This window comes from Algicella marina (assembly GCF_009931615.1).
In the GTDB taxonomy this organism is placed as follows: Bacteria; Pseudomonadota; Alphaproteobacteria; order Rhodobacterales; family Rhodobacteraceae; genus Algicella; species Algicella marina.
In genome coordinates, this window is record NZ_CP046620.1 from 3,791,473 (window position 1) to 3,902,626 (window position 111,154).

Genomic DNA, 111,154 nt, shown 5'->3' on the forward strand with positions numbered 1-111,154 from the left:
AATGCGGTTCAGACGTTGCTGGCCGCCCTGAGCGTGGTTTCCGGCTCTGCCGGCTCTTGCGGCGCCGCTCCCGGCGCCGCCATCAGATCCTCTATGAACAGCGAGATGAGTTGCGCGCGGCCATGGACCCCGGCCTTGCGGTAGATCGCTGTGCATTGTGCCTTCACGGTGCCTTCGCGGGTTTCGCGCAAGGCCGCGATCTCGCCGTTGCTGAAACCCTTCATCGTGAAGATGGCCACGTCACGCTCTGCCGCGGTGAGCCCCCATTCGGCAAAGCGTTCTTCCATGAGGTCGGCGAAGGCACCCGAGGCGGCGCGAAGCTGATCCTCAACCCGGCGGTTGCGGGCCAGCACCATCCGCAGCATCACGGCCCCGGCCATGACGCCGAGCAGAAGCCCGAGACCGGCTGCGAGCTGGAAGAATTCGTGCACACGCCAGGGCAGGGGCTGGGAGCCGAGCCCGACGGTGGAGGCCAGCATGTCCCACAGGAAGAAACCGGTGCAGAGCACCTGAAGGCCGAGAACGATCCACAGCAGCGCCGGCGGCAATTTCTTGTTAGCCGCCATTCTCCCGGACCTCCGGATGATCAATCATCGTCATCGTCATCGTCATCGTCATCGTCATCGTCATCGTCATCATCGTCATCATCGTCGTCATCATCATCGTCATCGTCGTGATCATCATCATCGTCGTGATCATCATCGTCATCCCCGCCACCGTAGCCGCCTCCGCCGCCCGATCCGCGGCCACGATCATCGTCGCCGCCACCACCGGGAGAAGCCAGCCGGGGAACCACGCCGCCGCGCCCCCGCTCTTCCCAGAAATCGCGCAGTACCTCGCCCGTGCTCGGCACGAACACCACTTCGCGATCGTACTGGCCCGAAGTCGCGATGATGCGGACCCGGCCGAGGAAGGTGCGCTCGACGGAGGCTATGCGGAAGCCCTGATCGCGCAGTTGGGTGACGATCTGATTCTCTGCGCTGGAACCCTGCGCGGCCGCCGTGTGGCAGGTGGCCATGATCAGGCAGGCCACAAGCACGACGCAGGAAAGCTGCCGCGCGAGGATGCGACAGATTGAATTGTGGAAACTCGGTATGTTCATGTATCGCCCATTGCCACGCTCTGGGCCGCGCGGACGGTGATCCGCACGGCCCGTTGCCGCAAGCCTAGCCTCTCAGGCCCTTGCGGTCACTCGTTCAATCGTCATCGTCATCGTCATCGTCATCGTCATCGTCATCGTCATCGTCATCGTCATCGTCATCGTCATCGTCATCGTCGTCATCATCGTCGTCGCGATCATCATCGTCGTCGTCCCGGTCGTCCCGGTCGTCCCTCCTGTCGTCGCGACGGTCGTCGTCTCGCCCGCCGCGCGGGTACGTCTCGTCTTTCAGGAGTGAACCATCGCGTGCGTCATAGACCAGTTCGCGCTCCTGCCCGCCTCGTTTGCCTTCTACTTTCACCGTCCCGTCCCGGCGGCTGATCTCGATGTTGGTGTAACCCTGGTTGCCGAGCGTGCGGACCACGGCATCGATGCTGCTCTGTGCCAGCGCCGCGCCGCCGCCGCCAAGCAAGGTGCCTGCCAGTGCCAGTGTCGCGAGTGTGGTGATCGGTCTCGTTGTCATGTCGGGTCTCCGTTCGTTGCTGCGGTCGCCGGGCGCGGCGACCTGGGCAAGCCTGAATGAACGGGCGAAGCGCGAATACTGGCGCCGGGCTTAGAGGGGCGGGCCTAAACCCGGGGGCCATGCGCATAAACGGAAGGTATACGGCGCGGTGGCGAGTCTTTTCTGCACAAAATCACGGCATTCGGCACCGGAACCGGAACCCGGTGCGCGCGGTACCGGTTGATATTGACAATCAATGAAAGAGAGGACCCATGGAACCGGACAATTCCCTGGTCGATTTCTTCGTGCGTTTGCGGGACGAAATTGCCCGCCTGCCTGATTTCGTGCTTCCGCTGGCCGGCATCCTGGCAGCCATCGTCACGGCCATCGCGCTCCACGCCTTGATCTACAGGATCGTCTTCGCCCGCATCGAAACCCGCTTCGGGCTTACGACCTCCCTCCTCAACAAGGCCCGCCGCCCCGCGCGCCTCGCCTTCGTTCTCGTGGCCCTGATCCTGACAGTCCCGCTCGTGCAACTGCCGAACGACTGGCAGGGCGGCATCCGCCACGCGGCCTCCGTGATGCTGATCACCCTGATCGGCTGGACGCTGATCGTGCTGGTCAACTATTTCGCGGAGCGGTCCACCCGCCGCTACCGCATGGACATCGACGACAACCTGATGGCCCGCAAGCACATCACCCAGATGCGCGTGCTCCGCCGTACGGCCGTCATCATCATCGGCATGGTCACGGCCGGCATCGTCCTGCTCACCTTTGAGGGCGTGCAGAAATACGGTGTGTCGCTCTTCGCCTCCGCCGGCGCCGCCGGTCTCGTCGTCGGCTTCGCCGCACGGCCGGTGCTGGCCAACCTCATCGCCGGAGTACAAATCGCCATCACCCAGCCGATCCGGCTGGGTGATGTGGTGATCGTCGAGGACGAATGGGGCTGGATCGAGGAAATCTATTCCACCTTCGTCGTCGTCCGCATCTGGGACTGGCGACGGATGGTCGTGCCACTCTCCTACTTCATCGAACAGCCCTTCCAGAACTGGACGCGGGAGAGCGCGGCCATCATCGGCACGGTAACGTGGGAGCTGGACCACACAGCCCCCATCGCCGAGATGCGCGCAAAACTGACGGAACTGCTGGAGGATCACAAACACTGGGACCGCGACGTCGCCAACCTTCAGGTCACCGAATCGCAGACCCACACCATCACCGTCCGCGCCCTGATGAGCGCCCGCACCTCGCCACGGGCCTGGGATCTGCGCTGCGACATCCGTGAAGCGATGCTGACATGGCTGAAGGACGAACACCCCCACGCCCTGCCACGCATCCGAGGCGAGATGAACATGCAGGCGGAAGTCGCCAGCAAGGGCACGCTGAAGAACGGCTCCGACACCCGCCCATCCGAACTGGCAGAGCCGGGCTGACCCCGCACGAAAAAGGGGAGCCCGCAGGCTCCCCCTTCCGACACACTGAAATACTCGTCACATACCCTGTGGCTTCACATGCCCATGGACACGGCGAAGCCGCTGAAACCACCCATGCCGAGATCGCTCAGCATCGTCGCAGAGCCCGTTTCCAGGTCGATGGCATAAAGGCCGGCCGTATCCGCGCCGTCGAGTTGCAGGATCGCGTAAGCCTGATCCTCACCCTCGGCCGGCGAAATGATGTCGAACCCGCCCCACGGCGTGATGTCGGCAGCTTCACCATCAATCGTCACCAGGCCGATGGTTTCCAGCGTGCCCTCGTTGTTGGCGAGGCTCACCAGTGCGTTGGCACGTGCGTCCAACGCGTACTGGAAAGTGCCGCCGGCCGTCTTGCCGGCAATGGCGTTGGTGTAGGCGTTGGCGAAAACCAGCGGCTCCGCGCCTTCGCTCGCATCGCCCTCGGCATAGGAAAGGCTGGTGAATCGGCGCACCGAACCGGCCTTCTCGTCACCGTCGCCAAAACCGTTCGGGAAGTAGACGAGGTTGTCACCGGCGGAGGAAACCGCCCGCACAGCGTCGATCTTGTTGTTGAAGTCGAAGGCGACGTAAGCGTCGTCTGCGATCTTGGCATCGTCCATGAACGTCGCGCCAAGGTCGGTCAGCTCACCCGTCGCGGTGTCGATGGAGTAGATCATGCCGTTGGTGAAACCCAGCAGTTCGCCGGTCACCGGCCGCCACGCAATGGCGTCGAGGCTCTGGGAAAGGTCGTAGGTCATCACGTCGCCCGGTGCCGCAATGTTGGACATTACGACCAGCGTGCCGCCGTCTTCGGCCAGCGCGTATCCGGCATTCCCGGCATGTCCGTCGGCCATCGCGCTACCGGCGAAAAGGGCAAGGGCGGATGCTGCGGTAAGTGTACGGAATTTCATGGTGTTCCTCTCGGTGTGTCTATCGCGCCGGCCACTTGCTGCGTCCGGCTTGCGGGATAAGACACGGATGCGCAGCCGATGAAGTTTCCGGAAGCCAGAAGATGTGCAGGGCGGTCACCACTTGCGGCGAGTGCAGCAAAGTCAATCTTAGATCAATTAAATCAAATGCTTGCAGGCCAATTTGGCGCACGAAAAACGCCTGCATACGTTTTCGTGATCACGGCGTGAGCATTGCATTGCGGTTGTGTTTGCCGCCGCATCGCGCCGGATTTTGAGGCTATTGCCGGCCCGATCTACCGTTCCTGCAACGCCAGACGCAGCCCGAGCGCGCAATAGATCCCGCCGACAACCTTGCCCTGCCACCTGAGTACCGTGGGGTTGCGCCGCAGGAAGTTGCCCAACCCGCCCGCTGCCAGCGAATAGACGATTGTGCTGAAAAACCCGATCAGTGCGAACACACCGCCCAGGATGGTAAGTTGCACCATCACCGCACCACGCTCCGGCGCCACGAACTGCGGCAGAAAGGCAAGGAAGAACAGGGCCGTCTTCGGATTGAGCACCTCGGCCACTATCGCATGACGGAACGCCTGCCGGGCAGAGATCGGCACCATGCCCCGCCCCGGATCCAGCGGCGTTCGCTCCAGGATGGCCCTCAGACCCAGATAGACGAGGTAGCCTGCCCCCAGATACTTGATGACCGTGAACAGCGTCGCCGAAGCAGCGATGGCCGCCGAGATTCCGACCACCGCCATGATCGTATGCAGAAAATCTCCCGCAGTAATACCGGCCCCTGTGGCGATGCCCGTTTTCGTGCCCGAAGTCGTTGCCCGCGCCACCGTCAGCAGCGTGGCCGGACCCGGAATGAACACAAAGCCCAGTACGATCAGGAAATAGGTCGTCAACACGGCTGGTTCGATGATCTCTGGCGCTCCACACTTCTGTCGAACCTCAAGCAATCCATACGGCGACCACGAAAACAAGCCCGGTCTCAACCAATTTCCTGGCCCCTGGCTTCCTGTTTCATCCGCCCGACCGCCAGCACCATCGCCAGCAACACCGCGCATATGCCGAACGCCAGTTGCAGTCCCGCGCCGATCGACGCCGGAGTCGCCTCCGTAAGCTCGTCCGTTCCGACCCCGGTTGCGAACACCACCCCCATCACCGAAGCACCGCCGATCAGGCCGATGTTGCGTGCCAGCCCCAGCAACCCCGACGTCATGCCGCGCCGGTCCGCTGGTGACGCCGCCATGGCCCCGGCGGTATTGGCCGCCTGAAACATCTGATAGCCCGGCGTCAGTACGGCGATAGCCAGCAGGTAGCCTGTCAGCCCCAGCACGCCCGGCAGCATCACCAGCGCACCGGCGCCCGCGCACATCGCCACCAACCCAAGGCCCGTCACCCGCTCCGCCCCGATCGCATCGGTCAGCCGTCCCGAAGGGATGCCGCTCAGGATCGAGATCACCGGCCCCACGGACATCACCGCCCCCATGGCCGCCGTGCTCAGCCCCAGCCCCAGAGTCAGGTAGAACGGCCCGACGATCAGCGTCGTCATCATCACCAGCGCGACCACCGCGTTGGCCACCAGCCGCAGGACGAATTGACGTTGCCGCAGCAATACCCAGCCGAAGCCCGTGCCTGCGACTGCCTCCGCCCCCTTCGGCAACACCCGCCAGCCCAGCAGCAAGGCCAGCGCCGCCAGCGGCACCAGCACCGCGAACACTGACCACCACGGCAGCAGCGCCAGCAGCAGCCCGCCAAGGGATGGCCCCAGCGCCGTGCCCACCGCCGCCATCGTTCCCAGCATTCCCATGGCCCGTCCCACCCGCTGCGGCCCGACCGTGCTGCGCATCATTGCCACCGTCAGCACCATCAGGCAGGCCGCCGCCGCACCCTGAACCGTCCGCGCTGCCACCAGTGCCCACAGTTCCGTCGCCGCCGCACAGGCCAGCGATGCCACCAGAAACAGCGCCAGCCCTGCCAACAGGATATTGCGGTGGCCGAACCTGTCGCCCAACCGCCCGGCCAGCAGCGCCGTCGCCGTCATTGCCGCAAGGTAGGCAATCACCACCCATTGCACCGACGCCAGCGGTGCGGCGAAGGCAATTGTCAGCGCCGGCAGGGCGATGTTGGCGATGCTGGTGCCCAGCGAGGCCAGTAACATGCACAGCGCGGCACAGGCCAAAGCTCCGTGCCGCGCTGGCGTCTCCGTCGTCTTCATCATCGTGCTCCCTTGTCAGAATCAGTGATCGGGCGCACTCTGCCACCTCAAGTCAACTTTAGGTCAAGCATGAAACTCCTCGATATCGGCGCGGTCGCCACCGCCGCGCGCCTGCCCGTCTCCACCCTCCGCTATTACGAGGAGATCGGCCTCATTGCCTCCGCCGCCCGCCACGGGTTGCGGCGACAGTACCTCCCCGATGTGCTGCTCCGGCTCGGTTTGATCGCCATGGGCAAATCGGCGGGGTTCTCACTGTCAGAGATCGCGGCGATGTTCGCCTCCGAGGGTCGGCCCGCGCTTGGCCGGGCGGAGCTTCACGCCCGCGCCGACGCTCTCGATCGCCAGATCGCCGAACTCACGGCGCTGAGTGATACCATCCGCCACGTCGCAGACTGCCCGGCCGAAAACCACATGGACTGTCCGACCTTCCGCAGGCTGGTCCGCGCCGGAACGCTGCTGCCTGCCTGACTCAGAGATCGACCTCGATCACCCCGCCCGCCGCGGCCGCCCGACTCTGGCAGAGGATCACGGAGGTTGCCCGCTGCGCCTTCGACAGCACGAAATCCCGGTGGTCCACGTCGCCCGCGATCAGCCCGCAGCGGCAAACCCCGCAAATCCCGTCCGAGCACTTCACGTCCACCGCCACACCTGCCGCCGCCAGCACGTCCGTGGCGCTCTTCTCTGCCGGCACTTCAAGCTCGCGTCCCGATTTCAGACGCAGCACGAAAGGCAGGTTCTCCCGCTCGGGCACCTCCGGCACGGTGAAATACTCAAGGTGCCGCGCCTCCTCCGGAAACGCCGAAGCCGCCGCCATCACAGCATCCATGTAGGCCGCCGGCCCGCAGGTATAGACATGATCTCCCGGCCGGTAATCGCCAAGAATGGTACCAAGATCGGCCCGGCTGCCCTCATCGGAGACATGCAGCCGCACCCGCTCCGCCCAGGGCACCGCCGAAAGATCATCCAGATATCCCGCCGCCGCCCGCGTTGTCACCGAGTAATGCAGCGCGAACTCCCGTCCAAGCACATGCAACCGGTGCGCCATCGCGATCATCGGCGTCACCCCGATCCCACCGCCCATCAGGAACGTGCGCCCCGCATCCTCCACCAATTCGAAATGGTTGATCGGCTTCGAGATGAAAACCTTCCGCCCCACGGTGAAAATCCGGTGCAACAGCGCCGAGCCGCCGCGTCCGGCATCCTCGCGCAGCACGCCGATCTGGTAGCGGCTGCGGTCCGCCGGATTGCCCGACATCGAGTATTGCCGCAAGTATTCAGGCGCCACGACGATGTCGAGATGCGCGCCCGCCGTCCACTCAGGCAACGCGCTGCCATCCAGCGCCGCGAATTCGTACTTCGTCACGGCGTCGCTCATCCGTTCTGCCGTTACCACCTCCACCCGCAACACCGGCGCATCGCCGGGCACGTTGTAGCGGTGCGCCACGTCCTCGCCCGCCGCCGCCCGCCGCTGGTATTCCTCGGCGGTGATCAGCGCCTGATACGCCTCGATCCCCGCCTCCCGGTCCATGGGGAACGGGTAAGGCCACGGCGGCGGGGCAAGCGTCGCGGGGTAGACCGCAAGCGTCTGGTCCTCGTATTTCAGGTCAAGATCCCGCTGCAGCCCCCGCGCGTTTACCGGCGCATCTGTCGGCCGGTAGCTTCCATCCGCCTGCAAAGCCAGATCCCACCACCATTTCTTGACCGGGTTGAGCCCGCCGCGTCCGGCCATGTCGTCGAGCTTCGCCAGCACCGGCGCCGCCCCCGGCATGTGCATCGCCGCCCAGCGGAACGGCGCCTCGGCGAACAGTCCCTCCAGGTTCCACGGGCAGGTCTTCATGCAACGCCCGCACATCGCTCCGCCCTCGGTGCCGATCCGGTAGGACGCGCATTTCTGGCTGTCGGATTTCCAGATCTCGTACCCGTTGAACATCAGCTTCGGCCCGGCGGTGATGGCGCCAGAGGGGCATTCGCGGGCGCATTTGTTGCAAGCCTCGCAAAAGCGTTGCAGCCCGAAATCAACCGGCCTGTCATGCGCCAGCGGCATGTCCGTCGTCACCACGCCGGATTTCAGCCGAGGTCCGAGAAACGGGTTCAGGATCACCTCGCCAATCCGGCTCACCTCGCCCAGCCCCGCCAGCAGCAACAGCGGCGGCTGCAACACCTCGCCATCCATCACCGAATGGGCCTTGGCGCTGTACCCCATCCGCCGGATCTGCTTGGCTATCACGCCTCCCAGCAGCGAGAACCGCAGATATGCCCGCATCGACTGCGCGACGCTGATCCAGTCATCGCCGCTGGCACCTTCCATCGTCTCGTAGCCCTGATCCACGATCATCGAAATTGCCTGATCGTGGCTGGGCTCGATCGGCGCGCCGGTGGCATCGTGGCTGTACCATGTCCATTCCGGGCAGCGCGAAATGCCAACCGCATCGACACCGAGAAAATACGCCGCAGCCTTCACGTTGGCGGCATTGCGCTCCGCCTCCGTCGCCTGCGGTGGGCCTTCTGCCGGTCCGTCCTGCAACAGCACGAAAGCCCCCAGCATCCGCCGCTGCGCCATAGATGGCGCTGCCTTGCGGGCGTATTTGCCGCCCGCCGCCTCCGCCTGCAACGCCGGCCCCATGTCGCCGAACTGGGCACGCGCGAACATGTCGGTGCGCTTCGGCACCCGCGCCACGTTCGGTTCGTCTATGTATGTCGTGGGCCGGTCCACCCGCTTCAGCGTCTCGAAAGGATGCGCTCCGTCCACATAGTGCCGCTTTGCGAACGGGTCGCGGTTCAATGCCCCCTTGCCCGCACGTCCCAGCCGCCACGCAACGCTGCCCAGCGGCTGTGCTGCCATCGGTGCCAGCGGCGCATCCGGCGCGACCTCGCACTCCGTCGTCACCACCGCCAGCCCGAACCTGCGCCCCAGCCACGGCACCACAACCGCGCCATCCTCCACCACGCCCAGGCCTGCAGCCACCGCCAGCCGGTTCAGGCAGACATCCGCGCTTGTGCCGGTATGAGCCACGGCCCCGAAGCCCAGCACCCGCAGGTAGTTGGCCAGCACCACCGCCGTCTCGCTCGCCCGCAGGCAGGCCCGATGCGCCTGCGCTTCGCTGATCCACTCCGCCCCCGGTTCATCCGCGGTGGGATCACGCAGATATTCGTTGAGGATCACCAACGCATGGCCGTGTCCGGTGATGTCCTCGCGCGGCTCCGCAACCGAATCCCGCAGATCGGCCATGATCAGGTCGATGCCCGAAGCCAGCGTCTTCGTCTGCCGCGTCCGCAGATCCTCCGCCAGCCGTGCAATGTCCGGGTTGCGATGTGGTTTCGCCAGCGCGGCTCCCTCCGGCAACCGGCACACCCCCATCATCGACGCATCGGAAAAGTAGCCGAACGCCTTCAGATGCGCCGCCCGCTCCACAGGGTCCGACGGCACTTCCGATCGCACCGGGTTTACCATGCCGCCACGGATGGTATCCATCATCGCCTGGTACTCGCCCATGGCGTTGACCAGCGAATGCGGCGTCTCCAGCCGTTCGAAGGCCAGCGCTTCCGTGGGGGCAATGCCGGTGAAATCCGCCGCCTCCACCCGCTTCAGCGTCTCCAGCGGATAGGGGCCCAGATGCACGGGCCGCCGCGCGGTTGAAAGCAGCCGCATCAGGCCACCGTCCGCGAGCCGCGCGCCAGAAGCCTGTCGACCACCACGAAGCCCAGCCCCAGCACCAGCAGCAGCGCCGTGAAGCCGGCGGCGTTGATCAGGACCTGACGGTAGCCGTAGTCGGCTACGTTGATGAAGAAATAGGGATAGCGCCCGATAACCTCGCCCCGCACCAGCGCAAAGCAGAGGTAGACTGCCGGAAACACGATCCACGCCAACGCCGCCCCCCATCCCAGCCGGCCCTTGGGCACGAACACCAGCCACAGCGTCAACATCCCGGCCGGTATCAGGTAATGCAGAAACAGGTTGGTCACGGCCGCCAATCCGCGCGGGTTGTGGTCGGCGGCCAGCAGGGCGTGATAGACGCCCCCGACGAACAGGATGAACATCGTCGTCGCACTCGCCAGCGAGACATGCACATCCCGCCACGCCCCCATCCGTGCCAGCCAAAGGCAAACACAGGCGACGAGGATGTTGGTCCAGATCGTGAAGTACCCGAAGAACGAGACGGCCGCCGGCCAGTAGCCGCCCCGCCTCTCGACGTTGATATCGTATTGCACCAGCACCGTCACCGCCGCCGCCAGCCCGACCACCGCGAAAGCGATGCGTTGCCACTTCATTCAGCACGTCCTCCCAGCGTTCACCATGCCGGATCGGCCGCCACTGTCAACGCGCCTCACACGGAGTTCAGGCGTGCTCTGATAGGCGCGATTCAGGTTTCATATTCATCGGTAATGATGCGACTACCTTTCAGGTAATCGTTTTCGTTACCTTCCGGCACGAATGTCCGAACCGGGCCGGAATCCGGGAAAATTGCCATACCAAAACCATACCAAATCCATACGGTTTCCAGCTTTCGCACCCTGCATTGCGAAACCCGGCAATACCCCTATAGTGCCCGGCGGCCAAACGCTCCCGAACGCTGCACAGGAATAACGCCCCGATGTCGCCGCTCCGCATTGCCTACCTGGTTCTGACCATCATCGGCACCATCCTGCCGATGATCTATTTCATCCGCTGGTTTCAGGAAAACGGCTGGTCGCTAACGCAGATGATCACTGTCGCATGGCACGCCAATCCTGCCACAACCGGTCTGACCTATGACCTGACGATAGCAGCTATCACTTTGACATTGTTCATCATTGTAGAGAGTCGTGTCCGAAAGGACTTCTTGCCGCTGATCGCCATTCCCGCCACTTACTGCATCGGCGTAAGCTGCGGTCTGCCGCTTTACCTCCTCCTTCGCTCCCGTTCACTGGACTGACTTTTCATGGATCACTTCCTCTACCGCGACGGCATCCTCCACGCCGAAGACGTCTCCATACCGGAGGTCGCAGCCGCTGTCGGCACGCCATTCTACCTCTATTCCACCGCCACGCTGACCCGCCACTACCAGGTTGTCAGCGACGCACTGGAAGGCATGCCGCACCTCATCTGCTACGCAATGAAAGCCAATTCAAATCAGGCAGTTATCAAACTGTTGGGCGATCTTGGCGCCGGAATGGACGTCGTATCCGGCGGCGAATACCACCGCGCCCGCGCCGCCGGCATCCCCGGCGAAAAGATCGTTTTCTCTGGCGTTGGCAAAACGGTTGCGGAAATGGAACTCGCACTCACCGGCGGCATTCGCCAGTTCAATATCGAGAGCGAGCCGGAAATGCTAACCCTCTCAAAAGTCGCGCAAAAATTGGGCGTCACGGCTCCTATCACAATCCGCGTCAACCCGGACGTGGACGCCAAGACCCACGCCAAGATTGCCACCGGCAAGTCCGAGAACAAGTTCGGTATCCCCATTTCAAAGGCGCGGGAGGCCTATGCCCAGGCGAGCCAGCTTCCCGGCCTGAAAGTTGTCGGCATAGACGTCCACATCGGCTCCCAGCTTACGGATCTGGAACCTTACAAGCATGCCTTCCTCAAGGTCGCGGCGCTCACCGAAATCCTGCGTGCCGACGGTCACGAGATCACCCGGCTGGATCTTGGTGGCGGCCTCGGCATCCCTTATGAACGCAGCAACGAAGCCCCGCCTCTGCCGTTCGATTATGGCCGCGTCATCAGCGAAACGGTCGGCCACCTCGGTTGCGAAATCGAGGTCGAGCCGGGCCGTCTCATCGCAGGAAATGCAGGGATTCTCGTCACTTCCGTAATCTACCGCAAAGAGGGTGAGGGCCGAGACTTCCTCATTCTCGATGCGGCGATGAACGATCTCATTCGCCCGTCCATGTATGACGCGCATCACGATATTGTCCCTGTTCGAGAGCCAGTGCCAGGCGCCGATCAGGCACCGGTGGATCTCGTCGGTCCGGTCTGCGAAAGTGGCGACACTTTCGCCAAACAACGGCTGATGCCACCCATCGGCGCCGGAGAGCTCGTCGCTTTCCGCTCTGCCGGTGCTTACGGTGCCGTCATGTCGTCGGAGTACAATTCCCGGCCACTGATCCCTGAAGTTCTGGTAAATCGTGATCAATTCGCTGTGGTTCGCGCACGTCCGACCTTTGACGAAATGATTTCCCGCGATACCATACCCGAATGGATGCGCTAGGAATCCCCCGTTTCATCCCGGCATCCGCGGCAGAGGACCGGATATGAACGCACCCCGATCCGCCGAGACACCCGCGCAGCAGGAAGCGCGGGCTACGGCATTGTTGAATCGCGAAATCCGACGTACGCGTCTCGCCATGAGCATGGAGCTTTTGGTCCGGTGCTTCTGGCCCTTGTTTTCTATCCTGTTGTTTTCGATAGCGTTCTGGGCGTTCGGTGCGGCAGAGTCGGTTGGGCCCAACGGACTGCTGGTAGGCTTGCTTGTCGCAGCGCTGTTAGTTGGCATGGCACTGCTCGACGGCGTGCGAAAGTTCAGTTGGCCGACACTCGAACAGGCTCGCGAACGCCTTGATCGGTCGCTGCCGAACCGTCCGTTGGCGGCCCTCGCGGACAAACAGTCCATCGGCAAGGATGACAGCGAAAGTCAGGCGATCTGGGCACGGCACCTTGAACGCATGGCTCTCGCCGCTCGCAATGCCCGCGCCTCCGCCCCCGATCTCAGGCTTTCTGGTCGCGATCCTTGGGCGTTCCGTCTCACGGCACTGGTTGCGATCATCGCTGCGATATTCTTCGCCAGAACGCCCGAGCGCATTGGCCTTACGGAACTTCTGACACCCGACACAACACAGACCGTGGCCGCCGGTCCGAGTTTTGAGGCGTGGGCCAATCCGCCTGCCTATACCGGCAAGCCGACGATCTATTTCAACGAAACCACGGCGCAGGAACTCGACCTGCCGGAAGGTACGGAAATCACCGTCCGGGTGTATGGCGAAGCGCAAGAGTTCACACTGACTGAAACCGTCTCCGACAATGCCGCTTCATTGGCCGACATCGCCGAAGGCATCGGAAGTGCTACCTTTGTAGTCACTCGTTCAGGCGAATACTCCTTGAAAGCCGGCAGTAAGATGCTGGGCCAGTGGACGATCACAAACATCCCGGACGAAACGCCAATTATCACGATGGCGGAAGAGCTTACGCGCAATGTGGCCGGTGCCATGGAATTGAGTTACGAGGCCAGAGACGACTATGGTGTCGTTGCAGGTGAAGCGAAAATCACACTCGATCTGGAGGACATTGACCGCCGTTTCGGGCTTGCGCCTGAACCTGAAAGCCGCCCCGATATCCTCCTCGACCTACCGCTGCCACTGTCAGGCGATGCCGGAGATATTTCGGAAACCCTGATTGAAAATCTGGCGGAGCACCCATGGGCCAATTTGCCGATCCGATTGACGCTGCACGCAACCGATGCTGCCGATCAGACAGGCTCGTCCGACGAAATACGTGCTATCCTCCCCGGGCGTCGCTTTTTTGACCCGCTTGCCCAATCCATAGTGGAGCAACGGCGCGACCTTCTGTGGAACATCGACAACGCGGACCGGGTAACGCAAATGCTGCGGGTGATTACGCATGCACCCGAGGACATCTTCACCAACCGCACCGCTTACATGATGACGCGCATGGCGATTCACCGGATGGGTTACGCCGGCGAAGATGGGTTTTCGTCTGAAGACAGGGACCAGATCGCAGCCCTTCTGTGGCAGATCGCACTGCTGGTCGAGGACGGATCACTTTCCGATGCAAGGGAACGGCTGCGCCGGGCACAGGAGCGATTGCAGGATGCGCTGGAGAACGGCGCAACCGAGGAAGAAATTGCGGAACTGATGCAGGAGTTGCGCGAAGCGACGGAGAACTACCTGCGTCAACTCGCCCAAGAGGCACTGGAGAACGGAAACGAACAGGCGCAGCAGAATCAGCCCGGATCACAGATGACAGTCACCCAGGATCAGATCCAGGAATTGATGGACAGGATTCAGGAGCTTGCGGAACAGGGCGAAACGGAGCAGGCGGAGGCGTTGCTCCAGCAACTTCAAGAGCTTCTGGAAAACCTGCAGATGCAGATGAGCCAGAACGGCCAGGGCCAGCAGGGCGGCGAAGGCCAGCAAATGATGCAGGAGTTGCAGGACACTTTGCGTCAGCAACAGGATCTTGCGGATGACAGTTTCCAGCAACTTCAGCGCGAGTTCCAGCAGCAGGGACAGCAAGGCCAACAAGGGCAGCAGGGACAGCAAGGTCAGCAGGGCCAACACGGACAGCAGGGGCAACAGCCCGGCCAAGAGGGACAAGGCGGCAGCCAGTTCGGTCAAAATAATCAGCCCGGACAGGGCCAGGGTCAAGGTAGACAGGGCGAGGGGCAGGGGTTGAGCGCCGAGGAACTCGGGCGTCGGCAGGAAGCCTTGCGCGGTATGCTGGACGACCTTCGCGGTCGCCTGCCTGGGCCGAGTTCCGAAGAGGGGCAGAATGCACGACGTTCGCTGGAAGATGCAGAACGCAACATGGGTGAAGCCCGCGATAATCTGAACGAGGGCGATCTGCCGGGTGCACTGGATAGACAGGCCGACGCGATCGATTCATTGCGCGACGGTTTGCGGGGATTGGGCGAAGAACTGCAACAACAGGCCCAGCAAAACCAGGGCCAGTCGGGCCAGAACAGTGGCGAAGGCCTTGCACGCGACAATCGCGATCCACTTGGCCGACCGAATGCGGCAACGGGTACGCTGCGAGACGAGGGACGGATGCTCGATGATCTCAATGCTCTGGAACGCGCTCAGGAGCTTTTTGACGAAATCAGGCGGCGGGCGTCAGAAAGGGAGCGACCGGAGCAGGAACTGGACTATCTGCGGCGTCTGCTGGATCGCTTCTGACATGCTTGAAAGGCAAACTTATTCCGAGGTCGTTGCCGCTTCGTCCTGGAAAGATGCGAGTTGTTCCGAAACAAAGGTCTTCACAACGCCAAACGTATCGGCAACCCAAATTCGTGCGGAGTCGACTCCGGCCTCGTACTGAGCCAACGCAGGTTGCGCTGCCGGGAATGATGCGCCGATCTCATCGCGTGCGAAATAAATGCCGAACGCGATGAGAAACAGGAATACAGCCGTCACGAAGCCCCACCTGCCTCCTCCAGTTGGAGTGCGCTCCCGCTCGTATTCCTGAAGTGCGGCCGCCAGTTCGCTCTGGTTGACTGCGGCGCCTCTTTTGCCACGGTGAGCCTTTACCGGTTCATCCTCATCGTCTTCGACGTCAATGCCGGCCATGTCGATGGCATGGGAAAGGTCACGCCGACCGGTCGGACGCCGCGTGTAGGTGTCGTCATCGTCGTAATCGCTGTCCGCTTCGGAAAGCTGTTCGCGCAGCGACTTGATGAGGTCTTCCTCGGAGTCGTCGTCGGCGATCGGAGCGGGCGGTTCTTCATCCTGGCTGAATGTTCGGCGATGGCTGGCGATTTCTGCTTTCACCTTGTCTGCAGGTGTGCCGATGGCAGCGTCGCGAATGGCCACTTCTTCCTGTACCGCCGCGCGAATTGCTTCGCGTTCGTCGTCCGGCAGGGATTGCGAAGGCCTTTGCGATGTGTCCACAGGATTGTCGAGAGCCAGCGGCTCGTCTTCCACCTTCTGCTGAGTCCAGCGCGTATTGCACTGGGCACATTGCACCGCGCGTCCTTCGCTGGTGAAAAGTCTTCCATCGACCTCGTACTGGGCAGAACAGTTAGGGCAGACAATCCGCATAGGTGTTTCCTTCAAACCGGCCGCGACATACGAAAACCGTTCAGCGCGGAAGAGTTACCGCAGTTTTAACAACCTTGCAGAGGCTTGCAAGCTTGCTTGCTTCTGCCCTTGGCACGGATTGTGGTGCGTGGCATATGCTGCGTGACAGGGAGATGGACCGTGATCGCATTCGACGCAGCCAAATTCGACTATGGTCAGGGGCCAATCCTCTTAGATCTTTCAGTAAATCTCGAGCCTGGCGGCTTTTATTTCCTGACGGGACCGTCCGGTTCAGGCAAAACGACATTTCTGCGTCTCTGCTATCTCGATTTGCAGGTTCAAGAGGGCATACAAACGCTTTTCGGCGAGGACGTCGTGGGTCTGGAACGTGACGCGGCGGCGCGGATGCGCCAGAGGATCGGCGTAATACCTCAGGTCTGCCGGTTCTTGGATCATCTCTCTGTCAGGGAAAACGTTGCGCTTCCGCTGGACGTAACGGGGCGGCGCTCGGCACAGAGGATGGAGAATGTTGACGACCTTCTAACTTGGGTCGGGCTGATTGAAAGATCCCATTCGAGTCCCCGGGAACTGTCGGGAGGAGAGATGCAGAGGGCGGCGCTGGCGCGCGCGGTTATCCTTTCACCGGACCTTGTCATCGCCGATGAACCTACGGGCAACGTGGACAGGGAGATGGGTCGGCGCCTCCTGGACCTGTTGGTGGAATTGAACCGTATGGGACGGACAATTCTGGTAGCCACGCATGACCTTGATCTGATCCGCGCGACGAAATCGGAAGTTCCAACCCGTGTGTTGCGTCTTTCGCAAGGCCGAATTGTACAGGCGGGATCGGAACTGTGAGCGGCGTCATTCTGAAGATACGGTCGCTAGGGCCTTCGGCCGCTGACAAGATCGTACCGCCCACCGGAGCCACGGCGCGGCTAACGATTTTTGTGGCGGCGGCGATGGCATTTATGGCGGTTTTTGCGATAGCTGCCAGTCTCGCCAGCGCGCGATTGGCAGACCGATGGGAGGACGCACTGGACGGGGTGGCCAGCATCGAGGTGACCTCGGGTGACAGCGCAGATGTTGAACGGGTACTGGCGGTGCTGGAAACCACACCGGGAGTCCTCGAGCCCGAGGTTGTCAGTGAAACACGTCAGCGCGAACTGCTCTCGCCATGGTTCGGTGAGGATTTCCCGCTTGAAGGCCTGCTGCTGCCGCGTCTGGTGGAGCTGCGCGAAGGATCGGATCTAGACAGGCAGGGCCTGGTGCTCCGTCTAGGCGAGGAGGTTCCGACGGCAGTGTATCACAACGCCAGCGACTGGCAGGCCCAGGTTGCGCGTGATGCGGGCAAAGTGGGTGCTGCTGCATTCGGTCTTTTGGTGCTGACTGCCGGCGTGGTGGCCGCGCTTATCACGTTGGCGTCCACAAGTAGCCTTGTCGCCCAGGCCAGCGTCATCGAGACCTTACGTCTGATAGGTGCCGAGGACGAATTCATTGCACGCGCTTTCGTTCGCCGATTCACCATGAGAGGTTTCGCCGGTGCGGCGTGTGGTACTGTGATTGGTATCCTGTTGCTCCTGATCCTGACACGCGGAGATGGCAGTTTCCTATCAGAGTTGCGCCCGGCTGGTCCCTGGGGCTGGCTCCTGTTCATACTGATCCCATTCTTTGCCGGATTGATCGCGTTGGCTTCAACAATGCTCGCGACACGGCGCATTCTGGCGCGACTGATGTGAGGGCGGCAGGATGATGACGCTGTTCCGTTCCATTCTGTTCGATTTCCTGATGTTCGCACTGGTTCCGATCATCGGTATTCTCGGTTTGCCCATTGCGCTCTATTCGCGCGGTGGCACCTATTGGGTGATGCGGCAGTATGCGCGGACAGTGCTGTTCCTGCTGCGCGTCCTCTGTGGGTTGAGCGTCGAGGTTCGGGGCACGCCACCGCAGGGCAATGTAATGATTGCGGCCAAACACCAGTCATTTCTCGATGTGATGGTCTTGTTTCTGAATGTGCCGCGCGCGCGTTTCATCATGAAGCAGGAATTGCGCTGGGTTCCGGTGTTTGGTTTCTACACCATGCGCATAGGCTCTACACCAGTTTCGCGCGGCAAGAAGGGGAAGGCCGTTTCCGCCATGACCCGCGATGTTGAATCAAAGAAGGGCGAGGCTGGGCAGCTGATCATATATCCGGAGGGGACCCGGACACTGCCGGGCGCACCGCCTGCCTACAAGGTTGGGGCAGGTGTGATCTACACCCGGCTCGGGCAAGAGTGCTGCCTTGTCGCCACGAATGTCGGCGCCTTTTGGCCGCGGCGTGGCTGGCGCCGACGTCCCGGGGTTGCGGTGGTCGAATTTCTGGAAACCATCCCGGTCGGTCTGGAACTGCATGATTTCATGGATACCATGCAGACTGGGATTGAAACCGCATCCAACCGGTTGTTGCAGGAAACCGGGTTTCCCGTCGCGCCGGCCGATTGAGGTCAGGCGGCGAGCGCCTTGGCGCCCATATCTAAAAACTTCTGACGCCTTTGCTTGATCAGCGCTGCCGAATCCTGACCGGAAAGTTCCTTCAGCATTTCGGATATTCCGCTGGCCACGGAGGCTATGGCGCCTGCGGGGTCCCGCTGGGCCCCGCCTTTCGGTTCTGGGATCAGACGGTCAGCGACGCCAAGCGAATGCAGGTCCTCAGCCGTGAGGCGCAGAGCTTCCGCTGCTTCCTGCATCTTCGCGGCATCTTTCCAGAGGATTGATGCACATCCTTCCGGTGAAATTACGGAATAAATGGAATATTCCAGCATTGCCAGCCTGTCAGCGGTGGCAAACGCTACAGCGCCGCCGGATCCGCCTTCTCCGATGATTACGGAAACCAGAGGCACGCCGATGGAGAGGCATTTCTCGGTCGAGCGCGCAATGGCCTCGGCCTGTCCCCGTTCCTCCGCTCCCTTGCCCGGATACGCGCCCGGCGTGTCCACAAGCGTGATGACCGGTAGACCAAAGCGATCAGCCAGATCCATCAGTCGAACGGCCTTGCGGTAACCTTCGGGGCGGGCCATGCCGAAGTTTCGCTCAAGTCGGGTTTTGGTGTCGTGTCCCTTCTCATGCCCAATAATGACCACCGGCTGATCCTCGAAACGGGCCAAACCACCCATAATTGCCTCGTCTTCCGCGAAGTTCCTGTCACCGGCGAGCGGCGTGTATTCGCTGAACAGTGCGTCGATGTAATCCTTGCAGTGTGGACGATCGGGATGACGGGCGATCTGGCATTTCTGCCAGGGCGTCAGATTGGAATAGAGTTCGGTAAGCATCTGAGCGGCCTTGATGTCGAGGGCCTTGGCCTCATCCTCGACATTCGCCTTTTCGTTTTGCCGCCCTATTGCACGAAGCTCTTCGGCCTTGCCTTCGATATCGGCCAAGCCCTTTTCAAATTCGAGGTAGTTCTGCATCCCGGCCCTCATGATTTTGGCTGTATATGGCCGGATGAGGCGGCATTTGCAACGCCAGGGTGCAGATTTGCAGCTGCTTTCAGAGTTTGTCAGAGGCTCAGGCGCCGATAAGTTCCGACTGTTTGACGATGACCTCGGCCTGCCGGATCGAAGCAAGGTCGATCAAGCGGCCCTTGTAGACAGCAGCGCCTTGTCCGGCCTTGTCTGCTTCTGACATCGCAGCAAGAATTTCTCTTGCCTCTGCAACCTGTGCGTCTGACGGCGTAAAAACCTCGTTGGCGAGTGCGATCTGCTTGGGATGAATCGCCCACTTGCCAACCATGCCCAATGTGGCGGAGCGGCGCGCCTGCGCACGAAACCCTTCGTCATCGGAGAAGTCGCCAAACGGGCCGTCAACCGGCAGGATGCCGTGTGTGCGGCAAGCAGCAACGATTGCAGCGGTCACGCCATGCCAGGGATCGCTGTAATGCTGCGAGCCATCAGGCGACAGCATGTAGTAGTTGTCCTGAGTGCCCCCGATGCCGGTGGTCGCCATACCCATGGATGCCGCGAAGTCGGCAGCACCGAGGCTCATGGCCTTGAGCCTTGGAGTGGCGGCGGCGATGACATTCACATTGGCGAAGCCGGCAGCGGATTCTATGATGATCTCGAAGTCCAGTGATTTGCTTCTGCCAATGTGCGTCTCGGCTGCTGTGACGAGTGCATCGACGGCATACAGATCTTCCGGGCACCCCACTTTCGGGATCATGATCTGGTCCAGTCTGTCACCCGCCTGCTCCACGAGTTCGACGACATCCTTGTACCAGTAGGGTGTGTCGAGGCCGTTGATGCGAACCGAAACTGTCTTATTACCCCAGTCGATAGTCTGTATGGCCTGAATGATGTTTGCTCTGGCTGCAGGTTTATCCTTTGGTGCGACGCTGTCCTCTAGGTCCAAGTTGATCACGTCCGCTTTCGAGGCCGCCATCTTCGGGAATATTTCAGGGCGTGAACCGGGACCGAACAACTGGCAGCGGTTGGGGCGCGCCGTAGTCGGTGGCTGCAAGCGGAAGCTCATGCGGGATTCCTGTGAAACGATATTGCGTTTGATGTATGATTTAGATCACAAGATTTCGTGCGGATGTCAAGTTTCGTGTTGCGCTTGCGAAGTGGCATTCGCACTTGCGGCGCGAATGCGGGCCACGTGGATAACGTATACCGAGACCAACATGGACAGGAATGACGAGCCGAGCATCATGAAGAGCAACGGATAGGGCCCTGTGTCCGGCCCAAGCAGGGCACCGGTGATGGCCGAAAGCCCTGCTCCGCCGCCAATCATGACCGCACCGCCGAGCCCGGAGGCTGAGCCTGCCAGATGAGGCCTGACAGATACCATGCCGGCATTGGCTGATGGCAAGGTCAGGCCGTTACCAAGCCCAACGAAAAGCATCGGTCCGAACAATGAAATCGGATGGAAGACACCCGCAAGAAACAGACAAAGGGAGAAGCTCATGCCGGCGACGGCAATGATGGAGCCCGACAACATCATCCGATTGACGCCTACCTTCTCGGAGAACACGCCGGACAGGAAATTGCCGATCATGTACCCGAAGGCAATTATTCCGAAATACAGGCCGAGGCTGGCCGGGGAAATATGGAGCACTTCTGTGGCGACGTACGGGCCGCCGCCGAGAAATGCGAAGAATGCTCCGGAAGCGAAAGTGGCCACCAGCGTATAGCCCCAGAAACGAAGCGAGGTGACGAGGTCGGGATATTGCCGGAACTGCGCGGTGATGCTTGCCGAACGGTTATGGTTGGTCTCGCCCATGTCGAAGTAAACAATCAGACCGACGATTACGCCGAATGCCAGAGTTAGCGCGAAGCTGGCGTGAAAACCGAACATCTCGTCCAGCGCACCACCCAGCACCGGGCCGACCATTGGCACCAGAGACATGCCCATTGTCACCCAGCCAATCATTGATGCGGCCCTGTCGGTACCGACAATGTCCCTAACAACGGCACGGGACAGAACGAGACCGGTGGCGATAGCGGCCTGGACCAGCCGGAAGATCAGGAATGTTGTGATCGTTTGGGCTGCGAGGGTGCCAATGGTGGCCAAGCCAAAAACAATGAGGCTGACGAGCATAACCGGGCGGCGGCCGAACCGGTCCGAAAGTGGGCCGACAAAGAGCTGGAGAACGCCGGTGACGCCGAGATAGGCGGAGATGGACAGTGCCACCAGCGCATAGTCAGCCTCGAAATACACTGCCATGCTGGGCAGCGAAGGCAGGATGATGTTCATGTTGAGAGCGGCAAGTCCGGCAATAAGAACAAGCGTCGTAATGTGTGGCGGCGAAGATCGGTTCATCCAGCGGCCCGAGACGGGCGCTGAAGGACTATCCATAACGGTCATGGTCGTCTCTGGCTGACGCCTGCGAATGCGCGGGCAAGAAAGGTGGGTGTGCCACCTTTCGGTAAACTAGCCAGTTTAGTCGGGAGGTCCAGCCAAATTTCTCTGCATCTATTGGAGATCCCTGAAGGCATCCTGAATTCTGGCAACAGCCTCCTCGACACGGGACCGTTGCGTTGCAAAGTTGAACCGCAAGAAATTCTCGCCACCTTTGCCAAACGTCGGACCATGGTTGCCGACGACGCGTGCCGTTCCTTCGACCCGACGCGTAAACTCCTCCGCTTCCATGCCGGTGCCGGAGAAATCCACCCAAGCGAGATATGTCGAGTCCATTGGAATGGAGCGAACGCCGGGAATGGCGTTGAGGCCCTCATCCATGAGTTGGCGGTTGCCATCGAGGTAGGTTACGAGCGCTTCCAGCCACGCTTCTCCGAATGCATAGGCGGCTGTCGTCATCATCACACCGAACTTGTTCGGGCTTGTGCCGACACTGGCATGCACCTTGGCGAAGCGGGCACGCAGGTCGTCGTCCGGGATTATGGCGTTGCCGGTCATGCCGCCTGCAAGGTTGAAGGACTTCGACGCCGCTGTCAGCATAACGATTCTGTCCAGATGTTTGTGTGCAGCGTTTACCATGGGCGTGTGGCTGGCATGCGGGAACACGAGGTCATGGTGAACTTCGTCGGACACCAGAATGAGATCATGCCGGGCGCAGAAATCGGCAAGTTGCTTCAGTTCTTCCACCGACCAGACGCGACCTGATGGATTATGAGGCGAGCAGAAGATCACCAGCCGTTCGCGGCCTGTCAATTGCCCTTCGAGAGCTTCGAGATCCATGTGGTATCGGCCATCACGGAGTTCGAGCTCCGACTCGACAATTTCGCGATCGTTGGCTGCGACCATTCGAGAGAAGGCATGGTAGACAGGCGTGAACAGGATCACGCTGTCACCCGGCTCCGAATAAGTCTGAATGCAAAGTGCTGTACCGGCCACGAGACCGTGAACCGTCGAAATCCACTTCGGATCAACCCGCCAGTCATGTCGTTTCTCCATCCACGAAATGATTGACTGTTTGTAGGCCCTGTCATCCCCGAAATATCCGTGGACGCCATGCGACACCATTTTTTGCAATGTAGCATTGACAGCAGGCGGCGCCTTGAAGTCCATGTCCGCAACCCACATGGCGATTCCGTCTTTGGGTGATACGCCATAAATCTTGTCGAGCATGTCCCACTTTACGCAGTTGGTGTTGAGCCGGTCTATCGGCTCATCGAAATCGAAATCCATGGAGTCTTTCCCTGACAGTTTGCGCAGACGCTACTGTTTTGTGTTGCGAAGGCCAAGCCTCGGCGTGCGCTTGCAGCACGCCGGGCGTTCGACTATGTGAGCGTTATGGCACTGAGACCGATAATCCTGCACCCTGATGCGCGGCTGAAAAAAGTCTGTCCACCTGTCGAAGTGGTGGACGAAGGCTTGCTTAAACTGGCGGACGATATGTTGGAAACAATGTATGATGCACCCGGCGTCGGGTTGGCCGCTCCGCAGGTCGGTGTGCTGAAGCGGCTCTTTGTCATGGATTGCAACCGCGAAGACGCCGGCAAGGAACCCACGGTCTGCATCAACCCCGAAATCACATGGGCTTCCGAGACACTGGTTACGGGTGAGGAAGGGTGCCTTTCCATTCCCGAATTCTACGAAGATGTCTCGCGGCCGGAGACTATCCGCCTTAGCTATACCAATCGCGATGGCGAGCGGGTTGAACGCGAGTTGGAAGGGTTGTGGGCCACTTGCGCCCAGCACGAACTCGACCATCTGAATGGTAAACTTTTTATCGATTACCTCGGCGCCGTTCGTCGCACGATGATCACGAACAAGATGAAAAAGGTCAAAAGGGAAAAAGGCAGGGTGTGATGCACCGGCCTTTCCTGCAAATGCCTGATCCACGCCTGCGTAGGGTCGCAACACCTGTACCGGAAATTGATGACAGGATTCGTGCCCTCTGGAACGAGATGCTGATGGCCATGTATGCGATGCCCGGCGTCGGACTGGCTGCGCCGCAGTTTGGCGAACCGCTGCGGCTTGCCGTGCTGGATTGTTCGGATGGAAGAAATTCGCCGGTCAGGATGGCAAACCCGGAATTGCTGGACGCCTCCGAAGCCATGCGAGAACACGAAGAAGGTAGTCCGAACATACCTGGTCATTTCGCGAGAATTTCCCGGCCTGCAAAAGTGGATGTTCGCTACGTGGATGAACAGGGGGCGACCGTTGATCGCCGGTTCGAAGGATTGTGGTCTACCAGCGTGCAGCACCAGATTGATCATTTGAACGGCAAGCTGTTCATAGACCATCTGACGCCGATGAAACGCCGCATGATCCTTGCCAAGCACACGAAGGCTGTCGCCCGATCGGCAAAGGGAAAGGACTAGCAATGCGCGTGATTTTCATGGGGACACCTGCCTTCTCGGTGCAGGCCCTTAATGCGCTTGTAGATGCAGGGCACGAGATTGCGGCTGTATATACGCAGCCACCGCGCAGGGCTGACCGGGGGAAAAAAATGCGGCCCTCGCCGGTGCAGGTACGGGCAGAGGAAATGGGACTGCCAGTCCGATACCCCGTCAATTTTCGTGACGAGGAAGATCGAGAGGCGTTTGCGGCGCTAAAGGCAGATATCGCCGTTGTCGTGGCCTATGGCTTGATCTTGCCGCAGGCGATACTGGACGCGCCCCTCCACGGCTGCTTGAACATCCATGCGTCACTATTGCCCCGTTGGCGCGGCGCGGCGCCAATCCATCGGGCCTTGATGGCGGGAGATCAAGAAACCGGAGTTGCGATCATGCAGATGGAAGCGGGACTGGATACCGGACCTGTACTGCTGGAGCGCAGAATCGCCATTCGTTCGGACGACACAACCGGCAGCCTGCACGACAGGTTGGCGCGACTGGGAGGTCAACTTATTTGCGAGGCTTTGAGTGCCTGGCCGCTGGAGGCGTTACCACAGGCCAAAGAAGGCGTGACCTACGCGGAGAAGATTTCCAAGGCCGAAGCCGAAATTGATTGGACACAAAGCGCCTTCGACGTCGATCGGCAGGTCCGCGGACTGTCACCGGCTCCCGGTGCCTGGACGCTGATGGGGGGTGAACGGGTGAAGGTTCTGCTGAGTCGGGTGGCCAATGGCGATGGCGCGCCTGGAATGGTTCTGAAAGGTACTACAATTGCCTGCGGGTCAGGGGCCGTAGAACTCCTTCGACTACAGCGGCCGGGTAAGGGAGCACTCGGAGCAACCGATTTCCTGCGAGGGTTTCCTTTAAGCGAAGGAGTGACTTTGGGCACGAAACAAGATCAGGGCTGATTTTAGGCACGAGATCGGCAATAGTGAACCTGAAGTAAGCTGGCGGTGGGAAATGGGCTTTATAATTCTTCTCGTGGTCGGGTCGGCGGCAGGTTTCGTGGCAACACGCGCCATGGGAATAAGGCTGCCTCTGCCTCAGACAGTTGCGCTGGGCGTGATCGGTGCCATCCTCGGCATCTGGGTGATCCGCTTGGCACTGGGGTTTCTTGGATTGTTCGCGTGGTTCGCCAGCGCGTTTCTCGGCGTTGTGCTGTTGCTCTGGGGCTACAAGACCTTCATCGAGAAACGCTAGGATTTGAACGGCGCCATCCCGGCCCTTGCTAGCTCGTCTGCGCGTTCATTCTCCGGATGGCCTGCGTGACCCTTGACCCACTCCCATGTCACCTGATGCCGTGACTGAGCGTTATCCAGTTGCTTCCAAAGATCTTCATTCTTGACCGGCTTTTTTGCGGATGTTTTCCAACCATTGCGTTTCCAGCCATGCATCCACTTGGTGACGCCGTCGCGGACGTATACGCTGTCCGTCACCACTCGCAGCGTCGACGGTCTGGAAAGTGCCTCCAACGCGGCGATTGCGGCCTGCAGTTCCATGCGATTGTTGGTCGTGTCCGGCTCGCCACCGTTCAGTTCAAGCTCCTTTACGATGGTTGCGCCATTCATCGCTCTCAAGACCACGCCCCATCCGCCGGGTCCTGGATTGCCTGAGCATGCACCATCCGTGTAGGCGATGAGGTCAGTCATGTGCGGATAGCTGTCACATAGATATTGAGAACAGATGTGCCGTCATAGTTCTTGCCGGTGCCGGTATCGAACTCGACATCTTCGAAACCGTTCAGCAGCGCCTCCAATTCATCCTTCATGAAGGGAACGTATAGGCGACCATGATCGTCGCGCCAATCCATCGGCCCCTTCTGGACACCGATATACAAATGGCCGCCGGGCCTAAGTGCGGTGTGCATCCGTTCGAAAATCTGCGGTCTATCCTCTCGCGGCGCATGCTGAAGTGCAAAGGAGCACCAGATGCCGTCATAGCGCTGCCGGGCGGAAAGGGTGCGAAAGTCTGCGACACGGACAGCAAGGCCATACCGATGTCGCGCTTCGTCAGCGAGGGCAGGGCTTGCGTCGATGCCATCTGCGTTGATGCCTTGGGAAAGCATCTGGCCGCCGGCCCAGCCGGAACCGCAGCCGAAATCGAGAACACGGGCGCCTTCAGGCAGCCGCCGCATGAAGGCCGTGAGGCGGGGATGTTCCTCGGCAGGTTCAGCGAAATCGGCGTAGGCGGCGGCGTTTGCCTCGTAGAAAGCGCGGGTGTCAACGTCGATGCTCACAGCAGGACCCCGGCAGTGAGACTGACGAGGACGCCAATTGTCAGCGGCAGACGAAGTGTAATCCACCAGTCAGGGCAGAGGTGCCATCGGTGAAACAGTAGGTCGATAATGAACAGGGCCACGAAACCAAGCATCAGCGTAACAAGTGCGGACGGCAAGAAAGTGGCCGAAGTGGCCCAGAGGGCGGGAATTACACTGAACCCCATTTCCCGCCAACTTGTGCGACCGGCGCGTGCAGCAAAACCCCAAAGACAACCGCCCATGAAGGCAAGAATGGCCGCGCCGTAGCTTTGCAGGATCAGTACGCCGGTGAAAGGGCTGGAGACGCCGGGCAGCATGCCGTGCACGGCAAGTGCCCCTGCGAAAAACGGCAGCAGGCCAGCAGCGCCAAGAATGATTGCGGGAAGAGGCGGACGAGCCACGCTGTCAGCCCGCCATGGCTTCGCGCAAGACGCGCGGTACTTTGAACTCTACCCGTTCCTCGGCAGTGACGACCGTTTCCAGCGTCACGTCGAACCTATCGGAAAACGCTGCGATGACTTCCTCGGTCAGCACTTCCGGCGCCGATGCTCCGGCTGTGATACCAATCGCCTTGGCGCCTTGCAGCGCCCGCCAGTCGATGTCCCCCGCCCGCTGTATGAGTTGGGCGTACCGACAGCCTGACTTGGAACCCACCTCGACCAGCCTTCGTGAATTGGAAGAGTTCGGCGCTCCTATGACCAGCAGCGCATCAATTTTGGATGCCATCGCCTTGACTGCTTCCTGCCGGTTGGTTGTGGCGTAGCAAATGTCTTCCTTGTGCGGCCCGACAATGTTCGGGAAGCGTTTACGCAGCGCGGCAACTATTTCGGTGGTGTCATCGACACTGAGCGTCGTCTGGGTGATGAATGCGAGCTTTCCGGGATCACGCGGAGAAATTCTGGCGACGTCTTCGGGTGTTTCCACCAACAGCACCTCTCCCGGAGGCAGTTGTCCCATTGTTCCCACAGTCTCCGGATGGCCAGCATGGCCGATCATCACCATTTGCAGTCCGTCATGATGATGACGTTCCGCTTCAATATGAACCTTGGAAACCAGAGGGCAGGTGGCGTCAATATAAACCATCTGTCGCTTGGAGGCTGCTGCCGGCACAGATTTCGGAACGCCATGTGCAGAGAAGATCACCGGCCGGTCATCTGGACACTCATCCAATTCCTCGACAAACACAGCACCCTTGGCCCGCAGACCGTCGACAACAAACTTGTTGTGGACGATCTCATGCCGCACATAGATCGGCGCACCCCATTTCTCTAAGGCCATCTCAACGATTTTGATCGCACGGTCCACGCCTGCACAAAAGCCGCGCGGTGCCGCCAGATAAAGTGTAAGAGCGTCGGGCATCGGGTCTCCACTATCGTTCTGCCGATACATAACCCGCACAGTGGCCGGCTTCCAGCCCGCAAGCGGTGGGAGAGTTCAATTCAGGTAGGCCCGAACGTCCCTGAAAACCGCCTCGAACATCTCCGTCGTCAGTCGACCGGTGTTCGTGTTGTAGCGTGAACAGTGATAGCTGTCGAAGATGGCCAGTTCGCCGATCTGGTGCCGGGCCTGATGCGCGAATTGGTAAAGGGCCAGTCGCTCTCCCAAACCGCGGATCAGAGTGTCGTGGGCAATGCGGCCGAGGCAAACGATGGCCCGAAGGTCTGGAAGGGTCTTGAGTCGGGAAAGCATGAAGGGGCGGCAGTTGTTGATTTCCGCACCTATTGGCTTGTTCTGGGGCGGAACGCAGCGGACGGCATTGGTGACCATAGCTTTGTGAAGTTCGAGGCCGTCCGCCGGGTCGGCGGCGAATTTTCCGTTTGCGAAACCGAACTTTGTCAGCGTGGCATAGAGAAGGTCGCCGGCGTAGTCCCCGGTAAATGGCCTGCCCGTGCGATGTGCTCCTGTGACGCCGGGGGCCAGACCAAGAATCAAGAGCTCAGCGGCCGGATCGCCGAATGACGGCACCGCGCCGTTATACCAGCCTGGCTCCCGCGCCCGTACATCCTCCCGGTAGGTCACGAGGCGGGGGCAGAGCTGGCAGTCCTTCGGTGGTTCCGGCTGCTGAATCAAGAGGTCGGCGCATCGTCGCGCGGCGGGCGACCAATGACATCACGGAGTTCTTCCAGTTCAATGAAATTGTCGCACTGGCGACGCAGCTCATCGGCAATCATCGGTGGCTGGGAACGGATTGTGGACACCACTGACACACGGACACCCTGGCGTTGCAGGCTCTCGATGAGAGGGCGGAAATCGCCGTCACCGGAAAACAGGACGATGTGATCGACATGGGGCGCAAGCTCCATGGCATCTACCGCCAGTTCGATATCCATGTTACCCTTTACCTTTCGGCGGCCAGTGGAATCCGTGAATTCCTTCGCTGCCTTGGTAACCATCGTGAAGCCGTTGTAATTCAGCCAGTCCACGAGTGGACGGATTGGAGAATATTCCTCGTTTTCGAGAAGTGCAGTGTAGTAGAAAGCCCGGAGAAGCTTGCCGCGGCGCATGAACTCTGCCCGGAGCAATTTGTAATCAATATCAAATCCGAGGGCTTTGGCAGCGGCATAGAGGTTTGACCCGTCGATAAACAGGGCGAGACGTTCGTCTCTGTAGAACATTGGTGTCTCCCAAAATGCAAATGCCTTTTGCAGATACTCGCAAAAGGGCTTGAACTATATGACAACCCACGCAGGGTAGTGGGGTTCGAAGGAAGATAAAAGTCCAAATCGCGGAGCCTGCTTGACCTGCATCGTTGCCATGGGTTCAAATCTCAGTACGCAGAAAATGGTTCCACGCGAATTGCTGGAACATGCGCTGGAGTTGTTTGCGGATGAGGGTTTGACCATCCGCGCACGCAGCAGCTTCTTTGCAAATCCGGCTTTCCCAGCCGGCAGCGGGCCGGACTTTCTCAACGGCATCGTGATCGTCGAAAGCGAACTGACGCCGGAGCAAATTCTGGAAGCACTGCATCGTATCGAGGCTATGCTCGGGCGGATGCGCACGCAGCGATGGGGGCCGAGGGCGATAGATCTGGACCTGATTGCTTGCGGAAACCTTGTGCTGCCGGATGTTGAGACGGTGACGCAGTGGATGACACTGCGGCCGGAAGAACAATTACAGAGAACGCCTCAGTCGCTTCTCTTGCCGCACCCGCGGATGCAGGACCGGGCCTTTGTTCTCGTACCAATGGCGGAAATCGTTCCGGAATGGGCGCATCCGGTGACCGGTCTGACTGTTCACGAGATGCTTGCAGCCCTGCCGAGTGAGCAGGTATCTGACGTTTTGGTGATAGGACGATGAACCAACCGGCAAAGAGAATTCGCCCTTGTCAAACCTTTTTTTATTGCCTATTTGTACGACTTTCCTGACGCCGCTGACCGGAGGGCCATTCATGGCACGCGTGACCGTTGAAGATTGTGTAGACAAGGTTCCGAACCGTTTTGAGCTTGTAATGCTCGCCGCCCATCGGGCGCGGGAGCTCTCATCCGGCGGTGAGTTGACGATCGACCGCGACAACGACAAGAATCCGGTTGTTGCCCTGCGCGAGATAGCGGAAGAGACTCTGACGGCGGAAACGTTGCGTGAGCGCTCGATCGAATCTCATCAGCGGCAGATTGAAGTGGATGAACCGGAAGAGGACAGCATGTCTTTGCTGATGGGCTACGATGCGCCTGCGCCGGTAGAGGACGACATGTCTGAAGAGAAACTTCTGCGTGCGCTGATGGAGGCGCAGGGCGAAGGCTGAGGCTGCTTCCGGGAAGTGCAGAAATGATCTCTGACGATCAACTTGTCGATCTGATCAAAGCCTACAATCCCCGGACTGATGAAGCATTGATACGCAGCGCCTATGCCTATGGGAAGCAGGCGCATGAGGGTCAGGTACGCGTTTCGGGCGAGCCCTATTTTTCCCATCCGCTGGAAGTCGCGGCGCTGATGACAGAGCAGCGCCTCGACGATACTTCGATCATCACGGCAATGCTGCATGATACGATCGAGGATACCGGCTCCACCTACAGCGCCATCTCCGATTTGTTTGGAGAGGAAATCGCGCGGCAGGTGGACGGTGTCACCAAACTCACGAACCTCGAACTTTCGTCCGTAGAGACCAAGCAGGCGGAAAATTTTCGCAAACTGCTTATGGCGATGTCTCGCGATCCACGGGTGCTGCTGGTCAAATTGGCGGACCGGTTGCACAATATGCGCACCATTCGTTTCCTCCCGCACGAGAAACAGATACGAAAATCGCGGGAAACAATGGACATCTATGCGCCTTTGGCGGGTCGCATGGGGATGCAATCCATCCGCGAGGAACTGGAAGATATTTCCTTCCGAATCCTCAACCCGGAGGCCCGATCGTCCATCCTGCGTCGGTTTGTTTCTCTCCGCCGAGAAACAGGCGATCTGATTCCACAGATTACCGAAGATATCCGCAAGGTGCTCGATCAGGCCGGGGTGGAAGCGGAAGTATTCGGAAGACAGAAAAAGCCGTACTCCGTTTGGCGCAAGATGCAGGAAAAGGGAGAGGCGTTCGGGCGGCTTTCCGACATTTACGGCTTTCGGATAATCACTGACAGCGTCGATGAATGCTACACCGTTCTCGGTGCGATACATCAACGCTGGAACGCCGTTCCGGGCAGGTTCAAGGATTATATCAGCCAGCCGAAATCCAACGGTTATCGCTCCATACATACGACAGTTTCCGGCCGAAGTGCCAAACGGGTGGAAGTGCAGATCCGGACGCGAACCATGCATGAAGTCGCAGAGACCGGCATCGCGGCGCATTGGTCCTATCGTGAGGGCGAACGCTTCCAGAATCCTTTCGTGGTCGATCCTGTACGCTGGCTGGAACGGTTGACGGAGCGTTTCGAAGCCGCGGACAACCCCAACGATTTTCTTGAGCACGTGAAGCTCGAGATGTTCACCGACCAAGTCTTCTGCTTCACGCCCAAAGGTGAGGTGATCAAATTGCCTCGTGGGGCGACGCCGATCGACTTTGCCTACGCAATTCATACCCGAATCGGCGACAGCTGCGTTGGGGCTAAAGTGGACAACCAGCGCGTGCCTCTTTGGACCAGGCTTCGCAATGGCCAGTCTGTCACCATCATTCGCGCAGAAGGTCAGCGGCCACAGGCAAGTTGGGAAGAAATGGTTGTCACAGGCAGGGCCAAATCTGCAATTCGCCGCAGCCTGCGTGAGGAGAGCCGGTCCGCCCATATCCGACTTGGACGCGAGATTGCGCGCGTGGCACTGGAGCGGGTCGGAAAGACTGCTTCGGACAAGGCGCTTGATACAGCAGCCGACAGGTTCGGCCTTACGGACTCGCAAGACCTGCTTGAAAGGATTGGTGGCGCGCTCATTACTGGCCAAGATCTCGTGGGAATGCTTTATCCGGAGTTGCACAACACGGAAGGCGTCACATACGAGGTCAGCCCGAATTCCGGCATCGTCGGTCTCGATTCGAACCAGGTTGCTCAGCCTGCACCCTGCTGCCAGCCCATTCCCGGTGAGAGAATTGTAGGCATAGCGATCCGTGGTCATGGCGTCGAAGTGCACGCCATCGATTGTCGCTCACTTGCAGAGCTGGAAGAGAAGGCTGATGAGTGGCTGGATCTCGCCTGGACTGAAGAAGCCTCACGGATGCCGCATTTGGCATGCATAGAAGTCACATTGTCGAACGATGCTGGAAGCCTCGGCAAGGTCTGCACATTGATTGGCGAACAGCATGCGAATATCAGCGATATCGTTTTCACCGACAGAAAACCTGATTTTTACAAAATGGTGCTAGATCTAGAGGTACGGGATCTGGCCCACCTGCATAACGTCCAGACAGCCTTGGCGGCAGATTCGGCTGTGACACAGGTTATGCGGTTTCGGGGTGTTGTTCATGAACAAGGCATGAGCGTAACCTGAAGAGAATCGAGCAAGGTGCGGTGAGGGCCGCAGACTGACAGTTCCGCCGCAATGCGGAAGTAAAGGGGTAGGAGAGAATGGTTTTCAAGCGCCGCGAACGGCAAAGCTGGCTTCAGCGCGCGCGTGACATTCTGTATCCGAGAGCTGGCTGGCGGCGTACAATTGAATACCTTGGCCACCGGGTCAAACGTTTGCCAGATACGCCGCACAAGATCGCTCTGGGTTTTGCCTGCGGCGTATTCGTGTCCTTTTCTCCGTTGTTTGGATTTCACTTCGTTTTTGCAGGCCTCTGCGCGATGCTTGTTCGCGGCAACGTGCTGGCTAGTTTTCTCGGCACGCTCGTGGGTAATCCGCTGACGTTTCCGTTCATAGCCACTACTTCATTGTCACTTGGGCGTCGTTTCATGGGCATCTCATCCGGTGAGATGGGGTTCGGCAGCGTCAAGACTGCGTTTGTCGAAGCCTTTGCCGGCCTGTGGCAGAGCTTGAAGGCAGCGTTTGGCATGGCAGAGCCTGCTCTGGGCAGGCTGGAGCCTTTCTGGACAGACATTTTCCTTCCATACAGTGTTGGCGGTATCATTCCCGGGTTGATTACTGCTGCAGGATTCTACTTTCTTACCAGACCGCTGATCGCCGCCTATCAGGTGCGCCGTCGTTCCCGTTTGCTGGAGCGTGCGAAAGAGAAGCTGGTGCGCAAGAAGGGAAGCAAGATGGTCGGGGAGCACTCCTGACGGGGCTTCCAGAAAGTGGGGAGACCATGACGGATCGCAAACCTTTGGGCCGCCTGCGCCTTGGCGTCAATATCGACCATGTAGCGACCGTGCGGAATGCACGCGGCGGCGATACGCCAGATCCGATTCGCGCGGCGAAATTGGCGGAAGCGGCGGGGGCTGACGGAGTGACGGCGCATCTGCGTGAGGATAGGCGCCACATAACGGACAAAGACATCGACGGTTTGGTGCAGACTTTGTCCGTCCCGCTGAATTTCGAAATGGCGGCCACCGATGAAATGCAGGCGATCGCACTGCGCCATCGCCCGCATGCCGTTTGCATCGTTCCTGAAAAACGTCAGGAACGAACGACGGAGGGCGGTCTTGAGGTTGCACGGGAGGAAAACCGGCTTGCGCATTTCATCGCACCCTTGGCCGATGCCGGTTGCAGGGTGTCGATCTTCATTGCCGCTGATCAGCGGCAGATTGAAGCTGCGGCTCGTATTGGTGCGCCAGTAATAGAACTGCATACAGGTGCTTATTGCGATGCGCACGCCGAAGGGCGGGTGGCGGAGCGTGATGCAGAACTCGCGCGACTGAATGATATGGCTTCATTCGCCGCCGGTCTCGGCCTCGAAGTTCATGCTGGCCATGGTCTGACTTACGAAACGGTCAAACCAATTGCAGCTATCCCCGAGGTGATGGAACTGAACATTGGCCACTTCATAATCGGTGAAGCGATTTTCAGTGGTCTTGACAGCGCCATTCGCCGGATGCGCGCAATGATGGATGATGCGAGACACGACGCGTTCGGTACCGGGGTTGCCTGAGACACGCGGCGGGGTCCGGAATGCCTTGGCATGATCTTTTGTCAGTCTTTGGGCTGTACGCGCTGACACTTTTCTCGCCGGGCCCTGCGAAGTTGGCGGTAATCGGCGTGGCGCTGTCATCCGGGCGATACCTCGGCTTGGCAACTTCGCTGGGCGTAACGATGGCGTCGGTGGCATGGAGCACCGGCGCGGCGATTGGTGCCACTACGTTGGTGAGGACTTGGCCGGAAAGTGTGGTTTTGCTACGCCTTCTAGGCTCAGGTTACCTCCTTTGGCTGGCGTTCGTCTTTGGTCGGGCCGGATGGCGTGGTGGTTCCGACCGTAAGATACTACCGACGCTCGCCCCGGAGTCGTGGCCACACGCCTTTCTCATCGGATTCTCGATCCATCTGGCCAATCCCAATGCCGCGTTGTTCTGGATCGGGCTCTTCGCCCTAGTTGTGACGCCTGGCGTCGGTGCGTTTACGCTTGGCGTGGTTGTCGCAGGGTGCGGTATGATGGCCCTAGCTGGATTCGGTACATATGCATTGGTCTTTTCTGGCCAAAAGGTACGCGGCGCAGTTGGCGGCCGAAGCCGGGCTATTGCAATCGGTGCATCGTGTATCCTGGCAATGGTGGCACTCCGCATTGCTTTCCTGTCGCTGGCATAGACCGGTTGGAGGGGATAAGGTTTGCCGGATTTTAAGCGGGCGGAGCAGATGATCCTGGGGATAGGTACCGACCTTTGTAACATTGATCGGATTTCAGGCACCCTGGAACGCTTCGGCGACCGGTTCCGAAATCGTGTGTTCACTGAAATAGAGCAACGCAAGGCGGAGAGGCGGGCCGATACCGCAGGAACCTATGCCAAGCGGTGGGCCGCGAAAGAGGCTTGTTCCAAGGCACTGGGCACAGGATTACGGATGGGAATCAGTTGGAAGGATATGCGTGTCTCTAACATCTCCACCGGACAACCGCGGATGGAGGTGACGGGGTGGGCGGCGGAGCGACTGGCGGAGATGACGCCGCCCGGCTACGAGGCGCATATTCATGTCACCCTGACCGACGATCATCCGTGGGCTCAGGCGTTCGTGATCATAGAGGCACTGCCGGTCGGAGTGTCACCCACCGCATCCGCTTGACACTGCAGGGCCGCCGCGCGACAACCCGCCGGTAAATCAAAAACGACGGAAGCGGGCAGGCCTATGGCATCCAAGACCAAATCGAGCGGCGGTGGCTTGGGCGAGCTTATCAAGACGATTGTCTATGCGCTGCTGCTCGCCGGGCTAATCCGGACGATCATCTTCCAACCGTTCTGGATTCCGACCGGCTCCATGAAGCCCACCCTGCTGATCGGTGATTTCTTGTTTGTGAACAAGTTCGCCTATGGCTATTCAGCGTACTCCTGTCCGGGATATCGTGATTTCAATCTTTGCGCGTTCGCCGAAGGGTCGGACAAACGTCTGCTCGAATCCATGCCGGAGCGTGGTGATGTCGTTGTCTTCCGGCACCCCGTCAGTGGGCAAGACTACATTAAGCGGCTGATCGGCCTGCCTGGCGATACAATCGAAGTGCGAAATGGCCAGGTAATCCTCAATGGGGAGACAGTGTCGCAAGAGCTTGCCGCGCCCTTCGTGGAAATCAAGGAGCTGCAAGGGCCAGCGCGTTCGTTGCCGCAATGTACGGAAAATGTGGGGCTCGGCGGACGTTGCGAGAAGGAACAGTTTGTTGAAACGCTGCCCAATGGCGTTGCGCATGCCACGTTGAGCTTCGGCACCACTACCGGCGACAATTCCGGCCCGTTTACTGTACCCGACCGCCAGTTCTTCTTCATGGGTGACAACCGTGACAACTCCCTCGACAGTCGGTTCGCACGTCCGCGCGGCGTAGGCTTCGTGCCGATGGAAAACCTGATCGGCCGTGCAGACAGGGTGATTTTCTCGTCCGCCGGGAAGTCCATTCTGTTCTTCTGGACATGGCGGAGTGACCGTTTTTTCAAGGCAATTGAATAGCGCCGCCAACGCTGGCACGCTGTAGCATCAGTAGATTGAAGGGCCGATGCATGAAGCTGAACCCTGCGCAAGAGCGTTTTTCCAAGAACATCGGGCTGACTTTCCGCAACCCTGACCTACTGCTTGAGGCACTGACACATGCCTCCCTTTCTGGTGCGCCGCAGCGTGACAATCAACGGTTGGAATTCCTGGGCGATAGGGTTCTAGGATTGGTGATCGCCGAAGTTCTGCTTCAACAGGCACCTGAAGCTAACGAAGGAGAATTGGCGCCTCGTTTCAATGCACTCGTACGCAAGGAGACCTGCGCCGATGTCGCTGTCCAGATTGATCTCGGAAGTGCACTTATGATGGGGCGGTCCGAACAGGCATCCGGCGGTCGCCGCAAGACAGCGCTCTTGGGGGACGCAATGGAAGCCTTGATTGCGGCAGTCTATGAGGACAAGGGATTCGAGGCGGCACGTGCCTTCGTGCTTGATCTTTGGGGAGACCGCGTCGCTGCGGTGGACGAAAACTCACAGGATGCCAAGACAGCGCTGCAGGAATGGGCACAGGCACGCGGCATGACACCACCCGCATACATCGAGATGTCGCGCGAAGGGCCAGACCATGCCCCTGTCTTCGAAATTTCGGTAGAACTCGAAAACGGAGCCAACGCCATCGGTCGTGCCGGTTCCAAGAGAGCTGCGCAGCAGTCGGCCGCGGCGGCCTTGCTGACTGCCCTTACAGGAGAATAATCTGATGACCACACGTGCCGGCTTCATTGCCCTGATCGGAGAACCGAATGCCGGCAAGTCGACCCTGCTGAACCGCATGGTGGGCGCAAAAATCTCGATTGTTACGCATAAGGTTCAGACGACCCGGGCCCGAATTCGTGGCGTGGCGCTGGAGGGCGATAGCCAACTGGTCTTCGTAGATACGCCAGGTCTCTTCAAGCCGCGCCGCAGGCTTGACCGGGCCATGGTCAGCGCGGCATGGGCCGGTGCGGGAGATGCCGATATCGTGGTCCTGATGGTGGAGGCTCACCGAGGCATCACCGAGGGAGTGGAAAACATACTTTCGGCTTTGGCTGAGCGCGGCGGGGAAAGGCCGGTGGTTCTCGCCATCAACAAGATCGACCGTGTACAGCGTGACAAGCTTCTGTCCCTTACGCAGGATCTCAACGAGCGGTTCAAGTTTGAGGCAACATTCATGATCTCAGCCGAGAAAGGCTACGGTGTCGACGACCTTCGCCGCTGGATTGCTGATCGTCTGCCGGAAAGCCCTTGGCTTTATCCTGAAGATCAGATTGCCGATATTCCTATGCGGATGATCGCAGCGGAGATGACGCGGGAAAAACTGACGCTGCGACTGCATCAGGAGTTGCCGTACCAGTTGACGGTTGAGACCGAGAATTGGGAAGAACGCAAGGACGGATCGGTTCGAATTGATCAGGTCATCTATGTCGCACGCTCTGGCCACAAGGGTATCGCGCTTGGTCCGAAGGGGGAAACAATCAAAGCCGTTTCGATTGCTGCGCGCGAGGAGATCTCGGAATTTCTGGGTCGAGCCGTACACCTTTTCCTTCAGGTCCGGGTACGTGAGGGCTGGCAGGAAGAGGCGGAGCGCTATTCGGAGATCGGTCTCGATTTTTCCGACGGGCAGGAGTAACAGAGTTGCGATTGACGGCCGACTTTTGGGTGCATGCATATGTCGCGCGTCTCGCACAGGCTGGCATCCCAGCGTTCATCACCGCGCATGGTGACGACACTGCCGGTGCCGTCATCGTCAAATCCAACACACTGGACGGCAAGGCGCAGGCCTACGTGCGCAGCTTCGATTTCGATGGTAATCGCAGTTGGGTGATGTTGGAAGAGGGAGCGGAGCCGGATGTCGATGCGGCCCTCGCGCGGCAGCGGCGATATGATAGCGATCTCTGGATCGTGGAGGTAGAAGATCGACAGGGCCGGACGCTTCTGGATGCTGAAGGTCTCGCCGATTAGATTCCAGAGCGGCTTGAACATCGAAGGCAACAAGGCTCCACTGCATCGGCAGAATGCAAAGGACGCGGTGAAGGATGGAGTGGCAGGACAGCGGGATATTGCTTGCTACACGCCCGCATGGCGAAACATCGGCTATCGTAGAGATATTGACCGTGGATCATGGGCGCCACGCAGGAATCGTGCGCGGTGGCGTCTCCCGAAGGTTGCGTCCGGTCCTGCAACCCGGCAGCGGTGTCCATGTGACTTGGCGGGCCCGGCTGGAGGCGCACCTCGGGACGTTCACGGTGGAACCGGAAAAATCGCGAGCCCATCTTCTGTCCAGCCGAACTGGGCTGGCCGGTTTGAACGCCATCACGGCCATGGCACGTGCCCTTCTGCCTGAACGGGAACCCTTTCGGGACCAGTACCAAGCAACGAAGGCTTTGCTGGATCGAATGGACACGCCCGACTGGCCTGCCCATTACATCCTCTGGGAAATCCGCTTGCTGGAAGGACTTGGTTATCGCCTGACCCTACAAAATTGTGCGGTTACGGGTATTTCCACGGGGCTCGCCTACGTGTCTCCGAAGTCCGGTCATGCAGTCACGGCGGAAGCAGGGGCGGAATACGCGGATCGGTTATTGCCGTTGCCGCCGTTTCTCCGCCCCGAGGCTAGCGACATCCCGATTTCCAGGGAGCATTTGCAACAGGGTATGGCCCTCACCGGTCATTTCCTGCGCAACTGGGTGTGTCATGCCACGGGAGTGGAGCACTTGCCGCCGGCGCGGGAAAGACTGGAAGCAGTCCTGACACGTTGAAATCAGCCATTCCCGCGGCGTACAAAATACAGGCTGTTCTCGTCCACATCACTAAGGAGCAGGCTGTCGCCAGCAACCTCGGCATAATCGGAACTTTTAAGGATGGCGAGGTAGCTCTGTTCGTCCGGCAGCGCAGGACAACTCCGCAGGGTTACGGCCAGTTTCTCGATCTCGAACCACGGCAATGGCGCGGATTGCTCGCCCGTGTAACTGTTGCAGGGCAACAGGCCTTGGAGTTTGCCGTTGGCCAGGAAAGTCAGCGTCATCCGGCTCGCCGCTGGCAGACCGTTCACGGTCTCAAGTTCCCACACCGTACCGAGCGGCGCGGCAGCGCCCACCGTTTCCGAATATGGTGTGCAGGCAGCTGTCAACGCTGAAGCAGCAAAGACTATTGAGGTTGCTCGTTTCATCTACACTAACCAATCAGTTTCAGCCCCACTCAGCGTGACAAATGTGCAGGCGCAAATGCAAGTGATACCGTTCGCCTATTTCATTTGACAGAAAGCAGTACGCGTATCCATTATCTTCGGACACTTGCACTGCTGCTGAAGGACCCATCTTGGAGTACTTCGTCCCTGAAAATCTTGGCGAAGCGCTCAATGCGCTTTCTGCCGGGCCGATGGATATTCTCGCCGGGGGTACGGATTATTACCCTGGTCTCGCCGGGCAACCGGCAGGGCGTTCGATCCTCGACATTTCGAGATTGCCGGAACTGAACGGCGTCCGTCGTACCGCTGAGCATGGATGGCGGATTGGTGCCTGCACGCGCTGGCGCGATATAGCGCGAGCCGGGCTGCCACCTGCTTTCGACGGGCTTGCTGAGGCGGCATTGACAGTCGGTTCGGTCCAAATTCAGAATACGGGAACAATTGCAGGCAACGTATGTAATGCCTCACCGGCAGCAGACGGCGTGCCACCACTTTTGACGCTGGACGCGGAAGTGGAAATCCGGTCCGCTGGTTCGGAAAGGGTGCTGCCGTTGAGCGAATTCATAACCGGCCCGCGCGAGGTGGCGCTTGCGGAAGGCGAAATGGTGACGGCATTGATCGTGCCTTCGCAGGCAAATTCTCTCAAGTCGGCATTCGAGAAACTCGGTGCGCGCCGGTACCTCGTGATCTCCATTGCGATGGTAGCCGTTGCGGCGAGAGTGGAAGACGGACGCCTGCGGGACTTGCGCATTGCCGTCGGTGCCTGTTCGCCGGTTGCTCGACGCCTGACCGGCTTGGAACGCGCACTGGCTGGAACCGCTGTCGCTGACCTCTCGGGTCTGGAAGTGGTTACAGGCCGACATCTGGATGCCCTGACACCGTTGGACGATATTCGTGGAACCGGAAAATACCGGCTCTCAGCTGTCCCGGAGCTGGTGACGCGTAGCGTTAAGCGCCTGATCGAAGAGCCGGTGGTGTTGGCCGATGGATAAGGCCAGCACCACTGACTATCTGAGGTTTACACTTAACGGGCGACGGACCTGCATTGAGTGTCGACCGGCAGAGCGACTATCGACTGTGTTGCGGCAACGCCTAAACGCACGCGAGGTCAAGGTCGGATGCGGTGCCGGAGACTGCGGCTCGTGCACTGTATTGCTGGATGGCGAAGCGGTCTGCGCCTGTCTCATGTCCGCGCGTCAGGCCAGTGGTCGGCAAGTCGAGACTGTAGGCTCTCTTGTTGTAAACACTGATGAGGGACGCAGGCTAGCCGCGGCCTTTCACCGCGAAGGTGCTGCGCAATGTGGCATCTGCACGCCCGGCATGATTGTCGCTGCGACAGCGCTGCTGAAAACAACTCGGGCGCCAACAGAAGAGGCGGTGAAGGACGCATTGGGTGGCGTTCTTTGCCGTTGCACGGGCTATCGCAAGATCATCCGTGCCGTTCGGACTGCATTCGACGACCTTGCGGAGGAAACGGATGGCGGGGTGGGTTCACGGCTCCTGCGGCTGGACGGTTGGCCGAAGGTCGATGGTAGTGAACGTTTCGGAGACGATGTCGCGCCAGCATCTGCCCTCTGCCTGAAAATCATCCGGTCCCCGTTTGCCCGTGCCGGCTTTTCCTTTGGCGATCTCGAAACTCACCGCAGGAACGAGGGGCTGACGGCTATCCTGACGGCTAGCGACATTCCGGGCCGAAATGCGTTCGGGGTCATCCCCGGTTTCGCAGATCAGCCGGTATTGGCCGAAGGCGAGGCACGTTTTCGGGGTGAGGCTGTTGCCGCGATTGTTGGCGCTCCTGAAACACTGGCAAGTTACCAAGTTCAAAATTTTCCGGTCGAGTGGAAGGAATTGGTAGCCGATCTGCATCCTTCCGACGCCTTGGTTTCCTCGAACCTGCTTCATGCCGACCGGTCCGAAAACATATTGTGTCGTGGGGTGGTTCGACGTGGTGATCCGGCGAAGGCACTGGCCGACGCTGCCGAGATAGTCGAGGGCTCATTCGCAACCAGCTTCGTCGAACACGCCTACATCGAGCCGGAAGCCGGTTATGCGGAGATGAAAGATCGGCGGATCATTGTCCATGCCTGCACGCAGGCACCGGTGATGGATCAGGAAGCCGTTGCCGAGATCATGGGCTTGCCGATGTCCGATATCCGCATCGTACCCACAGCTGTCGGCGGTGGTTTCGGTTCCAAACTAGACATATCCGTGCAACCACTGCTGGCTCTCGCCGCTTGGAAAACCGGTCGAACAGTGCGGTTGACCTATTCCCGGCAGGAATCGATGCAATCGACGACGAAACGGCATCCGGCGGAGATGCGGATGAAGATTGGGGTCGATGGGTCCGGTCGCATCACGGCCATGGAGTTTGAGGGAACCTTCAACACCGGCGCCTATGCTTCATGGGGGCCAACTGTGGCCAATCGCGTTCCGGTGCATGCATCCGGTCCCTATAGGGTACCAAATTACAGTGCGCGCTCGCTGGCGGTATACACCAATAACCCGCCTGCAGGTGCTTTCCGCGGTTTCGGAGTGCCACAGGCCGCGTTGATGCAGGAGACGTTGTTCGACGATCTGGCGCAAAAACTTGGCCTGGACCCGCTGGAGTTTAGAATAAACAACGCATTGGAAAACGGTGCAGAAACCGTGTGCGGCCAGGTGTTTAAACAGGGCGTCGGTATTGGCGCTTGTCTCAAGGCGTTGCGAGAGCAGTCGCGCGAGGCTCGCTCCGAAGTGGCAGAGTGGAACCGTCAGGCGAAGAGCAGGGGTGAAAAGGTGCGCCGTGGCGTCGGCGTGGCTGCGGGCTGGTACGGTTGCGGCAATACTTCGCTGCCAAATCCGTCCACTATCCGTGCCGGTCTGCGCGCGGACGGCAAGTTGGTTCTGCATCAGGGTGCCATGGACATCGGACAAGGCTCCAACACGGTGATCCCGCAGATATTTGCGCAAGCTCTGGGTGTCACGGCGACATGTCTCGAAATGGTCGGCGCGGACACGGACCTGACCCCGGATGCCGGCAAGACCTCAGCCTCCCGGCAAACATTCGTTTCCGGCGCTGCGGCATTGCGTGCGGGTGAGGCGATGCGGGCGAGGATACTGGAACGATGTAACGCCGGGCCGGAAGCGGTCATATCCTGCGAAGGCGGCACCGTGCTGGTTACGGACGGCGAAAATGTGCACTCTCTCGATTTGTCGTTGTTACCGGTGAACCATGATGGCTATGTCTTCGAAGTCGCAGAAACCTACGACCCGCCAACCTCGCCGCTGGATTCAAACGGTCAGGGTGCACCTTATGCCCAGTTCGGCTATGCCGCACATTTGGCAATCGTTGAGGTTGACGAGTCTCTTGGGCTCGTAAAGCCACTGAAATTTGTGGCTGCGCACGACGTTGGTCGCGCAATCAATCCCCTGCTCATAGAGGGGCAGGTCGAAGGCGGTATCGCGCAGGGGTTGGGTATGGCGCTCATGGAGGAATACGTGCCAGGTCGGACCGAGAATTTACACGACTATCTGATTCCGACCATTGGGGATATGCCTCCCGTTGAAACCCTGATCATCGAAGAACCGGATGCTCACGGCCCGTTCGGCGCCAAAGGCTTGGGGGAGCATGTCCTCATCCCGACCGCGCCCGCACTGCTGAACGCAATCGCTGATGCCACCGGAGTGCGCATGAAGGCCACCCCCGTGACGCCCTCCGCCCTTTTTTCCGCTCTGCAGGCGCGCAATGGCTGATGATGCAAACAGGGCGGAAAAAATCCGCTGCGATGCCTGTCCGGTGATGTGTTACATCGCCGAGGGCCGTGCCGGTGCTTGTGATCGTTATGCAAATAGAGCCGGAGAGCTTGTGAGACTCGACGCTCTGACGATCGTGGAGCGCACGATAGAGGCCGGCAAAGCCACTGTCCCGTTCTTGGGAAACGATGCCACCTGGGACGGTGACCTCGTCCTTGCCAAACGTCCCTTCCTGACGGCGATCGGTGCGGGAACGACCTACCCGGACTACAAGCCGGCCCCGTTCATCGTCTCACAGGATGTCGACGGCGTGGACATGATCACGGTCGTAACAGAGGGCATTTTCAGTTATTGCGGCGTGAAGGTGAAAATCGACACCGATAGACATATCGGAGAAGAGCGGGCGATCGTCCGGGCAAACGGTGAGGCAGTCGGCCATGTGATGACTGCGGAATACGGTTCCAAAATGCTGTCGCTGGGCGGTGTCGATCATCTCACCGGAGGAAGCAAGACCGAAGGTCGGGAGACCTGCAATGCGCTTCTGTGTCTCTGCAACAAGGAGGCGGTGGAACTGACGGTCGATGATGGTGCTGCCCTGGTGGTTCAGGCCGGACGACCGCCGATCATCAACGGGCAGGTCGAACAATTGATGCGTGTCGGCTGCGGCTCGGCCACAATTGGCATGTTCGCGATGCAATGGCAGCCGCATGTAGACGAGGTGATCGTGGTCGATGACCACATCACAGGCGTCCTTACCGAGCATGAAGCGGGCAAGCAACTCGGCATGCGCCCTGCAGGTATCCGTGTGCGTGGACGACGGTCCACCCCTGGCAGGTACTTTCAGGTGGCGGAGCCGGGTACGGGCTGGGGCGGCACGGATATCGAAGATCCGTTGGTTCTGATTTCCAAAATAGACCCAAAAGCTGCTTGGCCCGGACTACGGCTTCTGATGGTATCAACTACAGGAGAGCAATGGGCCTACTTTCTGCTGGATGACGACCTTGTTCCGCAGCCGGCGCCGCTCACTCCGGCACTGGAAGCTTCGGTGACCCGTATCGCCGAAAATTGCGAGCCGGCTCTCTGCTCCGTTCTATTCATGGGTGGCGCAGGTGGGTCCCTGCGATCCGGGGTAACGGAAAATCCGGTTGGTCTGACGAAATCTGTCAAGGCAGCCCTGACAGCAGTAACCTGCGGCGGCGCGGAAACCTATGTGTGGCCGGGGGGCGGCATCACGGTAATGGTTGATGTGCTGAACATGCCGGAGAACGCATTTGGCTATGTTCCAACACCAGCACTCGTAGCGCCGATCGAGTTTACGATGACAAGGCAGGACTACGGAGCGCTGGGTGGACACGTTGAGCATATCCGCTCCATCGGAGGCGTTCTTGAGGAAAATGTGCGCACATTGAAATCACGGGGGTGAAAATGGAGCAGATCAATTCGCACGTGCAGGGTAACAAGCTGCATTTGCGGCATGGGCCGATAGAGTTGTCAATTGCGGTGGAGGCCGCCAACCCCAGTGATCGGAGGGCTGCGTTCGCAGCGGCAGAGGATCGGTTCGCAACCATATTGGAAGAACTTGTCGGCGATCTGTGCTTCCTGCGCCGCCCCGTGGGAGATCGTGTACCCCTCTCACCGGTGGCGGAACGGATGTATTGTGCTGTGGTGACGGAGCGAGATCTGTTTTTGACACCCATGGCCGCCGTGGCCGGGGCCGTGGCCGATGAAATTCTCGATACGATGCTTTCGGTGGCTCTTTTGCGCAAGGCGCTGGTGAACAACGGCGGCGACATCGCCTATTTTGCGGCCCCGGGCGAACCTTTGCGCATTCTCATGTCGACACTCGCGGGTGAGAGACTTGGCGTGGCAAACCTTCCGGCGGGCCGGGGCGGGGTTGCCACCAGTGGTTGGGGCGGGCGCAGTTTCTCGCTCGGGATTGCGGATAGCGTGACGGTGTTGGCGGAAACCGCCGCTGAGGCTGATGCTGCCGCCACGTTGGTCACGAACGCCGTCGACCTACCCGGCCATCCGGCGGTTCGACGAAGCCCGGCGGAAGAACTTTCACCTGAGTCGGACCTCGGCGCACGGCTGGTGACGACAGGATGCGGCAGGCTTACCGACGGGGAGATCGAACAGGCTCTTGCTGCTGGCATGGAGGAGGCAGAACGCCTGCACGCCACCGCGCGGCTGGACGCAGCCCTGCTTCTGCTTCAGGGGCGGTTCGCCCAATTCGGTCCGCGCCTCATTGCCCAACCTCATACCACGAAAGCAGCCTGACATGCCCGACATAGCAATTCGAAAGAGCACTCTCTGTGTCGAGGAAATATTTCACGAATTCGGGCCGCCTCCACCAAAGCCCCTGCTGCGCGCCGCCGCAATATCCGTGATCGAAAACCCATATGCGGGACGCTATGTCGAAGAGATCGCGGTGTTCATGGATGACCTGAAAATACTCGGTTTGAAAATGGCCAATGATCTCGTTGCCGCTCTCGGCGGCGATCCGAAGAACATTGAAGCCTATGGTAAAGGGGCTATCGTCGGCGCGGCAGGCGAACTGGAACATGGTGCTCTATGGCATGTGCCGGGCGGCTACGCTATGCGCGAAGTGCTGGGCGGGGCGAAGGCAATCGTGCCTTCAGCAAAGAAGGTCGGTGGTGTTGGTGCCCGCCTGGACGTGCCGATCACCCATATCGACGCCTCATACGTGCGGGGACATTTTGACGCAATGGAAGTCGGTGTGCCGGATGGACCGCGAGCCAGCGAACTGGCCTTCGTGCTGGTGATGACAACGGGTGGTCGCGTTCATGACAGGGTTGGCGGTTTGCGGGTCGAGGATGTGAAAGGGGAGGACGGGCTGCGATGAGTGCCGATATCAGAAAAATTGCCGTGTGGGTTGAGGAGACCCACAGAGAGGCTGGCAAGTCGATCACACCGCCGACACGCAAGGCGGTGGCGGTAGCGGTTATCGCCAATCCGTTTGCCGGAGGTTTCACCGAAGACCTGTCTGAGCTGATGGAAATCGGCGCGGAACTAGGCGGTCTGCTGGGCGGGCGATGCGTTTCAGCGCTGGGGATCGCGCCGTCAGCGGCTGAAAGCTATGGCAAGGCGGCGATGGTCGGCGAGAGTGGTGAGTTGGAACATGCCGCGGCCATCCTGCACCCCAAGCTCGGTGCACCTTTGCGGGCCGCCGTGGAGAAAGGTGCGGCACTGGTTCCGTCTTCAAAGAAGATGGGCGGTCCAGGGCAGGTCCTGGACGTCCCGCTTGGCCACAAGGATGCGGCTTATGTCCGCTCCCATTTCGACGGCGTCGAAGTGCGCCTGAACGATGCGCCCCGTGCGAACGAGATCATGGTCGCCGTCGCTGTAACCGATAGTGGCAGGCCCTTGCCGAGAGTAGGTGGGTTGGAAGCCGGTGACGCAAAGGGTGAAGACGGACTGCGGTAACGACCGCCGGCAAACTGCATTCAGATGGTGACGAGTTCCGGGATGCGACCAGCTGGTGGGGTGTTCCGACTACGCTGGCTGCAGACAACGCCATCTATGACCGTCATGCCGACACCTGGCAGGTTACCGAGCTGCACAGACTCGAGGATATTCTTTCCCGGAGCGTGCTGCGCCTGATCCATCAGTACGAAATCCGCACAATATCCCGCTTCGATCAGTCCGGTATCGAGCTTCCGCTGGCGGGAGGTGTTCCCGTTGCCAAAGCAGAATGCTTGCTCCGCCGGGATGTTGCCGAGGCTTGAGAGCATAGCGATCATTCGCAGGATACCAAGCGGTTGCACGCCCGAGCCGGCCGGACCATCGGTGCCAAGAATTACTTGGTCGAGTTTCCCGAGCTCCCGTGCCGTGTTCAGAGTCAGCAAAGCCGCCCTTTCGTTGCCATTGTGCACGATTTCCAACGCCGCCTTGCAGCTTTCGCAGAGGCAGACGATCTGATCATCCGGCAGGGCGGAATGGCCGCCGTTGATATGGCCGACGACATCAGTTCCGGTTTCCAGAACCATGTCGGCATCAATTAGGCCGGAGCCAGGTATGGACGGACCTCCTGTGTGGATCGTGCTCTGGATTCCGTACTTCCGGGCCCAACCGACCATCTCCCGCGCGGTCTTGCCATCCTTTACGGTGCCCAGTCCGACCTCGCCCATCAATTTTACACCCGCGGCGGCAAGTTCCTTGAAGTCTTCCTCGACCATACCGTGTTCAATCACCGGAGCACCGGCGTGAACCTTGACGCCGGAAGGACGGAAATTCTCGTACCAACGCTGGGCTGCAATCGACATAGCTTTCAGGCCGACAATATCCTTTGGGCGACCTGGCATGTGCACTTCTCCCGCCGAGATTAGCGTGGTGACACCGCCATGGAGCGTTGAGTCGATCCAGTGCAGTTGCTGCTGGCGTGGCGTGTAGTCGCCGACAACGGGATGCACATGGCTATCGATCAATCCCGGCGCCAGAGTCGTTCCATGAGCATCGACCACCGTTGTCGCGCGTTCGGTGTCGAGATCAGCTTCGTATCCCCAGGCGCTGATCTTGCCCCCATCTGCGACGACGCAATCACCGTCGAAAATCGGCTGTTCCAGCTTGCCGGAAAGCAACAGCCCGATATTGCGGATCACCAGTTTCGCGTCGTCTGCCATGGCCTTTGCCTCCTTTAACTTGCTGATCATACCCCGAGGTAGCGCGAGAGCGTGCCCGGGTTTTCCCTCAGGTCCTCAGCGCTGGCCGTGTGGGCCAGCCGGCCGTGCTCAAGAAAGACCACACGGTCGGCCAGCGACAATATCGTGTCAACGCGCTGTTCGACCAGCAACACACCGAGGCCCTCCTGCCGCATGGTACAGATTACGTCCGCGACCAGAGCGGTCATGGTTGGCTGGAGGCCTTCGGATGGTTCATCGAGAAGCAGAACCTTGGGTCGGGTAGCCAACGCGCGAGCGGTGGCCAGCATCTGTTGTTCTCCACCCGACAAGGTTTCCGCACGCTGGCTGCGGCGTTCCTCCAGTCGAGGGAACATCTCAAAGATTCGCGTCAGATCATCCCGGCCGCCGCCGCTGACCATCAGACCCACATCGAGGTTCTGTTGTACCGTCAATTCCCGGAACAGGCGGCGACCTTGGGGTATGTAGCCAAGACCGATTGAGGCAATACGATGGGGTGGCAATCTGGCGAAGCTCTCTCCGTCCATTGCGATGTCGCCCTGCCAGAGGGGCAGAATGCCCATCAGCGCCTTCATTGTTGTTGTCTTGCCTGCACCGTTACGACCGAGCAGGCACACGACCTCTCCCGGCGCGACGCTAAAGGAGACATCGGTAATCACCCGGGCTTTGCCGTAGCCGGTTGATATGCTGGAGACTTCAAGCATTATCCGTGCCCAGATACGCGGCCTGAACTTCGGCATTTACGCGAATTGCCTCTGCCGTGCCTTCTGCAAGGGTGCGGCCCTGATCCAACACAGTAATGAACTGTGCGGTTTCCATGACTACATCCATGTTGTGTTCAATCAGTAGTATGGTGGAGCTTCTACCCAAGGTCTGGATCAGGGACTTGAAACCCTCGATCTCGCTTTCCGCCAGCCCTTGGGTCGGCTCATCAAGAATAAAAAGCCGCGGGGACTGAACCAGGCCCATGGCAATTTCAAGCAGACGCTGGTGACCGTAGGCCAGATCACCGGCAAGTTGCTCTTGCCGGTTAGCAAGGCCTACCTTCGCCAGCGCCTCATCGGTCGCCGCCTGAACTCGGACGTGGTCTCGCCTGTACACCCTTCGTGCGGCCAGGGCCACATTCTCGCGGGTACTCAGGCCGGCAAAGACGGACGTTATCTGGAAGGTGTATGCCATGCCGCTGGAAATCCGCCTGTGCGCAGGCCAGTCGGTGATTTGCTTCCCGGCAAAAAAAATCTCGCCGCGTGTAGCTGGAATTCTGCCGCAGAGCATGCCGACGAACGTCGACTTGCCTGCGCCGTTCGGACCGATGATGGCGCGGATCTGGCCTTCGGGCAGGGCAAAATTCACGTCAGTCACAGCATCGAGCCCCGCGAAGGATTTGGAAAGCCCCCGCGATTCCAGCAGGTTTACGGCAACCATGGCACCGCCCTCCGCCGGAGTTCGCCAGCGAGGCCACCGGGTGCGAACATTGTCAGAAGAACTAGAATGACACCTGCCGCCAACATGTATGCGCTGGTGATACTGCTGGCATAGTCTATCAGGTAGAACATGAAGATCGTGCCGACCAGCGGCCCGATGGTGGTGCCCGAACCGCCGAGCAATACCCAGAGCAGGGGCAGGATAGAATATTGTACGGAGGCAAAGGTTGCTCCGGCATAGCCGAACAACAATGCATACGCCGCTCCCGATGCCCCCGACAGTAGGCCGGAAAGGGTGACGGCATACCATTTGATGCGCTGCACGTCGTAGCCGAGCATTCGCGCGCGTTCCTCGTTCTCCCGTATGGCGACGAAGGCGCGGCCAAGCGGCGTGTTCACCAGCCAACCGAGCCATAGAAAAATCACGGAAAATAGTAAAAGCGCGGTGAAATAGCGGATGCTGTCAGCCGTGAGATCGAGCCCCAGCAGGTTTCTCGCGGCCTGTGGGATAACAAAACCCTCGTCGCCGCGCGTATAGGTGCCGAAGTAGAGCACCGTCAGATAGCCAGCCTGCGCAAACATCAGTGTGACGATCATGAATGCAACGCCCGTGGTGCGCAATGCGAGGAAACCAGTGACGCCAGCAATCACCAGCGCCGATGCGAGCCCGGCGAGGAACGCGGGTGCGGGGCTGACACCGCCAAGGTGCATGGCAAGGCCGAGACCATACATTCCCGCAGCAAAGAACAACGCATGGCCGAGACTGAGCAGGCCCGTGTAGCCGAACAGCAGGTTGTAGCCCATTGCGTAGACCGCAAGGACCATGATCCGCGAGAGATTGCCCATATGATACGCTGGCAGCACGAAGAACAGGGCCGCCAAAAGCAAGGGTACGCCTAGGTGGAGCAATGCGGATTTGCGCTGCACGGTCATGTTGCGCGTTTGCCAAGCAGTCCCTGCGGGCGAAGGATCAGTACGAATGCGACAAGCAGGGTGGCGATGATTTTGGCCAGCGTCGGTGAGAAAAAGACGGACACGATACCATCGCTAAGGCCGATCAGAAGAGCCGCTATCACCGTGCCAGGCAGACTGCCCAGACCGCCGATGATCACAACGATGAAGGATAAAAGCAGCGGGTCACCACCCATGAGGTAATGTGCCTGCTGTACGGGTACAATCAGCACTGCGCCAAGGGCAGCAAGGGCGGCGCCGAGGCCGAAAACGAAGGCGTAAACACGCTCGACCGGGATTCCGAACGCCTGTGCCATCTCGCCGTCCATCTGAGTGGCACGCATGATCAGGCCAATGCGGCTTCGAGCCATGATGGCCCAGAGGATGCAGAGGATTGAAACCGCAGCGACAATGATGAAGAGCTTGTAGCTCGTTGTGCCAAGCCCCCATGGCCACGTAAGGTGGAAACCGCCCTCAAAACTTGGCCATGGCAGTGCAAGCCTCTGATTGAACGGAGGCTCCACCGGTCTGGCATCGGGCCCGAACGTCATCAGCGCACCTTGCTGGAGGATGTAGAGCATGCCGATCGTCGCCACGATTGTCCGCTCCGGGTCGTAATCGATGCGCCGGAGGACGAGCCAGTCAGCGGCGGCCGCGATCAGGCCGGCGAGAGCGGGGGCGATAAGCAGAGCAGCGACGAAGCCGAGGGCCGGGTGGCCGCCGACGTGGCTGGCAACGAACCAGGAGAGGACGGCGCCGAGCATGAAGAATTCGCCGTGAGCGACATTGACGACGCGCATCACTCCGAAAACGAGGCTCAGGCCGACGGCGGTAAGCGCCAGAACGGCCGCCGTGATCGCGCCTTCCAGCGTGGCCAGAAGCAGGTATGGGCCCAAATCCATCGGGACTGATCAGAAGGACTGCGTCGTGTAGTCCACCTCGTCTTCGTAGAAGGTATCCTCGATGGAAGTGGTGTGCTGGAGGACCAGCTTGCCGCCCTCGACCTTGGAAATGTATTGGTGGCCGAAAACCTGGTGGGTCTTGCCATTGAACATCTTCGCACCTTGTGGATGGGCCGCGGAGAGAGGCATTTCCGTCATTGATTCAACAGCTTCGATCAATGCTGCCCTGTCGTCCGTGCCGGAATAGCCCGCGGCCTCCATGCCGGCCTTGACGATGTGCAGCGTTTCCCAGCAACCGAACATGTGAGCATAGGTGGAGATGTCCTTGGCATCGCTGACCGAGGCGCCGTTCTCATCGACACCGACAGCTTGCCTGTATGCCTTGTCGTACTCCGACTGGTCGGCCTGAGCGTAGCGGGGGTTGCCCTCCCAGAAATAGGTGCCTTCGAGAAACTCGAGACCGGGGCTGGAAAGATCTACTGCTTCAAGACTGTCAATGAAACCAAATATTTCCGGCTTTGACGGCCCGAAGAACTCGCCCATCTCCTTGACAAATGTCAGGACGGCGGGGCCGACCATGACGTGATAGATCACTTCTGTCTCGCGCGGGATCTTCGGGAAGTATTTGGTAAAGGAGGTTTCTGTCGGCGGAATGGCGATCATTTCCAGAACTTCGCCGCCCTGTGCTTCGATGGCAGAGGAGAAATAGTCCCGGTGGTCGTGGCCGAAGGCAAAGTCGGGGAAGATCATCGTGACCTTCTTGCCGAGGTTTTCGGCAACGAAGGGGGCCATGGCCTGGACCTGGCTCTTCACGTCCGTGATGCCGGGCTGAAGGGTGTAGCGGTTGAGCGCACCGGAGGCGACGTGATGACCCTCGGAAACGACGAAATAAGGGATTTTCAGCTCTCCCGCACGCGGTGCGGAACCGAAGACGACGTGGCTGAAAAGCGTGCCGAAAGCGATGTCGCAATTGTGCTGGGTTGCGAATTTCTCCACGACTTCGGCACCGCGTTTCGGGTCGGTTCCGTCATCTTCGGCGATGATTTCCACCGGGCGGCCGGCAATTCCGCCTTCGGCGTTGATCTTCTCCACCGCTGCCTGTGTCGTACGATCGTACCAGCGCCCGTAGGCGGCGCCAATGCCGGTGCGATGAACCTGAAAACCGATGCGTACCGGCTCCGACGACTGGGCCTGTACGTAGGTTCCAAGGCCGGGGAGGAGGGCGGCGGCGGTGCCCGCGCCCAGTGTTTTCAGGGCCTTGCGGCGTGTGCGCAGGAATAGCGGTGTCTTGCTGTCGGTCATCGGCTGGTCCCCTGTTGTCTTCATCCCTTTGCGGGAGTTCCCTTGAAACGTGACGCTTCCGCTGGCGTCTGTCTACAGTTTTCAGGGGGTTTGCCCGCGGATCAGGCACCCTTTGGGGCGGCCAGCAACCAGAGGCCGAGCAGGGTGTAGGCGACCATGAAGAGCGACAGTGGGATCTGGCTGCGGAGGGCGGAAGTGTCTGATCCGTAAAGCATTCTCGCGGCACGGTGGGCGAGAACAAGGGACAGGACGTGGCCGGCAACGACGGCGGCGGCCTGCGTGAGCCAGATGATGCGGACGGTGGCGGTGGTGTTGAAGAAGCCGGTAGTGACGTAGAACGTGCCGAGATTGAGCAGATCGGCGCCGGTTGCAAGCGGGTCTGACAGGGCAGCGAGCAGGTACTGACCGTTGACGAGAGCGGCAGGCAGGTAGTGGGCGATGTGATAGCCGAAGGCGATGGGCAGGGTGGTGACGGCGAGCAGGGACCATGCCCTGAAAAACCGGATTTTCCTTTTATTTGCAATTAGATGGCCAAGTGCGGCGCAGGCGGTGAATGTCGTCAACAGCAGGGCGCAAGTGGCTGCGAGACCGAGTGTCGTGGGCAGGATCAATGCGGACCGGCCGGGAAACTCGAGTGGGTTCACCCCGATGCGGGCGAGCCACCAGAATGTCTCGTTCAACCCGTCGAAACTGCCGGCGCCAAGGAGGAGCAGGGCAAAGAGGCCGGTGGCAATTTGCGTGCGGTGGGCGAGGAGTGCATTGCCTGGGAACGACGGGCCGGTGGATTGGTTAACGGAAAGGCGGGCGAACAGGCTCATCATAACCGTGAAAACTTCACATCTGGTTAACCATGTGCGGGTGCCGAAGACCTGGGTGCCGACATAGGTGAAAAGCCAGTAGCCGCCGGTGATACGGGCCAGCCGATCCGGATCATCCGGGGCCGGGTCGGCCAGCGAAAAGCTGAAGAATATCAGCAGGATGACGCAGGCGGGCCACGGGCCACCGGGAATGGGGCGGATGTGATCGGGCGCTGTGAGTGAGGCAATGGCGCGCCATGGGTTGATCCAGCCCCACAGGTTTCCGACAAACCCTTGCAGGACCACAAGAAAAATCCAGAAACCACTCCAGATCGAGAGCGGCAGCAGATTGGAAAGAGGATCGCGGGGGCCGGTGATGCCAAGCCAGAGTAGCAGGAAGAGCAGGGCGGTTGCGGCAAGACTGGTATAGTGGGCGGCCCGCGGCAGGGATGCGGGCGATACATCCGCAGGTACGACCGGCATGCGCGGCCGCGAAAAGGCGAGAAATGCAAGCGTTGCCAATACGATGACGAGGCCGCAGGCGATGTAGGCGTCGGTGGGCAGCAACAGCACGAAGGCCTGCTCCGAGACATGGGCGGTGACCGGGGAGGCCATGAGGGCAAGCGGCGCTGCGCATGCGACCACGGGGAGAACACCGACCACCGGTATCCGAACCCCCGCCGTGACCGGGCATTGCCGTGAATGCAGCAGGTTGACGGAGAGCAAGGCGCGGCACATGGTCAAGCAATGACAGGTTTGGTGGGCAAGTCAAAATGAAAGCACGAATGGCAGTTATCCTGCTGGTTTTACTGGCATTTGTCGGTACGATCTGGTGGACTTCGCGCGGAATGGCGGTGGAGATCGCGGAGCCTTCGGCGGCGGTGGTGAACGGCAATGTGGCCGTCTTCGCGCGGATAGTCGCACGGGATGGCCCCGACAGGCTGTTGTCGGCCAGCAGCCCGGAAGCGGAGAGCGCAAGGATTGTCGGTATCACCGAAGGCCACGCTGCCGCCATACCTGCGGACAGTGGCGCGCTGCTTGCGGCGGACGGAGCCTATGTGGAACTGATCGGCGTTTCCGGGGAGTTGAAGGCCGGGCGGATTGTGCCGGTGGAATTGCGGTTCGAGAACAGTGGCTTGCAGCGGTTCAAAGCGGTGCTGAGCGACACGGCAGCGCAGGACTACGGTGTGAAGGAAGCCGGGCGTGAGATGAATGTGGCGATCGCGGTGGCGCCCAATGAGGTCGGCGGTTGGCAAATCCTGTTGCAGACGGACGGGTTCAGTTTCAAGGGCCGTGAGGCGGAGGGCCAGCATGTGCAGCGTGACGGCCACGGCCATTTGTACCTTAACGGGTTGAAACTGGGACGCATGTATGGGCCATCACAAGTTGTGGGCGAACTGCCGCATGGAGAGCATATTTTCAGCGTGGTGCTGAACGCCAATACGCACGAGGCATATGTTAACGACGGCGTGCCTGTGGCGGCAAAGGTTAACGTGACGCAGCAGGATTGAGCGGTTTGCGGCGATATGGGTTTCGTATGGTTTCGGTATGGGTTTGGTATGGCTGATTTGCGGATTTCAGGCCGATCCGGGCTGATCGGCAGGCCGGCGCCGCGAGGTAAGTGAAAAGATTACCTGTCAGGTAACGGTTTTGATTACCTGGCGTGGCGGGCGCGATTGACGGGTAATTTGGCAGGCTGAATCCAGCGGCTCCGGGGGAGAGTTGCCGCGCCCCGGCAGAGGGGCGCGGCCGTGTCCGGTCAGGCGTGCACGGCCTCGGCCATCACGTCGTCACCGACATGGGCTTCGTACTGTGCGAAGTTGGAAGCGAACATCTGCACCAGTTTGGCGGCCTGCTTGTCGTAGGCGGCCGGGTCTGCCCATGTGCTGCGCGGATCCAGCAGGCCGTTGTCGATGCCGTCGAGTTCGGTGGGAACTTCGAAGCCGAAGTTCTGATCCTTGCGGAACTTGCCGCCTGACAGGCTGCCGTTGAGTGCGGCTGTCAGCAGGGCGCGGGTGGCCTGGATCGGCATGCGGGAGCCGGTGCCGAAGGCGCCGCCCGTCCAGCCAGTGTTCACCAGCCAGCAGGTGGCGCCGTGGCGGGCGATGCGGTCGCGCAGGAGATTGCCATACTCCTCCGGCCGGCGCGGCATGAAGGGCGCGCCGAAGCAGGTGGAGAATGTGGGCAGCGGTTCGGTGACGCCCTTCTCCGTGCCCGCGACCTTGGAGGTGAAGCCCGACAGGAAGTGGTACATTGCCTGCGCGGGTGTCAGCCGGGCGATGGGAGGCAGGACGCCGAAGGCATCGCAGGTGAGCATGATGATGTTGCGCGGTGCGCCGCCGCGGGCGGTTTCGGATGCGTTGGCGATGTAGTCCATCGGGTAGGCGCAGCGCATGTTGGCGGTGAGGCTGTCGTCGGTGAAGTCGAGTTCCTTGGTGTAGGGGTCGAACACCATGTTCTCGATGACCGTGCCGAATTTCTGCGTGGTGCCGTAGATCTCCGGCTCCGCCTCCGGATCGAGGTCGATGGTCTTGGCGTAGCAGCCACCCTCGAAGTTGAAGGTGCCGTCGTCGGACCAGCCATGCTCGTCATCGCCGATGAGGGTGCGATCAGGGTCGGCGGAGAGGGTCGTCTTGCCGGTGCCCGACAGGCCGAAGAAGATCGCAACGTCATCGGGGTTGCCAGTGGCGTGGTTGGCCGAGCAGTGCATGGGCATCACGCCCTTCTGCGGCAGAAGGTAGTTGAGGACCGCGAAGACGCCCTTCTTGTTCTCCCCAGCGTAGGAAGTTCCGCCGATGAGGATCATCTTTCGTTCGAGGCTGACGGCGATGACCGTTTCCGAGCGGCAGCCGTGGCGTGCCGGATCGGCGTTGAAGCTGGGGCAATTGAGGATTGTGAACTCCGGCAGGAAGGTCGCCAGTTCCGCCGTATCCGGCCGACGCAGCATGTAGCGGATGAACAGGTTGTGCCATGCGAGTTCATTGATCACGCGGACGTTCAGGCGGTGGGCAGGGTCCGCACCGCCGTAGAGATCCTGCACGAACAGCTCGCCCCCGCGGACATGGGCGAGCATGTCCTGATGCAGCACCTCGAAGTGCTCCGGGCTCATCTCCTTGGTGTTTTCCCACCAGATGCTGTCCTCGGACGATGCCTCGCGGACGGTGAACTTGTCCTGCGGCGAACGACCGGTATGCTTGCCTGTCTCCACCAGCAGCGTACCTCCCTGACCAAGGGTGCCCTCTCCGCGCCGGAGCGCGGCCTCCATCAGGCCGGTCTGTTCGAGATTGTAGTGGACTGTGCCGACGCCCTTTATGCCGGTCTTCTCAAGTGTTGTGGATGGATTGACCAAAACAGTCATTGGTTGCGCGCTCCCTGTGCATCGCAAGGCCGCGCACCAGACGGTCCGCGGGCCTTCTCCCCTAGAATTTGCCGCGACGCACCGAAAGGGCCGTTTCGATGGGGATATCGGTATGCGACCGAATCCCGCGCGGCGACGACGTATAGAGCGGTTTAGCATGGGAATTGTGGCTGACCAGTGGCTATTGTGACAAATTTATCCTGCAACCGGTTTTGGTGCTTCCCGAGGCTTAATTCTCAGGTGCTTATGTATACGGTAAGACGACGCAGCGTTGCGCCATTGTCTTTTGTGAAGAAGTGGTAAAGATTGGCGCAGACTAAAATCGGGGATCGGGACATGTCCGCAACTATCGCTCTGGTCGATGATGATCGTAACATTCTGACATCTGTATCAATGGTGCTCGAAGGCGAGGGATACACGGTGCGCAGCTACAATGACGGTGCCACCGCGCTGTCGGCATTCGAGAAATCAATGCCCGACCTTGCAGTGTTCGACATCAAGATGCCGCGTATGGACGGAATGGAACTGTTGCGGCAGGTGCGCCAGAAGTCCGATCTGCCGGTCATCTTCCTGACCTCCAAGGACGAGGAGATCGATGAGCTGATCGGGTTGCGGATGGGCGCTGACGACTACGTGCGCAAGCCCTTCTCGCAGCGGTTGCTGGTGGAACGTATCCGCGCGATCCTGCGCCGCCGCGAGGCGATGAAGGAAGGCAGCAGTTCGGAAGCCGACAACAATACCATCACCCGCGGTTCGCTGACGATGGACCCGCTGCGGCACGCGGTTTTCTGGAAAGAGATGCCGATCACGCTGACAGTGACGGAATTCCTGATCCTGCAGGCGCTGGCGCAACGTCCGGGCTTCGTGAAGAGCCGGGACCAGCTGCTGGATGTCGCCTATGACGATCAGGTCTATGTGGACGACCGGACGATTGACAGCCACATCAAGCGGATCCGGAAGAAATTCAAAGCGCAGGACGATGATTTCACTTCCATCGAAACGCTGTACGGCATCGGCTATCGCTACAACGAGGCGTAAGCTGAAAGGCAGCCGGTATGGCTGACAGTGCCGGACCACGGCCGAAGATCATTCTGAACGAACCCGGCAAGGAACGGTCCGCGCCGCGCATCATCCTCAGCGGTATTCGCAGGGGCGAGGATGCGGCATCCCTCAACCTGAGCCAGATGGACTGGGAGCGGCGCTTCGGCGGGCGATCCCCGCTGGCGCGGAAGGTCATCACCTTCAACCTCGTCTCGCTGGTCGTGCTGGTTCTGGGTGTCTTGTACCTCAACCAGTTTCAGGATGGGCTGCTGCTGATGCAGGAGCGGAGCATGCGGACGGAAGGGCAGCTGATCGTCTCGGCCATTCGCGAGAAGGTGCCGCCGGAGGGCGACGCGGCAGAGGTGCGGCAGGCGGCGCTGACGGTGGTGCAGGGCTTTGCCGACAGCACCACCAACCGGCTGTGGCTTTATGACGAGGATCAGAACTTCATCGGCGGCGCCAATACCGGCGGCACGGTGGTGGAACTGGTGCAGGTGCCCGGCGACGGCAGCCAGAGCGCCTTCACCGCCATCGCCGGTGAGCTGTGGGACCGGGCGGCGCGGCTGATTGCCAGCAACCGGAGCGGGCCGTCTTCGCAGATCAGTTCCGCCCTTGCCAACCCGGTGGCGCGGCAGGCGATTGACCAGGGGCGGATCGTTTCGCAGGAGATGACGAGTTCGGACGGCCAGCTTGTGTTGACGTTGGGTGTGCCGCTGGAGATTGCCGGCCAGATCCGCGGGGCGCTGACGCTGACGACGCCACCGGGCGAGATCGACAACCTCGTGCGGCGGGAGCGGGAGCAGACGCTGCAGGTGTTCGCGCTGGCGATCCTGTGTTCGGTGCTGTTGTCGCTGGTGCTGGCGAACACGATCGTCCGGCCGCTGCGCTATCTGGCCGAGGCGGCGCAGGAAAGCGGGATGCGGACGCGGCGCAAGAAGGACCACAAGCGGGTGGATATGCCCGACCTTACGGGACGGCCAGACGAGATCGGCTTCCTTTCGGGGGCGATGCAGGCGATGACGACGGCGCTGTATGACCGGATCGAGGCGAACGAGATGTTCGCGGCCGATGTGGCGCACGAGATCAAGAACCCGCTCACCTCGCTGCGTTCTGCGGTGGAGACGATGCCCTACGCCAAGGATGAGGAACAGCGCGGCAGGCTGCTGGACGTCATCAAGCAGGACGTGGACCGTCTGAACCGGCTGGTGACGGATATTTCCAATGCCTCGCGGCTGGACAGTGAACTGGTGCGCGACGAGATGGACGAGTTGGACCTGCATGGATTGTTGCGGGAACTCGTGGAGTTCAACCAGACCCAATCCGAAGAAGTGGGCGCGGAACTGGTGACGGACTTCAGTGACAAGCCGTTGATGATCCAGGGGCTGGGCGGGCGGCTGGCGCAGGTTTTCGTGAACCTGATCACCAACGCGCTGTCCTTCGCCACGGAAGGCGACAGGATCGTCATCCGCACGTCCGTGCCCAAGGCGGGTGTGGTGCGGGTGACGGTGGAGGATCAGGGTCCGGGCATACCCGACGAGAACCTGGCCGATATCTTCAGCCGGTTCTATTCGGAGCGCCCGCAGAAAGAGGCGTTCGGCAATCACTCCGGTCTGGGCCTGGCCATTTCCCTGCAGATCGTCGAGGCGCATGGCGGCCAGATCTGGGCGGAGAATATCCGGCCCGAGGGGGCGGGAACCGACGTGGCACCGGACGGCGCCCGCATGATCGTGGAACTGCCCGTGTGACGACCGAACGGCTGCATGCGAGCGCGGTGGCCTTCGGCGACAGGGCCGTGCTGATTCTCGGACCTTCGGGCAGTGGCAAATCCAGCCTGGCGCTGGAGTTGATGGCCCTTGGCGCAGAGCTTATCGGGGATGACCAGATACTGGCAGAAGACGGGCGACTGAGCCCGGCGCCGGGGCTGGAAGGCCTGATCGAGGCGCGGGGGGTTGGAATCCTGCGTCTGCCGCATAAATCGGGGGTGAAAGCAGTTTTGGCAGTGGATATGGGGCGTGCGGCTGATGCACGTTTGCCCGCACTGCAACATTTTTGCCTCACTTCAGCGTGTTTACCTTTGATCGCGGGTAAATTGAATCCTACGTTATCATCTGTGATCCGGGTGGGCGTTAACTCTGCCGAGAGTTTTCCCCTGTACGATGATCCCGGGATTGGCCAGGAAAATGACACCGAGCGATAACCACAACCGGCGCGACGTCGCCATCGTCACAGGTCCCGCAGGGGCCGGACGATCCACGGCGATCCATGCGCTGGAGGATTTCGGGTTCGAGGCTATCGACAATCTGCCGCTCTCTTTTCTGGAGCGGCTTTTTTCATCCGACACGACGACCCGGCCGATCGTCATCGGTGTTGATGCGCGGACACGGGATTTCAGCGCTGCGGCGCTGTGGGAGGCGCTGGAGGCGCTCTCGGCTCATCCGGGGCTGAACGTGAACCTCGTCTTCCTCGACTGCGCCACTGACACACTGCTGCGACGGTTCTCCGAGACGCGGCGGCGTCACCCGATGGCGCCTTCGGGCACGCCGCTGGAAGGGATAGAGCGGGAACTGGAGATGCTGGCGCCGTTGCGGGAGCGGGCAGACGTGCTGGTGGACACGACCGAGATGTCACCCCACGATCTGCGGGCGGAACTGGGGCGCTGGTTCGGGCAGGAGACGGTGCTGGGGCTGTCCGTTTCCGTCCAGAGTTTCTCTTACAAGCGGGGCACGCCGCGCAGCGCCGACATGGTGTTCGACTGCCGGTTCCTGCGCAACCCGCACTGGGAAGACCATTTGCGGCCGCTGACGGGTGAATCCCAGCCGGTGGCGGATTATGTGGTTTCAGACCCTAATTTCGCCGGATTTTTCGACAAGGTTGTCGATATGACGACAAGCCTGCTGCCGGCCTACCGGACAGAGGGCAAAAGTTACTTCACGATTGCGTTCGGGTGTACGGGCGGCAAGCACCGCTCTGTTGCAACTGCGAAAAAAGTTGCAAATGCCCTTGCAGAGGCTGGGTGGCAGGTGTCTATTCGACATAGGGAACTGGAGCGTTTGCCGGACGGGGCCGGCCTGAAACGGATGGTAAGCGGGTGATCGGTATTGTCATAGTGGCCCACGGTGGTCTGGCACGGGAATATCTTCTGGCGATGGAACATGTGGTTGGCCGCAGCCCCGGCACGCGTGCCATTTCCATCGGACCGGATGACACACGTGCCTCCAAGCAGGGTGAGATCGACGCGGCCGTGGAAGCGGTGGACATGGGCGACGGCGTTGTCGTCGTCACCGACATGTTCGGCGGGACACCATCCAACCTTGCCATGAACGCCTGTGGGCGTGAGGACCGCAAGGTGCTTTACGGTGTCAACCTGCCGATGCTGATCAAGCTGGCCAAGGCCCGGAACCTGCCACTGGACCGGGCGGTGGAATGCGCCCTGGCGGCAGCCCGGAAATACATCAATTGCGCGGACGGCATGATGGCGAAGGCGCACAAGGGTGCCGTGTCTGCCTGATGACGGTGTCGCGGACGCTGGCCATCGTCAACGAGAAGGGGCTTCATGCCCGGGCCTCGGCGAAATTCGTGGAAACCGTGGAAGGCTTCGATGCCTCGGCGAGCGTGTCGAGGGACGGCATGACCGTGACCGGTGATTCGATCATGGGCCTGCTGATGCTGGCGGCGAGCCGGGGTACGACGATCGACCTGGTGACCGACGGCACGGAAGCGGAGGCACTGGCGGATGCACTGACAGCGCTGGTGGCCGATAAATTCGGCGAAGGGCGCTGAACGGCCTTTTCCTTCCCTGAGGATGCTCTAGGTACGGGGCTTGTGCGTAGCGCCGGCGCAGGGCCGGGGCGCGAAAGCTTGCCCCTCGCACGGGGCCGGGAGCCTTTGATGAAAATCTCGATCCAGTCGGAACTTCATTACCATTTTGCCGCGCCGACCGATGTGCTGTTGCAGATCGAGGCGGCGATGATGGATGATCAGGAGGTGACGGACGGCACGCTGAACTGGACCGGGGAGCCGGAGGCCGGGCAGGTGGACGGCGAGGCGGGTATCGGGCGGCGGCACTGGCTGCGGGCCAGCGGGCCCTTCGATTGCAGCTACCGTGCCGTGGTCGAGACCAAGCGCAAGACGGCGGAGCTGACGGCATTGCAGGCAACACCGTTGTCCGACCTGCCGGTGGGCGCGGTGAGCAGCCTGATGCCGTCGTATTACTGCCCCTCGAATGCATTCTTCGCGTTTGCGCAGGCCGAGTTCGGTGATCTGACAGGCGGGGCGCGGATTGCCGGTATCCGGGACTGGATTTCCGCCAACCTGGAGTACGTGCCGGGATCGAGTGGGCCGGAGACCGATGCCCGCGATACTTTTGTTCAGCGGCAGGGGGTATGCCGGGACTTCGCGCATCTGCTGATCACGCTGGCGCGGGCCTCGGCGGTTCCGGCGCGATTCGCCAGTGTTTACGCGCCCGACGTGGTACCGCAGGATTTCCATGCTGTTGCCGAGGTCTATCTCGACGGCGCGTGGCATCTGGTCGATGCGACGGGTATGGCCACGGCGGAGGAGATGGTCCGCATCGGCGTCGGTGCCGACGCGGCCAGGGTGGCGTTCATGACGAGCTTCGGACCGGCGGAAATGCTCTCGCAGAGCGTTTCCGTGGAGCGCGTGAAGGAAGGCTGAGGCTCCGTCCGGTCCTCAGCCGCGGATCATGCGGCGCAGGATCGTGTCCTTGTCGATGAAGTGATGTTTCAGCGCCGCGGCGACATGCACCAGAAGGATGAGCATCATCAGGCTGGCTGCGATTTCGTGGGCTTCGCCGAAGAACTCCGACAGGTCCTCACTGCCGGTGGGGAATGGATCCGGCATTTCGAACAGGCCGAAGACCTTGTTGGCGATGCGGGTGGGATAAGCGCCCTCATCGTTGAGGGGGGAGGAACTGGCCATCAGCCAGCCTGTCAGCGGCATGGCGAAGATCAGCACGTAGAGGGCGTAATGTGAGGCGTGGGAGGCCAGTTTCTGCCACGCGGGCATGGCTGCCGGCAGGGCGGGTGTACTGGGGTTGGCGAAGCGCCAGCCGACGCGCAGGACGGCGAGGACGAAGGCGACGAAGCCGAATGACTTGTGCGTCTGGGTCAGCGAATAGCGATTTGGGTCGAAGAGATCGAGATCGGCCATGTAGGTGCCGACGATGAGCAGGCCGATGATGATGATGGCCATGAGCCAGTGAAGGGTGCGGGCCGGCCAGCCCCAGGCGGTGGTGGTGTTCTTCAGGCTCATGTCTCTTTCCTCGGATGTTGGATGGGCGGGGCCGTGCCCCGCCCGAAGTATGGCTCAGGAAGCCGGGCTCATTTCAAGGTTGACCGTGATCGGGATGATCGCGCCGACGGCGGGTGCGCCGTAGCTGACGCCGAACTCGGTGCGGTCGATTTCACCCGTAAGGGTGAAGCCGGCGATCTGCTGGTCGGGATTGAACGGGCTGGGGCCGAGCTTGTTGAGCGTGGCGTCGAAGGTGACGGACTGGGTGACTTCACGGATCGTCAGGTCGCCGGTGACCTTGGCCGTGGTTTCGCCCGTCTGCTCGACTTCCGTGGAAACGAAGGTGATTGTCGGATGCTCTTCGGTGCCAAGAAGATCCGGTGAATTCACGTGCTTGTCGCGTGCTTCCCAGAACGTATCGACGGATGTGGCGTCGATGGAGAAGTTGACGGAAGTGGCGGAAATGTCTTCCGGGTCGAAGTCGATTTCGGCGTCGAAGTCATGGAAGATGCCATAGGTGGTGGAAAAGCCGAAGTGTTCCACCGAGAACTGGATCTGGGTGTGGGCCTTGTCCAGCGCCCACGGCGCAGCCACGGCGGCAAGGGGGGAAAGGGCGAGCGAGGCCGCGAGGGCAAGAGATTTCAGCATTGGGTGCTCCGTTTGTTGCATGTGCGAACAGAGATACGACAGTCCGCGAAAAAGAGAAGGGGGGTCATGCCGAACAAATTGTTTCGCAAAGATAAACAAAATGCTGTCAAATAACATTTTGTTTATCTTTATGTGTTCGGCAAATTCAGGCTTAGGGCTTGGTCGTCATCACCAGACGAATGTCGAGCGGTAGTTCGGCAGCGACCTGCGGGAAGCCGGTATTGTTGCCGAAATCGCGCCGGTCGATACGACCGGTGAGCCGGAATGCCGCTTCGGTGACATCGGGGTTGGAGGCGCTGGGACCGTAGGCAGTGACGTCTGCCTTCAGCTTCACCGGGCGGGTTACGCCGAGCATGGTGATGTTGCCGCTGATGTCGGCCGTGGAGGGCGATGTCTTGACCAGTCTGGTCAGTCGAAAGCGCATTTCCGGGTGGCGGCTGGTATCCAGGAAATCTGCGGAACGTACCAGCGGTGTGGCGACGGGAACGCTCGTCTGCACGGCACCGGTGGCGATGGCCAGTTCGGCGCGGGTGGCATCGAGGTTCTGCGGGTCAAAGCGCAGCGCGGCGTTGAAGCGGGGGAAGCGGACATCTACCTTGGCACGGCCGAGATATTCGACCGATGTCGAGATTTTCGTCCGCTCGGTGTCGATCCGCCACGTCTCGGCGTGGGCGGAAGTTGCGGAAATCGCGCTGCCGATCGACAGGGCGAAGGCGAGGATGGCTAGGGTGAGGCGCATGGGGCGTTTCCTTCAGAATGTGTGTCTGAACGGAGTACGCGCCGGGTTTCGAATATATTCGCGGCAAGTCGTGAAAATCCGGTGTCACATGCCGGGCAAGACGGGCTTTTGTGCCCCGCAGACGATCCGGCTTGCCGGTGCGAAGTGGTTGAGAGTGCCTGGTGCAGCGCACGGCAGGGAAAAGGTGCGCCGGTTTCGGACGACCTTCAGGAGGCGTTTGACAACGACAGGCGCATTTCAGACTGAACGATAAAGCGATCAGCCCCGAGCCCCTGCAGCACGGCACTCAAGGCGCTATCTGCGGAATCGACATTGACCAATGTCAGCGAACCGACCGTGGCGGCCGCAGCGAGCAGGTCTTCGATAGCCGAGGGTTCGCTGGCGGCAATCTGATGGACAAGGCCACCCGTGCCGATGATCGCTCCACCCTTTTCATGCAGGAAGCATGTCAGTGGTAAGCGGGAAATGGTTTCCGTGGCGTTCTGCCAGGTTGGCTCCCATGTCGAATACCTGTGAATGGCATTCGCGACGCTGCCGAAATCCGACTGTTTGCAGGAGGATCGATCAGGAGAGGGATGATCAAGCCGATAGCAGTCGAGTTTTCTGGTCACATCGAAACCCATCTTCCGATAGAGACGTTCAGCGGCTGCATTTCCTTCGATGACCTCGAGCGAAAAGCTCTCGCTGCCGCCATTCTGCGCCGCACTTATCGCCGCCATGCCCAAGCGGGACGCCAATCCTCGACCTCGGTGACCAATCCGCGTTCCGCTGCCGATCAGATACCGTTTGGTGTTCCGCGTCGCGACGTTCCAGAACCCGATGATTTCATCATCGTCGACGGCGACAAAGGACGCCTCGGGGTCGAAACCTCTGGAGATCAGCGTCGCCTTGAAGGTGTCTGCATCCGGTTGCAACGGCACGATGTAGTCAGAAAACGCGGCAAGCATGGCGCGATGCAGAGCACCCAGGTCAAAGCCTGATCCGGCAAAAGAAGCAATTCGTAGCATTTTGTGTTTTCACGGCTCCGGGCTGCGGACAGACGCAAAGAAGGGTTTTTTTACGCGACGCGCAAGTCGCTGAGATCTTTTGCCTATCAAGCGGGGTTCATCGAGTCCCGGGCTGGGCTGTTCCGGGCAGCCACCGGCGGCACTGCGGCGAAAGTGCCCTTTGTCCGCGCTGCGCAGCTTGGCGGGGGTGGCGAGAAGGCCCGGGTTGGGTCAGCCTTGACTGCTGCGGATCGCTGACGACACCTAGAAGATCAAAGGGATCGAGACAGATATGCCCGGCGTTCGCCAGCCGCGCGGCACAGTCAGGGCGGGCCGGACCGGCCGTTTCAGCGCGTGGGCACCGGGGTTTCGCCGCGATAGTCGTAGAAGCCACGGTTGGACTTGCGGCCGAGCCAGCCCGCCTCGACGTATTTCACGAGCAGCGGGCAGGGGCGGTACTTGGTGTCGGCCAGCCCGTCGTGAAGGACGTTCATGATCGCGAGGCAGGTGTCGAGCCCGATGAAATCGGCCAGTTCCAGCGGGCCCATCGGGTGGTTGGCGCCCAGTTTCAGGCAGGTGTCGATGCTCTGAACCGAGCCGACGCCTTCGTAGAGCGTGTAGATTGCCTCGTTGATCATCGGCATCAGGATGCGGTTGACGATGAAGGCGGGAAAATCCTCGGCGCTGGCGGATGTCTTGCCGAGCTTGTCCACGACGCCGGCGAGAAGCTGGTAGGTTTCTTCCGACGTGGCGATGCCGCGGATCAGTTCCACCAGTTGCATGATGGGCACCGGGTTCATGAAGTGGAAGCCCATGAACCGCTCGGGCCTGTCCGTCGCTGCGGCAAGGCGGGTGATCGAGATTGACGAGGTGTTGGAGGTGAGGATCGTGTTCTCACCGAGATGCGGCGCGAGCGACTTGAAGATCGCGTGCTTGATGTCTTCCTTCTCGGTGGCGGCCTCGATGATCAGGTCCGTCTTGCCGACCTCGGAAATGTCGCCTGTGGTGGTGATGCGCCCGAGCGCCTCGGCCTTTTCGGCCTCTGTGATCCTCTCGCGCGAGACCATGCGATCGAGATTGGCCTCGATGATCTTCAGGGCATTGGCCATCGCCTCTTCGGAAACATCGTGGATGAGGACGTTGTGGCCCGATTGGGCAAAGACATGGGCGATCCCGTTGCCCATCTGCCCTGCCCCGATGACGCCAACATTCTGGATTTCCATCTGCTACACTCTCGAAAAGACGTTCCCGGCGACTCTAGGGGGGGAGATATTTGGGTGCAACTGCGAAAAAGCGACGAGGACACACGGTGACAGGCAGGGTGATGGAGCGGTGAGGGACTACCTGACGCAACCGGGGATTGCCGGACTGCTGGCGATGCTGCTGATCGCCTTTTTTCTTGTTTCCGGCAGGGCGCGGGTCGGGATGTTGCTGGGGATGTTGCTGTCGGTGGTTGTGGTTGGCGTGATCCTGCAACGGCAGGACGCTTTCGATCCACCGGCACCCGGTGAGTTTCGGGCACCGGAGGCGGCGGAGGAAGAGCCGGAGGTGGAAATGCCGCGACTGACGGCCAGTCAGAGGGCCGGGGCGCAACGACTGGCGATCGGGGCGGTTCGTCAAGGGCGGCTTACAGGTGCCGGCGTGGCCGTGTACCGGCTGCCGCGGGGGAATTTCGAGGTGCTGGTGCGCGGGGGAGGGGTGTTGGCATCGCTGCACGAGGCCGCGGGCGGAGATATCGCCACCTATCGCCCGGACCCGAAGGGCGCGACGATCCGGCCGGATGGAGCCTATTTGCGGGTCGGGAATTCCGGCGCGCGCAGCGGCTGGTACGAGGTGCGGTTCGTGCGGAAGGAGTGAGTTAGCGCGGGTTTGCGACCGGATGCCGTGTGGCGTTTGGTTGATGCTGAACGCGGAGCTGGCCGCCTGATTTGAGTATCGAATTATTTTTGACTGTCCTGTCGATCTCCCGTCCCGACGTTTACCCAGAGGCGCACATCACAGAGCATACGCGCCGCTGCGCGGACCGGCTGGACATACGTGAGTGGACGAGCGTTCGTCGCGGTGCAGGCGCCCTTCAGCGCCGTTTTACGAATACGACATCCAAGGCCAGAACATATCGGTTCTGATCTACAATACGGTGGGAGAGTTCGTGAGGGACGCCGGGCTCCTAAGGTTTCCGGCGCGTTTCGATATCAGTAATGGACCTGTGGATTTCAGGGCAAAAAGGGCCGCAAGTGGCTTTCTCGACATTCAAATCGTCGAGAAACGCTGAAGGGTGCAGCCGGAATGGCCTGCGCGGTTACCGTCTTCCGTCCGGTTCAGCGAGTGCGAGTGAATTTTCCGGGGTTGCCCGGGTGGTGAAAGACGCCGGCTTTGGCGAAACGGCCGCGAAGTTTGCCGTGCGGGATCGGGACGCCGGTGCCCGAATCCGAGGGAGGCACCGCCGCGCCTTCGGCGGCGGTGCGTCCGATTCTCAGCCCAGTGCGTCTTTCAGCTTCGGGACGGCGTCGAAGAGATCCGCCACGAGTCCGTAATCGGCAACCTGGAAGATCGGGGCTTCTTCGTCCTTGTTGATGGCCACGATCACCTTGCTGTCTTTCATGCCCGCGAGGTGCTGGATCGCGCCCGAGATGCCGACGGCGATGTAGAGGTCTGGCGCGACGACCTTGCCCGTCTGGCCGACCTGCCAATCGTTCGGAGCATAGCCGGAATCGACGGCTGCGCGCGATGCGCCGACGGCCGCGCCGAGGGAATCGGCAAGGCTTTCGATCAGGGCGAAGTTTTCTTCAGAGCCGACGCCGCGGCCGCCCGAGACGACGATTTTCGCGGACGTGAGTTCGGGGCGGTCGCTTTCGGCGACCTTGTCCTCGACCCATTCGGAGAGCGCCGGATCGGTGGCGGCGGAAATTGTTTCCACCGGGGCAGGGCCGCCTTCGCCGGTGGCGTCGAAGGTGGAGGTGCGGACGGAAATGACCTTGACCTTATCCGCCGATTTCACCGTCTGGATGGCGTTGCCGGCGTAGATCGGGCGCTCGAACGTATCCGCATCGACGACGCCGGAGATATCGGTGATGACCATGACATCCAGCAGGGCGGCGACGCGGGGCAGCACGTTCTTGGCATCCGTCGTCGCCGGGGCGACGATGTGGGTGTAATCGCCCGCGAGGGAGACGATCAGCGCCGCCGTCGGTTCCGCGAGGCGATGGCCGAGGCTGGCGTCCTCGGCGCAGAGTACCTTGACCGCACCATCCAGCTTGGCGGCTTCCTCGGCTGCGGCGGCCGCCTGCGCACCGGCGCAAAGTACAGTGACATCGCCCATGGCCTTGGCCGCCGTCATCGCCTTGGAGGTGGCATCCCAGGAAAGTTCGCCGTTGGTGACCTCTGCAAACAGAAGAACGCTCATCAGATTACCCCCGCTTCGTCTTTGAGTTTGGTGACCAGTTCCTCGACCGAGCCGACCATGACACCGGCCTGCCGGGTGGCGGGTTCGGCGGTGGAGACGACTTCGAGGCGCGGGGTGACATCGACGCCGTAATCGGCGGGTGTCTTCTCGTCCAGCGGCTTCTTCTTGGCCTTCATGATATTGGGCAGCGAGGCGTAGCGCGGCTCGTTCAGGCGCAGATCGACGGAGATGATGGCGGGCATCTTTACCTTGATCGTCTGGAGGCCGCCATCGACCTCGCGCGTGACATTGGCGCTGTCACCCTCGACCGTGATTTCGGAGGCGAAGGTGGCCTGCGACCAGCCGAGCAGGGCGGAGAGCATCTGGCCGGTGGCGTTCATGTCGTTATCGATGGCCTGCTTGCCGCAGATCACGAGGCCCGGGGCCTCCTCATCGACGATGGCCTTGAGGATCTTGGCGACGGCCAGCGGCTCGATGTCGGTGTTCACATCCTCGGTGGCGACGACGAGGATCGCGCGGTCCGCACCCATCGCGAGGGCGGTGCGCAGCGTTTCCTGCGCCTGCTTGACGCCTATGGAGACGGCGACGATTTCCTCGACGGAGCCGGCTTCCTTCATGCGGATAGCCTGTTCGACGGCGATCTCGTCAAACGGGTTCATGGACATCTTGACGTTGGCGAGATCGACGCCGGTGCCGTCTGCCTTGACGCGCACCTTCACGTTGTAGTCGATCACGCGTTTGACGGGTACGAGGACCTTCATGGGCGTTCTCCGGTTCTTGCCGCGACGCGGCGGCTCTGATCGTGCTGCCTACCTTACCCGATCGGTCGGTTCTGACCCAGAAACGACCAATTGGAGCGCCGGACGGCATGAAAGAATCTTGCGCGAATTAAGCAGGCAGGGGCGGTGGGAGCAAGGGGGACATGGCGTCACATCGGCTGCCGCTATCTGAAGGTGAAGAGCCAGGCGCCGAAGATCACGAGGGCTATGCCTGCGATCTTGCCGAAAGTGATGTCTATGGCCGGGGCGCCGAAGAGGCCGAAATAGGAGAAGGTGAGACCTGCGAGAAGCTGTCCGGTGACGATCAGGACAAAGAACGTGCCTATGCCGATGCGGGGCACGAGATAGGAGGTGCCGATGATCATCGTGGCGGACATGATGCCGGCGGTGAGCAGCCAGAGCGGCAGGCCGGGGATCCTGGCGTAATCGCGGAAGCGGTCGCCGTAGGCGAAGGAGATGACAACGGAGGAGACGAGGGCGATGGCGAAGAACGGGACATTCGCGAGCGGGGTGGAGCCGAGAAGCTGGGCGGAGCGGGCGATCATCGGCATGTAGACGGAGAGCATGGCGCCGATCAGCAGCGTAAGGAGAATGAGGGAAATGGTCATTGGGCAGGTCCTTTCGAGGAAAGGCTCCGCCCGGGTGCACGGAAGTGCAAGGGGAAATGATGGGATGGGTCAGTCAGAGAGGTGCGTTCAGACGTGTTCGGGTTGTGGATCTGCCTTCCCCCGCTCGCCATGGGATCGCGTGACTACCTGTTCGCCCCCGGTACCCAGAGCACGTCCTTCTCGCCGTTGCCGTTGGCCGTTCGGCCGATGACGAAGAAATAGTCCGACAGGCGGTTGAGGTATTTCACAGCGTGCTCGTTAACCGTTTCGACCTGTGCCAGTGCGACGGCGAGGCGTTCGGCGCGGCGGGTGACGGTGCGGCAGAGGTGGAGGTGGGCGGCGAGCGGGGTGCCGCCGGGCAGGATGAAGCTGCGGAGGGGGGAGAGGTCCGCGTTGTAGTGGTCGATCTCCGATTCCAGCCGTTTGACCTGCGATTCCGTCATGCGGAGCGGCGGGTATTCGGCCTCAGTGTCCTTCTCCATGTCCGGGCGGCAGAGATCGGCGCCGAGGTCGAAGAGGTCGTTCTGGATGCGGCTGAGGCCTTCGTCAAGCTCGCCCCCGGCATGAAGCCGGGCGAGGCCGACGGCGGCATTCGCTTCGTCCACCGTGCCGTAGGCTTCGACCCGGAGGGAATGTTTCGGCACGCGGGTACCGTTGCCGAGCGCGGTTTCGCCGGCGTCGCCGGTGCGGGTGTAGATACGGTTGAGTACGACCATCAGTTTGTGCCCCGGAAGAAAAAGGCAAAGACGACGATGAGCACCACTGCGATGAACTGCATCAGGATGCGCAGGCGCATGATCTTGTTGGCGTATTTGCGGTTGAAATCGCCACCCTTGGCAAAGCCGCCGATGCCGACCATCAGGACGACGACCACGACGAGGCAGGCGATCAGGGTGACGTAGAACATCGGGTTGGATGTCATGGGCGTTCCTTCCCGGGGCGCGCGCCCCTTTCAGCAGATACCTAGGGCGGCAGCGGCTGTTTGGGAAGGGGCGAAAGGGCGCAGGGCTCAGGCGGTGCTGAGGTGCCCGCGGGCTTCGGCGGTGACGAACGACATGGCGGCGAGATACGGCGCGGGGCCATGGCTGATGCGCGCGACGCCTGCGTTGGCAAGCTCCGACGCGATGGGGCTTTCGCGGCCGGTCATGATGTTGAGCGGCAGCGGGCAGGCGGCGGCGAGGCGTTCAATCAGTTTCGGATCGGAGAGGCCGGGGGTGAAAAAGCCGGACGCACCGGCTTCGGCATAGGCTTCCGCGCGGCGTAGCGCTTCTTCAATTTGCCCCTTATGTGCGGCGGGACCGGACTGGAAGAAGAGATCGCAGCGGGCATTGATGAACAGCGGGATGCCGGTGGTATCGGCCACGCGGCGGACGACCGCGATACGTGTTGCCTGCGCAGGGATCGGGTGGAGGCCGGTGCCGCCGATGACCTGATCCTCGAAATTCAGGCCGACAGCGCCGGTGGTAAGCAGGCGTTCGGTGTTTCGGGCCAAATCCTCTGGCGTGTCGGCATAGCCGCCCTCGAAATCGAGTGTCACCGGCAGGGCAGTGGCGGAGGTAATGCGGCTGCTGATGGCCAGCATGAGGTCGAGGGGCAGGCTCTGGCCGTCGTGATGGCCTTGCGCCGCGGCGACGGCCCAGCTTCCCGTCGCGATGGCTTTCGCCCCTGCGGTCTCGACAGCCTGCGCGGAGCCTGCATCCCAGACGTTCACGAGGTGAAGCGGGTTTCCGGGAATGTGGAGGGCCGCGAAGGTGCGGGCTCTTTCACTGATGCTCATGCCGTGACCTGTGCGAGACCGCGTTCGTGGCTGATCAGCCACTGCTTGCGCCAAAGACCGCCGCCGTAGCCTGTGAGGGTCCCGTCGGCACCGATGACGCGGTGGCAGGGGATGACGAGGGCGATGGGGTTGGCGCCGTTGGCCTGCGCGACGGCGCGGGTGGCGGTGGGCTGGCCGATTTCGCGCGCGATGTCGGCGTAGGAGCGGGTTTCGCCGGGCGGGATGGCGCGCAGGGCTCGCCAGACTTTCTGGCGGAACGGGGTGCCGAGCGGCGCGATGCGGGTGCTGAACTGGCCACTTTCGCCGGCGAAGAAGGCGGTAAGTTCCGCCTCCATCTGTTCGGTGACGGCGGTGCGGCCGATGCCGATGGGCTGGCCGGTGGCCTTCTGCAATGCTGCCAGTTCGGTGCTGATGGCGCGGCGGCTGAAGAATTCGAGAATGTGGAGGGCGTGGGCATCGGCAACGGCGATCATCTCGCCGATGGGCGTGTCGATCCAGTGGGCCTTCAGCGGCTCGTCGCCGGTGAAGCTGCCGGGCGCGCGGCCGAGGAGGCGGGCGAAGGCGGTGCGGAAGCCGGCGCCGGAGGAGAAACCGGCTTCGAGTTGCGCATCGATGACGCTTGCACCATCGGCGAGCGCGGCGGCCCCGGCTTTCAGCCGGGTGGCGCGGGCCATTTCGAGGAAGGTCATGCCGTAGTGACGCTTGAAGGCGCGGCGGATGGTGGACGGGTCGAGGCCGCGCCCGGTCAGGTCGGCTTCGGACCAGCGGCGCGAGGGATCGGCCGTGAGTTCGGTGGCGAGCGTGGCGACGACAGGGTCTGCCGGGGCGGACTCCAGTGGTTTGCAGCGTTTGCAGGGGCGGAAGCCCTCGGCGATACACTCGGCGATGGTTTCGCGGAAGGCGCAGTTCTCGGGCTTTGGTTTGCGGGCCGGGCAGGTGAGGCGGCAGAAGATGCCGGTGGAGGAGACGCAGACATAAGCGCGGCCCTCCCATGTCTCGTCGCGGGAGAGGAGCGCTTTGTAGAGCGTGGAGTTATCTGGCAGTGCGAACAGCATAGGCGATGTATAGCAGGCCGCAGGAGGCGCGTGCGCCGAAAATCGGGCGCGGATATCACAAAATCCGGGGAGCGGCCGACACTCGCGGGAGGGTTCTGCAAGGCGTGGGGTACAGAAATTAACATTTCTCGATGTTTGCAGGCATGTGGTACTGATCCGCGTTGTCGGCATTCCTCCGGCGCGTGTGTAACCATTGAGGAGACTTGAGATGCCGGCACCGGAAATTGTTGTCGATCCCGATACCGCAGGCGTTTCGATTGTCGATCCGGACCCCTCGATTTCCGTGATCTGGGATCAGGCGGTGCAGGCGGCAGTGATAGAGGCGGCGACGGGGCCGACGGTGGCCTCCCGTGCCTATGCTGTCACGCATGCGGCGATGTTCGAGGCCTGGGCGGCTTATGATCCGGTGGCGATCGGCACAGCGTTCGGCGATGCGTTGCAACAGGATGTCGGGTCGATCACGGACGTGAACAAGGCGGAGGCGATGAGCTATGCGGCTTATGTGGCCCTCGTCGACCTGTTTCCGGAACAGGTCGAGCGTTTTGACGCTTTGATGGACGATCTGGGATACACGAGCGATACTGCCGCTGTGAACAGCGATGCCGGCTTGTTGGGGATACAGGCCGGGGAAGGTGTTGTCGCGCGGTTTGCCGGGGACGGTTCCAATCAGGCGGGCGGATACGCCGACACTTCGGGCTATGAGCCGGAGAATGCCAACCGGGACAACGTGGCGGATATCGCGCACTGGACGCCGGAGTTTGTGCCGGCTGGCAGCAGTGATCCGGACAGCGTGCAGACGTTTCTGACGCCGCACTGGCAGGATGTGACCCCGTTTGCGCTGGACGCGAGCGACCAGTTCCGCCCGCCGGAGCCGGAGCCATTCTTTCTCGACACGTGGCAGGCGTCGCTGGACATGGATGCGGGGACGATCACGATTTTCGGACTCGGCGAGGATACCTCCATCCGGGATGTGCGAATGTTCCGGCGGTTCCTGCTGAACGAGTATGACTGCGACATCAGCCGGGGAGAAGTGAACCGGTTCACGAAGGAGGCGATCCGGGCAATCAATGGCGAGGGCCGGGCGGACCCCGACAACCTGCGGAGAGCGCTGACGCTGGATGTGTCGTCCGACCTGATTGGTGAGGTGATCAATCCCGGTTTCATTGAGCAGGCGGAGTATGTCGTTGGAGAAAGCGCGGCGCTGACCGACGAGACGAAAGTCGTCGCGGAGTTCTGGGAGGACGGTGGCGGCACATCTTTTCCGCCGGGAACGTGGATGACGTTCGCGGAGTATGTCTCGGCGCGGGACGACAACACGCTGGACGAGGACGCGCAGCTTTTTTTCATGATGAGCAACGCGGTCTTCGATGCCGGGATCGCGACGTGGGAATCGAAGGTGTATTACGACTATGCAAGGCCGGTTGCCGTGATTTCCGACCTTGGCGAGCTGGGGCTGATCGGGGAGTGGGGGACGGACTACCTCGGCAATGAGGGTTACGTGATCGACGCCTATGCCGGTCCGGGGCTGGGAACGCAGACGATCCTCGCCGCCGATTTCATTACGTATCAGCGTCCGGGTGCGGGGTATTCGCCGCCGTTCGCGGAATACACTTCCGGCCACAGTTCCTTCTCGGCGGCGGGTGCGGAAATCCTGAGCCTGTTCACCGGGTCGGACTATTTCGGGGCGGCGATCGACATCGACTTCCTGATGTTCGACGGTGTCGACGACCTCGACCTGACGGTTACGCTGGCATGGGACACGTTCAGCGACGCCGCCCTGTCTTCAGGTATGAGCCGGATCTACGGCGGCATCCATTTCAGTGACGGCAACGAGAACGGGCTGGATCTGGGGGCTGCCGTGGGTGCGACCGTGTATGAGACGGCGCTGGGCTTCATCAACGGTACGGCGGAGGATTTCTTCTTCGTCTGAGTGCGGTAGGGACCGCGGTAACGGACGTGGCCCTTGCAATCGAGAGGCCGTTTCCCGATAGCTTGCGAAAGCTGACGGGAGGCAAGTTTTGAATTTCGCGACTTTTCATGACCTTGCGGGGCAATCGGTTTTCGTTACCGGCGGCGGCTCCGGCATCGGGGCGGCGCTGACGGAAGGGTTTCTGCGACAGGGCTGCAAGGTGGCGTTCGTGCAGCGTTCCGACGCAGACGAATTCGTGAAGGAAATGGCCGGGGCAACGGGCAACCGGCCGCTGTTCCTGCCCTGCGACATCACCGACATCGCGGCATTGCGGGCGGCGATGGACACGGCGGCGGCGGAGCACGGACCGATCACGGTGCTGGTCAACAATGCCGCCAACGACCTGCGCCACGGGTTGGAGGACTATTCCCCCGAAGAGTGGGACAAGGCGCAGGACGTCAACCTGCGGCCGCATTACTTCACCATCCAGAAGGCCGCGCCGGGAATGCGGGCGGCTGGCGGCGGGGCCGTCATCAACTATTCGTCGATCAGCTACATGATGGGCAACGGCGGCTATGTCTCCTACGCCACGGCCAAGGCCGGCATCACCGGGCTGACGCGCGGGCTGGCACGGGAACTTGGGCCGGACGGCATCCGGGTGAACGCGCTGATGCCCGGCTGGGTGCTGACGGAGAAACAGATGGAGATGTGGGCGACGGCTGAAGATCTGGCGGCGATGATGGACCGCCAGTGCCTGAAGACGCACCTGAAGCCGGAGGACGTGGTCGGCGGCACACTGTTCCTCGCCTCGCAGGCCAGCCGGATGATGACGGGACAGGCGCTGGTGATCGACGGCGGCGTGGTGGTGACGGGATGAAGGCCGACTGGATCGCTGTCGACTGGGGAACCAGCAACCTGCGTGCATGGGGCATGGATGCGGGCGGCGCGGTGCTGGCCGAAGCGGTGAGCGAGGACGGCATGGGCGGGCTGGAGCCGGGCGGTTTCGAACCGGCGCTGCTGGAACTGGTGGAGCCGTGGCTGGGGCCGGGTGTGACCGATGTGATCGCCTGCGGCATGGTGGGCGCGCGGCAGGGCTGGGTGGAAGCACCCTACGCGAAGGTGCCGGTGGCGGCGCTGGGCGACGGCCTGACGCTGGCGCCGGTGCGCGATGGGCGACTGCGGGTGCAGATCCTTTCCGGCATCAGCCAGGACAACCCGGCGGACGTTATGCGTGGCGAGGAAACGCAGATTGCAGGCTATCTGGCCGAACAACCGAAGTATTCCGGCGTGATCGTGCTGCCGGGCACGCACACCAAGTGGGTGCAGATCGCGGATGGCGAGATCTTCCATTTCGGCACGTTCATGACCGGTGAACTTTATGCGTTGCTGTCGCGGCAGTCGGTGTTGCGACACTCGGTGGCGCAGGGGGGCGGTGCGGCTTTCGTGGAGGCGTTCGAGGCGGCGATGGCACGGCCGGAGGCGCTGGCGGCGCGTCTGTTCGGACTGCGGGCGGAGCATCTGCTGGCAGGCACGGACAAGGCGGTGCTGGGCGCGCGGCTTTCGGGGATGTTGCTGGGGCTGGAGTTCGCGGCGGCACGGCCCTACTGGTTGGGCCAGCAGGTGGTGCTGATGGCGGCGGAGCCATTGCTGGGCCTGTATCGTGAGGCGATGGGGGTGGTGGGTCTGATGCCGGAGGTGGCGGAGCCGGACGCTTGTGTGCTGGCCGGGCTGCGCGCCGCACGACTGGCGGGACTGGAAGGGAAGGGCGTGACATGAGTCGGAAGCTGATCGGGATCCTGCGCGGGGTGACGCCGGAAGAAGCGGTGGCGGTGGCCGGAGCGGTGATCGACGCGGGCATCACGCGCGTGGAGGTGCCGCTGAATTCCCCCGATCCGTTCAACAGTATCGCACGCATGGTCGAGGCCCACGGCGACAGGGCGGAAATCGGGGCCGGGACGGTTCTGGAGATCGCGCAGGTCGGCTGGCTGCTAGAAGTGGGCGGGCGCTTCGTCGTGTCGCCCAACTGCGACCCGGAGGTGATCCGCGCGACGAAGGCGCTGGGGCTGGGCTCCTACCCCGGCGTGTTCACCGCAAGCGAGTGTTTCACGGCGCTGAAAGCCGGCGCGGATGCACTGAAGGTGTTTCCGGCCGAGGTGATGGGACCGGCGGGTGTGAAGGCCCTGCGGGCAGTGCTCCCGGCCTCGACAGACATCTATGCCGTCGGCGGTGCCGGGCCGGAAAATTTCGACACGTGGGTGGCGGCCGGGGCGGCCGGATTCGGCCTCGGCTCATCGCTCTACAAGCCTGGGCGCACGGCGGAGGAGACGGGCGCGGCGGCACGGGCAGCAGTGGAAGCCTTCGACGGCATTGGCGGGTAAATCAACCGCGCCGCTGGGTGTTTGTGGGGATTGAGACGTCAGTTGGTGTTGCGGTTCCGGTCGTCAGGCAGAATTGCTGACGAGGCCAAAGAGTGGCAACCGGGACATCGCCCTGCATGTTGCGTCCCGTCGCTCGCCCCGCTTTTCGCCGCTCTTGAATGCGTCCGTTTTGGGCTGCGGGTCCGAGACGTACGGGGCACGCTCCCAACGTCCACGCAGGCTTGCGAAGGTCGCCGTTTCGCGGTAACATTCGCGTGAGGTCGGGCGGAATTTCTCCGCCGCCTTTCAGCAAAATTGTCGGAGGCATATGGGTGCGGTATCGCGAGCGCCTGCGCCGGGGATCGAGTGGCCCACGCTGGGCCTGATCTTCGTTGTATACGCAGGCTGGTTTGGACTGACTTTGGCGGCGGGTATAATTGGCGAATGGCCGGCGGCGGTCTTGCTGGCGGTTTTGCTGACGCTGCATTCCTCGCTTCAGCATGAGATCATGCATGGGCATCCGTTCCGGCGGCAGTGGCTGAACGACCTGTTTGCCATGCCGGGGGTGGGTATCTTCATTCCCTACGGCCGGTTCCGGGCGCTACACCTGGCCCATCATAAGGATGCCAACCTGACGGACCCGCTGGACGACCCGGAAAGCTTCTACTTCGAGCCGGAGGTGTTTCACAGCCTGCCGCGCTGGGCGCAGCGGGTGCTGGAGGTCAACAACACCCTGCTGGGACGGATTGTCATCGGGCCGTTGGTGGGCACCGAAGCGTTCATGCGAACGGAAATGCGGCTGATCCGGCGCGGAGACCGGACGGTGCAACGGGACTGGGTCGTGCATCTCTTGACGGTGGTTGCCGTGATCTTCTATCTCGACGCTGTGGGGATGCCGTTGCTGCCCTATGTCGCTGCCTGTTACGGGGCACTGGCGATCCTGAAGATCCGCACCTTTGCCGAGCATCAGGCGCATCTGCGCGCACCGTCGCGTTCCGTCATAATCGAAGACCGGGGACCGCTGGCGTTCCTGTTTCTGAACAACAACCTGCACGCGGTTCACCACAGCCATCCGCAGGTGCCGTGGTATGCGCTGCCGGTCGTGTTCAGATCGAAACGCATTTTCTATCTCGCCCGCAATGGCGGCTACCGGTTCGACGGGTACGGCGACCTGATCTTGCAGTACCTGCTACGGGCGAAGGAACCGTTGCCACATCCGCTGAAGCAGAAGACATGAGCGGGGCGGGCATCGCCAGCCTGCCGATGTACGTGACGGAGCGGACGGCGGCGGACTGGCGGATGCTCTGGGCGCTGATCGCCGGGGAACTGGCGGCCGCTGATGTTGCGGTGCCTTCCCTCATCGAACCGCCTTTCGAGTTGATGCCGCACTGGACGGCACCAGAATTGGTGCTGAGCCAGACTTGCTCCAAGCCCTACCGGGACAGTCTGGTGGGACGGGTGCGGATTCTGGGGGCGTTTGACTTTGGTCTGGAGGGATGCCCGGCGGGATACTATCGCTCCGCCATAGTTGTTCGCGGGGGGGAGACCCGGACGCTGGCGGCGCTGATCGACGGCGGCCGGGTGGCGATCAACGGCGCGGACAGCCAATCCGGCGCTGTGGCGTTGCAGCGTCTTGGCAGCGATCTGGCCGGGGTTCTGGTGACCGGGGCGCATCTGGCTTCCATAGATGCGGTGGCGGCGGGTGGGGCGGACGTGGCTGCCATCGACGCACAGACGTGGCGGCTGGCGCAGCGTGACCATGATGCGGCGGGAAGCTTGCGGGTGCTGCACTGGACGAAGCCGACGCCGGGACTTCCGTTGATCTGCGCTGCGGGCCAGCCGGTGGAACGGATCGCGGGCGCAGTTGCGCGGGCGGTATCGGCGATGTCGCCTGGGCTTTCGGCGCGACTTGCACTTCGCGGGTTCGTGCGGTTGCCAGAGGCGCTCTACAACGATCCGTCGATTTTCTGAGCGGCTTCGTCCGGGCTGAGGTCCTTTGCCTCATCCTCCAGATAGGCGGCAAACTCGCGGATCATCTTGCCGAGTTCCGGCGGCGTGGCCAGTTTCGCTGCCTTGCGCGGCTTGACCCAGTTGCGCCGGCGCTGGCCCTTTTCGGGGTATGAGCGCAGGTTTGTGCTGACTTCCATTGGGAAGACCTGAACCGTCAGGCGGATGCTCTTGCCGTTTTCGAGATATTTCAGGTAGCTGAAGAAGCCGATACTCCTTTCCGAGATGTCTCCGGCAACGCCGGCTTCCTCCCGCGCCTCCTGCGCGGCGGCCTCGGCATTGGTCAGGCGTTTCATCGGCCAGCCCTTCGGTGCGATCCAGCGGCGGGTGCGGCGTGAGGTGACGAGCAGGAACTGCAGGCCCTTTTTCGGCGAGCGTCGATAGCACAGCGCACACACCTGCTGGCGGCGGCGCTTGTACTTCCCCTCCTTGAGGGCGCGGCGATCCTTGACCTTATGTTTCTTGCCCATGGCCATGACTATGTCCAGCGACGGGGGGAGTGCAAGATTCGCCGTGTTGGTTGTGCCGACTTGTGGCCGCAGTGGCGCGGAGGCATAGAGACGCCGGAGCATTCGGGAGACGCTGGCTTTGGAATTGTGGATACCGATCACCATTGCCGCGGCGTTTTTCCAGAACATCCGCTTTCTGATGCAGAAACGGCTGACGTCGGAACTATCCACACTCGGCGTGACCTTCGCACGCTTCCTGTTTGCCGCGCCACTGGCGGTGATGCTGGCGGGCACGTTGCTGGCGGCAGGGCAGCCGTGGCCGGGGATGAACGCGGCGTTTTTTGGTTATGCACTGGTCGGAGCGCTGGCCCAGATCGTGGCGACAGCCTTGCTGGTAGCCTTGTTCGGGCTGCGCAACTTCGCCGTGGGGGTCACTTTTTCCAAGACCGAGACAGTGATGACGGCAATTCTGTCGGCGCTGGTGTTGGGAGAGTTGATGGCACCGGGCGGGCTGGTGGCGATCCTGATCACGGTAGTCGGTGTCGTCGTCATGTCCGGGCTGCCGGGCCGGGGCGCGCTGGCGACGGGGATCTTCAGCGGGGCGGCGGGCATCGGCATCCTGTCGGGGGTGATCTTTGCCATGGCCTCGATCGGATATAGGGGCGCCGCGCTGGCGCTGGAACAGGGTGACTTCCTGATCCGTGCGGTGGTGACGCTGGCGTTCGTAACGACTGTGCAGGCGGTGGCGATGGCTGCGTGGATGCGGTGGCGGGAGCCGGGGCAGGTTCGGCGTGTGGCGCGGGCCTGGCCGCGGGCCGGACTGGTCGGGCTGTTCGGGATGCTGGGTTCGCTGGGCTGGTTCGCGGCGTTCGCGTTGCAGAACGCGGCTTATGTCAAGGCGCTGGGGCAGGTGGAGCTGGTGTTCACGGTTCTGACCAGCGTGCTGTTGTTCGGGGAGCGGCTGAAGGCTTCGGAATGCCTTGGTATCGCCCTGATCGGCTTCGGCATTATCGTTCTGGTTCTCTGAAGACCCGAGACCGGGCTGTTGTCATCGGTCGGTTCTCAGACTGGTGCCAGCAAGAGCAGGGTTGAAAACGGACGTTCTTTCTGGCTGCATCTGATCTGAGGAAAGATGCGAGGGGGCTGCCGTAAGGACGTGAGCGAATGAGTGCGACCGAAAAAATCAACCGTCTGATGCTGATCGACGACAACGCGATCGATCAGAAGATGTATCAGCGGATCATTGCGCGATCCGGCCGGGTTGAAGAGGTCGTGACCTGCCTCAGCGCGATGGAGGCGCTGGACTACCTGGACGATCCGCAGCATCCGAAGATCGACGTGATCCTTCTGGATATCAACATGCCGCGGGTGAACGGTTTTCAGTTCCTCGAAGAGGCGACCGTTCGCTTCGGGACGGCGTTCACGCGGCTGGTGGTGGTGATGCTGACCACGTCACTCGACCCGCGCGATGCCGAGCGGGCCCGCAGTTATTCGGTTGTCCGCGATTTCCTCAACAAGCCTTTGAGCACAGAGCATCTGGACCAGATCGCACGATATCTCGAAGAGGACTGACATGCCCAGTCAGGCGGTGGGCTGGCCGTAGTAGAGACCGACGACATGCTCTGCCTCCGCGAAGAACAGCCAGCGGGCGATAAGCAGACCGGCGATGTGGCTGGCGAGGACCGGCAGCGCCAGCATGTGGCCGATACCGAACATGAGGCCGAGGCCCAGCGGGACCAGCGCCAGCAGGATAAGGGCCATGACCCGCAACTTGCGCCCGTGTTTGCGACCAATGCGGAAGACCATTTCCTTTTGCAGATAGTTCACGGAGGTGTGCGGAGCTTCCAGCAGGCGGAGGCGGGCCTCGGGGTCAAGCCCGGTGGCCGTGTTCATCGTGTGGCCGGCGCGGGCGAAGGCGGTGTCGCCATGAACCCACACGAAGGCCTGCAGCGCGGTGAGGATGGCGGACAGCCACAAAAAAGCTGTCGTGTTGCCTGCGAGCAGGGCACCGCCCGTTAGAGCATAGGCAAGAAAGAGCGCCGGTGTCGCGGGCGTATGCCATCGCGGAACCGTCTTCATCTGGGTGTAGATCATCGCCGTACAGAGAATGGTGGCGAAGGCGAGGAGGGCGGACAGGATGCCGAGCACGCTGCTGGGGCTGCCGGAGGTGACCCAGAGCAGGGCGTAGACTGAGAAGGTGGCGAGCGCGGCGATGGCGGCGATGCCTTCGCGCGACAGCCAGGATGAGCGCCATTGGCTGAGTGCCTTCCAGGCACGTTCGGGGTGGCCGAGGTGGAACAGCGAGGACAAGAGGCCGATTGCAGCCAGCGCGAGGGCGAGAATGCAGAAGGTGGCGGCAACCCACGGCGCCTTGTCGCCCGGCATGAGGCCAAGCCAGACCATCAGGCCGAAGCCGAGACCGGAAAGGGCGGTGAAGAGGATGATCGACGGCGCGGGGTGCATCAGAGCCGTTCCAGCGCCCGGTCGAGCCAGCCGAAAAAGCCGCCCGCGCCTTCTGTGCTTTCAGCGAGCAGCGGGCCCAGCACATCGGGGCCCGAGGTGTCCTGTTTGGGCCGGGGTGGCAGGTACTTGTTCACGGGTTTCGTGCCCTGCTCGGGCATCAGGTCGAAGCCGCCGCGCGCCTCCACCAGCTTGAAGACGCCGCTTTCGGGATCGGACAGATCGCCGAAATGGCGCGCGCCGGCGGGGCAGGTGCGCACGCAGGAGGGCACGCGGTCTTCCTCGGGGATGTTCTCGTTATAGATGCGGTCGACGCAGAGGGTGCATTTCTTCATCACCTTCTCCACCGGGTCCATCTCACGCGCGCCGTAGGGGCAGGCCCAGGCGCAGAGGCCGCAGCCGATACAGTCGCTCTCGTTCACCAGCACGATGCCATCCTCGGTGCGCTTGTAGCTGGCGCCGGTGGGGCAGACGGTGACGCAGGGCGCATCCGTGCAGTGCAGGCAGGATTTGGGGAAGTGGGTCACGGTGGCGGGGCCCGTTTCGGGCACGGCCTCGAAGGTGTGGACGCGGTTGAGGAAGGCGCCGACGGGCTGGCTGCCATAGGGATCGTCATCGCCCAGCGGCGCGCCGTAGGCCCCGGTGTTCCATTCCTTGCAGGAGATGACGCAGGCGTGGCAGCCGACGCAGGTATCGAGGTCGATCACGAGGCCGAGGGTCTTTTGGGTGCTGTCGGGCAGGCTGGTCATCTGGGCTCCGGTGCCGGGGCGGCGGCGCGCGCGGTCGCGGTGAATTCGGCGAGCGCTTCGTTGAACCGCTCGGGCGCATCGAGGAAAGGCGCGTGCCCGGCGCCCTGCATCGGCAGGTAGGTGGCCTGCGGAATGGCGGCGGCCAGCGCCGCGCCCGTGGCCGGGGCGACGACCGCATCCTTTTCCCCGTGGATGATCAGGACGGGGCGGCCAAGGCGGGCATAGATCGGCCGCAGGTCGCGATCCGCCGCGAACATCGCCCGCCGCGTGAGGCCCGAGACGCGCATCGCCTCGGCGGTGAAGGCGGCGATCTGGGCGCGCGGCAGGGGCGTGGCGGTGCAGGCTTCCTGGAAGGCGAGCGTGGCCTGCAGGCGGCGGGTGGGATCGTCGGTGTAGAGGTCGCGGTTAAGCGCCGGGCTGGCGGGGCCGAGCATCCACGGCTCGCGCGCGGCACCGGTGGCCGCGATGCCGCCCGCCAGCACGACACCGGCGATGGCCGCATCGCCGTGCACATCGAGATATTCGGCGATCACGCGCGCGCCATAGGACCAGCCGACAAGCACCGGCCGGTCGAACGAGAGCGTTGTGAGGATGGCGTGGAGATCGGCGGCCCAGCCTTCGGAGCCGGCGTAGGCCTGCTCGGTTTCGGGGGCATCGGATGTGCCGTGGCCGCGCAGGTCGAGGGCGACGAGGCGGTGGGTAGTGGCGAGCGGGCTTTCCAGCTGGCGCTGCCAGCAGGCATGGCTCTGCGCCCAGCCGTGGACAAGCAGGATCGGGGCGCCGTCCTGCGGGCCGGTATCGACGACGGAAAGGCCCGTGCCGTCGGCGGAGTGGATGCGGTGGTGGCGCGTCATGTCCATTCCTTGCCGTAGGCGAGCGTGGCGGGGCCGGTGCCCACGGGGGATTTCTGGTGGCCGGTATCGGGGCTGGTGGCGGGCTGGGGCGGCGCCTTGGCGATGTTCACGCGAAGGTCGTACCACGCCGCCTGCCCGGTGACGGGATCGGAGTTGGACCAGCGCAGGCCGTCGCCCTTGGGCGGTAGAAGCTCGTGGATGAGGTGGTTGAGGAGGAAGCCTTTGGTGGCTTCGGGCGCGTCCTCATCCAGCGCCCATGCGCCCCGGCGCTTGCCGATGGCGTTCCATGTCCAGACGGTATTCTCGTTCAGCGCCTCCATCAGGGCGACGGGGATGGTGATGCTGCCGTGAGCGGAGGTGAGGGTGGCCCAGTCGCCTTCCGCAAAGCCGTGCTCGCGCCAGACCTTGGCGGAGACGTAAAGCGGGTTACGCCCGTGGATCTGGCGGAGCCACGCGTTCTGGCTGCCCCATGAGTGGTACATGGCCGCCGGGCGCTGGGTGAGGGCGTGGAGTGGGTAGGCGGATTGGTCCACCGCCGCCTGCTCGAAGGGTTCGTACCAGATCGGGAGCGGGTCCATCGCCTCGCGGAGGCGGGCGCGCAGGTGGTCGGGCGGCTGGTGGTCGCCCTTGCCTTCGGCGGCCATCTGGAACTTACGCATCGGCTCGACATAGAGTTGGAAGAGGTAGGGCTCGGGCGCGTCGGAGACGTAGAAGCCCATTTTCGCGGCCCACTCCTGATAGGCCATGTTGGTGGGCTTGTTGAACTGCGCTTCGGGCGCGATGTGCTGGGACCAGAAGGCGCCGTTGGCCTTGTAGCGCTCGATCTGTTCGGGGTTCGGCGCGCCCCGACCGCTTTCGCTGCCATCGCCGCGAAAGCCCGCCAGCGGGCCGATGCCGGGGCGGCGCTGGTGGTTGAGGATGTAGTCCTCGTAGTCCTTGTAGACCGGGTTGCCCTCGGTGTCCGTCATGCCGGGGAGGCCGAGCTTCGCGCCCAACTGGATGAGAGCGGACTGGAAGCCGCGCACCTCTCGGTCGGGCTCCACCACCGGCCAGCGGATCGCGTCGGCCACGGCGTCGGGCTCGCAGATCGGGCGGTCGAGCAGGGAGATGCAATCGTGCCGTTCGAGATAGGTGGTGTCGGGCAGGATCAGGTCGGCATAGGCGACCATTTCGGAGGAATAGGCATCCGAGTAGATGATCCTGGGGATCCTGTAGTCGCCGGTTTCGTCGGTGTCGGTCAGCATCTCCATCACGCCGGCGGTGTTCATCGACGAGTTCCATGCCATGTTGGCCATGTACATGAACAGCACGTCGATCGGGTAGGGATCGCCCGCGTGGGCGTTGGAGATGACCATGTGCATCATGCCGTGGGCGGCGAGGGGCGCCTCCCACGTGAAGGCCTTGTCGATGCGGGCGGCGGTGCCGTCAGGCTTGATGCCGAGATCCTCCGGCCCGCGCGGGTAGCCGAGATGCGGGCCGTCGAGCGGTTTGCCGGGGGTGGTGCGGAAATGCGGGCGCGGGTGGGCGGAAACGGGCTTGGGGTAGGGCGGCTTGAAGCGGAAGCCGCCGGGCACTTCGACCGAGCCGAGGAGAAGCTGGAGGACGTGCAGGGCGCGGCATGTCTGGAAGCCGTTGGAATGGGCGGAGATGCCGCGCATGGCGTGGAAGGAGACGGGGCGGCCCTTGGTGGTTTCGTGGCGGGTGCCGCGGAAATCCGTCCACGGCTGGGGGATCTCGATTTCTTCCTCGAAGGCGGTGCGGGCAAGCTCGGCCGCGATGCGTTTGATCTGCGCGGCCGGGATGCCGCAGCGCTCGGCCACCGCTTCGGGCGCGTATTCGGGTGCGAGGTAGCGGTTTGCGAGATGTTCGAAGACGGGGGTGAGGCCATCGTGGGTGCCGTGGAGGGCGGGCTTGAGGCCGGGTTTGTCGAAGGGCTGGGGGCTTTGGGTGGCGCGGTCCCAGACGAGTTCCTTGCCGGCATCGTCGCGGGCGAAGAGGCCGTCCGCATCCAGCAGCACGGGGGCATTGGTGGTGCGGATGAGGTAGTCGAGGTCGATGTTGCCGGATTTCAGCAACTCGTGGACGAGGGCCAGAATGAAGAGCCCGTCGGTGCCCGGCGTGATGGCGACCCATTCGTCGGCGATGGCGTTGTAGCCAGTGCGGACGGGGTTGACGCCGATGATCTTGGCCCCGCGTTCCTTCAGCCGCCCGAGGCCCATCTTTATCGGGTTGCTGTCATGATCTTCGGCCACGCCGAAGATCATGAAGAGCTTGGTCCGCTCCCAGTCGGGGCTGCCGAATTCCCAGAACGCGCCGCCGAGCGTGTAGATGCCGGCGGCGGCCATGTTGACCGAGCAGAAGCCGCCGTGGGCGGCGTAGTTGGGCGTGCCGAACTGCTGCGCCCACCAGGAGGTAAGGCTTTGCGACTGGTCGCGCCCGGTGAAGAAGGCGAGCCTTTCGGGCGCGGTCTCGCGCACGGGGGCGAGCCAGCTTGCCGCCGTCTCCAGCGCCTCGTCCCAGGTGATCTCCTCGAACTCGCCGGAGCCGCGGGGGCCTGTGCGGCGCAAGGGCGCGCGGAGCCGGGCGGGGGAGAGATGCTGCATGATCCCCGCCGAGCCCTTGGCGCAGAGCACGCCCTTGTTCACGGGGTGATCCCGGTTGCCCTCGATGTATTTTACTTTGCCGTCCCGCAGGTGAACGTTGATGCCGCAGCGGCAGGCGCACATGTAGCATGTCGTCTTGCGGATCTCGTCTGCCACCTTCGGGGAGGTGTCGATCTTGGGCTGGTGCGTCATGGGGCGAGAGTGACGGGTGGCGGGGGAAAAAGCGAGGCCAGATCGGGTGTTTGTTAGGGCCAGATGGGGGGTGCCCAGAGTTGGGCCACGGCGCGGGACGGTGGAGGTGCACTTGGACGACCGGTATTTCGCACGGCGGAAAGCGGCTGTCCCTCCCTCGTTCACAATAGCGCGCCGAGCTTACCGAAATGATCCAGTACGGCCCGCACACGCGCGGTGGAACGCAGGTCCGGATGCGAGAGGAGCCAGAGGTCGACAGCAAGTTCGTCGACCGGGTGCCCTATCCGTTTCAGTTCGGTGTCGGTATCGGCGAGGTAGCAGGGCAGAACCGCGACGCCGATCCCGGATTTGACCGCCGCATACATGGCAAGCACGCTGTCGAGGCGACAGACGCAGGCCTCATCGCATTCCATTTTTCGCAGCCATGCGTGAAGCTGGCCGTAGGCCATCGACGCGCTCGGCGCTATCCAGGGCAGGGCTTTCCAGCGCGGCGGGGGACGGTCTGCGACATCGAGCGTACGGTGCGCATAGACGGCCTGACGGATCGGGCCCAACCTTCGCCCGACAAGGTGATCGTCCGGCGAAGAAGCGGGCCGGATCGCGATGTCGGCCTCGCGGAGGGAAAGGTCGGATATTTCGTTGGAGACGGCGATATCCAGGGTGATTTCGGGCTGCAGTTGGCGGAAACGCCCGATTTCCCCGGCCAGCAGGCCGTAGAGCAACGTGTCGGTCGTCGCCACGCGCACCACGCCGGAAGGCCGCAGGTCCTGGCCCGAGAGGCGCCTCTCCGTTGCGTTGGTCAGTTCGGCGATCTGTCGGGCGACAGAAACGATTTCCTCTCCGGCCGCGGTCGGCCGATAGCCTGTGCGGAACCGATCGAAGAGCCGAACGCCGAGCTTCTGTTCCACAGCATTGATCCTGCGGAACATCGTCGGATGGCTCGAACCCGCCAGTTGGGCCGCGCGGGTCAACGACCCGGCGTCCGCGACGCGGAGGACGGTTTCGTAATCGTTCCAGTCGAGCTTGTCGTTCATTTTTGAAAGAGTGTGCTGCCTGATCTTGTGAATACCTATCACAGATGAACGACTAAAGTGAGCGCACAAGAGCAACTGGCGGAGAGTCCCTGATGCAGACGCATATCGTTCATGTTCACCCCGAAGCCGCTTCCTACAATGGCGCGCTGACGCGGACGGCGGAGAGCAAATTGCGCAGGGCCGGTGGCACGGTAACGGTCAGCGATCTCTACCGCGCGAATTTCGATCCGGTGGAGCGGCCGGAGCACTATGCGAACCGGGCCGATGAGGGATGTTTCGCGGCTCTGGGCGAGCAGCGCAACGCCTGGGCGACCGGCACGCTGGCCGAAGATGTGGCGGCGGAGATCGACAAGCTGGAGCGCGCCGATCTGGTGATCTTGCAATTTCCGCTGTGGTGGCACGCGCCGCCGGCGATGCTGAAGGGCTGGATGGACCGGGTGTTCGTGAGCGGGGGCTTGTATACCAGCAGGATGCGCTATGACGCCGGCTATTTCCGGGGGCGTCGGGCGCTGATCTCCGTTACGACGGGGGCGCCGCGGTCGGCTTTCGGGCCGGGCGGTCGGGGTGGTGATTTCGACACGATGCTGTGGCCGGTGCATTATTCGATGCACTACATGGGCTTTTCCGTGCTGCCGCCGTTCGTTTCCTACGGTGTTCAAGGGCATGGCTACAGCTACGAGGACGGAAGCAGCCTGCACGACAGGCTCAAAGGAAACCTGGATGCGTGGTCTGCGTGCCTGTCGGGCCTGGACGATGTGGCGCCGATGAACTTACCCAACTGGAGCGATTGGAACGAAGACGGCAGCGCGGCCCCGTAGGAAAAGCACGGGAGCGGGGATGCCGTTCACCCCTTGCGCACGGTGGAGAAGCGTGGAGCCTTGCCGGGCCGGGATCAGGGGCGCTGCATGCGCCTAAAAAGGGCATGCAGATGCTTGAGGGGCTGGCTGACACGCGGCGCGCGGGTTGTTTCTGCGATGCCACGCGGCACGTGCGGCCGGACCGGCGCGCCGGTGCAGCGATGGTCGTTTGTGCCCGGAGCCGACATGCGTGTCGCTTCGAACATGCTTTGTGCGAGAATTCCCAACATTTCGATCACCTCCGCGGAGAGGGTACGGGCCGGAGGTTGAATATCTGAAACGAATAAGTTTGCTGATTGTGATGAGTTTTGTTAATCATTTGGGCATGAAACGCGATCTTGAAATGGACCTCTTGCGGTCATTCGTGGCGGTGGCGGCGCATCGCAATTTCACGAAGGCGGCGAACGCTGTGGGGCGCACGCAATCTGCCGTGAGCCTGCAGATAAAGCGGCTTGAGGATATCGTGGGCAAGCGGCTGTTCGAGCGGAGCCGCCAGTCCGTGACGATAACGCATGCGGGCGAGTCTATGCTTGTCTATGCCGGCCGCATCCTTGCGGCGAACGACGCGGCGCTGTCTCACATTCAACGGCCCGAGGCGGCGGGGCTGGTGCGGATCGGCGCGCCGGACGATTATGCGACCTTCCTTCTGCCGCCGATCCTGTCGGCCATCGCCAGGGACTACCCCCGCCTGCAACTGGAGGTGACCTGCGACAACGCCAGCGATCTGCTGCCGCAACTGGCGACGGACGCGCTCGATGTCGTGGTTGCGACGCATCGGGCGGACGCGGTGGCGGGCGAAGTTGCGCGCTACGAACCGCTGCACTGGGTTGCCGCCCCCGATTACCTCGACGATCCTGCGGCGCCGTTGTCGATGGTGCTGTTTCCGCCGGGATGCGTGTGCCGGGACATCGCGCTGGGAGCGTTGCGGCGGATCGACCGGGCGTGGCACGTGGCCTATTCCACGCGCAGCATCGCGTTGATGGAGAAGGCCATTTTGGAAAACGCCAGCGTGTCGGTGATGGAGGCCTCGGTCATTCCCGCCGGCCTGTGCGTCATCGACGGCCGAGAGGGATTTCCCTCGCTGCCCGACGTGGTGATCTCGGTCCATCGAGGGGCCGCGCGAGAGGCGCATGTCTCACTGGTGGCCGATTATCTTTCGGCAAGGCTCGCGGGCAGTGGTGCCAAGGAGATGGCCGGACAGTAACGTGCCCGGCCTACTTCGCCGGCGGCAGGATCAGAACGGCGCGGAAGTCGTTGACGTTAGTCAGGGTCGGGCCGGTGATGATCTGGTCGCCGGGACGGGGGAGATGGCGATGTTGGGCTGGTGCGTCATGGGGCGAGACTGCCGGGTGGCGGGGAAAGCGACGCCAAATCGAGTGATTGTTAGGGCCAGTTGGGCGGGCTTGGATAAGGGCACAAAAGTAAGAGTAGAAAGGCCGGAATGAGCCTTTAGTAACCGATGCTGCACCCTACACGAGTGTTAGCTTATCAGAGTCAATCAGCACTTTGGGGCATTGCTTTGTGATGTACAGTTTTTCTCAAACTGTTCCGCTTCCGACCAGAACGTGAAACCTACACGCTTTCGCGTTGCGCAAACAAAACACAAGTCCGAGAAATGGCGAAAGTATCGATTGAAGAACTGCGAGTGCGCCGAACTCTTGCAAAAGAGCGTCAAGCGCAACTAGAACACAGGGCCGGGCCATCCCAACGAGTCCGATGGGACGACCATTGGCGACATGTTTATGCGCAGCATCCGTACCTACTGGGCGCACCAGACGAGCGGATCGATGAGCGCTTCTGTAATGTCTTCCAGAACGTTATGGAACTTGGCGACAATGGCAAAATTCAGCTTGTGTCACTTCATGCGAACCCCGAGTTTATGGAAGCTTTCACGCACCTTCTTGAAGAATATGCCTTTCGAACCGGTGGTAGGCCACCACCGAACTTAATCAAGTGTGCGGGTGCGCCAATAAAGAAGTATTTCGAGAACGGCACTCCGATTGGCGTCCGGATGTTCGAAGGCTATGAAGCTCCTTCGAGGCCAATTCTCGTCAAGTACGGCAAGCGCAGATACCTGGAGCCAATGCTGCAAAAAGGCGAACTTCGGTTGGCCAATGCTGGCCTCTACAATGATTCTGGATTTCTCGATGCAGTGAGGGATGATGAGACGAGACGAACTTTCTTTCTGCCAACCTATCATGAGCGGCTTGAAGGAAAGACGCACCTCGAGTTTCAAGGAAAAAAGCAAGCATATGATGACGACGACGTAGTGCTGCCTTTAGTATTTGGAGACTACTACCTGTTCAGCCTTTGCGAGAGCATCCACCATCGAATGCCTACCGATTTCGATGCAGATGCGGCAATTGTGATCCACAATCCAGAACTGTTCAAACAGCGGCTCATCGGCACGTTTCTAGCCCAACGTCCCGATTTCGTGCCTGCAGCAGGGCGCGTAATTTACTATGATCCTTACCGTGATTACACGAAATTTAGGGAACCCATGTTAGCTAAGCACTTTGGGTACGCCTATCAAAAAGAGGTGCGGGTAGTAATGCGTCCCAAAAGGCAGTCATTCCTCCCGCTTGAGCCCATCTTTTTGAACATCGGTTCGATGAGCGACTATGCTGAAATGGTGGCTGTTTAAGCTTGGACAGCGCTTGCTCGCGCCGTTCCGTCGGATTTGCCTTTGCCACCGAAGAGTGCTCGAAGCGGCCATTGGCAAAACTTTGTCGGTCGGCAGCTTCGTCCGCAAGGCGGACATATTTCAAAATTGTCGCGATTTTTGGACGCGCTGCAATAATTTTCGGCGCTGAGCACGCTGTGGAGGGTCGCTACATCATCTCGAGAGGTTGTGTCTGTCCTTCCTGCGCAACAGAGGGGCAGCGCCGGATCGTGGGGTGGCGCTTCCGATCTCGACGCCATGCGATTAATGCCTGCCAAGTGTCTGCGAACCTCGATCTCCGCCCTTGCGCTCGCCAATCGCCAGCCCGCGGGGACGGGCCGGCGCTGGCCCGGCGGCGCTTGCGCGCCTTGTTCCGGGCCGGGCGGGGTTGGTGGTGCGAATTCGTTTCATGGGACTTGGCGAGTTGCAAGTCTACCCTACCCCTCCGGCGGCAGGACCAGAACGGCGCGGAAGTCGTTGACGTTGGTGAGGGTCGGGCCGGTGATGAGCTGGTCGCCCAAGGCGGCGAAGAGGCCGTGGCCGTCGTAGGCGTGGAGGGCCTTGGCGAGGCGGTCGCCGGCGCGGGCGTGGCTGGTGGGGGTGACGATCGCGCCCGCGACCTCCTCGGCGCCATCGATGCCGTCGGTGTCCGCCGCCAGAGCGTAGATGCCGCCGGTGTCGCCAAGTTCCGTCATGAAACCCAGCAGGAAATCGACGTTGCGGCCGCCCTTGCCGAGGGTGCGGTCGTCGCGGGGCAGGGTGACGGTGGTTTCGCCGCCGGTGAGGGTGACGTGCGGCGCGTCGCCGGGTTTCATTGTGGCGCGTGCGGCAATGGCTTCGCGGGCGAAGGCGCGGCCGGTCTCACGGGCCTCACCCTCGATCGTGTCGGAGCCGATGGTGACTTGCCAGCCACGTGCACGGGCGGTTTCCGCTGCAGCCTCCAGCGCCTGCATCGGGGTGGCGATCAGGGTGGTGGTGGCGGTCGCCAGCCTCGGGTCGTCGGGCTTCACGCTCTCGTTCGCCGGATCGGACAGGGCGGCGGTAAGTGCCGGTGTCAGCGGCAGGTCGTAGCGGGCGGCGAGTTCGCGGGCGTCGGCGAGCGTCGTCGGATCACCGACGGTAGGACCGGACGCGATATCCATGGGGTCGTCGCCCGGCACGTCGGAAATGAGCAGCGACAGTACCCTTGCCGGATGGGCGGCGGCTGCGAGGCGGCCGCCATTGATGCGGCTGACATGGCGGCGGATGCAGTTCATCTCGTCGATTGGCGCACCGGAGGCCAGCAGCGCCCGGTTGAGGGCGGCGCGGTCGTCCTCGGATACGCCGGGCGGCATGAGCGAGAGAAGGGCCGATCCGCCGCCGGAGATGAGGGCGATCAGCAGATCGTCGGGCCCGAGCTCGGCGGCGAGGGCAAGGATGCGGCGGGCGGCGCTGGCGCCGGTGGCGTCCGGCACAGGGTGGGCGGCTTCGATGATCTCGATCTGGCTGCAGGGCACGGCATGGCCGTAGCGGGTGACGACGATGCCTTCGAGCAGCACGTCGGAGCCGTAACCGGCCTCCAGCGCTGCGGCCATTGCCGCCGACCCCTTGCCGCCGCCAACGACGACTGTGCGGCCGGCGGCCGGCTCCGGCAGATGGGTTGCAAGCATTTTCGATGGCAGGGCGGCGGCGACGGCAGTCTCGAAACAGGCGCGCAGGTCGGTCTCTATGCTCATGCGAGGGTTACCTCCGGTTCCGGCAGAACAGGGGCGGCGAAGGGCGCGACGAAAACGGACCCGGCCTCCGGCTCGGCGGCCAGTTCATCGGTGGTCATGTCCTGACGGGCCGACGTGGTGAAGATGCGGCCATCGGGGCTGAGGGCCGGGCAGGTCGTGCGGCTGACGGGAGCCGAGATCAGCGTGCCGGGTTTGCCGTCCGGCGTGATTTCGAGAATGCCGGAGCCGCCCCAGAGCGATGTCCAGATCGAGCCGTTGCCGTCGATGATCGCCCCATCCGGCCCTCCCGTGCCCTGATGGCGGTAGAAATCCTCCGGCTCGCCGACCGGGAAGCCGGCAACGTCGAGCGGCCAGCGGTAGATCGTCCGCAGGGGCGAGTCGGCGAAATAGGCCGTCTGGCCATCAGGAGAAAAGCACAAGGCATTGGGGATGGTGATGTTGGAGATCAGCGCATGCATCTCTCCCTCGTAGAACCGATAGATCGTGCCGGCGCCGGCTTCCGCCTTCTTGCCCATCGTGCCGATCCAGAAACCGCCCTGACGGTCGGCGCGGCCGTCGTTGGACCGGGTGACGGGGTTATCGGCTTCGAGTTCCACCAATGGGCGACGGCCGCCGGTGGCGGGATCGAAATGGCTGAGGCTGGTTTCGCTGGCGATGATCAGCCCGCCCTCCCGGCAGCGACCTGCAGCAGAAGCATGTTCGCCCATTGACCAGCTTGTGAGGTCCTGACCGGTGCCATCCAGCGCGTGCAAGGTCTTGCCGAGGATGTCGAAGAAGTAGAGACGGTCATCAGCCCAGAGTGGACCTTCACCCAGTTCGCAGCGGCTGGGATGAAAGAGTTGGACGGTTTGCGGGCTGGGCATTTAAGCGGCACTCCTTGCGGTATTGACCTTCGGATAACATGAGTTGCGGCAAAGACAAATCAGACAAAGGGCCGGGGCCCAAGATGCCGCTTGTGAGCGCCCGATTTCGCCCCTAGGCTCAGTTCTCATGAAAGATACACAAAGCCCTTACACCCTGCTTGAAACCTGGCTTGCCGGGGCGGGCGATATCCGTTCCGTCCGTGCGGCGGTGTGCGATTTCAACGGCTGTCTGCGGGGCAAGAGGGTGCCGGTTTCCAAGGCGCTGTCTCTGGCCGACGGCGTGCGGATGCCCCTGTCCGTCTCTGCCCAGGACATCTGGGGCCGGGACGTGGGCAGTAACCCGATGGTCACCGGCGGTGATGCCGATGCGCTGGCAGTGCCCACGGGGCGGGCGCCGGTGCGGATGGACTGGCTGGCGGCACCGACGGCACTGGTACCGATGTGGATGCAGTCCCTCGACGGCGAGCCGAGCTTCGCCGACCCGCGACGGGAATTGGCTCGCGTACTGGGGCGTTACACGGCGCGGGGCCTGACGCCGGTGGTTGCGATGGAATTCGAGTTCTATCTCGTGGCCGAGGGCAGCATGCAGGAGGGCGAGCCGGGACCGGTGATTTCGCCCATGACCGGGCGGATGGTGGAGGCCGAGGGCGTGCTTTCGCTGGATGATCTAGATGCGTTCGAGGGCTTCATCGAGGATGTCCACCGGACAGCAGAGGCCTCCGACATCAATCTCGATGCGGCGATATCCGAGGGTGGCGCCGGGCAGTTCGAGGTGAACATGCTCCATTCGGACGACGCCCTGAAGGCCGCGGACGATGCGCTGCTGTTCAAGCGTCTGGTCAAGGGCGTGGCGCTGCGGCACGGGTTCGCGGCGAGTTTCATGGCCAAGCCTTTCGCCGGCATGGCCGGCTCCGGCCTGCATGTGCACTTCTCCTGCCTCGATGCCGATGGCGCGAACATCTTCGACAATGGCGGCGACGACGGCTCTACCGAGATGCGGCACGCCGTGGCGGGAATGCTAGCGGCGATGCCGTCCTCCATGTTGCTGTTCGCACCGCATCTGAACTCCTACCGCCGGTTCGAGCAGGGCAGTCATGCGCCGACGACGACGAGTTGGGCATACGAGAATCGGCTGGCGGCGGTGCGCATTCCGGCCGGGCCGGGATATGCGCGGCGGATCGAACATCGGGTTTCCGGTGCCGACTGCAACCCTTATCTGCTGCTGGCCGCCGTGCTGGGTGCTGGGCTGGATGGAATCGAGGCCGGGCGCGAGCCGCCGAAGCCCGTGACGGGCAATGCCTACGAGAGCGGTGCGCCGGAAGTGCCGCAGCGCTGGAGCGCCGCGATCGACGGGTTCGGCGCCGCCTATCTCGATCCGCGGTTCGTGGAGCTGTTCCGGGCGTGCAAGGCACAGGAACTTGACCGGTTCACGGCGCAGGTCTCGCCTTTTGAAATCTCAACATACCTGGATGCTGTCTGAAATGACGGAACACACGACGAGCTATTACGCCGCCAGTGCCAACCCCGCGCCTGAGCGGCCGCCGCTGCGCGGGGAGGTGTCGGCGGACATCTGCGTTGTCGGCGGCGGCTATTCCGGCCTGTCGACCGCTCTGACCCTTGCGGAGGCCGGCCATTCGGTGACGCTGCTTGAGGGGGCCAAGATCGGCTGGGGCGCTTCGGGGCGCAACGGCGGGCAACTTGTCAACGGTCTCAATGCCTCACTCGAGAAGATCGGGCGGGTGTACGGGCCGAGGATACAGGCGTTCGTCGGTGGGCTGGTGCAGGAGGGTGGCGAGATCATCCGCGACCGGGTGGCACGTTATGACATTCAGTGCGACCTGAAGCCGGGTAACCTGTTCGCGGCCTATACCGACGCGCAGATGAAGGATCTGGAGGCGAAGAAGACGCTGTGGGAATCCTTTGGTATGACAGACCACGAGATGGTGGATCGCGAGGGAATGCGCCGCCACGTCGCCACGGACGTCTATCGTGGTGGCATGATAGACCATAGCGGCGGGCACCTGCATCCGCTGAATCTGGCCCTTGGCGAGGCGGAGGCGATCGAGCGGAACGGCGGCCGGATCTACGAGCAGAGCAAGGTGACCGAAGTCGATCTGTCCGGTGCGCCGGTGCTGAAGACGGCGGAGGGCGAGATCGCGGCGAAGACGCTTGTGCTGTGTGGCAATGCTTATCTGGACCGGCTGATGCCGGAGTTGACCAACCGCATTCTGCCGGCCTCGACCCAGATGATGGCAACGGAGCCCCTGGGCATGCCGGAATTGATGCCATCGGATATCTGCGTGGAGGATGTGCGCTACATCCTCGACTATTTCCGCATGAGCGCAGATGGACGCCTGATCTTTGGCGGCGGGACTGTTTACGGCGGCACCGATCCGGCTGATGTGGTGGCAAAGCTGCGGCCGAATCTGGAAAAGGTTTTCCCGCAACTCAAAGGGGTGAAGATCGACCACGCGTGGTCCGGCAACTTCGCCCTGTCGTTTACACGGGTTCCGCAGATGGGGCGGATTGGTGAAAATACGTACTTTGCCCACGGCTATTCAGGGCACGGGGTGACAGGTTCCCACCTGTTCGGGCGAATTTTGGGCGAGGCGATCAATGGCGACTTGTCACGCTTTGATACATTCGCCAGTCTGCCGTGGTACCCCTTTCCCGGGGGGCGGACCTTCCGTGTGCCGTATTCGGTGGTCGGAAGCTGGTGGTACGGCCTTCGGGATCGACTTGGGATCTGACAGGAACGGGAGTGTTCTATGATTAAAACTGGTGTGTTCGCGTCTGCACTGGCCTTGGCGGCCGGGTCTGCCTTTGCGCAGGATCAGGTGCTCAACATCTACAACTGGTCGGACTACATCGCCGAAGACACGATCGCGAAATTCGAGGAAGAGACCGGGATCAAGGTCAACTACGATGTGTATGACAGTAACGAGGTGCTGGAGGCCAAGATGCTGGCCGGCAACTCGGGCTACGATATCGTGGTGCCAACATCGGACTTCCTGCGCCGCCAGATCGGGGCCGGCGTCTACATGGAACTCGACAAGTCCAAGCTGCCGAACCTTGAACACATGGACGCGGCGCTGATGGAAAAGGCCGCGGCCTATGACGAGGGCAACACACATGCCGTCATCTACATGTGGGGAACGACCGGTTACGGCATCAACACCGCCGCCGTTGCCGAAAGGCTGGGAGAGGATGCGCCGACCGACAGCTGGGCGCTGGTGTTCGAGCCGGAGAACATGGAAAAGCTGGCCGATTGCGGCGTCAGCTTTCTTGACGCACCGACCGAGATGCTGCCGGCTGCGATGAACTATGTCGGGCTGGACCCGCGCTCGACCGACACCGACGATTTCGCCAAGGGGGCGGACGTGCTGAAATCGGTGCGCGACAGCGTACGCTACTTCCATTCGTCGCAGTACATCTCCGACCTTGCGAACGGTGACATCTGCGTGGCTGTCGGCTGGTCCGGTGATATCTTTCAGGCACAGTATCGCGCCGAGGAGGCGGAGAATGGTGTCGAGATCGAGTACGTGATCCCGTCTGAGGGTGCATTGCAGTGGTTCGACATGATGGCCATTCCCGTCGATGCGCCAAACCCGGATGCAGCCCATCAGTTCATCAACTTCATCATGGATCCGCAGGTCACCGCCGACATCACGAACTATGTCTGGTACGCCAATGGCAACGCAGCCTCCATGGAGCTTGTGGACGAGGAGATCACATCCGATCCGGCAATCTTCCCGAGCGACGAAGTGAAGGAAAATCTTTGGCCCGCGGCGGTCTATGACAGCCGGACGGACCGCGTGGTGACGCGGCTCTGGACCGAAGTGAAAACCGGTCAGTGAGGGATAGGGGCGCGGGCAACCGCGCCCCGTTTCACATCATGCCAGCACCTGACACATACCCACGCCCGTGGCGGGACAAGACGGACCCGCCCTTCATCCGTATTCGCAACATCACGAAACGTTTCGGCGATTTCACTGCCGTCGACGATGTAAGCCTAGACATCTGGCGCGGCGAGTTGTTCTGCCTGCTCGGAGGCTCCGGCTGCGGAAAATCGACGCTGCTGCGGATGCTGTCCGGTTTCGAGACACCGACGGCGGGGACCATCGAGATCGACGGGCAGGACATGAGCCGGGTGCAGCCTTATGCCCGGCCGACGAACATGATGTTCCAGAGCTATGCATTGTTTCCGCACATGAGCGTGGAAAAGAATGTCGGCTATGGGCTGGCGCGGGACGGTTTGCCGAAGGCGGATGTGGCTGCGCGCGTCGAGGAAATGTTGAAGCTTGTGCAACTGGACGGTTTTGCCAAGCGCAAGCCGCATCAGCTTTCCGGCGGCCAGCGGCAGCGCGTGGCACTGGCGCGGAGCCTGGTGAAGAAGCCGAAGCTGCTACTGCTGGACGAGCCGCTGGGCGCGCTGGACAAGAAGCTGCGCGAGGAAACGCAGTTCGAACTGATGAACATCCAGGACAAGCTGGGCGTGACCTTCATCGTCGTCACCCATGATCAGGAGGAGGCGATGACGCTGTCCACCCGCATCGGTGTGATGAATGCCGGCAAGATCGTGCAGGTGGGTGAGCCGCGGGACATCTACGAACGGCCAGGCAGCCGGTTCGTGGCCGATTTCATCGGATCGGTGAACATCTTCGAGGGCGAGGTCGAGGCGGCTGCGCCGGATTTCCTGCGGGTCAGGACCGCGGAAGGCGGTTTGCTGGTGCCCCCCGAGGGTAAATACGGCGCCCGCCAGAAGGTAGCGGTCGCGGTGCGGCCGGAAAAGATCCGCCTGAGCCGGGAGCCGGTAACGGCCGACAACCGGCTGGAAGCGGTGGTCGAGGATTATGCCTATATGGGCGACTGCACCGTCTACAAGCTGCGGCTCGCTTCCGGTCGGATGCTCACCGTCACGGCGACCAACGGGTTCGGCGCCGAACCGTTTACCTGGGATGAGCCGGTGCACCTTGGCTGGCCTGCGGCGGCGGGTGTGGTGGTGGTGTGACGACGAGCGGAACTCATCCGGACGACGGCGGCCCTGATCCGACGAACGCCGCGCCGCTGCCCGACGTGCGGTGGGGCCGCTGGCTGGTGATTGCCGTGCCCATGGTTTTCCTGTTCGTGTTCTTTCTCGTGCCGTTTCTCGTGGTCGCCGGCATCTCGCTGCGCGACCCGATGATCGCCCGGCCACCCTACGGCCCCCTTTTCGAAGACGGAGCCTTCGTCGGCGATCTCGAGAACTACTTTTTCCTCATGTCGGACAGCCTCTACATCAAGGCCTATCTGAATTCCCTGAAGATCGCAGCCATATCGACGGTTCTGACGTTGCTCGTCGGCTACCCGATGGCCTATGCCATCGCCCGCAGTCCGGAGCCGCGGCGCTCCATTCTGCTGATGCTGGTGGTGCTGCCGTTCTGGACGTCTTTCCTGCTACGTGTCTATGCGTGGATAGGGTTGCTGAAGGCGAACGGGGTGATCAACAACGTGCTGTTGTGGCTGGGGGTGATCGACCAGCCGCTGATCATGTTGCAAACCGATTTTGCCGTCTATGTCGGCGTCGTCTATACCTACCTGCCGTTCATGATCCTGCCGCTCTATGCCAATCTCGTAAAGCTGGATGGATCGTTGCTGGAGGCCTCTTCCGATCTCGGGGCGCGACCGGCCTCCACCTTCTTCCGGATCACGTTGCCGTTGTCGCTGCCGGGCGTGGTGGCGGGTTGCATGCTCGTGTTCATTCCGGTGATCGGCGAGTTCGTGATCCCAGCGCTCTTGGGCGGGCCGGATACGCTGATGATCGGGCGGGTGCTCTGGGATGAGTTCTTCTCCAACCGCGACTGGACGGTGGCAAGCTCCGTCGCCATCGTGATGCTGGTGGCGGTGGTGGTGCCGATCCTCGGGTTGCGGCGGATCGCGGAGCGGGTGTCATGAAGTGGTTTCTGCCGATCGTCGCCGGGCTCGGCTTCCTGTTCCTCTATGCGCCGATGGTCAGCCTGGTGATCTTCTCGTTCAACGAGAGCCAGCTGGTGACCGTCTGGGGCGGCTTCTCGACCAAGTGGTACGGCGAGTTGTTTCGCAACCCTCAGATCGGGCAGGCCTTTCGCATTTCGCTGACCATCGCGGCGATCTCCGCCACACTGGCGATTGCGCTGGGTACGCTGGCGGCGCTGGTGCTGGTGCGGTTCGGGCGTTTTTTCGGGCGACCACTGCTCTCCGGCATGGTGACGGCACCACTGGTGATGCCGGAAGTTATCACCGGGCTGTCGCTGCTGCTGCTGTTCGTGTCGATGGAGAAGCTGCTCGGCTGGCCGGCGGGGCGGGGTATGCTGACGATCATCCTGGCGCACACGGTGTTCTGCATGGCCTACGTGGCCGTGGTCGTTCAATCGCGGCTGGTGGACATGGACGAAAGCCTTGAAGAGGCGGCAATGGATCTCGGCGCGAAGCGGGTGCGCGTGTTCTTTGACATAACCTTGCCGGTGATTGCGCCGGCGCTGGTTTCGGGTTGGCTGTTGGCCTTCACCCTGTCGCTGGACGACCTGGTGGTGGCGAGCTTCGTTTCGGGGCCGGGGTCATCCACCCTGCCGATGGTGATCTTCTCGAAGGTGCGCCTCGGGGTGAGCCCGGATGTCAACGCGCTGGCATCGCTGATCATCCTGGTGGTGGCTGTCGGGATCCTGGCGGCGGCGCTGGTGATGCGGAAACGACAATAACTGCAGCCGCTTATGGAGAATGAAATGGACAAGGCGGGCGATCAGGCATTTCGCGCGGATAGCAACACCGAGCGCTGGGTGGAAAACACCTATGGCGGCGCCGTCAGCTTCCTGCGGCGGCGCTATTCGCGCGATCTGGCGGGCGTGGATGTGGCTGTCACCGGCCTGCCCTACGATGCGTCGGTCACCTATCGGCCGGGCTGCCGCCTCGGTCCGCGCGCGATCCGTGCCGCCTCCGTCCAGCTGGCTGAACTGAAGGCGTTTCCATTCGGCTTTGATCCATTTGCAAGCCTGGCCGTGGTGGACTACGGCGATTGCCTGATCGACCCGCACCATCCCGCCAGCGTACCGGGTGACATCGAGGCGCATATCGCCGCGATCCTCGATGCCGGGGCGAAGCCGCTGTCGCTTGGTGGCGATCATTTCGTCGCGTACCCGGTGCTGAAGGCCGTGGCGGCAAAGCACGGGCCGGTGGCGTTGCTGCAGGTCGACGCCCATTGCGACACGTGGGAGGATGATGGTACCCGGCTCGACCACGGAACGATGTTCGCCCGTGCGGTGGCGGAGGGGATCGTCGATACCTCCCGCTCCACCCAGCTGGGACTCCGCACGTTCAACGACAGCGACCACGGTTTCGAGATTCTGACAGCGCCGTGGCTGCATCGCAACGGCATTGACGCGGCGCTGCAGATCATCAGGGACCGGGCGGGGAACGCACCGCTCTATATCTCCTTCGACATCGACGGGCTGGACCCGGCTTTCGCCCCCGGCACCGGCACGCCCGTACCGGGCGGGCTGGCCAGCTGGCAGGCGCTGGAGATCATCCGTGGCCTGGGTGGCCTGAACCTTGTCGGCATGGATGTCGTCGAGGTATCGCCGCCCTATGACCATGCCGAGATCACAGCGCTGGCGGCGGCCACCGTCGCCCATGACTGGCTCTGCCTGCTGGCGGAGGCGCGTGGTGCCGAACGCACGGTGGTGGGCCGGCTCTGACCCTTCATCTTCGAAAAATATCCTCGCCGAAGGCATTTAAATCTGACAGCCTGTGCCGGCGAGCAAACAGGTGAAACATGACTGACGACTGGACGACAAATCTGCCCGATGACGTGCGGCAGTGGCTGGATGGCCGACGCGTGGAAGAGGTGGAATGCGTGATTGCCGATATAGCGGGCATCAGTCGCGGCAAGGCCATGCCGTCGGCCAAGTTCTCGCGCGGGGAGCGGATGTTTCTGCCGATGTCGATCTTTTACCAGACGATTGACGGCCAGTATGTCGACATGGATATCGCCAACCAGTGGATCGAGAGTGACATGGTGCTGACGGCGGAGATGGCCTGCGCCACGTCCAGCCCGTGGGCCGACGATGTCACGGTGCAGGTGATCCACGACATTCGCGATCTGGCCGGCAACCCGGTGCCGATCGCACCGCGAAACGTGCTGAAACGGGTGCTGTCACTCTACGAGGCGGAGGGCTGGCGACCGGTCGTCGCGCCGGAAATGGAATTTTACCTGACCAAGCCGAACACCGACCCGGACATGCCGATCGAACCGCCGATGGGGCGGACCGGGCGGGTGGTTGCCTCACGGCAGGCGTATTCGATGTCTGCGGTCGATGAATATGGGCCGGTGATCGACGACATCTACGATTTTGCCGAGGCGCAGGGCTTCGAACTGGACACCATCATACAGGAGGGCGGCGCCGGGCAGATCGAGATCAACTTCATCCATGGCGATCCGCTAGCGTTGGCCGACCAGGTGTTCTTCTTCAAACGGACCATCCGCGAGGCCGCCTTGCGTCAGGGCTGTTTCGCCACCTTCATGGCCAAGCCGATGCAGCATGAGCCGGGGTCGGCGATGCATATTCACCAATCGGTGGTCGATGCAAAGACAGGCAAGAATGTCTTCACCGGCGAAGGCGGATCGGAAACGCCGCTGTTTGCGGGATTCCTGGCGGGGCTGCAGACTTATCTCCCGAACGTGATTCCGATGCTGGCGCCTTACGTGAATTCCTATCGCCGCTACGTTGCTTCCGGCTCCGCGCCGATCAATCTCGAATGGGGGCCGGACAATCGCACAACCGGGCTGCGCATCCCCGTCTCGAGCCCCGAGGCGCGGCGGGTCGAGAACCGGATCGTCGGCATGGATGCCAACCCGTACCTCGCGCTCGCGGCATCGTTGGCATGCGGCTATCTGGGCATGAAGCAGGGTATGGAGCCGCGGGCTGCGGTGACGCGCGAGGCGTATGACTACGACTACGCCCTGCCACGGGGTTTGCTGGAAGCTTTGGACGCGTTCGAGGCAGAGGATGCGGTGACGGAGACTCTCGGCCGGCAGTTTTGCGATGTCTACAAGGCACTGAAGCGCAACGAGGCCGAGAGCTTTCTGGCGGTCATCAGCCCATGGGAGCGGGAGCATCTCCTGCTGAACGTCTGATGGATCTGCTGACAGCGAATGACCGACCGGGGGAATATCCGCCGAGCTATTATGCTGCCACAGCCAATCCGTTTCCGCACCAGCCGGCGCTGGGCGGCGAGGTGCGGGCGGATGTTTGTGTCATCGGCGCGGGCTTCACCGGCCTGTCTGCGGCTCTGCACCTGGCCGAGAAGGGCTATTCGGTTGCGGTGCTTGAGGCGAGCCGCGCCGGCTTTGGCGCCTCGGGGCGAAACGGTGGCCAGATTGCCACCGGTCCGCGACAGGACATCCGCGACCTGGAGAAGACCTATGGGCCGGAGATGGGCCGCCACTTGTGGGAGTTCGCCGAGGAAGCCAAGGCGGTGCTGCGCGGCCGCGTGGCGCAGCATGATATCGCCTGCGATCTGAAGCGCGGAGCCATTCACGGCGAGATGCAGGCGCGCAATGTAGCGGATGCCCATGCCTATGCCGAGCACTGCCGTGACGTTTACGACTACGACGAGGTTACGCTTCTGGACCGCGAGGCCATCCGGCAGGAACTGGGTACGGAAGCGTACCAGGGTGGCTTTCTCGACATGGGGGCCGGGCATCTGCATCCGCTGAACTATGCGTTGGGGCTGGCGTCGGCGGCACTGGCGGCCGGGGTGCAGATATTCGAGGAAAGCCGGGTACTGCGAGTCAGCGAGGCCGCGCCGCATCGGGTGGAGACGGCGGGCGGCCATGTAACCTGTGATTTCGTGATCTATGCCTGTAACGGCTATATGGGTGATCTGGAGCCGAAAGTGTCGGCTCGGGTGATGCCGATCAACAATTTCATTGCCGCGACCGAGCCGCTGGACGAGGCGCTGGCGCAGGAACTGATCGCGCGTGACGTCTGCGTGGCCGACAGCCAGTTCGTGGTCAACTACTACCGTCTGTCAGCGGACCGGCGGATGTTGTTCGGCGGTGGCGAGACCTATTCCTACCGCTTCCCGCGTGACATTCCGGGGCTGGTGCGGCCGCGGATGGAGGCGGTCTATCCGCAGCTGAAGAAGGTGGCGATCGACTATGCGTGGGGCGGGACGCTGGGCATCACTGCCAGCCGCATGCCTTACTTCGACGCCCTGGGGCCGACGCGGTTTACTGCCGGGGGATACTCGGGGCAGGGGGTGGCGATGACCTCGCTCGCCGGCAAGGTGCTGGCGGAACGGGTGGCGGGGCAGGCGGAGCGTTTCGATACACTCAAGTCTCTGAAACATATAGCATTTCCCGGCGGTGGCGCACTGCGGCATCCGTTGCTGGTGCTGGCGATGAGCTGGTATGCGCTGCGCGACAGGCTGGGCGTTTGAGCGGCAAGATGGCCAGCAGTTGGAGGGAAAGTGGTGTTGATACGGGATTGGGATGACGCCTATGCCAACCGGGACCACATTCCGGGGGCCGATGACTTCGTTCGACGGTGGCCGGAAGAGGCGGCGGCATTTCGCGCGGCCCTGGGCGAGAGGGCGGAACTCGACCTTGCCTATGGTGAGAAGCCCCGGCAAGTGATGGACCTGTTCCGACCGGAGGGCCAGCACCTGGGATTGCTGGTGTTCGTGCATGGCGGGTACTGGCGGATGTTCGATAAATCCAACTGGTCCCACTTTGCTGAAGGGGCGCTGGCGTCGGGATGGGCTGTGGCGATGCCGAGCTATACACTGGCGCCGGAAGCGCGGATTTCCCAGATAACGCAAGAAGTTACGGCGGCAGTAGAGGCTGCGGCCGGACTGGTGCAGGGGCCGGTACGGCTGGCCGGACACTCGGCCGGCGGCCATCTGGTGACACGGCTGGTCTGCCGTGACTCTTGCCTGTCGGAGGATGTTCTTGAGCGATTGGAGCGGGTTACCTCGATCAGCGGGGTGCATGATTTGCGGCCGATGCTGCGGCTGGCGATGAATGCCGATTTGCGGTTGGACGCGGCAGAATCGCGGGCCGAGAGCCCGGTGCTTCGCGAACCACTGGAAGACGTGCGGGTGATGGCGTGGGTGGGCGCGGACGAGCGACCGGAATTCGTGCGACAGACAACCCTTCTGGCCAATATCTGGACGGGGCTGGGCGCGGAAATGGCGCAAGTGAAGGATGCCGGGCGACACCATTTCGACGTGATCGACGGGCTGCGGGAGGCGGACTCGCCACTGATGCAGGCGGTGCTGGGGTGAATATAGTTTTAGTATGGGTTCGGTATGGGTTTGGTATTGCGACGGTTCCTGTCGGGAATCGCATTTCCACTGCCGCCCGCCATCGGCAAAAGCAACGGGCGACTGGCTGAGGATGTCTCAGGCGCGCATGCGGGTACCTTCGGGATCGAAAGGCGGCTCGACGGCGATGCGTGCCGGGTAGCGCCTCCCGAGAATCTCGATCTCGAACATGCCTTCGGCAGCATTGTCTGCCAGTGCCGCCGGGACGTAACCCTGCGCCATTGAGGCGCCAACTCCGTGGGCGTAGCCGCCGGATGTGACCCAGCCGACGACGCGCCAGTCACCGTCCACCTGCTTCTCGGTTCGCGGCTGTTCCGCGCCCTGCGCGTCGTAGCGCTTCACCGTCGTCTCGTGCGTCGGCGTGATGGTGCCGTGGTCGGTGGCGGTTCTCGCCCAGACGGGTTCGTCGGCCATGACATCGGCGGTGTCGGCATCGATCATGAAGGAAACCCGTTTGAGGCGTGGGCCGGCGTCCCTTTCGACAGCCGCTGCCGCGCGGCCAATGAAATCACCCTTGTCGAGTTTGACGAAACGGTCCATCCCGCCTTCGAACGGGCCATAGACGGGGCGCAGTTCGGCGAACCACGTGGGGAAGTTCTTTTCGAGACGCATCGACAAGAGCGCCCGCATACCGAAATCGCGGATGGCGAATTCCGCCCCCGCTTCCTTGACCGCGAGGTAGATCGCGCGCTGGTAACATGGCTCCATCCAGATCTCGTAACCGAGATCGCCGGTGTAGCTGATGCGGTTCACGCGGGCCGGACAGCCTGCGACATCCAGTTCGCGGTAGGACATGAAAGGGAAGGCCTCGCGGCTGACGTCTTCCGTTACCAGTTTGGCGAACACGTCCCGTGACTTCGGCCCGGCAATGGTAAGGCCGACGAGGCGCTGTCCGAGACGTTCTATCCGCACGGTGTCGGGCTTGTGCTGTTCGAACCAGCGCATGTGGTAGATCTGAGCCCCCGATGATCCCCAGATCATGAACCGTTCCGACCCTGCCTTGGCGATGGTGAAGTCGCCGATCAGTTTGCCGTTGTCGTTGAGCATCGGTGACAGGGTGATCCGGCCATCCTTTGGCATGCGGTTGGTCATCAGCCGGTCGAGGAATGCCTCGGCACCCGGTCCGCTCACCTCGTATTTCGCGAAATTGGCGATTTCGGATATGCCGACGCTTTCCCGTACGGCCCGTACCTCGGCGCCGACATGCTCAAAATCGTTGGAGCGGTGGAACGACAGCACGTCATGCGCCTCTTCGGCTGACGGCGCGAACCACAGCGGCACCTCCAGCCCCCATGTCACGCCCATCACCGCGTGGTTGTCGCGGACCATGATGTCGTAGAGGGGTGTCGTCTGGTGCGGCCGCCCGGCGGGCCGTTCCTCGTTCGGGAAGCGGATCGAGAAACGGTTGGAGTAGTTTTCCCGTACCTTGGCGTTGGTATACTTGAGCGTCGTCCACTCGCCGTAGCGCGCAACGTCCATGCCGAAGACATCGAAGCCGGGGTCGCCTTCCGTCATCCAGTTGGCGAGGACGAGGCCGACGCCGCCACCCTGGGAGAACCCGGCCATGACGGCGCAGGCGCTCCAGAAATTCGTGAGACCCTGCACCGGGCCCACCAGCGGGTTTCCGTCGGGTGCGAAGGTGAACGGGCCGTTGATCATCTGCTTGATGCCGGTGTTTTCCAGTGCCGGGAAATGGCGGAAGCCGATCTCGAGACTGGGCGCGATCCGGTCGAGCGCCGGTTCGAGAAGTTCATGCCCGAACTCCCATGGTGTCGTCACCGGACTCCACGGCGTTGCCGCCTTCTCATAGGTGCCGACAAGCAGGCCGTTCCGCTCCTGCCGGGTATATATCTCGCCCTTGAAGTCGATGATGTGGCAGACCTCCCGGCCGAATTCCTGATTGTAGGCGATGACTTCGGGCATGTCCTCCGTCAGCAGATAGTGGTGTTCCATCGCCAGCAGCGGAAGTTCCAGCCCGACCATCCGCCCGACCTCCCGCGCCCAGAGGCCGCCAGCATTGACCACGTGCTCGCAGCGGATCGTGCCTTCCTTGGTGACCACGTTCCACGTTCCGTCGGCATCCTGATGGATCTCCGTTACCGGGTTGCGCAGGCTGATTTCCGCCCCGAGGTTGCGGGCCGCCTTCGCGTAGGCGTGGGTGGTGCCGGAAGGATCGAGATGGCCTTCGACCGGATCCCAGAGGGCACCGACGAAATGGCTGTCGTCGAGCATCGGGAACATGGCCTTCGCCTCGGAGGCGCTGACCAGTTCCGTATCCATCCCCATGATCCGGCCCTTGGCGTGGGCGGCGCGCAGGAAATCCATCCGCTCCGGCGTGTCGGCGACCTGAAACCCGCCCGTCAGATGCAGGCCACAGGACATGCCGGAGGCTTCTTCGAGTTCCTTGTAAAGGCCCACGGTATAGGCCTGAAGCTTGGCGACGTTGGGATCGCCGTTCAGGGTGTGAAATCCGCCTGCCGCGTGCCAGGAGGAGCCGGATGTCAACTCCGAGCGTTCGACCAGCAGCACATCCGTCCAACCTGCCCGCGCAAGGTGGTAGAGCACCGAACAGCCGACAACCCCGCCCCCGATGACGACGACCCGCGCAGTGGACTTCATGGCATCCTCCCTCTGGTTACCGTCATGACGCCACGGGTGGACCGAGGCTTCAACCCGTCAAAGACCGCTGAGGGCCTGTTTGCGACGTCGCGGCGGAGAAATCCGCATCTTCCCAAGGCGATGGCGTGGAGGTGCCTCAACCGAACAGGCGGGATTGAAACCAGATGAGGGCGGGATACGCACTGATCCATGCCCAGAAGAAGCGGTTGAGGCCGAGGCAGAAGGCGTTGGCGAGGTGGAAAACCGCACCGATGGCGAGGGCGGCCATGAGGGTGAACTGGTGGAAGAGGGCGAGGGGAAACAGAAGTTCGAAGGCGATGACGGCCCAGCTTGCCAGAACCAGGGTTCGGGGTCGGTGCGCCAGTGCGCGCATCGCTTCGCTGGCCGGGTAGGCGGAGTAGGCGAAGACATCGCGCAGGGCGCGGCCGGAGCGCCAGGCGGCCCGGACGACCTTGACCCAGCCGGACACGAAATAGGAGAGCAGCAGTTGCACGGCGAGATAGGCCAGCGCCATGTCCTGCCAGTAGGGATCCGGAGCGAGGTGCGCCAGGCCGGCGCAGGTGAGGACGAGCATCACCATCTTGTCGGCACCGCCATTGTAGGGGCCGTCGAAGCGGTGGAGTTGGATAAGGCAGACGAGCCACAGGCCAATGAGGGCCGCGGCGGGAAAGGTGCCTGTAAGCAGGCAGACGGCGAGTGCGATCTGGGGCAGGAACAGGCGGTGGTGGCCCGTGGCGACGTGTTCTGCCGCGCGCTGCAACAGGGCGATGGCGAGCAGCATCTCCGTCCAGCGCAGGGCTTCGGCGGCTGTCATGGGTGGACGGCTGCAAGAAGGATCGGGGCGCTTTCGTGGATCGTGCGCCGTTCCTCGCCATCGGGGTCGCGGACCAGGAACACCAGCCGGAACTGCATCCGCGTGGCGCTGCCGGCGTGCAGGCAGGCTGCAAGCCAGCGGTTGATTTCGTCGATGGCGTGTTGCGATGGGTCGAGGGCCAACCGCTCCGCGCAGGCGGTGGCGTAGAGGCAGGCGTTGCGGTCCGGGTTCCAGAACAGCCGCCGGAGCATCGCTGCCGGGCCGAGGCGGCCCGGGCGTTGCCAGGCCGGCTGCCATTCGCCGGTTCGGCCATGTTCCAGCAGGCGATACTCTATCCGGGGGCTGGGGCCGACTTCGGGAAAGAAGCGCCAGGAGGGCAGGAGGACGGGAAGTAGCAGGCGAATGATGCGGCGCATGGAATGGAGCGTGGTGGATCATGCTTAACCAAAGGTTGCCCCGTATGCAGCAGGAGCGGCGGCATGGCGGATTTTCGGGCGTCATGAGTATCCCGGCGGCGCATCGTGTCTTTCATCTTTGCGCAAATACGCCGACACTGAACCCGTTCGTGCCGGGCCCCCGGCGTGGACAGGACGGGTACAGATGAAGGGGCGGGAGGCGCCATGGCGGCCCGCGACAGGATGGAGACTGCGATGAGCCGGATCGTTTACGTGAACGGGGATTATGTGCCGGAGGCGGAGGCGAAGATTTCCGTGTTCGACCGCGGCTTCCTGATGGCCGACGGTGTCTATGAGGTGACCTCGGTGCTGGCGGGGCGGATGATCGATTTCGCGGCGCATATGGCGCGGCTGCGGCGGTCGCTGGCGGAACTGGAGATGGACGCCCCGGCCGGGGAGGCGGAGCTGGAGGCGATCCACCGGGAGATGATCGCGCGCAATGCGCTGGAAGAGGGCATGATTTACATGCAGGTCACCCGCGGGGCGGCCGACCGGGATTTTACCTATCCCGAGGGGGCCGAGCCTTCGCTGGTGCTATTCACGCAGGCCAGGCCGCTGCGGGATACTGCCGGCGCGCGAAATGGCATTCGCGTCATCACCGTGCCGGACATCCGCTGGGCGCGGCGGGATATCAAGACGGTGCAGTTGCTGGCGCCGTCGATGTGCAAGATGGCGGCGAAGACGGCCGGGGTTGACGATGCGTGGATGCAGGAGGACGGGGTGGTGACCGAAGGCACCTCTAACAATGCCTGCATCGTTACGGCTGAGGGCACAGTGGTGACACGCGATCTGTCGAGCGACATCCTGCATGGGATCACACGCGCGGCGGTGCTGCGCTTCGCCCGCGAGGCGCAGGTCAAGGTCGAGGAGCGGGCCTTTACCGTCGAGGAGGCGCGGGCGGCGGCGGAGGCATTCGTGACCTCGGCTTCCTCTTTCGTGACGCCGGTGGTGGAAATCGACGGTACGGCGATCGGGGATGGCACGCCCGGGCCGGTGGCACGACGGTTGCGGGACATCTACATCGAGGAGAGCCTGAAGGCTGCTACCTGAAAGCTTGCAAGTGTGACGCTGCGCATTTCGCGGCCACGACGCCGCGTGGTATCCTGCCTGCATCGGGGGGGTGCTTTGGGGGCGTGGATTTGATGAAGACATTTCTTGAGAATGCCAAGGCGGTCCTGACACTGTTCACGACCGGGGCGTTGGCGGCGCTTATCCTCGGGTTGGTGTTCCTGCCGGCGCAGACCACGGGGTTCATCGTCAACCGGCTGAAGACGATGGACGGCGCCGGAGTGGAGTTGACGGGCTTTCTGGGGGTTTCGGTCCGATCCAAATTCGACGAGGTGGCCAGCGACCTGGAGGCGACGGACGAGCGGCTGCTTGATCTGCGGGAAAAGCTGACATGCCTGCTGGACGGTGCGTGCAGCGAGACCGAACGGGCAGAAATCCTGACACTGGCCGGACTGGAGATGGAGCCGCCGGCGGAAGCGGCGGTCGAGGGTGCGCCGCAGGGCGGCGAAGAGGACACGGTTTCGGGAGCGGTGATCGCGCCGGAGGCGGAAACGGTGGAGAAGGTGACTTATGAACCGTGGCGTGGCAGTTGGATCGTGGTGGCCGGGGCGGACAAGACGCTGGCGCAGGCGCAGTACGAGTTGCGGCGGCTGGCGAAGCTGCCGTTCGATATGAAGATAGTGGAGAGAGAGGGATTTTTTCGGCTGATCGCGGAGTTCGATACCCAGTCGGAGGCGAATGCGGCGCTACCAGTGGTGACCGATGCGACGCAACCGGGGAGTTATATTCGCGCCTATGCCCTGTGGTGCCGGGACCTGTTGCCCGCGCGTGACGACGGCGTGCCTGTCTGCGAGACCTGACGATCAGCCAATGAGCGCCTCGGCAAGGCGGCCTGTCAGGTGAACGGGGCGACCGGCGGCGAAGGTGGCAAGGATCCGGCGGCTGGTGGTGTCCAACACCACCACGTCCGCCCGCAGGCCCGGGGCGATGCGGCCCCTGTCCGCCAGCCCCATGGTGGCGGCCGGGCTGGAAGAGACCAGCGCCCACGCCTTCGGCAGTGACAGTGTGCCTCTGTCGGCGAGGGCGAAGGCGGCGTCGGCGGTCGAAGGATAGTGGTAGTCGGACGCGATGGCGGTGACGAGTCCATCGGCGATCAGCGGTTCGGCGGCGATGCCGCCGCGGTTGTGGCTGCCGCCGCGGACGATGTTCGGTGCGCCCATGACCACCGGATCACCCGCGGCTGTGGCGGCTTCGGCGGCGGTGCGGGTGACGGGAAATTCGGCAATTTGCAGGCCCATGCGGCTCCAGCTCTGACGGGTGGCCGCGTCGGTGTCGTCGTGCGAGCCGAGGCGGAGGCCACGGGATCGGAGACGGGTGGCAAGGGCGGCCACGAACGCCGGCACCTCGTCCCCGAGGTCGTGAAGGCGGTTCATCTCTGCGAGGTATCTTTCCGGCGAGGTGCCGGCCTTGGCCGCGGAGCCGGCGAGGCGCGGCGGCTTGCGGCCTTCGGCGAGGTAGGTGTGCGGAAGATGATCGTTGAAGACCAGATAGTCGATACCGTGGCGGTTGACGAATGCCTCCACTTCCGGTCCGTCCGCGACCATGTGGGTTTCCAGCCGCAGTTGCAGCCGCAGGTCCAGCCGGGCCTCGTAGGCGGCGACCGCCTCGGCCACGCGGGCGGCGAAGGCTGGCGCGCGCATGCCACCTTCCCA

At 62.0% G+C, this 111,154-nt stretch carries 115 protein-coding genes (2 of these 115 running past the window's edge); 63 read left to right on the forward strand and 52 right to left on the reverse strand.

The window, feature by feature from the left end; translation table 11 throughout:
* Nucleotides 1-2, forward strand: a 2-nt sliver of a protein-coding gene (locus GO499_RS18575) for a P-loop nucleotide/nucleoside kinase family protein (RefSeq protein ID WP_161863589.1). 493 nt of this gene lie to the left of the window's left edge; only 2 of the gene's 495 nt are visible here; the start codon falls outside the window, past its left edge; only part of the stop codon is in view: it crosses the left edge, with 2 bases visible at nucleotides 1-2.
* 6 nt (nucleotides 3-8) lie between these two features.
* On the opposite strand, the gene GO499_RS18580 is transcribed toward GO499_RS18575, so the two are convergent.
* From GO499_RS18580 to GO499_RS18590, 3 genes are all read right to left on the reverse strand, one after another.
* A complete protein-coding gene (locus GO499_RS18580; protein ID WP_161863590.1) occupies nucleotides 9-566 on the reverse strand; it encodes a helix-turn-helix transcriptional regulator in 558 nt (185 codons plus the stop codon).
* Between the two features lie 20 nt (nucleotides 567-586).
* Nucleotides 587-1,102, reverse strand: a complete 516-nt coding sequence (locus tag GO499_RS19810) for a hypothetical protein (protein WP_284154811.1) — start codon at nucleotides 1,100-1,102, stop codon at nucleotides 587-589.
* Between the two features lie 94 nt (nucleotides 1,103-1,196).
* The gene (locus tag GO499_RS18590) at nucleotides 1,197-1,622 is read right to left on the reverse strand and encodes a PepSY domain-containing protein (RefSeq protein ID WP_161863591.1); all 426 of its coding nucleotides are present in this window, start codon (nucleotides 1,620-1,622) and stop codon (nucleotides 1,197-1,199) included.
* Nucleotides 1,623-1,873: 251 nt separating this feature from the next.
* On the opposite strand from GO499_RS18590, the gene GO499_RS18595 reads away from it, so the two are divergent.
* Complete coding sequence (locus tag GO499_RS18595) at nucleotides 1,874-3,034, forward strand: mechanosensitive ion channel family protein (protein ID WP_161863592.1); 1,161 nt, start codon at nucleotides 1,874-1,876, stop codon at nucleotides 3,032-3,034.
* Nucleotides 3,035-3,108: 74 nt separating this feature from the next.
* Here GO499_RS18595 and GO499_RS18600 read toward each other — a convergent pair whose 3' ends face one another.
* From GO499_RS18600 to GO499_RS18610, 3 genes are all read right to left on the reverse strand, one after another.
* Nucleotides 3,109-3,963, reverse strand: a complete 855-nt coding sequence (locus GO499_RS18600; protein ID WP_161863593.1) for a DUF4394 domain-containing protein — start codon at nucleotides 3,961-3,963, stop codon at nucleotides 3,109-3,111.
* A 293-nt stretch (nucleotides 3,964-4,256) separates the two neighbouring features.
* Entirely contained in the window at nucleotides 4,257-4,868 is a 612-nt protein-coding gene (locus GO499_RS18605; protein WP_284154812.1) for a LysE family translocator, read from the reverse strand.
* A gap of 83 nt (nucleotides 4,869-4,951) precedes the next feature.
* Nucleotides 4,952-6,184: an MFS transporter gene (locus GO499_RS18610; RefSeq protein ID WP_284154813.1), complete on the reverse strand. Its 1,233-nt coding sequence runs from the start codon at nucleotides 6,182-6,184 to the stop codon at nucleotides 4,952-4,954.
* 66 nt (nucleotides 6,185-6,250) lie between these two features.
* Between GO499_RS18610 and GO499_RS18615 the strand changes: the two genes are divergently transcribed.
* Nucleotides 6,251-6,649, forward strand: coding sequence for a helix-turn-helix domain-containing protein (locus GO499_RS18615; RefSeq protein ID WP_161863594.1), 399 nt, complete (start codon nucleotides 6,251-6,253; stop codon nucleotides 6,647-6,649).
* Between the two features lies 1 nt (nucleotide 6,650).
* Here GO499_RS18615 and GO499_RS18620 read toward each other — a convergent pair whose 3' ends face one another.
* Nucleotides 6,651-9,830: a 4Fe-4S dicluster domain-containing protein gene (locus tag GO499_RS18620; RefSeq protein ID WP_161863595.1), complete on the reverse strand. Its 3,180-nt coding sequence runs from the start codon at nucleotides 9,828-9,830 to the stop codon at nucleotides 6,651-6,653.
* Nucleotides 9,830-10,450: a Pr6Pr family membrane protein gene (locus GO499_RS18625; RefSeq protein WP_161863596.1), complete on the reverse strand. Its 621-nt coding sequence runs from the start codon at nucleotides 10,448-10,450 to the stop codon at nucleotides 9,830-9,832. Before GO499_RS18625 ends, GO499_RS18620 begins: the two co-directional genes overlap by 1 nt.
* A 323-nt stretch (nucleotides 10,451-10,773) precedes the next feature.
* Here GO499_RS18625 and GO499_RS18630 point away from each other — a divergent pair, with 323 nt between their 5' ends.
* From GO499_RS18630 to GO499_RS18640, 3 genes are read left to right on the forward strand one after another with little or no spacing between them, the layout of a single operon-like run.
* Nucleotides 10,774-11,094: a DUF2834 domain-containing protein gene (locus GO499_RS18630; RefSeq protein WP_161863597.1), complete on the forward strand. Its 321-nt coding sequence runs from the start codon at nucleotides 10,774-10,776 to the stop codon at nucleotides 11,092-11,094.
* A 6-nt stretch (nucleotides 11,095-11,100) separates the two neighbouring features.
* A complete protein-coding gene (lysA, locus tag GO499_RS18635) occupies nucleotides 11,101-12,369 on the forward strand; it encodes a diaminopimelate decarboxylase (protein ID WP_161863598.1) in 1,269 nt (422 codons plus the stop codon).
* A 43-nt stretch (nucleotides 12,370-12,412) separates the two neighbouring features.
* On the forward strand, nucleotides 12,413-15,070 hold the full coding sequence (locus GO499_RS18640; protein ID WP_161863599.1) for a TIGR02302 family protein: 2,658 nt from the start codon (nucleotides 12,413-12,415) through the stop codon (nucleotides 15,068-15,070).
* An 18-nt stretch (nucleotides 15,071-15,088) separates the two neighbouring features.
* Here GO499_RS18640 and GO499_RS18645 read toward each other — a convergent pair whose 3' ends face one another.
* Nucleotides 15,089-15,931: a zinc-ribbon domain-containing protein gene (locus tag GO499_RS18645; RefSeq protein WP_161863600.1), complete on the reverse strand. Its 843-nt coding sequence runs from the start codon at nucleotides 15,929-15,931 to the stop codon at nucleotides 15,089-15,091.
* Nucleotides 15,932-16,090: 159 nt separating this feature from the next.
* Here GO499_RS18645 and GO499_RS18650 point away from each other — a divergent pair, with 159 nt between their 5' ends.
* The 3 genes from GO499_RS18650 to GO499_RS18660 are packed head-to-tail and all read left to right on the forward strand — an operon-like array spanning nucleotide 16,091 to nucleotide 18,391.
* Nucleotides 16,091-16,768: a cell division ATP-binding protein FtsE gene (locus GO499_RS18650; RefSeq protein ID WP_161863601.1), complete on the forward strand. Its 678-nt coding sequence runs from the start codon at nucleotides 16,091-16,093 to the stop codon at nucleotides 16,766-16,768.
* The gene (locus GO499_RS18655) at nucleotides 16,765-17,649 is read left to right on the forward strand and encodes a cell division protein FtsX (protein WP_161863602.1); all 885 of its coding nucleotides are present in this window, start codon (nucleotides 16,765-16,767) and stop codon (nucleotides 17,647-17,649) included. Before GO499_RS18650 ends, GO499_RS18655 begins: the two co-directional genes overlap by 4 nt.
* 10 nt (nucleotides 17,650-17,659) lie before the next feature.
* Nucleotides 17,660-18,391, forward strand: coding sequence for a lysophospholipid acyltransferase family protein (locus GO499_RS18660; protein ID WP_284154814.1), 732 nt, complete (start codon nucleotides 17,660-17,662; stop codon nucleotides 18,389-18,391).
* Nucleotides 18,392-18,393: 2 nt separating this feature from the next.
* On the opposite strand, the gene GO499_RS18665 is transcribed toward GO499_RS18660, so the two are convergent.
* From GO499_RS18665 to GO499_RS18680, 4 genes are all read right to left on the reverse strand, one after another.
* A complete protein-coding gene (locus GO499_RS18665; RefSeq protein ID WP_161863603.1) occupies nucleotides 18,394-19,356 on the reverse strand; it encodes an acetyl-CoA carboxylase carboxyltransferase subunit alpha in 963 nt (320 codons plus the stop codon).
* A 97-nt stretch (nucleotides 19,357-19,453) separates the two neighbouring features.
* Nucleotides 19,454-20,413, reverse strand: coding sequence for an HpcH/HpaI aldolase/citrate lyase family protein (locus tag GO499_RS18670; RefSeq protein WP_161863604.1), 960 nt, complete (start codon nucleotides 20,411-20,413; stop codon nucleotides 19,454-19,456).
* Nucleotides 20,414-20,479: 66 nt separating this feature from the next.
* Nucleotides 20,480-21,748: a multidrug effflux MFS transporter gene (locus GO499_RS18675; protein ID WP_284154815.1), complete on the reverse strand. Its 1,269-nt coding sequence runs from the start codon at nucleotides 21,746-21,748 to the stop codon at nucleotides 20,480-20,482.
* Nucleotides 21,749-21,856: 108 nt separating this feature from the next.
* Nucleotides 21,857-23,032 (reverse strand): MalY/PatB family protein, encoded by a 1,176-nt coding sequence (locus GO499_RS18680; RefSeq protein ID WP_161863605.1) that lies wholly within the window; start codon nucleotides 23,030-23,032, stop codon nucleotides 21,857-21,859.
* 105 nt (nucleotides 23,033-23,137) lie between these two features.
* Between GO499_RS18680 and def (GO499_RS18685) the strand changes: the two genes are divergently transcribed.
* The 4 genes from def (GO499_RS18685) to GO499_RS18700 are packed head-to-tail and all read left to right on the forward strand — an operon-like array spanning nucleotide 23,138 to nucleotide 25,386.
* A complete protein-coding gene (gene def, locus GO499_RS18685; protein WP_161863606.1) occupies nucleotides 23,138-23,656 on the forward strand; it encodes a peptide deformylase in 519 nt (172 codons plus the stop codon).
* Nucleotides 23,656-24,171, forward strand: coding sequence for a peptide deformylase (gene def / locus GO499_RS18690; RefSeq protein ID WP_161863607.1), 516 nt, complete (start codon nucleotides 23,656-23,658; stop codon nucleotides 24,169-24,171). The genes def (GO499_RS18685) and def (GO499_RS18690) overlap by 1 nt, the downstream gene beginning before the upstream one ends.
* Before the next feature lie 2 nt (nucleotides 24,172-24,173).
* The gene (gene fmt, locus GO499_RS18695) at nucleotides 24,174-25,094 is read left to right on the forward strand and encodes a methionyl-tRNA formyltransferase (RefSeq protein ID WP_161863608.1); all 921 of its coding nucleotides are present in this window, start codon (nucleotides 24,174-24,176) and stop codon (nucleotides 25,092-25,094) included.
* 52 nt (nucleotides 25,095-25,146) lie between these two features.
* Nucleotides 25,147-25,386: a GlsB/YeaQ/YmgE family stress response membrane protein gene (locus GO499_RS18700; RefSeq protein WP_161863609.1), complete on the forward strand. Its 240-nt coding sequence runs from the start codon at nucleotides 25,147-25,149 to the stop codon at nucleotides 25,384-25,386.
* Here the strand turns inward: GO499_RS18700 and rnhA are convergent.
* From rnhA to GO499_RS18730, 6 genes are all read right to left on the reverse strand, one after another.
* Entirely contained in the window at nucleotides 25,383-25,835 is a 453-nt protein-coding gene (gene rnhA, locus GO499_RS18705; RefSeq protein ID WP_161863610.1) for a ribonuclease HI, read from the reverse strand. The genes GO499_RS18700 and rnhA overlap by 4 nt on opposite strands.
* Nucleotides 25,832-26,422, reverse strand: coding sequence for a class I SAM-dependent methyltransferase (locus tag GO499_RS18710; protein ID WP_161863611.1), 591 nt, complete (start codon nucleotides 26,420-26,422; stop codon nucleotides 25,832-25,834). The genes rnhA and GO499_RS18710 overlap by 4 nt, the downstream gene beginning before the upstream one ends.
* The gene (locus GO499_RS18715) at nucleotides 26,419-26,844 is read right to left on the reverse strand and encodes a DUF3429 domain-containing protein (RefSeq protein ID WP_161863612.1); all 426 of its coding nucleotides are present in this window, start codon (nucleotides 26,842-26,844) and stop codon (nucleotides 26,419-26,421) included. Before GO499_RS18715 ends, GO499_RS18710 begins: the two co-directional genes overlap by 4 nt.
* 4 nt (nucleotides 26,845-26,848) lie before the next feature.
* Nucleotides 26,849-27,802: a 4-hydroxy-3-methylbut-2-enyl diphosphate reductase gene (ispH, locus tag GO499_RS18720; RefSeq protein WP_161863613.1), complete on the reverse strand. Its 954-nt coding sequence runs from the start codon at nucleotides 27,800-27,802 to the stop codon at nucleotides 26,849-26,851.
* Between the two features lie 75 nt (nucleotides 27,803-27,877).
* On the reverse strand, nucleotides 27,878-28,513 hold the full coding sequence (locus GO499_RS18725) for a uracil-DNA glycosylase (RefSeq protein ID WP_161863614.1): 636 nt from the start codon (nucleotides 28,511-28,513) through the stop codon (nucleotides 27,878-27,880).
* Nucleotides 28,510-29,058: a LabA-like NYN domain-containing protein gene (locus GO499_RS18730; protein WP_161863615.1), complete on the reverse strand. Its 549-nt coding sequence runs from the start codon at nucleotides 29,056-29,058 to the stop codon at nucleotides 28,510-28,512. Before GO499_RS18730 ends, GO499_RS18725 begins: the two co-directional genes overlap by 4 nt.
* A gap of 121 nt (nucleotides 29,059-29,179) precedes the next feature.
* Here GO499_RS18730 and folK point away from each other — a divergent pair, with 121 nt between their 5' ends.
* The 12 genes from folK (at nucleotide 29,180) to recO (ending at nucleotide 38,657) form a co-directional block, all read left to right on the forward strand.
* On the forward strand, nucleotides 29,180-29,740 hold the full coding sequence (folK, locus tag GO499_RS18735) for a 2-amino-4-hydroxy-6-hydroxymethyldihydropteridine diphosphokinase (RefSeq protein WP_284154816.1): 561 nt from the start codon (nucleotides 29,180-29,182) through the stop codon (nucleotides 29,738-29,740).
* A 91-nt stretch (nucleotides 29,741-29,831) separates the two neighbouring features.
* A complete protein-coding gene (gene rpoZ / locus GO499_RS18740; protein ID WP_161864070.1) occupies nucleotides 29,832-30,185 on the forward strand; it encodes a DNA-directed RNA polymerase subunit omega in 354 nt (117 codons plus the stop codon).
* Between the two features lie 23 nt (nucleotides 30,186-30,208).
* Complete coding sequence (locus GO499_RS18745; RefSeq protein WP_161863616.1) at nucleotides 30,209-32,350, forward strand: RelA/SpoT family protein; 2,142 nt, start codon at nucleotides 30,209-30,211, stop codon at nucleotides 32,348-32,350.
* A gap of 77 nt (nucleotides 32,351-32,427) precedes the next feature.
* Nucleotides 32,428-33,081, forward strand: a complete 654-nt coding sequence (locus GO499_RS18750) for a DUF2062 domain-containing protein (protein ID WP_161863617.1) — start codon at nucleotides 32,428-32,430, stop codon at nucleotides 33,079-33,081.
* Nucleotides 33,082-33,107: 26 nt separating this feature from the next.
* Nucleotides 33,108-33,890: a pyridoxine 5'-phosphate synthase gene (locus tag GO499_RS18755; RefSeq protein WP_161863618.1), complete on the forward strand. Its 783-nt coding sequence runs from the start codon at nucleotides 33,108-33,110 to the stop codon at nucleotides 33,888-33,890.
* Nucleotides 33,891-33,910: 20 nt separating this feature from the next.
* The gene (locus GO499_RS18760) at nucleotides 33,911-34,540 is read left to right on the forward strand and encodes a LysE family translocator (protein ID WP_161863619.1); all 630 of its coding nucleotides are present in this window, start codon (nucleotides 33,911-33,913) and stop codon (nucleotides 34,538-34,540) included.
* 48 nt (nucleotides 34,541-34,588) lie between these two features.
* Entirely contained in the window at nucleotides 34,589-35,011 is a 423-nt protein-coding gene (gene acpS / locus GO499_RS18765; RefSeq protein ID WP_161864071.1) for a holo-ACP synthase, read from the forward strand.
* 63 nt (nucleotides 35,012-35,074) lie between these two features.
* On the forward strand, nucleotides 35,075-35,881 hold the full coding sequence (gene lepB, locus GO499_RS18770) for a signal peptidase I (protein ID WP_161863620.1): 807 nt from the start codon (nucleotides 35,075-35,077) through the stop codon (nucleotides 35,879-35,881).
* A 50-nt stretch (nucleotides 35,882-35,931) separates the two neighbouring features.
* A complete protein-coding gene (rnc, locus tag GO499_RS18775; RefSeq protein WP_161863621.1) occupies nucleotides 35,932-36,615 on the forward strand; it encodes a ribonuclease III in 684 nt (227 codons plus the stop codon).
* A 4-nt stretch (nucleotides 36,616-36,619) separates the two neighbouring features.
* Entirely contained in the window at nucleotides 36,620-37,528 is a 909-nt protein-coding gene (gene era / locus GO499_RS18780) for a GTPase Era (RefSeq protein ID WP_161863622.1), read from the forward strand.
* 5 nt (nucleotides 37,529-37,533) lie between these two features.
* Nucleotides 37,534-37,860 carry a DUF1491 family protein gene (locus GO499_RS18785; protein ID WP_161863623.1) on the forward strand — a complete coding sequence of 109 codons (327 nt, stop codon included), beginning with the start codon at nucleotides 37,534-37,536 and terminating at the stop codon, nucleotides 37,858-37,860.
* 74 nt (nucleotides 37,861-37,934) lie between these two features.
* Nucleotides 37,935-38,657, forward strand: coding sequence for a DNA repair protein RecO (gene recO, locus GO499_RS18790; protein ID WP_161863624.1), 723 nt, complete (start codon nucleotides 37,935-37,937; stop codon nucleotides 38,655-38,657).
* Nucleotides 38,658-38,659: 2 nt separating this feature from the next.
* Here the strand turns inward: recO and GO499_RS18795 are convergent, their stop codons facing one another.
* Nucleotides 38,660-39,067: an META domain-containing protein gene (locus tag GO499_RS18795; protein WP_161863625.1), complete on the reverse strand. Its 408-nt coding sequence runs from the start codon at nucleotides 39,065-39,067 to the stop codon at nucleotides 38,660-38,662.
* 149 nt (nucleotides 39,068-39,216) lie between these two features.
* Between GO499_RS18795 and GO499_RS18800 the strand changes: the two genes are divergently transcribed.
* The 6 genes from GO499_RS18800 to GO499_RS18825 are packed head-to-tail and all read left to right on the forward strand — an operon-like array spanning nucleotide 39,217 to nucleotide 46,261.
* On the forward strand, nucleotides 39,217-40,077 hold the full coding sequence (locus tag GO499_RS18800; RefSeq protein ID WP_284154817.1) for an FAD binding domain-containing protein: 861 nt from the start codon (nucleotides 39,217-39,219) through the stop codon (nucleotides 40,075-40,077).
* Nucleotides 40,070-42,817: a molybdopterin-dependent oxidoreductase gene (locus GO499_RS18805; protein WP_161863626.1), complete on the forward strand. Its 2,748-nt coding sequence runs from the start codon at nucleotides 40,070-40,072 to the stop codon at nucleotides 42,815-42,817. Before GO499_RS18800 ends, GO499_RS18805 begins: the two co-directional genes overlap by 8 nt.
* A complete protein-coding gene (locus GO499_RS18810; RefSeq protein ID WP_161863627.1) occupies nucleotides 42,810-44,240 on the forward strand; it encodes a 6-hydroxynicotinate reductase in 1,431 nt (476 codons plus the stop codon). Before GO499_RS18805 ends, GO499_RS18810 begins: the two co-directional genes overlap by 8 nt.
* Nucleotides 44,241-44,242: 2 nt before the next feature.
* Nucleotides 44,243-45,094, forward strand: a complete 852-nt coding sequence (locus GO499_RS18815) for a UPF0280 family protein (RefSeq protein WP_161863628.1) — start codon at nucleotides 44,243-44,245, stop codon at nucleotides 45,092-45,094.
* A 1-nt stretch (nucleotide 45,095) separates the two neighbouring features.
* Nucleotides 45,096-45,680, forward strand: coding sequence for an amino acid synthesis family protein (locus GO499_RS18820; RefSeq protein WP_161863629.1), 585 nt, complete (start codon nucleotides 45,096-45,098; stop codon nucleotides 45,678-45,680).
* Nucleotides 45,677-46,261: an amino acid synthesis family protein gene (locus GO499_RS18825; RefSeq protein WP_161863630.1), complete on the forward strand. Its 585-nt coding sequence runs from the start codon at nucleotides 45,677-45,679 to the stop codon at nucleotides 46,259-46,261. Before GO499_RS18820 ends, GO499_RS18825 begins: the two co-directional genes overlap by 4 nt.
* Nucleotides 46,262-46,281: 20 nt before the next feature.
* Here the strand turns inward: GO499_RS18825 and GO499_RS18830 are convergent, their stop codons facing one another.
* The 7 genes from GO499_RS18830 to GO499_RS18860 form a co-directional block, all read right to left on the reverse strand.
* Nucleotides 46,282-47,457: an amidohydrolase family protein gene (locus GO499_RS18830; RefSeq protein ID WP_161863631.1), complete on the reverse strand. Its 1,176-nt coding sequence runs from the start codon at nucleotides 47,455-47,457 to the stop codon at nucleotides 46,282-46,284.
* 26 nt (nucleotides 47,458-47,483) lie between these two features.
* Nucleotides 47,484-48,179 carry an ABC transporter ATP-binding protein gene (locus GO499_RS18835; RefSeq protein ID WP_161863632.1) on the reverse strand — a complete coding sequence of 232 codons (696 nt, stop codon included), beginning with the start codon at nucleotides 48,177-48,179 and terminating at the stop codon, nucleotides 47,484-47,486.
* On the reverse strand, nucleotides 48,172-48,900 hold the full coding sequence (locus tag GO499_RS18840) for an ABC transporter ATP-binding protein (RefSeq protein ID WP_161863633.1): 729 nt from the start codon (nucleotides 48,898-48,900) through the stop codon (nucleotides 48,172-48,174). Before GO499_RS18840 ends, GO499_RS18835 begins: the two co-directional genes overlap by 8 nt.
* Complete coding sequence (locus GO499_RS18845) at nucleotides 48,888-49,832, reverse strand: branched-chain amino acid ABC transporter permease (RefSeq protein ID WP_161863634.1); 945 nt, start codon at nucleotides 49,830-49,832, stop codon at nucleotides 48,888-48,890. The genes GO499_RS18840 and GO499_RS18845 overlap by 13 nt, the downstream gene beginning before the upstream one ends.
* Nucleotides 49,829-50,752: a branched-chain amino acid ABC transporter permease gene (locus GO499_RS18850; protein WP_161863635.1), complete on the reverse strand. Its 924-nt coding sequence runs from the start codon at nucleotides 50,750-50,752 to the stop codon at nucleotides 49,829-49,831. Before GO499_RS18850 ends, GO499_RS18845 begins: the two co-directional genes overlap by 4 nt.
* 9 nt (nucleotides 50,753-50,761) lie before the next feature.
* On the reverse strand, nucleotides 50,762-52,054 hold the full coding sequence (locus tag GO499_RS18855) for an ABC transporter substrate-binding protein (RefSeq protein ID WP_161863636.1): 1,293 nt from the start codon (nucleotides 52,052-52,054) through the stop codon (nucleotides 50,762-50,764).
* 101 nt (nucleotides 52,055-52,155) lie between these two features.
* A complete protein-coding gene (locus GO499_RS18860) occupies nucleotides 52,156-53,496 on the reverse strand; it encodes a hypothetical protein (protein WP_284154818.1) in 1,341 nt (446 codons plus the stop codon).
* Nucleotides 53,497-53,624: 128 nt separating this feature from the next.
* On the opposite strand from GO499_RS18860, the gene GO499_RS18865 reads away from it, so the two are divergent.
* Entirely contained in the window at nucleotides 53,625-54,362 is a 738-nt protein-coding gene (locus GO499_RS18865) for a copper chaperone PCu(A)C domain-containing protein (protein ID WP_284154819.1), read from the forward strand.
* A 248-nt stretch (nucleotides 54,363-54,610) separates the two neighbouring features.
* Here the strand turns inward: GO499_RS18865 and GO499_RS18870 are convergent, their stop codons facing one another.
* Nucleotides 54,611-56,209 (reverse strand): phosphoenolpyruvate carboxykinase, encoded by a 1,599-nt coding sequence (locus GO499_RS18870; RefSeq protein WP_161863638.1) that lies wholly within the window; start codon nucleotides 56,207-56,209, stop codon nucleotides 54,611-54,613.
* Nucleotides 56,210-56,545: 336 nt separating this feature from the next.
* On the opposite strand from GO499_RS18870, the gene GO499_RS18875 reads away from it, so the two are divergent.
* The 7 genes from GO499_RS18875 to GO499_RS18905 all read left to right on the forward strand — a co-directional run bounded on the left by GO499_RS18875 (nucleotide 56,546) and on the right by GO499_RS18905 (nucleotide 61,924).
* On the forward strand, nucleotides 56,546-57,247 hold the full coding sequence (locus GO499_RS18875; protein WP_161863639.1) for a response regulator transcription factor: 702 nt from the start codon (nucleotides 56,546-56,548) through the stop codon (nucleotides 57,245-57,247).
* 17 nt (nucleotides 57,248-57,264) lie between these two features.
* A complete protein-coding gene (locus GO499_RS18880; RefSeq protein WP_161863640.1) occupies nucleotides 57,265-58,995 on the forward strand; it encodes an ATP-binding protein in 1,731 nt (576 codons plus the stop codon).
* A complete protein-coding gene (locus tag GO499_RS18885; RefSeq protein WP_161863641.1) occupies nucleotides 58,992-59,447 on the forward strand; it encodes an HPr kinase/phosphorylase in 456 nt (151 codons plus the stop codon). The genes GO499_RS18880 and GO499_RS18885 overlap by 4 nt, the downstream gene beginning before the upstream one ends.
* Nucleotides 59,431-60,342 (forward strand): RNase adapter RapZ, encoded by a 912-nt coding sequence (gene rapZ / locus GO499_RS18890; RefSeq protein ID WP_161863642.1) that lies wholly within the window; start codon nucleotides 59,431-59,433, stop codon nucleotides 60,340-60,342. Before GO499_RS18885 ends, rapZ begins: the two co-directional genes overlap by 17 nt.
* Nucleotides 60,339-60,758 (forward strand): PTS sugar transporter subunit IIA, encoded by a 420-nt coding sequence (locus GO499_RS18895; protein ID WP_161863643.1) that lies wholly within the window; start codon nucleotides 60,339-60,341, stop codon nucleotides 60,756-60,758. Before rapZ ends, GO499_RS18895 begins: the two co-directional genes overlap by 4 nt.
* Nucleotides 60,758-61,030 carry an HPr family phosphocarrier protein gene (locus GO499_RS18900; RefSeq protein ID WP_161863644.1) on the forward strand — a complete coding sequence of 91 codons (273 nt, stop codon included), beginning with the start codon at nucleotides 60,758-60,760 and terminating at the stop codon, nucleotides 61,028-61,030. The genes GO499_RS18895 and GO499_RS18900 overlap by 1 nt, the downstream gene beginning before the upstream one ends.
* A gap of 108 nt (nucleotides 61,031-61,138) precedes the next feature.
* Nucleotides 61,139-61,924 (forward strand): transglutaminase-like domain-containing protein, encoded by a 786-nt coding sequence (locus GO499_RS18905; RefSeq protein ID WP_161863645.1) that lies wholly within the window; start codon nucleotides 61,139-61,141, stop codon nucleotides 61,922-61,924.
* A gap of 15 nt (nucleotides 61,925-61,939) precedes the next feature.
* Here GO499_RS18905 and GO499_RS18910 read toward each other — a convergent pair whose 3' ends face one another.
* The 5 genes from GO499_RS18910 to GO499_RS18930 all read right to left on the reverse strand — a co-directional run bounded on the left by GO499_RS18910 (nucleotide 61,940) and on the right by GO499_RS18930 (nucleotide 66,096).
* Nucleotides 61,940-62,521 carry a cytochrome b gene (locus GO499_RS18910; RefSeq protein WP_161863646.1) on the reverse strand — a complete coding sequence of 194 codons (582 nt, stop codon included), beginning with the start codon at nucleotides 62,519-62,521 and terminating at the stop codon, nucleotides 61,940-61,942.
* A gap of 54 nt (nucleotides 62,522-62,575) precedes the next feature.
* The gene (locus GO499_RS18915; RefSeq protein ID WP_161863647.1) at nucleotides 62,576-63,148 is read right to left on the reverse strand and encodes a YceI family protein; all 573 of its coding nucleotides are present in this window, start codon (nucleotides 63,146-63,148) and stop codon (nucleotides 62,576-62,578) included.
* Between the two features lie 151 nt (nucleotides 63,149-63,299).
* Complete coding sequence (locus tag GO499_RS18920; RefSeq protein WP_161863648.1) at nucleotides 63,300-63,887, reverse strand: YceI family protein; 588 nt, start codon at nucleotides 63,885-63,887, stop codon at nucleotides 63,300-63,302.
* A gap of 206 nt (nucleotides 63,888-64,093) precedes the next feature.
* On the reverse strand, nucleotides 64,094-64,834 hold the full coding sequence (locus GO499_RS18925) for a GNAT family N-acetyltransferase (protein ID WP_161863649.1): 741 nt from the start codon (nucleotides 64,832-64,834) through the stop codon (nucleotides 64,094-64,096).
* A gap of 386 nt (nucleotides 64,835-65,220) precedes the next feature.
* Entirely contained in the window at nucleotides 65,221-66,096 is an 876-nt protein-coding gene (locus tag GO499_RS18930; RefSeq protein ID WP_161863650.1) for a 3-hydroxybutyryl-CoA dehydrogenase, read from the reverse strand.
* Between the two features lie 109 nt (nucleotides 66,097-66,205).
* Here GO499_RS18930 and GO499_RS18935 point away from each other — a divergent pair, with 109 nt between their 5' ends.
* Nucleotides 66,206-66,730, forward strand: a complete 525-nt coding sequence (locus tag GO499_RS18935) for a hypothetical protein (protein WP_161863651.1) — start codon at nucleotides 66,206-66,208, stop codon at nucleotides 66,728-66,730.
* A 616-nt stretch (nucleotides 66,731-67,346) separates the two neighbouring features.
* Here the strand turns inward: GO499_RS18935 and GO499_RS18940 are convergent.
* From GO499_RS18940 to GO499_RS18970, 7 genes are all read right to left on the reverse strand, one after another.
* Complete coding sequence (locus GO499_RS18940) at nucleotides 67,347-68,276, reverse strand: electron transfer flavoprotein subunit alpha/FixB family protein (protein WP_161863652.1); 930 nt, start codon at nucleotides 68,274-68,276, stop codon at nucleotides 67,347-67,349.
* On the reverse strand, nucleotides 68,276-69,037 hold the full coding sequence (locus tag GO499_RS18945; RefSeq protein WP_161863653.1) for an electron transfer flavoprotein subunit beta/FixA family protein: 762 nt from the start codon (nucleotides 69,035-69,037) through the stop codon (nucleotides 68,276-68,278). Before GO499_RS18945 ends, GO499_RS18940 begins: the two co-directional genes overlap by 1 nt.
* 182 nt (nucleotides 69,038-69,219) lie before the next feature.
* Nucleotides 69,220-69,663: a DMT family transporter gene (locus tag GO499_RS18950; RefSeq protein WP_161863654.1), complete on the reverse strand. Its 444-nt coding sequence runs from the start codon at nucleotides 69,661-69,663 to the stop codon at nucleotides 69,220-69,222.
* A gap of 143 nt (nucleotides 69,664-69,806) precedes the next feature.
* Nucleotides 69,807-70,379: a cob(I)yrinic acid a,c-diamide adenosyltransferase gene (locus GO499_RS18955; protein ID WP_161863655.1), complete on the reverse strand. Its 573-nt coding sequence runs from the start codon at nucleotides 70,377-70,379 to the stop codon at nucleotides 69,807-69,809.
* The gene (locus tag GO499_RS18960; protein ID WP_161863656.1) at nucleotides 70,379-70,585 is read right to left on the reverse strand and encodes a twin transmembrane helix small protein; all 207 of its coding nucleotides are present in this window, start codon (nucleotides 70,583-70,585) and stop codon (nucleotides 70,379-70,381) included. Before GO499_RS18960 ends, GO499_RS18955 begins: the two co-directional genes overlap by 1 nt.
* Before the next feature lie 87 nt (nucleotides 70,586-70,672).
* Complete coding sequence (locus tag GO499_RS18965; RefSeq protein ID WP_161863657.1) at nucleotides 70,673-71,440, reverse strand: isocitrate lyase/PEP mutase family protein; 768 nt, start codon at nucleotides 71,438-71,440, stop codon at nucleotides 70,673-70,675.
* Complete coding sequence (locus GO499_RS18970; protein WP_161863658.1) at nucleotides 71,437-72,495, reverse strand: bifunctional transcriptional activator/DNA repair enzyme AdaA; 1,059 nt, start codon at nucleotides 72,493-72,495, stop codon at nucleotides 71,437-71,439. The genes GO499_RS18965 and GO499_RS18970 overlap by 4 nt, the downstream gene beginning before the upstream one ends.
* A 208-nt stretch (nucleotides 72,496-72,703) precedes the next feature.
* On the opposite strand from GO499_RS18970, the gene GO499_RS18975 reads away from it, so the two are divergent.
* The 6 genes from GO499_RS18975 (at nucleotide 72,704) to GO499_RS19000 (ending at nucleotide 78,732) form a co-directional block, all read left to right on the forward strand.
* Nucleotides 72,704-74,425 carry a vanadium-dependent haloperoxidase gene (locus GO499_RS18975; RefSeq protein ID WP_161863659.1) on the forward strand — a complete coding sequence of 574 codons (1,722 nt, stop codon included), beginning with the start codon at nucleotides 72,704-72,706 and terminating at the stop codon, nucleotides 74,423-74,425.
* Between the two features lie 88 nt (nucleotides 74,426-74,513).
* Nucleotides 74,514-75,281, forward strand: a complete 768-nt coding sequence (locus GO499_RS18980) for an SDR family NAD(P)-dependent oxidoreductase (RefSeq protein ID WP_161863660.1) — start codon at nucleotides 74,514-74,516, stop codon at nucleotides 75,279-75,281.
* Nucleotides 75,278-76,180 (forward strand): 2-dehydro-3-deoxygalactonokinase, encoded by a 903-nt coding sequence (locus tag GO499_RS18985; RefSeq protein WP_161863661.1) that lies wholly within the window; start codon nucleotides 75,278-75,280, stop codon nucleotides 76,178-76,180. The genes GO499_RS18980 and GO499_RS18985 overlap by 4 nt, the downstream gene beginning before the upstream one ends.
* The gene (locus tag GO499_RS18990) at nucleotides 76,177-76,782 is read left to right on the forward strand and encodes a 2-dehydro-3-deoxy-6-phosphogalactonate aldolase (RefSeq protein ID WP_161863662.1); all 606 of its coding nucleotides are present in this window, start codon (nucleotides 76,177-76,179) and stop codon (nucleotides 76,780-76,782) included. Before GO499_RS18985 ends, GO499_RS18990 begins: the two co-directional genes overlap by 4 nt.
* Before the next feature lie 307 nt (nucleotides 76,783-77,089).
* Nucleotides 77,090-77,998: a fatty acid desaturase gene (locus GO499_RS18995; RefSeq protein ID WP_161863663.1), complete on the forward strand. Its 909-nt coding sequence runs from the start codon at nucleotides 77,090-77,092 to the stop codon at nucleotides 77,996-77,998.
* Complete coding sequence (locus GO499_RS19000) at nucleotides 77,995-78,732, forward strand: PhnD/SsuA/transferrin family substrate-binding protein (RefSeq protein WP_161863664.1); 738 nt, start codon at nucleotides 77,995-77,997, stop codon at nucleotides 78,730-78,732. The genes GO499_RS18995 and GO499_RS19000 overlap by 4 nt, the downstream gene beginning before the upstream one ends.
* Here the strand turns inward: GO499_RS19000 and GO499_RS19005 are convergent.
* A complete protein-coding gene (locus GO499_RS19005) occupies nucleotides 78,708-79,340 on the reverse strand; it encodes an NUDIX hydrolase (RefSeq protein WP_161863665.1) in 633 nt (210 codons plus the stop codon). The genes GO499_RS19000 and GO499_RS19005 overlap by 25 nt on opposite strands.
* 16 nt (nucleotides 79,341-79,356) lie before the next feature.
* On the opposite strand from GO499_RS19005, the gene GO499_RS19010 reads away from it, so the two are divergent.
* Both GO499_RS19010 and GO499_RS19015 read left to right on the forward strand, forming a co-directional pair.
* On the forward strand, nucleotides 79,357-80,244 hold the full coding sequence (locus GO499_RS19010; protein WP_161863666.1) for a DMT family transporter: 888 nt from the start codon (nucleotides 79,357-79,359) through the stop codon (nucleotides 80,242-80,244).
* A gap of 137 nt (nucleotides 80,245-80,381) precedes the next feature.
* Nucleotides 80,382-80,789 carry a response regulator gene (locus tag GO499_RS19015; RefSeq protein WP_161863667.1) on the forward strand — a complete coding sequence of 136 codons (408 nt, stop codon included), beginning with the start codon at nucleotides 80,382-80,384 and terminating at the stop codon, nucleotides 80,787-80,789.
* Nucleotides 80,790-80,798: 9 nt separating this feature from the next.
* Here GO499_RS19015 and GO499_RS19020 read toward each other — a convergent pair whose 3' ends face one another.
* The 5 genes from GO499_RS19020 to GO499_RS19040 all read right to left on the reverse strand — a co-directional run bounded on the left by GO499_RS19020 (nucleotide 80,799) and on the right by GO499_RS19040 (nucleotide 87,109).
* Nucleotides 80,799-81,680: a dimethyl sulfoxide reductase anchor subunit family protein gene (locus GO499_RS19020; RefSeq protein WP_161863668.1), complete on the reverse strand. Its 882-nt coding sequence runs from the start codon at nucleotides 81,678-81,680 to the stop codon at nucleotides 80,799-80,801.
* Entirely contained in the window at nucleotides 81,680-82,426 is a 747-nt protein-coding gene (locus GO499_RS19025) for a 4Fe-4S dicluster domain-containing protein (RefSeq protein ID WP_161863669.1), read from the reverse strand. The genes GO499_RS19020 and GO499_RS19025 overlap by 1 nt, the downstream gene beginning before the upstream one ends.
* Nucleotides 82,423-83,280 carry an alpha/beta fold hydrolase gene (locus GO499_RS19030; RefSeq protein WP_161863670.1) on the reverse strand — a complete coding sequence of 286 codons (858 nt, stop codon included), beginning with the start codon at nucleotides 83,278-83,280 and terminating at the stop codon, nucleotides 82,423-82,425. The genes GO499_RS19025 and GO499_RS19030 overlap by 4 nt, the downstream gene beginning before the upstream one ends.
* A complete protein-coding gene (locus tag GO499_RS19035) occupies nucleotides 83,277-86,075 on the reverse strand; it encodes a molybdopterin oxidoreductase family protein (RefSeq protein WP_161863671.1) in 2,799 nt (932 codons plus the stop codon). The genes GO499_RS19030 and GO499_RS19035 overlap by 4 nt, the downstream gene beginning before the upstream one ends.
* Before the next feature lie 161 nt (nucleotides 86,076-86,236).
* Nucleotides 86,237-87,109 (reverse strand): LysR family transcriptional regulator, encoded by an 873-nt coding sequence (locus GO499_RS19040; RefSeq protein ID WP_161863672.1) that lies wholly within the window; start codon nucleotides 87,107-87,109, stop codon nucleotides 86,237-86,239.
* Between the two features lie 92 nt (nucleotides 87,110-87,201).
* Here GO499_RS19040 and GO499_RS19045 point away from each other — a divergent pair, with 92 nt between their 5' ends.
* The 3 genes from GO499_RS19045 to GO499_RS19055 all read left to right on the forward strand — a co-directional run bounded on the left by GO499_RS19045 (nucleotide 87,202) and on the right by GO499_RS19055 (nucleotide 90,610).
* On the forward strand, nucleotides 87,202-87,927 hold the full coding sequence (locus GO499_RS19045; RefSeq protein WP_161863673.1) for an NAD(P)H-dependent oxidoreductase: 726 nt from the start codon (nucleotides 87,202-87,204) through the stop codon (nucleotides 87,925-87,927).
* Between the two features lie 364 nt (nucleotides 87,928-88,291).
* On the forward strand, nucleotides 88,292-89,170 hold the full coding sequence (locus GO499_RS19050; protein WP_161863674.1) for a LysR substrate-binding domain-containing protein: 879 nt from the start codon (nucleotides 88,292-88,294) through the stop codon (nucleotides 89,168-89,170).
* Nucleotides 89,171-89,581: 411 nt separating this feature from the next.
* Nucleotides 89,582-90,610: a hypothetical protein gene (locus GO499_RS19055; protein ID WP_161863675.1), complete on the forward strand. Its 1,029-nt coding sequence runs from the start codon at nucleotides 89,582-89,584 to the stop codon at nucleotides 90,608-90,610.
* Nucleotides 90,611-91,065: 455 nt separating this feature from the next.
* Here GO499_RS19055 and GO499_RS19060 read toward each other — a convergent pair whose 3' ends face one another.
* Nucleotides 91,066-92,343, reverse strand: coding sequence for a glycerate kinase type-2 family protein (locus GO499_RS19060; protein WP_161863676.1), 1,278 nt, complete (start codon nucleotides 92,341-92,343; stop codon nucleotides 91,066-91,068).
* Entirely contained in the window at nucleotides 92,340-93,206 is an 867-nt protein-coding gene (locus GO499_RS19065) for an SMP-30/gluconolactonase/LRE family protein (RefSeq protein WP_161863677.1), read from the reverse strand. The genes GO499_RS19060 and GO499_RS19065 overlap by 4 nt, the downstream gene beginning before the upstream one ends.
* 127 nt (nucleotides 93,207-93,333) lie before the next feature.
* On the opposite strand from GO499_RS19065, the gene GO499_RS19070 reads away from it, so the two are divergent.
* The 10 genes from GO499_RS19070 (at nucleotide 93,334) to GO499_RS19115 (ending at nucleotide 104,507) form a co-directional block, all read left to right on the forward strand.
* Nucleotides 93,334-94,686 (forward strand): glutamine synthetase family protein, encoded by a 1,353-nt coding sequence (locus GO499_RS19070; protein ID WP_161863678.1) that lies wholly within the window; start codon nucleotides 93,334-93,336, stop codon nucleotides 94,684-94,686.
* Between the two features lies 1 nt (nucleotide 94,687).
* Nucleotides 94,688-95,956, forward strand: a complete 1,269-nt coding sequence (locus GO499_RS19075) for an NAD(P)/FAD-dependent oxidoreductase (RefSeq protein WP_284154820.1) — start codon at nucleotides 94,688-94,690, stop codon at nucleotides 95,954-95,956.
* Between the two features lie 18 nt (nucleotides 95,957-95,974).
* Complete coding sequence (locus tag GO499_RS19080) at nucleotides 95,975-97,063, forward strand: polyamine ABC transporter substrate-binding protein (RefSeq protein ID WP_161863680.1); 1,089 nt, start codon at nucleotides 95,975-95,977, stop codon at nucleotides 97,061-97,063.
* Nucleotides 97,064-97,101: 38 nt separating this feature from the next.
* Nucleotides 97,102-98,217 carry an ABC transporter ATP-binding protein gene (locus GO499_RS19085; RefSeq protein WP_161863681.1) on the forward strand — a complete coding sequence of 372 codons (1,116 nt, stop codon included), beginning with the start codon at nucleotides 97,102-97,104 and terminating at the stop codon, nucleotides 98,215-98,217.
* Nucleotides 98,218-98,318: 101 nt separating this feature from the next.
* Nucleotides 98,319-99,140 (forward strand): ABC transporter permease subunit, encoded by an 822-nt coding sequence (locus tag GO499_RS19090; RefSeq protein WP_161864074.1) that lies wholly within the window; start codon nucleotides 98,319-98,321, stop codon nucleotides 99,138-99,140.
* Complete coding sequence (locus GO499_RS19095; protein ID WP_161863682.1) at nucleotides 99,137-99,922, forward strand: ABC transporter permease subunit; 786 nt, start codon at nucleotides 99,137-99,139, stop codon at nucleotides 99,920-99,922. Before GO499_RS19090 ends, GO499_RS19095 begins: the two co-directional genes overlap by 4 nt.
* Nucleotides 99,923-99,946: 24 nt before the next feature.
* Nucleotides 99,947-100,915, forward strand: coding sequence for an agmatinase (speB, locus tag GO499_RS19100; protein WP_161863683.1), 969 nt, complete (start codon nucleotides 99,947-99,949; stop codon nucleotides 100,913-100,915).
* 77 nt (nucleotides 100,916-100,992) lie between these two features.
* Complete coding sequence (locus GO499_RS19105; RefSeq protein WP_161863684.1) at nucleotides 100,993-102,354, forward strand: glutamine synthetase family protein; 1,362 nt, start codon at nucleotides 100,993-100,995, stop codon at nucleotides 102,352-102,354.
* Nucleotides 102,354-103,661 (forward strand): NAD(P)/FAD-dependent oxidoreductase, encoded by a 1,308-nt coding sequence (locus GO499_RS19110; protein ID WP_161863685.1) that lies wholly within the window; start codon nucleotides 102,354-102,356, stop codon nucleotides 103,659-103,661. The genes GO499_RS19105 and GO499_RS19110 overlap by 1 nt, the downstream gene beginning before the upstream one ends.
* Before the next feature lie 33 nt (nucleotides 103,662-103,694).
* A complete protein-coding gene (locus GO499_RS19115; RefSeq protein ID WP_348520792.1) occupies nucleotides 103,695-104,507 on the forward strand; it encodes an alpha/beta hydrolase in 813 nt (270 codons plus the stop codon).
* A 117-nt stretch (nucleotides 104,508-104,624) separates the two neighbouring features.
* On the opposite strand, the gene GO499_RS19120 is transcribed toward GO499_RS19115, so the two are convergent.
* From GO499_RS19120 to GO499_RS19130, 3 genes are all read right to left on the reverse strand, one after another.
* Nucleotides 104,625-107,165: a GcvT family protein gene (locus GO499_RS19120; RefSeq protein WP_161863686.1), complete on the reverse strand. Its 2,541-nt coding sequence runs from the start codon at nucleotides 107,163-107,165 to the stop codon at nucleotides 104,625-104,627.
* 136 nt (nucleotides 107,166-107,301) lie between these two features.
* Entirely contained in the window at nucleotides 107,302-107,979 is a 678-nt protein-coding gene (locus GO499_RS19125) for an HTTM domain-containing protein (RefSeq protein WP_161863687.1), read from the reverse strand.
* Nucleotides 107,976-108,395 carry a hypothetical protein gene (locus GO499_RS19130; protein WP_161863688.1) on the reverse strand — a complete coding sequence of 140 codons (420 nt, stop codon included), beginning with the start codon at nucleotides 108,393-108,395 and terminating at the stop codon, nucleotides 107,976-107,978. Before GO499_RS19130 ends, GO499_RS19125 begins: the two co-directional genes overlap by 4 nt.
* Nucleotides 108,396-108,629: 234 nt before the next feature.
* On the opposite strand from GO499_RS19130, the gene GO499_RS19135 reads away from it, so the two are divergent.
* Together GO499_RS19135 and GO499_RS19140 are read left to right on the forward strand one after the other, a co-directional pair.
* Nucleotides 108,630-109,484 (forward strand): D-amino-acid transaminase, encoded by an 855-nt coding sequence (locus GO499_RS19135; RefSeq protein ID WP_161863689.1) that lies wholly within the window; start codon nucleotides 108,630-108,632, stop codon nucleotides 109,482-109,484.
* Nucleotides 109,485-109,576: 92 nt separating this feature from the next.
* Complete coding sequence (locus GO499_RS19140; protein ID WP_161863690.1) at nucleotides 109,577-110,302, forward strand: SPOR domain-containing protein; 726 nt, start codon at nucleotides 109,577-109,579, stop codon at nucleotides 110,300-110,302.
* Nucleotides 110,303-110,305: 3 nt separating this feature from the next.
* Here GO499_RS19140 and GO499_RS19145 read toward each other — a convergent pair whose 3' ends face one another.
* Nucleotides 110,306-111,154, reverse strand: the 3' portion of a protein-coding gene (locus GO499_RS19145) for an alpha-D-ribose 1-methylphosphonate 5-triphosphate diphosphatase (protein WP_284154822.1). The gene runs 300 nt beyond the window's last position; the window shows 849 of its 1,149 coding nt (coding positions 301-1,149); its start codon lies beyond the right edge, outside the window; its stop codon occupies nucleotides 110,306-110,308.

Coding starts and splice junctions, on each gene's coding strand:
- lepB (WP_161863620.1), top strand. CDS start 35,075: ATGGCATCCAAGACCAAATCGAGCGGCGGTGGCTTGGGCGAGCTTATC.
- era (WP_161863622.1), top strand. CDS start 36,620: ATGACCACACGTGCCGGCTTCATTGCCCTGATCGGAGAACCGAATGCC.
- GO499_RS18965 (WP_161863657.1), bottom strand. CDS start 71,440: ATGAGCATCAGTGAAAGAGCCCGCACCTTCGCGGCCCTCCACATTCCC.
- acpS (WP_161864071.1), top strand. CDS start 34,589: ATGATCCTGGGGATAGGTACCGACCTTTGTAACATTGATCGGATTTCA.
- GO499_RS19050 (WP_161863674.1), top strand. CDS start 88,292: ATGAAACGCGATCTTGAAATGGACCTCTTGCGGTCATTCGTGGCGGTG.
- GO499_RS19085 (WP_161863681.1), top strand. CDS start 97,102: ATGCCAGCACCTGACACATACCCACGCCCGTGGCGGGACAAGACGGAC.
- GO499_RS18925 (WP_161863649.1), bottom strand. CDS start 64,834: ATGCTTGCCGCGTTTTCTGACTACATCGTGCCGTTGCAACCGGATGCA.
- GO499_RS18665 (WP_161863603.1), bottom strand. CDS start 19,356: ATGCAGAACTACCTCGAATTTGAAAAGGGCTTGGCCGATATCGAAGGC.
- GO499_RS19095 (WP_161863682.1), top strand. CDS start 99,137: ATGAAGTGGTTTCTGCCGATCGTCGCCGGGCTCGGCTTCCTGTTCCTC.
- GO499_RS18900 (WP_161863644.1), top strand. CDS start 60,758: ATGACGGTGTCGCGGACGCTGGCCATCGTCAACGAGAAGGGGCTTCAT.
- GO499_RS18795 (WP_161863625.1), bottom strand. CDS start 39,067: ATGAAACGAGCAACCTCAATAGTCTTTGCTGCTTCAGCGTTGACAGCT.
- GO499_RS18845 (WP_161863634.1), bottom strand. CDS start 49,832: ATGACCGTGCAGCGCAAATCCGCATTGCTCCACCTAGGCGTACCCTTG.
- GO499_RS19105 (WP_161863684.1), top strand. CDS start 100,993: ATGACTGACGACTGGACGACAAATCTGCCCGATGACGTGCGGCAGTGG.
- GO499_RS19110 (WP_161863685.1), top strand. CDS start 102,354: ATGGATCTGCTGACAGCGAATGACCGACCGGGGGAATATCCGCCGAGC.
- GO499_RS18660 (WP_284154814.1), top strand. CDS start 17,660: ATGATGACGCTGTTCCGTTCCATTCTGTTCGATTTCCTGATGTTCGCA.
- GO499_RS18870 (WP_161863638.1), bottom strand. CDS start 56,209: ATGACTGTTTTGGTCAATCCATCCACAACACTTGAGAAGACCGGCATA.
- GO499_RS18825 (WP_161863630.1), top strand. CDS start 45,677: ATGAGTGCCGATATCAGAAAAATTGCCGTGTGGGTTGAGGAGACCCAC.
- GO499_RS18760 (WP_161863619.1), top strand. CDS start 33,911: ATGCCTTGGCATGATCTTTTGTCAGTCTTTGGGCTGTACGCGCTGACA.
- GO499_RS19090 (WP_161864074.1), top strand. CDS start 98,319: ATGGTTTTCCTGTTCGTGTTCTTTCTCGTGCCGTTTCTCGTGGTCGCC.
- GO499_RS19055 (WP_161863675.1), top strand. CDS start 89,582: ATGGCGAAAGTATCGATTGAAGAACTGCGAGTGCGCCGAACTCTTGCA.
- speB (WP_161863683.1), top strand. CDS start 99,947: ATGGACAAGGCGGGCGATCAGGCATTTCGCGCGGATAGCAACACCGAG.
- GO499_RS18960 (WP_161863656.1), bottom strand. CDS start 70,585: ATGACATCCAACCCGATGTTCTACGTCACCCTGATCGCCTGCCTCGTC.
- GO499_RS19035 (WP_161863671.1), bottom strand. CDS start 86,075: ATGACGCACCAGCCCAAGATCGACACCTCCCCGAAGGTGGCAGACGAG.
- GO499_RS19065 (WP_161863677.1), bottom strand. CDS start 93,206: ATGCCCAGCCCGCAAACCGTCCAACTCTTTCATCCCAGCCGCTGCGAA.
- GO499_RS18830 (WP_161863631.1), bottom strand. CDS start 47,457: ATGGCAGACGACGCGAAACTGGTGATCCGCAATATCGGGCTGTTGCTT.
- GO499_RS18820 (WP_161863629.1), top strand. CDS start 45,096: ATGCCCGACATAGCAATTCGAAAGAGCACTCTCTGTGTCGAGGAAATA.
- GO499_RS18810 (WP_161863627.1), top strand. CDS start 42,810: ATGGCTGATGATGCAAACAGGGCGGAAAAAATCCGCTGCGATGCCTGT.
- GO499_RS18600 (WP_161863593.1), bottom strand. CDS start 3,963: ATGAAATTCCGTACACTTACCGCAGCATCCGCCCTTGCCCTTTTCGCC.
- GO499_RS18910 (WP_161863646.1), bottom strand. CDS start 62,521: ATGAGCCTGAAGAACACCACCACCGCCTGGGGCTGGCCGGCCCGCACC.
- GO499_RS18995 (WP_161863663.1), top strand. CDS start 77,090: ATGGGTGCGGTATCGCGAGCGCCTGCGCCGGGGATCGAGTGGCCCACG.
- GO499_RS18590 (WP_161863591.1), bottom strand. CDS start 1,622: ATGACAACGAGACCGATCACCACACTCGCGACACTGGCACTGGCAGGC.
- GO499_RS19130 (WP_161863688.1), bottom strand. CDS start 108,395: ATGCGCCGCATCATTCGCCTGCTACTTCCCGTCCTCCTGCCCTCCTGG.
- GO499_RS18730 (WP_161863615.1), bottom strand. CDS start 29,058: ATGTTCTACAGAGACGAACGTCTCGCCCTGTTTATCGACGGGTCAAAC.
- GO499_RS18955 (WP_161863655.1), bottom strand. CDS start 70,379: ATGGTCGTACTCAACCGTATCTACACCCGCACCGGCGACGCCGGCGAA.
- GO499_RS18755 (WP_161863618.1), top strand. CDS start 33,108: ATGACGGATCGCAAACCTTTGGGCCGCCTGCGCCTTGGCGTCAATATC.
- GO499_RS18630 (WP_161863597.1), top strand. CDS start 10,774: ATGTCGCCGCTCCGCATTGCCTACCTGGTTCTGACCATCATCGGCACC.
- GO499_RS18840 (WP_161863633.1), bottom strand. CDS start 48,900: ATGGTTGCCGTAAACCTGCTGGAATCGCGGGGGCTTTCCAAATCCTTC.
- GO499_RS18945 (WP_161863653.1), bottom strand. CDS start 69,037: ATGAAGGTCCTCGTACCCGTCAAACGCGTGATCGACTACAACGTGAAG.
- GO499_RS18620 (WP_161863595.1), bottom strand. CDS start 9,830: ATGCGGCTGCTTTCAACCGCGCGGCGGCCCGTGCATCTGGGCCCCTAT.
- GO499_RS18595 (WP_161863592.1), top strand. CDS start 1,874: ATGGAACCGGACAATTCCCTGGTCGATTTCTTCGTGCGTTTGCGGGAC.
- GO499_RS19005 (WP_161863665.1), bottom strand. CDS start 79,340: ATGCTCCGGCGTCTCTATGCCTCCGCGCCACTGCGGCCACAAGTCGGC.
- rpoZ (WP_161864070.1), top strand. CDS start 29,832: ATGGCACGCGTGACCGTTGAAGATTGTGTAGACAAGGTTCCGAACCGT.
- GO499_RS18855 (WP_161863636.1), bottom strand. CDS start 52,054: ATGACCGACAGCAAGACACCGCTATTCCTGCGCACACGCCGCAAGGCC.
- GO499_RS19060 (WP_161863676.1), bottom strand. CDS start 92,343: ATGAGCATAGAGACCGACCTGCGCGCCTGTTTCGAGACTGCCGTCGCC.
- GO499_RS19810 (WP_284154811.1), bottom strand. CDS start 1,102: ATGAACATACCGAGTTTCCACAATTCAATCTGTCGCATCCTCGCGCGG.
- GO499_RS18835 (WP_161863632.1), bottom strand. CDS start 48,179: ATGCTTGAAGTCTCCAGCATATCAACCGGCTACGGCAAAGCCCGGGTG.
- def (WP_161863607.1), top strand. CDS start 23,656: ATGCACCGGCCTTTCCTGCAAATGCCTGATCCACGCCTGCGTAGGGTC.
- GO499_RS18905 (WP_161863645.1), top strand. CDS start 61,139: ATGAAAATCTCGATCCAGTCGGAACTTCATTACCATTTTGCCGCGCCG.
- rnhA (WP_161863610.1), bottom strand. CDS start 25,835: ATGACTGACCTCATCGCCTACACGGATGGTGCATGCTCAGGCAATCCA.
- GO499_RS18920 (WP_161863648.1), bottom strand. CDS start 63,887: ATGCGCCTCACCCTAGCCATCCTCGCCTTCGCCCTGTCGATCGGCAGC.
- GO499_RS18615 (WP_161863594.1), top strand. CDS start 6,251: ATGAAACTCCTCGATATCGGCGCGGTCGCCACCGCCGCGCGCCTGCCC.
- GO499_RS18875 (WP_161863639.1), top strand. CDS start 56,546: ATGTCCGCAACTATCGCTCTGGTCGATGATGATCGTAACATTCTGACA.
- GO499_RS19025 (WP_161863669.1), bottom strand. CDS start 82,426: ATGACCAGCCTGCCCGACAGCACCCAAAAGACCCTCGGCCTCGTGATC.
- GO499_RS18930 (WP_161863650.1), bottom strand. CDS start 66,096: ATGGAAATCCAGAATGTTGGCGTCATCGGGGCAGGGCAGATGGGCAAC.
- GO499_RS18915 (WP_161863647.1), bottom strand. CDS start 63,148: ATGCTGAAATCTCTTGCCCTCGCGGCCTCGCTCGCCCTTTCCCCCCTT.
- GO499_RS18880 (WP_161863640.1), top strand. CDS start 57,265: ATGGCTGACAGTGCCGGACCACGGCCGAAGATCATTCTGAACGAACCC.
- GO499_RS18645 (WP_161863600.1), bottom strand. CDS start 15,931: ATGCGGATTGTCTGCCCTAACTGTTCTGCCCAGTACGAGGTCGATGGA.
- GO499_RS18850 (WP_161863635.1), bottom strand. CDS start 50,752: ATGGATTTGGGCCCATACCTGCTTCTGGCCACGCTGGAAGGCGCGATC.
- GO499_RS18580 (WP_161863590.1), bottom strand. CDS start 566: ATGGCGGCTAACAAGAAATTGCCGCCGGCGCTGCTGTGGATCGTTCTC.
- GO499_RS19040 (WP_161863672.1), bottom strand. CDS start 87,109: ATGAACGACAAGCTCGACTGGAACGATTACGAAACCGTCCTCCGCGTC.
- GO499_RS18670 (WP_161863604.1), bottom strand. CDS start 20,413: ATGAGCTTCCGCTTGCAGCCACCGACTACGGCGCGCCCCAACCGCTGC.
- GO499_RS18970 (WP_161863658.1), bottom strand. CDS start 72,495: ATGCTGTTCGCACTGCCAGATAACTCCACGCTCTACAAAGCGCTCCTC.
- GO499_RS19000 (WP_161863664.1), top strand. CDS start 77,995: ATGAGCGGGGCGGGCATCGCCAGCCTGCCGATGTACGTGACGGAGCGG.
- GO499_RS18940 (WP_161863652.1), bottom strand. CDS start 68,276: ATGAGCGTTCTTCTGTTTGCAGAGGTCACCAACGGCGAACTTTCCTGG.
- GO499_RS18610 (WP_284154813.1), bottom strand. CDS start 6,184: ATGATGAAGACGACGGAGACGCCAGCGCGGCACGGAGCTTTGGCCTGT.
- GO499_RS18625 (WP_161863596.1), bottom strand. CDS start 10,450: ATGAAGTGGCAACGCATCGCTTTCGCGGTGGTCGGGCTGGCGGCGGCG.
- rnc (WP_161863621.1), top strand. CDS start 35,932: ATGAAGCTGAACCCTGCGCAAGAGCGTTTTTCCAAGAACATCGGGCTG.
- GO499_RS19020 (WP_161863668.1), bottom strand. CDS start 81,680: ATGCACCCCGCGCCGTCGATCATCCTCTTCACCGCCCTTTCCGGTCTC.
- recO (WP_161863624.1), top strand. CDS start 37,935: ATGGAGTGGCAGGACAGCGGGATATTGCTTGCTACACGCCCGCATGGC.
- GO499_RS18990 (WP_161863662.1), top strand. CDS start 76,177: ATGAGTCGGAAGCTGATCGGGATCCTGCGCGGGGTGACGCCGGAAGAA.
- GO499_RS18640 (WP_161863599.1), top strand. CDS start 12,413: ATGAACGCACCCCGATCCGCCGAGACACCCGCGCAGCAGGAAGCGCGG.
- GO499_RS18750 (WP_161863617.1), top strand. CDS start 32,428: ATGGTTTTCAAGCGCCGCGAACGGCAAAGCTGGCTTCAGCGCGCGCGT.
- GO499_RS19080 (WP_161863680.1), top strand. CDS start 95,975: ATGATTAAAACTGGTGTGTTCGCGTCTGCACTGGCCTTGGCGGCCGGG.
- lysA (WP_161863598.1), top strand. CDS start 11,101: ATGGATCACTTCCTCTACCGCGACGGCATCCTCCACGCCGAAGACGTC.
- GO499_RS18950 (WP_161863654.1), bottom strand. CDS start 69,663: ATGACCATTTCCCTCATTCTCCTTACGCTGCTGATCGGCGCCATGCTC.
- GO499_RS18985 (WP_161863661.1), top strand. CDS start 75,278: ATGAAGGCCGACTGGATCGCTGTCGACTGGGGAACCAGCAACCTGCGT.
- GO499_RS19140 (WP_161863690.1), top strand. CDS start 109,577: ATGAAGACATTTCTTGAGAATGCCAAGGCGGTCCTGACACTGTTCACG.
- GO499_RS18865 (WP_284154819.1), top strand. CDS start 53,625: ATGAAAGCACGAATGGCAGTTATCCTGCTGGTTTTACTGGCATTTGTC.
- GO499_RS19135 (WP_161863689.1), top strand. CDS start 108,630: ATGAGCCGGATCGTTTACGTGAACGGGGATTATGTGCCGGAGGCGGAG.
- fmt (WP_161863608.1), top strand. CDS start 24,174: ATGCGCGTGATTTTCATGGGGACACCTGCCTTCTCGGTGCAGGCCCTT.
- def (WP_161863606.1), top strand. CDS start 23,138: ATGGCACTGAGACCGATAATCCTGCACCCTGATGCGCGGCTGAAAAAA.
- GO499_RS19120 (WP_161863686.1), bottom strand. CDS start 107,165: ATGAAGTCCACTGCGCGGGTCGTCGTCATCGGGGGCGGGGTTGTCGGC.
- rapZ (WP_161863642.1), top strand. CDS start 59,431: ATGACACCGAGCGATAACCACAACCGGCGCGACGTCGCCATCGTCACA.
- GO499_RS19045 (WP_161863673.1), top strand. CDS start 87,202: ATGCAGACGCATATCGTTCATGTTCACCCCGAAGCCGCTTCCTACAAT.
- GO499_RS18700 (WP_161863609.1), top strand. CDS start 25,147: ATGGGCTTTATAATTCTTCTCGTGGTCGGGTCGGCGGCAGGTTTCGTG.
- GO499_RS18745 (WP_161863616.1), top strand. CDS start 30,209: ATGATCTCTGACGATCAACTTGTCGATCTGATCAAAGCCTACAATCCC.
- GO499_RS19015 (WP_161863667.1), top strand. CDS start 80,382: ATGAGTGCGACCGAAAAAATCAACCGTCTGATGCTGATCGACGACAAC.
- ispH (WP_161863613.1), bottom strand. CDS start 27,802: ATGCCCGACGCTCTTACACTTTATCTGGCGGCACCGCGCGGCTTTTGT.
- GO499_RS18805 (WP_161863626.1), top strand. CDS start 40,070: ATGGATAAGGCCAGCACCACTGACTATCTGAGGTTTACACTTAACGGG.
- GO499_RS19075 (WP_284154820.1), top strand. CDS start 94,688: ATGACGGAACACACGACGAGCTATTACGCCGCCAGTGCCAACCCCGCG.
- GO499_RS19125 (WP_161863687.1), bottom strand. CDS start 107,979: ATGACAGCCGCCGAAGCCCTGCGCTGGACGGAGATGCTGCTCGCCATC.
- GO499_RS19030 (WP_161863670.1), bottom strand. CDS start 83,280: ATGACGCGCCACCACCGCATCCACTCCGCCGACGGCACGGGCCTTTCC.
- GO499_RS18680 (WP_161863605.1), bottom strand. CDS start 23,032: ATGGATTTCGATTTCGATGAGCCGATAGACCGGCTCAACACCAACTGC.
- GO499_RS18675 (WP_284154815.1), bottom strand. CDS start 21,748: ATGACCGTTATGGATAGTCCTTCAGCGCCCGTCTCGGGCCGCTGGATG.
- GO499_RS18815 (WP_161863628.1), top strand. CDS start 44,243: ATGGAGCAGATCAATTCGCACGTGCAGGGTAACAAGCTGCATTTGCGG.
- GO499_RS19070 (WP_161863678.1), top strand. CDS start 93,334: ATGAAAGATACACAAAGCCCTTACACCCTGCTTGAAACCTGGCTTGCC.
- GO499_RS18975 (WP_161863659.1), top strand. CDS start 72,704: ATGCCGGCACCGGAAATTGTTGTCGATCCCGATACCGCAGGCGTTTCG.